This window comes from Pseudomonas sp. BN415, assembly GCF_029871195.1.
Classification (GTDB): domain Bacteria; phylum Pseudomonadota; class Gammaproteobacteria; order Pseudomonadales; family Pseudomonadaceae; genus Metapseudomonas; species Metapseudomonas resinovorans.
Genome location: NZ_SSOK01000058.1, coordinates 54,223 through 165,466 on the forward strand (window position 1 = coordinate 54,223; position 111,244 = coordinate 165,466).

Genomic DNA, 111,244 nt, shown 5'->3' on the forward strand with positions numbered 1-111,244 from the left:
TTCGTGCGCATGGTGCTGCCGGGCAACGTGGTGGTGGAGCGCGGTATGGATGAAGGCGAGATGCAGGCCATCGTCGACGGCGTGGTCTGGCACCGTTACCAGATGCCGGCTTACCACCTGATTGCGGCCGATGGGCATGGGGTGACTCTGGTGAACATCGGCGTCGGACCGTCCAATGCCAAGAACATCACTGACCACCTGGCCGTGCTGCGCCCGCACTGCTGGCTGATGATCGGCCACTGTGGCGGCCTGCGGCAGTCGCAGACCATTGGCGACTACGTGCTGGCCCACGCCTACATGCGCCGCGACGGTATTCTCGATCGGGTACTGCCGCCTAATATCCCGCTGCCGGCCCTGGCCGAAGTGCAGCAGGCACTGCAAGAGGCTGCAGCGCAGGTCACCGGTGAACGTGGCGAGGACCTCAAGCGCCGCCTGCGCACCGGTACCGTGCTCACGTATGACGACCGCAACTGGGAGCTGCGTTGGGCCCAGGAGCGACCGCTGATCAACCTGTCGCGGGCGGTAGCGGTGGATATGGAGAGCGGCACGATTGCGGCCCAGGGCTACCGCCTGCGGGTGCCCTACGGCACCTTGCTGTGTGTCTCCGACAAGCCGTTGCACAGCGAGATCAAGCTGCCTGGCTCGGCCAGTGCCTTCTACCAGCGCGCCGTCAGCCAGCACCTGCGTATTGGCATTGCAGCCCTCGACCTGCTGCGTACTCAGCTGAACGCATTGCACTCGCGCAAACTGCGCAGCTTTGATGAGCCGCCATTCCGCTGATCGACGCGATGACCTGATTGTCCAGGGCGCGAGTTCATTCGCCAAACGAAAAAAGAAGGGCCGCCCAGTGCGGCCCTTCTTCATTCAATCGGTCAAGGCTGGAATCAACCACTGATAGCCCGGAGTCGGCACACGGAAGGCAGTGGCGTCCACCTGCCAGTCGGCAAGTGCCTTGGTCAGGTCGCGGGGTGGAGCGAATTGACCTTCGTCAGTGAGGTTGAAGGTGCCGAAATGGATGGCCAGGCTGCACCCGGACTCCAGCTGCTTGTGGGCTTGCACGGCGTCGTCCGGGTTCATGTGGTTGTCGCGCATGAACCAGCGAGGTGCGTAGGCCCCGATGGGCAGGGCGGAAAAACGCATCGGCCCGAAGCGTTCGCGGATCAGGCGAAACTCCGGTCCCAGGCCGGTATCCCCGGGGAACAGGAAGGGGCCGTCCGGTGATTCGATCACAAAGCCCATCCACAACGTTTCGTTGGTGTCGCTGCGGGTTCGCGCCGACCAGTGCTGTACCGGCACCGAATGCAGTTTGAGGCCGCCCGCCAGCGGCAGTTCCTGCCACCAGTCCAGTTCGGTGACCTGCTTGAAACCAGCCTCGCGAATCAGCACCCCGTTGCCCAGCCCGCTGACCACGGTGGCCAGAGGGAAGCGCTCCACCAGCGCACGCAGGCTTTCCAGGTCCAGGTGGTCGTAATGGTTGTGACTGACCAGGATCAGGTCGATGGGCGGCAGCTGGTCCAGTTGCAGGCCTGGCGGGTGATGGCGCCTGGGGCCGACGAAGCTGAAGGGGCTGACACGCTGGGACCAGACCGGGTCGGTGAGGATATTCAACCCGCGATGCTGGATCAGCAGAGTGGCGTGGTTGATGTAGGTGACCCGCAGCTCGTCGCCCTCAACCCGGATCGGCACCTCGGGTGGGACGGCCGGGCCGGGCTGGTCGAGCCAGTCCGCCTGCTTCTCGCGGCTCAACTGCCAACGCAGGAAGGCGCGCAAGTCCTTGTGTGGCTTGGGTTCCAGGTTGCGAAAGCGCTGACCGTCGAAGTTGTCCGAGGCCCGACCACGATAGGGTGAGCGGTGATAACCCGCGAGGGTCATCAAGTTGATCAGCCAGATAGGACGCAGGGCACGCGACATGGCGTTCTCTCTTGCGGCAGGGGAGCACTCAACCTAGCATGCCTCTCCCATTCCCAGACCGCCAACCCGTTTCCAGGCATGTCGCGTCCAACTCGCCCTACCCGTCCCGCTTCCCGTCGCCCCGGTCCCGCTGCTCCTCGTCGCGTGGCCAAGGCGCCGCCGGCCGAACCGCGTCTGGTGCTGTTCAACAAACCCTTCGATGTGCTGACCCAGTTCAGCGACGGCGAGGGCCGCGCGACGCTCAAGGACTACATCCCCATCCCTGGTATCTATCCCGCCGGGCGGCTGGACCGTGACAGCGAGGGCCTGCTGCTGTTGACCAACGACGGCCGCTTGCAGGCGCGCATCGCCGACCCGAAGCACAAACTGGCGAAGACCTACTGGGTGCAAGTGGAAGGTGAGCCCAGCGAAGAGCAGCTCCGGCAATTGCGCGAGGGCGTGGAGCTGAACGACGGGCCGACCCTGCCGGCTGAAGCGCGGCGGATCGAAGAGCCGCAGCTATGGGAGCGCAACCCGCCCGTGCGTTTTCGCAAGAGCGTGCCCACTGCGTGGCTGGAGCTGGTGATTCGTGAAGGGCGCAACCGCCAGGTCAGGCGCATGACTGCAGCGGTAGGGCTGCCTACCTTGCGCCTGGTACGAGTGCGAATAGGCCCCTGGAGCCTCGATGGGCTGGGGCTGGGGGAATACAGAGAAGTGCCAGCCCAACTCTGACCGGCTTGCTGAGCCCGCCTTGGCTGACGGGCTCGGGTGCTGCGACTCAGATACCTTCCAGGCCGCCAATTACCAGTGTCTTGATGACGAAGCCCAGCACGCCCAGGCCGAGGGCAAGGAACAGGATCATGGTGCCGAAACGTCCGGCCTTGGACTTCTTGGCCAGGTCCCAGACGATGAAGGCCATGAAGGCCACCAGGCCGGCGATCATCGCCGTCATCATCAATTCTTCGAATTTCTCCGGGCTCATTTCACACCTCGTGGACTGAATACAGGCTGCACCCGGACGACCGAAGGGGCGGGCGGAAAGCGGGGCGGTGCGCTTGTGATTCTGTGAGCCGGAGGGCTCTTATGAGGCGGGGCCACGCGGGGTACAGCAAAGCGCGACGATTATACGCCAAGCCATCCGCCGCGGGAGGGCCGTTCAGCCGCGCAGATGGCCCAGGGGGAGCTCCGTGCTGCTCAGTACCTGGTTGAGCACGAAGCTCGAGCGCACGCTGGTCACCCCTTCGATTCGGGTCAGTTGCCCGAGCAGAAACTGTTGGTAGTGGTCCATGTCCGGCACCACTACCTTCAACTGGTAGTCCGCCTCCATACCCGTGACCAGGCTGCACTCCAGCACCTCGGGACATTGGCTGATCACCTCCTGGAAGTGCTCGAAGCGCTCCGGCGTGTGCCGGTCCATGCCGATCAGTACGTAGGCGGTGAGGCTGAGGCCCAGCTTCTTGCGGTCCAGCAGGGCGACCTGGCGAACGATATAGCCGTCATCCTCCAGTTGCTTGACCCGTCGCGAGCAAGGCGAAGGGGACAGCCCGATGCGCTCAGCCAGCTCCTGATTGGAGATGCGCGCGTCGCGCTGCAGTTCGGCGAGGATCTTGAGGTCGTAGCGATCGAGCTTTTCCATTGTGGTTGCCATTATTTGTATGGATTGCTGTATATATTGCTGTTTTAGTGATTAGTTGCGCAAGAGATAGCTTTGTGAGCAATATTAGCAATCATTCGTCGCGCGCCTGGACGTAAGATTTCTCTCAGTTTCACGGCCCGGACAGCAAGTCCACCCGACCCGCCCAATCAGGTGCGTCGGCGCCGCCGATCCAACCGGATCGAGCAGGCCCCCGGGTCCGCGCTGCCCAATCAGGCAGGCGATGAAAGCGGCGACACAATCGCCAGCACAGGACGAATTTCCCGAAGGGGGCCCGCAGTATGGGGCCCCCTTTTTTCTTGCGCGTATGAAGCGGGTGTCAGGCCAACCCTGCCAGCTTCAGCAGCCACCAGGCCAGGATCGCGACCTGAACGAAGAAGCCGGCAAACCTCAACCAGACGAAAAGCGCGCTGGTGCTGATCAGGTGCATGCAGCTCTGAAACAGCCGGGCGGCGAGAAGCAGGCCAGCGAGCGGATCGGTGATTGCGGTTTGCCCGGCAGCGATGACGTAGAGCAGAACGGCTGCCTGCATCGGCAGGTTTTCCAGGGCATTGGCATGGGCGCGTACCAGGCGCTGGCCGAAAGCTCCAGGGGTATTGCTGCCGTCAGCGGCAAAGGCGTTGACCTTCATCCGTCCAGCCAGCACCAGCAAACCGCGCTGGTTCACCATCAGGAAAACCAGCAGCAGGCTCCAGGCCACCAGCCCGAGCAGGGCGGCGGCGGATAGGGACAGGGGCATTGCAGACTCCTCGTTCTTGTTATGGAAGGAGGCAGTCTAGGATTCTTAGAGTAAATACTCTAGTCGTGCTTCACCACTTCGCTGGGGTCGGCATGCACCAGCACTTCTGCACGGGGGTACTGCGCTGTGATGGCATTCGCGGCCGCTTCGCAGAGCGCGTGGGCACGGGAAAGCGTCAGCTCCCCCGGAAGCTCCAGGTGCAGTTGCACGTACCAGTGGTTGCCGGAAATCCGCGTGCGCAGGTCATGTGCGCCAAGCACGCCGGGGACGGCGCACGCCAGCCGGTGCATGTCGGCGCTGATCGCCGGCGTCAGCTCCTCGTCCATCAGCACCGAAATCGATTCCCGCGCGATACCGATGGCACTCCAGAGGATGTAGCCGGCGATACCCAGGCCGAACAGCGCGTCGGCCTGTTGCCACCCCAGGCTGGCCAACACCAGGGCGAGGAGAATCCCGCCGTTGAGCAGCAGGTCGGAGCGGTAATGGAGGGAGTCGGCGCGGACAGCGGTGGAGCCGGTAGCGCGGATAACCCTCCGTTGCAAAAGGAGCAGTGCAGCGGTGAGGGCCAGTGACAGGATCATCACGCCGATACCGAGCATTTCCGCCTCGAGCGGCTGCGGGGCATTCAGGCGCTCGTAGGCCTGGGCCGCCACCAGCACGGAACTGACGCTGATGAATAGCGCTTGTGCCAGCCCCGCCAGGGCTTCGGCCTTGCCGTGACCGTAGCGATGGTCGTCATCAGCAGGTTTCAGGGCGTAGTGCACTGCAAGCAGGTTGAGCAGGGAGGCTGCGCTATCCATCAGCGAATCGGTCAGGCCGGCGAGCAGGCTGACCGAACCATTCATGGCCCAGGCAATGGCCTTGGCTATGACGAGGATGATGGCGACGGCAAGGGAGGCTCGGGTGGCCAGGCGCAGCAATTGCGCGTGCCGGCGGGGTGAGGTCATGCCGACTCCGGCTTGAAATAGATGAAGTCCATGGCCGGCGTCTCCAGGCCCAAGGCCGAAAGCGCGGCGGAGGCCTGGCCGCGGTGGTGGGTACCGTGGTTGACCAGATGGGTGACGATATCTGCCAGAGAGCGGCGCTGGGGTTCGCCGCGCATAGTGCGGTAGTTCAGTGGACGCAGCAGGGCGTCGCCCTCCAGTCCGGCCAGTTGCGTCTGCCAGGCCTGCACGCCCGCCGCCAGGCAAGCGGCAAGTTCGTCGCGCCCATTGGCCACTTCCACGTCCAGGCGGTCATAGGGTGGCGGCTCCTGGCGTACCCGCGCCAGCCAGATGCGATCCACTGCCACCAGATGGTTCAGGGTCCCGTGCAGGCTGCCGAAGAACAACCCGCACGGCGCGCGGAGGGCCGCATCATCCACGGGTCGCAGGCTCTCCAGCAGGCGCTGGTAAGCCCAGGCGTGGTAGGCCAGCAGATGCTGGAAGTGCCTGGCCAGCGCGTCCATTTCAGGCGGCTGGGCGCAAGCCCAGGGTGGCCAGTTGCTGCAGGTTGCCGCTGCGCTGAAGCAATTGCGGGTTGTCCAGCGGCAGGTCATGGCCGGTTTCGCGGGCGATGATCGATTTCAGGCGTACCGGGTCGATCTTGCCGTCGGCACCGATGGCCTCCTGGAGCTTCTCAGGGGCGACCTGGGCATTCTGGCCCTCGGGCAGGTAGATGGCCCCGGTGGCAAAGTCGACGGCGAAGGCGATCAGGCCAGGGATCACGAAGAAGAGAATGCCGATGGCATCCATGGCTGCTACGGCCGGGTCGATCTTGCCTTCGATCTGGCCGCGACGATCCGGGTAGAACAGGGTGCCGCAGGCGGTGAGCTGGGTGAACAGGGCGGCGGCGACGGCGCCGCCGATCCAACGGGAAGCAATGCGCATAAGCATCTCCTGGTCGAAAGATCGCAACTATATCAAGGCTGTTGTTGCAAAACTGCCTGACATAGCTAAGACCCCGGCAAGGAACTGGCAGTTCGCCGGTATACTTTCGCGCCAGTCTGGAGCGCCCATGAATCCGTTACCCATCGATGCCGTCCTGCCCGCCTTGCGCGCCGCCCTGCAATCTCGCAACGAAGCCGTGCTGGAGGCGCCGCCCGGGGCCGGCAAGACCACGCGCGTGCCGCTGGCGTTGCTGGACGAGCCCTGGCTGGCCGGACAGAGCATCCTGATGCTGGAGCCCCGCCGCCTGGCTGCCCGCGCCGCTGCTGAGCGTCTGGCGAGCGAGCGGGGTGAGACGGTGGGCGAAACCGTTGGTTACCGCATCCGTATGGAATCCAAGGTCGGCCCGCGCACCCGTATCGAGGTGGTTACCGAGGGCATCCTTGCGCGCCGCCTGCAGGACGACCCGGCGCTGGAAGGCGTCGGCTTGGTGATCTTCGACGAGTTCCACGAGCGCAGCCTCGATGCAGACCTTGCCCTGGCGTTTTGCCTGAACGGACGCGCCCTGCTACGCGACGATCCGCCGCTGAAGGTGCTGCTGATGTCCGCCACCCTGGAAGGCGAGCGTCTGTCGCGTCTATTGGATGAGGCTCCGGTGGTCCGCAGCGAGGGTCGCATGTTCCCGGTGGAGCAGCGTTGGGGCCGACCCAGCCAGCCGGGGGAGGCACTCGAGCCAAAGGTTGTGCAGACCGTGCTTCAGGCCATGGCCGACGAGCCCGGCAGCCTGCTCGTGTTCCTCCCCGGCCAGGCGGAGATCCGTCGCGTCGCCGAGCAATTGGCAGAGCGTCTCGACGGACGCCCCGACATCCTGCTTTGCCCGCTTCACGGCGAGATGGACCTGGCGGCCCAGCGCGCCGCCATCGAGCCAGCCCCGGCGGGCAGGCGCAAGGTGGTGCTGGCCACCAACATTGCCGAAACCAGCCTGACCATCGATGGTGTGCGCGTCGTGGTGGACGCCGGCCTTGAGCGGGTGCCGCGTTTCGACCCGGCCAGCGGCATGACGCGCCTGGACACCCAGCGGATTTCCCGCGCCTCTGCGACCCAGCGCGCCGGCCGTGCGGGGCGCCTGCAGCCGGGTGCCTGCTATCGCCTCTGGTCCGAGGCCCAGCACGAACAGCTGGCCGCCCACGGCAGCGCGGAAATCCTCCAGGCCGACCTCGCCAGCCTGGCGCTGCAACTGGCGCGCTGGGGCGTTGGAGACCCCAATGAACTGGCCTGGCTCGACCCGCCGCCCAGTGCCGCCTATGCCCAGGGACGTGATCTGCTGCAACGCCTCGGCGCTCTGGCTGAGGACGGCAGCCTGACCCGCCACGGCCAGGCCATGGCCGAGCTGCCTGCCCATCCGCGCATTGCCCATCTGTTGCTGCGTGGCCAAGCCCTGGGACTCGGCGCCCTGGCTTGTGACCTCGCGGCGCTGCTGGGCGAACGCGACATCCTGCGCGGCGGCGGTGCTGATCTACATAGCCGCCTCGCCCTCCTGGCTGGTGGCGATCGGGCCGCTCGCGCTGCTCGCGGCGGCGTGCAGCGAGCCCGCCAACTGGCGCGACAGTTCCGCTCGTATCTGCGTGGCCCGGCCAGTGACCCCGTGGCCGACCCGGATCACCCGCGCTGGCTCGGGTGCCTGCTGGCCTTCGCCTACCCCGACCGTATCGCCCAGCAACGTCGACCAGGCGGCGCCGACTACCGCCTGGCCAATGGTCGAGCGGCCACGTTCGGTGAGCCGGATGCGTTGATGAAGGAGCCTTGGCTGGTGATCGCCGACCTCGGCAGCCGTCAGGGCCAGCGCGAAGAGCGCATCTACCTGGCCGCCGATCTCGACCCGGTGCTGTTCGACGGACCTTTGGCCGAGCAGGTGAGCCATCAGGACTTGCTGGACTGGGACGAACGCGAAGGCGTGCTGCGTGCCGAAAGGCAGATCAGAGTCGGCGAACTGGTACTGGCACGAGAGGCCTTGGCCACACTGGACGAAGAGTCCCGTTCGCGAGCGCTGCTCGGCCTGGTGCGACGCAAGGGGCTTGAGCTGTTGCCTTGGACCCCGGAGCTGCGTCAGTGGCAGGCGCGCGTAGCGCTGCTGCGCCGCCTCGACCTTGCCGACAAGGGCAACAGCGAGTGGCCGGACCTCTCCGACGGCGCCCTGCTGGCCAGCCTGGAAGACTGGCTGCAGCCCTGGCTGGGCAAGGTCAGCCGCCTCAGCCACTTTGCCAACCTCGACCTTGCCGGCATCCTTCTGAGCCTGCTGCCCTGGCCGCTACCGCAACGCCTCGACGAACTGGCGCCACGTACCCTGGAGGTACCCTCCGGTTCACGCATCCGAGTGGACTACAGCGATGATATGCCGGTGCTGGCCGTGCGTTTGCAAGAGCTGTTCGGCCTTGCTGATACCCCCCGCATCGCCGCTGGCCGCCAGGTCGTCAAACTGCACCTGCTTTCTCCGGCTCAGCGTCCGGTGCAGGTGACCCAGGATCTGGCCAGCTTCTGGCGCAACACCTACACGGACGTGAAAAAGGACCTCAAGGGACGTTACCCCAAGCACTACTGGCCGGATGATCCCCTGGTAGCCGAGCCGACCGCGCGGGCAAAGCCGAGGAAGTGAGCCTAAGTTTGCTGCTTGGCAGCTGCTGTGGGCTATCCGGCCTATGGAGTAGCGTCTGGCTTGGAGGTGCTGGTTTCAGAAGTGCCTGATTCACTGCGCCAGTGCGCATCGAGACTAGCTGGTTTATCTGCAATGCCGGTCGGTGAAATGGGTTGAGCCAGGAGCGATTCCAGTTCGCGGGCGGTACTTGTAAGTCACGCTTTGGGCGCGCGCTGGTGTGTCGGTTCCTTAGTTCCGGCTGCTGCCGCTTCCTGCTATCACGCGACTCTTCAGTCAGCTGTTTGGCCCTTGCCAGAGCGGCCAAGAACTGTTGGTATGCGCAGCTATTCCCTATGACAGGTCATTCACAGGCCTGAACAACAATAAGAGTGGCGCAGGACGGATTCTGCGGAAGTACTATGAATACGCTCATTCTCATCGGCTCCAAGATCAATCAGGAAAGCATCCAGCACTCGCTTGGCAAGCCTGAATACAGCTACTTCTTCCTGATGAAGGAGTTCATTCCGGCACTGCAGCGATTGGGCACTGTCGTCGAGGTCAAGAGCCTGGACGAAGTCGACGCCCTCTACGACCTGCACAGTGCTCAGGGACGCAAGGTCATCTTCCTCAGCTTCAGCCCGCCCCAGCAGACGCCATTGGGCCTGCGCTGCCCGACCGTGCCGGTATTCGCCTGGGAGTTCGACAGCATTCCCGACATGCCCTGGGAGGGCGACCCGCGTAATGACTGGCACTACGTCTTCGAGCGTATCCAGGGTTGCATCGCCACCAGTAGCGAGGCCGCCGAGCTGGTCCGTGCGGCGACGCAGGGCCGGTTGCCGGTCCTCGCCGCCCCCGCCCCTGTATGGGAGCGTTTCGGCGAGCACGAGCGTCACCAGGGCCAGTTGCCTCTACAAAGTCCTCGCCATTTCTCTTTTTCCGGCGTGATCATCGACAGCCCAATCCTCGGCCTGAGTGCTGATGGGCTGGTGCGCAAAATGGAGCCGGCCGCTGCTCCCGAACCGGTTGTCGAGGCCGTGGCGCAACCGGGGATCGAGCAGGTTTCCGAACCGGTGGTGGTATCGCGCTGGGCGGAATACCGTCGCATCAGTCAGGTCCTGTTTTCCGACTGGTGGCTGGAGTTCACCAGGCGACCCAGGAACGTCAAGGAGCCCGTGGCCGTCATAGCGCCGCCTCCCGTGGCCGTCACGACCACCAACCTGCAGGTCGAGGGCGTGGTCTACACGACCGTGCTCAATCCGGCTGACGGCCGCAAGAACTGGATCGACCTGATCACCGCCTTCTGCTGGGCTTTCCGCGACGAGCGTGGCGCCACGCTGGTGGTGAAGATGACGCACCACAACCTGGAGTATTACCGGGTAGTGCTGATGACCTTGCTCTCGCGCCTGGCGCCTTTCTCCTGTCGCGTGGTGGTGCTCCACGGTTTTCTGGAGGATGACCAGTACCGCCAACTGGTGGACGCCAGCGACTATTACGTTAACGCCTCGTCCTGCGAGGGGCTGTGTCTTCCTTTGATGGAGTTTCTCTGCGCCGGCAAACCTGCCCTGGCGCCGCGGCATACGGCAATGGCGGATTATCTGGACTCGAGTCTGGCTTTCCTCGTGCGGGGGGCGCTGGAGCCCACCTGCTGGCCGCATGACCCGACCGGGATGCTCTCCACCCACCGCTATCGCCTTGATTGGCAGTCCCTGATGGAGGCCTTCCGGGCCAGCTATGCCCTGGCCAGGGACGACGCCAGCGGTTACCAGAAGCTGTCCGCTGCAGCGTTGAGGCGAATGAAAGCGTTCTGCGCCTTCATGCCAGTGACCGATGCGCTCGGCGCGTTCTTCGAACAGGTGGTCGATGACTCGCTTGGCGTCGAAACCCGAGTCCGGAGCGTGGCCAGATGAGGCTCCTGGTTTACTCCGAAGTTGGTGCGGCGCAGATCGCCAGCAGCCTGGGGCTTCCCGACTACAGCTATTACTTCGTATTGAAGGAGTTCCTCCCGGTCCTCCAGGAACTGGGCGAGGTCATTGTGGTGGAGCAGCCTTTGAGCGAGGTCGATCCGCTCTATGACGAGGCGTGCGCACGCAATGAGAACTGCCTTTTCCTTTGCTTCACGCCTCCGCACAAGACCCCGGCGGGACTGCGTTGCCCAACCATCCCGGTCTTCGCCTGGGAGTTCGATTCCATTCCGAACCAGTCCTGGCTCGACGATGAACGACAGAACTGGGCAACCGTGCTTGCCGAATGTGGACAGGCCATCACCCATTCGCAACTGACCGTGCAGGCGGCCCGCGCAGAGCTGGGGGAGGACTTCCCGGTGGTGTCGATTCCAGCGCCCGTTTGGGACCGATATGCCGGTATCCGTGATACCGCTCCGGCGCAGCACATGGAGAGCCGCATCCAGGTGGCCTCGGGTGTGTTGTTGGATAGCCACGACCTGTCTCTTACACCCTACATCCCCAATGTCGACGCTGTGGCCAGGGCGGTCGCCAGCGCCCGCGAGCGTGAGCGCGCGGCTCGTCCGCAGGAGGCCCCCGTGCCGTCTGCCGTGCCCTTGGCCGCTCCGCAATCGCGTGTGCGCATTACCGTGCGCTATCTGGTCGAGTGGTACCGACTGGTATTTCTTGACCTTCTGCGGCCTTCGCGAGGCGCTCCGGCGGTAGGAGTCGAGCCTGAGAAAGTGGACGTACCACTGGAGCCGATCAACCCGGTAGAGCCGGGCGGACTGCCCGAGGTTCCCGGCGAGGTCGCCGAAATGCCCGTCTGGTCACCGGCCGAGTACAGCCTGCAACTCAGCGGCGTGGTGTTCACGGCGGTTTTCAACCCCTATGACGGCCGCAAGAACTGGGTCGACATGCTAACTGCGTTCTGTAGCGCGTTCCGCGATACCCCCGATGCCACGCTGCTGTTCAAGCTCGGACACCGTGACTATCAATCGGCCATGAACGACATGCTGATGTGTATGGCCCGAATGCCGGCATTCAAGTGTCGTGTCGTTCTGTTGCATGGATTCCTTGAACGCGCCGATTACGATCAGTTGGTCCGTTCGACCGCGTTCGTCATCAATGCGTCCCACGGCGAAGGGCAGTGCCTGCCGCTGATGGAGTTTCTCAGTTGCGGCAAGCCTGCGGTGGCACCGCAGCATTCGGCGATGGCGGATTACATTGACGATCAGGTGGCCTTCGTCGTTGATACCTGGCTGGACGCAACCGCTTGGCCGCATGATCCTCGCCTGGCCTACCGTACCCTTCGCCACCAGATTGACTGGGCCTCCCTGGTGAAGGCCTATCGCGATGCATATCGTTGCTACATCGATACTCCTGAGCGGTACCAGCACATGGCCGCCACGGCCATTGAGCGCATGCATGCGCACTGTTCCCGAGCGACGGCCAAGGAACGGCTGTTAGCGTTCATCGATCGCCGTGCGGAGGCCTGTGCATGAGTCTGTTCAGATCCTGGCTGCGAAAACTGGGACGGCGACTCGCCGGGCCTGATCCGCTGCCCACCGACGAGCGGGTCCGCTCCCTGGATTGTGGATTGGTGGATGCGGTCATGGCCGGCTGGTTCCAGAACCACAGCAATGAATTGTTCCGCGGCTTTCCGATCAGCCCCGACGACGTGGTGCTGGATGTGGGCTGTGGCGCTGGCGGTGCCACTCTGTTCTGTGCTCGACGCGGTGCCCACGTGATCTTCACCGACTCCGACGCAGGCAAGATCGCGGCCTTAGAAGAACGAGTCAGAGACAGTGGCGCGCGCAAGGTTGAGGGTTGGGTTTCCGACAGCCTGCCGCTGCCGGTGGCGGATGGAGAGGCTAGCCGGGTCGTGGCGCTGGAAATGCTCGAGCATGTAGAGCAGCCGGGCGCGATCCTGCGCGAGCTGTTCCGTGTCGGCCAGCCAGGCGCGCTGTACTTCCTTTCGGTTCCGGCGCAGGTGAGCGAGGAATTGCAGCGCCCGTTGGCGCCCGCCGCGCATTTTCAGGCACCGAACCACATCAACGTGTTCTCCGAGGCAGCATTCGCCCAGTTGGTGACTGACGCCGGATTGGTGATCGAATCACGGCATTCCTACGGTTTCTACTGGACGCTGTGGATGATGCTCTACTGGACGCTTGCCCGCGCGGAGGGGCGTTCCTTCGACGGCGCAACGCATGACCAGCTGGCGCCGCCGCACCATGTGCTGCTCGATGACTGGGCGACCCTGTGGCATCGCGCGATCCATTTGCCTGGCGGCGATGTGCTGCGCGAAGGACTCGACCGGATGCTGCCCAAGACCCAGATCATCCTGGCACGCAAGCCACTCGACGCTTGTCCATGAAAGCAGCCGGAGCCGGAATGACGATGCATGGAGAGCGCCACTGGCGCGCACACCTGATAGCGGCTGGCCTGCGCGCCGTTCGCTCAACTCGAAAGCAGTTATCCAGGAGCTGAGATGCTGGAGATCCTCAAGCGCTTGTCAGGACGTGCGGCGGCCCCCGTGGCGGAGCCCGTTGCTGAACCCGTTGCTGAACCCGTTGCGGAGGCCGTCCCCCCCGCCAATGCCGACAACGTCGACTTGTCGACGCTTGCCGATACCTCGCTGAGCGGGTGGTTCCGTCAGGAGAGCAACGAGCTGTTCGAAGGCTTCCCTATCTGTGCGGAAGACTCTGTGCTGGACATTGGTTGCGGCGATGGTCCCTTCGTACAGTTCTGCGCCCAGCGCGGCGCTGAAGTGATCTTTGCTGATATCGACGCCGACAAGGTCGCGGCGGTGGAGCGGGCGCTCCAGGGTTCTCCCGCACGCGCGATGACGCCGCTGGTCACCAATGCCAATCCGATCCCGCTACCCGATGGGCGGGTCAGCAAGATCGTGGCGATGGAGGTGCTCGAACATGTCGAAGATCCCCGCCAGTTCATGAGCGAATTGGTGCGGGTCGGCCGTCCTGGCGCGCAGTACTTGATCACGGTTCCCGATCCGCTGGGCGAGAGTGTCCAGAAAGACCTGGCCCCGCCCGCCTACTTTGAGCATCCGAATCACATCCGGGTATTCCAGCGCGATGAGTTCGAGCGCTTGATCGAGGAAGCCGGCCTGGTGATCGAGCGCAAGGCCCAGTACGGATTCTACTGGTCGGTCTGGTGGTTCTTTTTCTGGGCCTGCAAGCAGGACCTGTCGCCGCCCTGGCACCCGCTGCTGGATAGCTGGACCCGCACCTGGAACATGCTGCTGTCGATGGAGGACGGTCCCCGTATCAAACAAGCGCTTGATCGGGCTATGCCCAAGAGCCAAGCGATCATCGCTCGCAAGCCGGTCTGACAGGTAGCACGTATGAGTAACGGAAAAAACATCGAGATCGAGTACCTGCGTGCACTCGCAGTGGGGTTGACGCTGCTCTCCCATTTGCCGGTCTTGTTGCCGTTCCATCAGACCTTCTTCAATTCGTTGTTCAGCGTTTACATGCCTTGGACCGGCGTCGATCTGTTCTTCTGCATTTCTGGTTATGTCGTGAGCAAGGCTTACCTCGACTATTTCGACCAGCACCGGCAGCAGGGCCATTTTGGAGTTGCCGCCCAGAGTTTCTGGCTACGCCGGCTCTATCGCCTGCTGCCGACGGCTTGGCTATGGATACTGATTCCCCTGGCGTTGTCGATCCTGTTCAACCAGACCGGCATCTTTGGCTCCTGGTTCGACAACCTGCGCAGCTTCACCGCGGTGGCGACTTTCAGCGGCAACCTGGCCAACCAGTACGGCGCGATTCTCGGACCCAACTCGGTGTACTGGAGCCTGGCCCTGGAAGAGCAGTTCTATTTCCTCTTCCCTCTATTCCTGCTGCTGGTGACCTCGACGCGCTGGCGGGTCATTGTCCTGCTGCTATTGATCGCGGTGCAGTTCGGCCTGGATCGCAATCCCTTCGGCACGCCCACCAGCGCCATGCTCACCTCGTTCCGTCTCGACGCCATGATGTGGGGGGTGTTGCTCTGCCTGTTCAGCCGTACCCCGCTGTTCCGTCAGTTCGAACCCACCTTCCTAGGAGAGAGTGCCTGGTGGCGCCTGGGCCTGATGCTGGTGCTGTTCTACCTGCTGGGCGCTATTCCGGGGCAGATGATCGCCGTGCCTGTCGCAGTGGGGTTGGTCGCGTTGGTGTCGCTGGTACTGGTGTGGATAGCCAGCTACCAGCAGGGCTATCTGTTTTGCCCTCCGCTGCTGTCAAAGCCGCTCGAATGGCTCGGTTCGCGCTCCTATGCGCTCTACGTGATCCATGTCTGTGCCTACCACTTCAGTGTCGAGTTGTGGACCCGTTACGCCACGGTACAGGGCCTGACACTCGACAAGTCCTTCACCGTCGAGCTGGTCCTCACCTCCATCATGTTCATGGTGGTCGGAAGCGAGCTGAACTACCGCCTGGTTGAACAGCCCCTGCGGCGCAAGGGGGCCGAAATCGCCCGCCGTCGCCTGCAACGTTTCACCGGGGAGCGGATCGTCGCCGTACAGTCGACCACCGAGACAGCATCGAGAGGTGAACTTGCCTAGGAAACTATTCGTCACCGGAGCTAGCGGTTTACTCGGTCAGCCCGTCATCCGTCACTTGCAGGCCGTGCCCGACGGGGTTCGCGGATTGCTTGGGCGTCGAGCTGAAGCTGGCCCAGAAGGCGCACAGAACAACGTCGGGTTTGTGCCAGTAACGTCAAGCTGCAGCAGGCGACAGGCTGGAAGCCGACCATAACGATAAGACAAACCCTCGAGACGATGCTGTCTGATTGGGAAACACGGGTGTTGCAAGAATGACAAAAAATGCACTGATTACTGGGGTTACCGGCCAGGATGGCGCCTATCTCGCCAAACTGCTTCTGGAAAAGGGTTATCGCGTCCACGGCCTGGTCGCCCGGCGCAGCACCGATACACGCTGGCGTCTGCGCGAACTGGGGATCGAGGGGGAGCTGGTCTATCTCGACGGCGATCTGGCTGATGCCTGCTCCGTGCAGCGTGCCGTGATCAAGGCGAAGCCCGACGAGGTCTACAACCTCGGTGCGCAGAGCTTCGTCGGCAGCTCCTGGGACCAGCCCGTCACCACTGGAATAGTCGACGGTCTGGGTGTGACGCACCTGCTCGAGGCGATCCGCCAGTTCAGCCCCGAGACCCGTTTCTATCAGGCGTCCACCAGCGAGATGTTCGGCCTGATCCAGGCGGAAAGGCAGGACGAAAGCACGCCATTCTATCCGCGCAGCCCGTACGGTGTGGCCAAGCTCTACGGCCACTGGATCACGGTGAACTACCGCGAGAGCTTCGGCCTGCACGCGTCCAGCGGCATCCTCTTCAACCACGAGTCACCGCTGCGCGGCATCGAGTTCGTGACCCGCAAGGTCACCGATGCCGTTGCCCGGATCAAACTGGGCAAACAGTGTGAACTCCGGCTGGGCAACATCGACGCCAAGCGCGACTGGGGTTTCGCCGGCGACTATGTAGACGCCATGTGGCGAATGCTGCAGCAGGAAAAGCCCGACGACTACGTCGTGGCCACAGGCGTCACCACTACTGTGCGTGACATGTGCAGGATCGCTTTCGAATACGTCGGACTGAAATACCAGGATCATGTCGTCATCGATCCTGCGTTCTTCCGCCCGGCTGAAGTCGAAGTTCTGCTGGGTAATCCCGGCAAGGCCGAGCGTGTATTGGGCTGGAGCCCGCAAACCAGCCTCGAGTCGCTGATCCACATGATGGTGGATGCCGACCTGCGTCGCGTGAGCAAGGAGTAGTTCATGCTGATTCCCGTCATTCTTTCCGGCGGCGCTGGCACGCGCCTGTGGCCGGTATCTCGCGAAGGTCAGCCGAAGCCCTTCATGGTGCTTCCAGATGGCCAGACGCTTCTGCACAAGACCTACCATCGAGCCGCCGGTCTACTGAGGGAGGGCGGTGACATCGTCACGGTGACCAACCGTGACTACTACTTCCAGAGCAAGGATCACTTCCAGGCGGCTCGCCTCAGCCAGCGTGGGCATTTCGTCCTCGAGCCTGTCGGACGCAACACCGCGCCAGCGATCGCCATGGCCGCGTTGACCCTTCGCGAGCGCCATGACGACACGGCTGTCCTAGTGGTGATGCCGGCCGACCATCTGATCCGCGACACCAGCAGCTTTGGCCGCGCCGTGGAGCATGCGGCGGCGCTGGCGGCTGAAGGCTACCTGGTCACCTTCGGCGTGGTACCGACCGCGCCGGAGACCGGTTTCGGCTATATCGAAAAAGGCGAGGCCATCGACGAGCGGGGCGGTTCCATGGTCCAGCGATTCGTCGAAAAGCCTGATCTGGAAACGGCGAGGCACTTCCTCGAAAGCGGGCGTTTCCTGTGGAATTCCGGGATGTTCTGCTTCAGCGTCGGAACCCTGCTGGGTGAACTGGAACGTCATGCACCAGAGCTGCTGGCCCGCGCGGTCGACTGCCTGCACGCCAGCGCCAGCGACGAGCTGGGCTGCATCCTCCAGCAGGAACTCAATGCCGAGCATTTCGCAGCTTTACCGGATATTTCCATCGACTATGCGCTGATGGAACGCTCCGACCGGGTGGCGGTCATCCCGGCAGCGTTCGACTGGAGCGACATCGGTTCCTGGGGCGCGCTCAGCGCCCTGGTTGAACCGGACGAACAGAACAACCGGGCGGCTGGCAACGCGATCTTCGTCGATTCACGCGGCACCTACGTGCAGAGCGACCAGCGGCTGGTGGCCACGGTCGGGGTCAGTGACCTGATTGTGATCGACACCGCTGACGCCATCCTGGTCGCCCATGCCGACCACGCTCAGGATGTCCGCAAGGTGGTCAAGCAGCTGAAGGATAGCGAGCACGAGGCCTACCGTCTGCATCGCACGGTTGCCCGGCCCTGGGGCACCTACACCGTGTTGGAGGAAGGCCCTCGCTTCAAGATCAAGCGGATCGTGGTCAAGCCGGGGGCCTCCCTGTCGCTGCAGATGCACCATCACCGCAGCGAGCACTGGATCGTGGTTCGGGGCATGGCCAAGGTCACCACGGGCGAAGACACGCACCTGGTCAATAGCAATGAGTCCACCTACATCCCGGCCGGGCACAAGCACCGCCTGGAGAATCCGGGGGTTATCGACCTGGTGATGATCGAAGTGCAGAGCGGTGAGTACCTGGGGGAGGACGACATCGTCCGCTTCGAGGATATGTATGGCAGGGCCCGCTAGATGATGTTCGAAGTGATCCGTTCAGTCTGGAACTATCGGGGATTCATCGTTGGCAGCGTCATGAGGGAGTTCCAGGCGCGCTACCGCAACTCATTGCTCGGTGCGTTGTGGACGGTACTCAACCCGCTGGCGATGATCGTCGTCTACACCGTGATCTTTTCCCAGGTCATGCGTGCGCGCCTGCCAGGACTGGACGACGGCTTGGCCTACAGCGTGTATCTCTGCGCCGGCCTGCTGACCTGGGGGCTGTTCGGCGAGATCACCACGCGTAGCCTGACGATGTTCCTGGACAACGCCAACCTGCTGAAGAAACTGAGTTTCCCGCGGATTTGCCTGCCACTGATCGTGCTGCTCAATGCATGCGTGAACTTTGCAATCATCCTGGCGCTGTTTCTCGGCTTCCTGCTCATCACTGGACGCTGGCCGGGCATCGCACTGCTGACATTGCCGGTGTTGCTGCTACTTCAACTGCTGTTCGCTGCCGGGCTGGGCATGGTACTCGGCGTACTCAACGTGTTCTTCCGCGACGTTGGCCAGTTCTTCGGCATCGGCCTGCAGTTCTGGTTCTGGCTGACCCCCATCGTCTATCCATTATCGATACTGCCGGAGTCGATCCAGCGGCTGGTGTTCCTCAATCCGATGACGGCGCTCATGCAGGCTTACCAGGAATTGTTCCTCAAGGGCGCCTGGCCGAACTGGGCGAGCCTGATGCCGCTCTGTGTCATCAGTCTGCTGCTGTGCGCCGCTGGCCTCGCCTTGTTCCGCGGGCGGTCCGGTGAAATGGTGGATGAACTCTGATGGGCAAGATCTGCGTCAATGGCCTGGGCAAGGCCTACAAGCATTACCCGACGCGCTGGTCGCGCCTGCGCGAATGGCTGTGGCCGTTCTCGGGACCGCGGCACTCGCTTCACTGGATCCTGCAAGGGGTGGAGTTCGAGATCAGCCCGGGGGAGGCCGTCGGTATTGTCGGCGTCAACGGTGCCGGCAAGAGCACCCTGCTGAAGATGATCGCCGGGACCACGCAACCGACCACCGGTGACATCCGGATCGAAGGCCGCGTGGCGGCCCTGCTCGAACTGGGCATGGGGTTCCACCCGGAATTCACCGGTCGGCAGAACGTCTTCATGGCCGGCCAGTTGCTGGGTCTGACCGTGGAGGAGATCCAGGCCATGATGCCGGAAGTCGAACAGTTCGCCGAGATAGGCGACGCCATCGACCAGCCGGTGCGCACCTACTCAAGCGGCATGCAGATGCGCCTGGCGTTCAGTGTCGCCACGGCGCGCCGCCCTGATGTGCTGATCGTGGACGAGGCGCTGTCGGTAGGTGATGCCTACTTCCAGCACAAGAGCTTTGAACGCATTCGCAGCTTCCGCCGCGCCGGTACCACCTTGCTGATCGTTTCCCACGACCGCAGCGCGATCCAGTCGATCTGTGATCGCGCCGTGTTGCTCAATGAGGGGCGAGTCGCCATGCAGGGCCATCCGGAAGCGGTGATGGATTACTACAACGCACTGCTCGCCGAACGCGAGCGCGTCACGGTGCGCCAGGAAATGCTGGCCGACGGTAATGTCCGCACCATCTCCGGCAGCGGCGAGGCGGGTATCGCTGATGTTCGTCTGCTTGACGAGCAGGGCCAGCCACTGGAAGTGGTCGAGGTCGGGCAACTGGTCGAGCTGGAAGTGAAGGTAGAGATCCGCCAGCCGGTCGAGCGCCTGGTGCTCGGGTTCATGATCAAGGACCGTTTCGGCCAGCCGATGTACGGGATCAATACGCACCGGGTCGATCAGCCACTGGACGGCCTGGTGGCCGGCGAGCGGATCACCTACCGCTTCGCCTTCCCCATGCGGCTGGGCAAGGGCAACTACTCCGTGGCGTTCTGCCTGTCGCGCCTGGACTCGCACCTAGACCGGAACTACGAGTGGCGCGACTACGGCCTGGTGTTCCACGTCATCAACCTGCGCCAGGAGGATTTCGTCGGCTGTTCCTGGCTGGAAGCGCGAACCAGTATCAGTCGTTCGGCCAGCGCTTCTCCTGTTTCCGTTCCAGAGGGCCTTTCATGAGTCGTCTGCTCGTCGAATGCACTTATGTGTTCGAACACCCCCATATGAACTCGGGCATCCAACGGGTCGTGCGCAATGTGATCCGACAACTCGAGCACATTCACAAAGATGTCGAGTGCGTTCCTGTCGTATTCCTGCAGGGGCGGATGCATCGGGTGCTCAGCCTGGCTCCCCTGCCGGGGAGAGGGCTTCCCTGGCACACGCGCATGAGTGTGACTCTGGAGCAAGCGCGCCTGGATTTCTGGATGTGGCATGCGCGCCTGGACCGCTGCTGGCCGATGACGCGCTCGCACAATGCGCGCCGTGTGCTTTTCGTGCTCAGCAAGCTGGCCAGCCTTGGGATTACCTTGCCGCTGCGCGTTGCCAATTTCTTCAGTCGTCGGCATCAAGCTCCCCAACGCTCGGTTCCTCTGGAAATCCAACCCGGTGACCAACTGTTGCTGCTCGACTCGTCCTGGCACGCGGATTTCTTTCCAATTGCCGAACGCCTAAAGGCTAAGGGCGTGGGCATCATTTCAGTGATTTACGACCTGATCCCGCTGACCCACCCACAGTTCTGCGATAACAACCTGGTCAAGGTGTTCGATCGCTGGTTCGACTGGATTGCCGAAATGGCAGACGGCTTTATCTGCATTTCCACCACGATTCGCGACCAGGTGCGCGCGGAGATCGAGCGCCGTCGCGGCGCCGAGTGGGTCGAGATGCTCTGGTTCGAGCACTTCTACCTGGGTTCGGAACTCGATCTGGCCAGCAAGCGCTCGGAGCTCGATCCGGCGTTGTTAGCGATGTTCGCTGACGGTAACCCGGTGTACCTCATGGTCAGCACCATCGAACCACGCAAGAACCATGTGTACCTGCTGGATGCGTTCGAGAGGCTGTGGGCAAATGGGGCTGCGGCGCGGCTGTGCATCATCGGGCGGGTGGGCTGGAAGTGCGACGATCTGATGGAGCGAATTCGCAAGCATCCCGAGCGGAACAGGCGCTTGTTCATGTTCAACGAACTCAATGATCACGGCCTGGAACATGCCTACGCGCATGCGCGCGCATTGGTGTTCCCGTCCTACGTCGAAGGTTTTGGTCTGCCCCTGGTGGAAGCCATGCAACGGCAGTTGCCGGTCATGGCCAGCGACATTCCTGTGTTTCGTGAGATCGGCGGGGATTTCGTCGCCTACTTCGATCTGGACCGGTCCGCAAGTCTGGCCGAACTGGTCGAGCGCTTCGAGAGCAGTGGCACCTTCCCGGCGCAGCGCAGTGTCACCGACTGGACCTGGATTGGTTGGCGAGAGGCCAGTGCGCAGCTGATATCACGCGTCGTTGCGGCGTTGCGTCGCCCGGTGCGAGCTCAGTCACCGGTGGTGGAAGTCGAACATGCGGATTGCCCATAGCATCAGCATCCCGCAACCGCCGCGCACGGAGGTCAACCAGTACGTCGCGGGGCTGGCCTGGGTCCTTGCGGGCCGCTCGGCCTGACCTCAACCTGAAGTTGTTCCGCCGCCGGGGCGGCTGGAACCTATGCCGAGCTGTGCAATGCCGAGGGCACGAGCGAGGCGATCTCGTGGTTGCTCGAAGACCATATGCAATGGCAGCGGTTGAGTGCCCTGGGCATCCGTCGGGCCAAGAACTTCACCTGGCAGCGTTGTGTGGACATCACCGTCGCGACCTACCATCAGGCCGTGAGGGGCTGAATGCGCGTACTGCATTTCTTCAAAACGTACCTGCCGGTTTCTCGCGCAAGCCGACTGGATAGTCGCTGCATCGCCGAATTAACTCGGCACCGGCTATCCCGTCGTAATCGTGGGCGCTGGGCCGTTGGAGAAGCAGCTGAAAGCCCAGGCGGCGGCCCTGGGGGTAGAACATCACGTGCGCTTCGTCGGGCGCGTGAACGAGGAAGACAAGGTTGCCCTGTTGCAGCTGTCGCGGGCGATCGTCTTCCCATCCCATTTGCGCTCCGAAGCTTTCGGCATCTCGCTGCTCGAAGGTGCGATGTACGGTAAGCCGATGATTTCCAGCGAAATAGGCACAGGAACCAGTTACATCAATGCCGCCGGCGTAACCGGTCTGGTCGTGCCACCCAGTGACCCTCAGGCGTTCCGCACAGCCATGACCCGGCTCTGGGAGAACCCTGCCGAGGTGGCTGCGATGGGGGGGCAGGCCGAGGCGCGTTATCGAGAGCTCTTCACGGCCGAGGAGATGGGCCGGCGCTGGGCAAAACTGTATCGGGAAGTGCTCGCCCGCGGGGCGTCAGCTTCTCCAGAGGGCTGCCTCGTAGAGTGATCAGCGACCACTGGCGGCTTCGGCGGACGACCTCCGCACCACCTCAATGCACCGACGGCAGAAAGAACCTGGCCATCAGCGGTAAATGATCGGATATCCGCAGGGTATCGTCTTGGCGTACTCGTGCTTCGATGCGGGTCAAGCTGGGGCTGTGGAAGACGTAGTCCAGCGTACGGTCCGGCCCTTTCACCCCGGGGTCGTTGGGGTAATGGGTGTACCACTGCGTTTGCCATGCGCCGCCGGCTTCCTCGATGTTGGGAATCATCGGGTACTGGTCCCATAGCGCTTTCAGTTCGCTGTCGCGGGTGTAGCGGCGTCGCTGGGTTTCGGACAGGCGTTCGTACTGGCCTGGGGGGAGTTGATTGAAGTCACCTGTGAGGATCCAGGGCAGGCCCGTGCTCTGTAACTGGTCGAGCAAACCTCGGGTCATGGCGAGCTGACGTTTCAGGGTTTTCTGGTCCTCGGGCAGGGCATCCAGGTGCGTGTTGATCGCCGCCAGGCGGCCACCGCCGCGTATCGGCAGGTAGCTCACCAGCAGGGCCCGCTTCTTGTCGAACTGGCGGCTGACCGGATCGTTCTCCTCCAGCGGTAGTTGCAGGCGTTCGGCGCTCTCGATGCGGAAGCGGCTCAGGGTCGCCAGCTTCATGCCGACACTGCCGAGTATGTGGGGATGCGGCACGAAGGCGGCCTTCCAGTAGAAGGCCTGGCTGGCGCAGGGGTAGAGGTCCGCCAGGCGCTCGTGGAGCAGGGCCAACTGGTCCTGGTAGTCGGTGGCGCGGGCGCCTTCGTGCAGTTCCTGGAGATTGACGATATCCGGCTGCTCTTCGCGTATCACCCGCACGACCTCGTCCAGGCTGTAGGCCAGGTCTTCGGGCGTGGGGCGCTCGTCCCGGCCTTTGTCGTCCGGGAGGTCGTAGTAGAAGACGTAGCGCTTGCCAGCCAGGTATTGCAGGTTCCAGGTCATCACCTTGAGTGCCTGGCCGGGCTGCAGTTGTGGCGCTTCGGCCAAGCAGGCCAGTGGCGCAGGTTCGCGGGCCGCGGGATGCCACGTCAGTGCAAAGATCAGGGCGACCAGGCCAATGACTAGGACCGACAGGCTGAGCAGGGCAAAACGCAGGACTCGGGGCATCGGCAAGAGCAGGCATCTATGCTGGAAGAGGGCGAGCATACCCGAGCCGCCGCTGCGGCCCAAGCCAGACACGCCCGGGAGGATTGCCGTGAGCAGCGAAGTGCGTATCGCCCAAAAGGGCCCCTACGAGGTGGAGGTGGTCGCTGGTCGGGATTACTTCTGGTGTCGCTGTGGTCGAAGCCAGCAACAGCCATTTTGTGATGGGTCTCACAAGGGTAGTGGCCTGGTGCCACTCAAATTCCATGCAGAGGTCAGCGAAACCCTGTATTTCTGTGGCTGCAAACACAGCCACACACCGCCTTGCTGCGATGGCACTCATAACGAACTGCAAGACTGATCCGGGAGCCAGCATGCAGCTGGGAGTAGTCCTCTGGTCATTCCTGGCCTTTATCTCCAAAGCGCGGCGTCGCCGACTCTGGCTGGCGGGCGTGCTACTGCTTCCCGGCCTGGCAAACGCAGACGACCAGGCACCGTTGCGGGTGATGACCGACTACTGGCCTCCCTTTCGCATTGCGGGAGAAGGGGGGGCATTGCGCGGCCTGGACATGGACCTGCTGGCCGAACTGGAACGCCGTACCGGGCTGCGCTTCGAAGTACAGCGTGCGCCCTGGTCGCGGGGGCTGGCTGCCCTGGAGCGGGGGTCGGCGGATCTGATGACCGGGCTTGCCCGGACGCCAGAGCGCGAGCGTTATATCGATTATCTGGAGCGCCCGTACTTCACCTGCGCGCCGCGCTTCTACAGCCTGCCGGAGTTGGCCCAGACCATCACCGGCTATCCGCAGCTGGGCCAATACGACATCGGTTTCGTGCGGGGCTCGGCCTACTTCGAACCCTTCGACTCCGACAAGGCCTTGCGCAAGGTCGGGGTCGGCAGTGAAGGGCAGTTGCTGGACATGCTGCGTCACAAACGACTGCAGTTGGTGATCGGCACCGACTGCCAGGTGGACTATGAATTGCTGCGCGACCCGGCCCTGGCGGGGCGCATCGTCAAACTGGCTTATCGGCCACCGGCACGCACCGAACTTTTCCTCGGCTTCTCGCGCCAGCGGTCTTTGCTGCCCCAGCGCCAGGCCATTGCCGAGGCCTTGGGGAAGATGATCGATGAAGGTTGGGTGCTGGGCGCCGCGCAACGCTATCGCCCCGGCGCTCAGTGAGCGTGGGGTTCGATGTACAGCTCGTAGCCCTGATCCAGGTCCATGTCCCAGAAGGTCGCTTCGATCTTGTGGCCGTCCAGGTCGCGGACGAAACAGCCATAGTAGGGATCGCCGTATTCCGGACGCGGACCGGGTTCACCGTCGCCCTTGCCGCCGGCATCCAGCGCTGCTTCGAAGAAAGCCAGCACGGCCTCCTTGCTAGGGGCGAAGAAGCCAATGTGGGCACCATTGCCAACGCTGGCCGGGCGGCCGTCCACGGGTGTCTGCACCCAGAACTCGGGGAACTCGCGGCCGTAGGCCACGGCGCCGGGGTGCTCCATGATGCGTCTGCAGTCCAGGGTGGCCAGCACCTTGTCGTAGAAGGCGACGGCGCGCTCGAAGTCGTTGGTGCCCACCGAGATGTGGGACAGGATGCTGGGGTTTTCAGCCATGGGGATCCTCCTTGAGTGGCTTGAAAAGACTAGCAGCCTGGCAAAAAACTACTGCACTCGGCCATGCGTTGTTGAAATCAGCCGACGCTCGCTACGTAGTTCAATCGTCTTTCGGGCAGCGATCACTGCTCGGTCGCCTGCTCCGTCACCAGCGTGAACATCCGGTACAGGGTGATGCTGACAAACAGCTGGAAGAAGCTATTGAAGCTTTCAAGCATCACGGTGCCCACCGGGTCCGGGTTGTCCCCGAGTTCGCGATAGGCGAACCAGTCCACCATCCAGATCGGTCCCATCACCAGCAGCACGCAGGCGAGGATGCTCCAGAAATGTCCCCGGGTCAGGGCGAAGCTTTCCTTGATGGCGTCCAGCGGAGCCTTGCCCTCCAGCACCAGCAGGTATTCGGCGAACGCCAGTTTGATCATCACGTAGAGGCCGGGAATGATCAGCATCCAGGCCCCGACCATGATCAGCAGCGTGCTGATGGCAGCCAGCACGGCAAAGGAGGGCCAGCGGAACAGCGCCATCTCCAGCACCTGCCGGGGTTTGAGCCGGATGCGGTGGCTGCGGCTGTCGACGAAAATGATCAGCGCGCCGACGTAGAGCGGGTAGAACAGCATGCTGAGGATGATCGAGGCGCCCTGGGACTTGTCCGGGCCAAGCCAGGCGATCAGCCCTTGTTGGGCGATGGCTTCGATAAGAATGGTCGGCAGGCAGAGCAGGACGATCTCGCCGACGTTGCGGGAGAAGAAGTACCAGGTGTCGCGCAGCAGCTCGAAAGGATTCATCAGCGGGCAGTCACATCTAGCGGCAGTCAGTCTTGGGCACTTTAGCCCAAGCTACGGCTGCCTCCAAAGGCATCCTCAGCTGGAACGATAGTTCAGCACCCGATTGGGGAGGGTTGGCAGCAGGCGTGCAAGGTCGGCGGTGGTAACCTCCAGCGTACGTTCTGGCGGGCCGGGCGAAAAGAGCAGGTATTCGTGTTGGAGGATAGCGTCGTCGAAGACCAGCGTAATCGACGCGGCATGCCCCAGCGGACAGGCGCACTGCGGCACGCAGCCGGTCAGGGCCACCAGCTCCTCGTCGCTGGCGATGCTCGGACGCGCACCCAGCACTGCCTTGAGTTGGACCCAGTCGGCCCGCGCGTTCTCCAGCGTTACCAGCATGGCGTAGCCGCCGCCTTTCAGGCGCAGGAACAGGCTCTTGCTCTCCACCCCGCGCAGGTCGAAGCGCTGGCGCACCGCATGAGCGGTGGGGTAGTCGAGCACGGCTTCGTGACTGACCTCCCGGTAGGGGATGGCGAGATCGTCGAGCAGGGCCAGATTGCGGGCGTGAAGCGACATCGGAGTTCCGGATGATGGGAAACAGGAGCGCCATGATAGCCGTTCAGGGTGGGCTCAGATCATCCAGCCCGGCCTCATGCAGAACCTGCTGCTCGATTTGTTGCAGGCGACCTGTTTTCGCCATGTGCCGCAGCACCTCCTCCAGGCGAACGGCCAGGTCGCGATGGCGTGGGTTGAGATAGTGGTGCATGGAGAACCGCTCAAGCACCGGATACAGCGGCTGGATACCGCGCATACCGCCCTGGCGCAGGATGCACATGCCCGAATAGTAATCCTCTAAATGCACGTCAACCCGCCCCCCGGCCAGTTTGCGCATGCCGTTCTCCACCCCGTTGGACGGTGACATGCGCACGCCTTTCAGTCGCAGCTCCAGCGCCGCCTTGCCGCGTTCGAAACCCACCAGGTAGGGCTTGAGGCTGGACCAGCCGTGCAGTGGCAGCGGGCGATTGGCGAAGGCCACGGTGTAGGTCTCGAACAACGGAGTGCGGATCAGCAGCAGGTCGTTGCGCTGCTCGGCGACCAGGCTAGTGCGGCACAGTTCGCCATCGTTCAGGCCGCGCTCGGCGTATTGTAAGGCGCGGGCGGCGGGTGCGGCGCGCGTCTCGATGCGGATGCCGAGCTCCGCGTAGGCTTCCACCAATATGCGTTTGCAGATCTGAAACAGGGGCAGGCCCTGGTCGGGGAAGGCGCTGAACACCAGGCGCGCCTCGGCATGACAAGGGGCAGACAGGAGCAGCAGGGCAAGCAGGCAGCATCCATGAGCGCGCATTGCACAATCGCCTTTGGCACGGCCTGCGGCTGGAGTGACTGCCAGACGGCGCCGCCTGCCATGGCGGGCGCCTTGCTCCCTGCAACAGACCCATGCGGTGGGTCTCGGCGTCTTCCCCGTTCTCGAAGCTCGCGGGGGTAGCTGAAACTATAGACGTCCGCTCTCAAGGCGTCGGCCAGGTCGCCAGCAGTTCGTCAGCGAACAGCACCTGGGCGTACTCGCCATGCAGGTTGGCCATGGCCATGTCATGCACTTCTTCGGCGCTGCGCGGGCGGCCGGCGAAGTCAGATTTGGCGAAGGTGTAGCAGGCGTCTGTCACTACCCGTGTGGTGAAGCCCAGGTTTCCGGCGCTGCGGGCGGTGGCTTCTACCGAGTTCTCGCTGGCGACGCCGACGATCACCAACGCATCGATGCCGCGTACTCGCAACCAGTGTTCCAGGCCGCTGTTGATAAAGGCGTCGGGGACGTTCTTTTCCAGCACCTGCTCGTGATCCAGAGGTGTGAACTCTGGCTGGAACAGGGCGCCGGGTTGGCCGGGGGCAAAGACCGAATTCGGCTCGCGAGAGATGTGGCGGATGTGCACCAGCGGCCAGCCGGCCTTGCGCCACTGTGCCAGCAAAGCTGCCATGTGGGTTTCTGCAACGGGGTTATTGCGTGGTTTGTCCAGGCGGCGAATACCCCGCTGCTGATCGATGATCAGCAGGGCACCTGGCGACTTCTGCAAGGTCATATCCACTTTCTATTCCCTGAGGCTGGCATACTGGCGAAAATCTACCCTTATCCAGCCGCCGCCAGCCAGCCGCGAGGAGCCGCGTTGAAGAAAATCGCAGTATTCGCCGACGTGCAGAACCTCTACTACACGGTGCGTCATGTCTACGGCTGCCACTTCCACTACAGCGCCTTCTGGCAGAGCGTCAGTGCCGAGGGGGCCATAGTCGAAGCCAGCGCCTACGCCATCGACCGGGGCGACCCCAAGCAACAGCAGTTCCAGCAAATCCTGCGCAACCTGGGCTTCAACGTGAAGCTCAAACCCTTCATCCAGCGCAGCGACGGTTCGGCGAAAGGCGACTGGGACGTCGGCATTACCATTGATGTGCTCGATGCCGCTCCCCGCGTGGATCTGGTGGTGTTGGCCTCGGGCGACGGCGATTTCGACCTGTTGCTGGAGCGAGTGGCCCAAGCCCATGGCGTGGAAACCCTGGTCTACGGCGTGCCCGGCCTCACTGCACAATCGCTGATCCGTGCCGCGAGTCGCTACCAGCCCATCGAAGGCAACCTGCTGTTGCGGAACTGAAACCCGCCCCAAACTGGACATTCTTGTGGACCCCATCGCCGTCATCGACTTCGAGACTACCGGCATCACGCCGGGCAACGACTGCCGCGCCACCGAGATAGGTGTGGTCATCCTGGAGGGCGGACGTATCGTCGATCGCTACCAGAGCCTGATGAACGCCGGCATACCGGTGCCTGCCTTCATCCAGGGCCTGACCGGGATCACCACTGCCATGCTGCGCGACGCGCCGCCGGTGGAGCAGGTAATGGGCGAGGCCGCCGACTTCATCGGTGACCTGCCGCTGCTGGCGCACAACGCCTCTTTCGACCAGAAGTTCTGGGATTTCGAGTTGGCCCGCATCGGCCGTTCACGTCGGCAGGCGTTTGCCTGTTCCCTGCTGCTTGCGCGACGCCTGTTGCCGGAAGCACCCAACCATAAACTCGGCACGCTCAATGCCTGGGCGGGCCTTCCCAACACCGGCAAGGCCCACCGTGCACTGGCCGACGCCGAGATGGCCGCCAACCTTACCTTGCACCTGGCCGGGCGCCTGCGCGACAGGCACGGGATCAATGAGGTCTCGCACACGCTGTTCTGCAGCCTGCAGAAAGTGCCGGCCGCGAAAATGCCCGAAGCGCTCAGACGGCATCGGGAGGGTTGAGAGCCCCTCAGGGCGCTCAGCCTTTCACCGTTCGCAGGGTTTCGACCTTACCGCGCTCCTGAAGCACCCCGGGAATCCTCTGCTCGAAGGGCGTCGAGAGAATCAGCGACGTCTTGGTCGCGCCGAATTTGCCGATCTGGTCGATCAGGTCCTGCAGCTCCGGCATCGAGGCCACGGCGGCCTTGATCAGCAGGCAGGCATCGCCGGTGACCCGGTGGCAGAGGTTCAGCTGGGGGATCTTCTCCAGGGCTTCCTGGGTGCGCTTGTAGTCGCGGTCGGTGATGCGCAGTTCGATCACGCATTCGATGGGCAGGCCCACCTTCGCCAGGTCGACACTGGCGTGGTAGCCGGTGATGACGCCGCTGGCTTCCAGCTTGGCAACCCGGTCCGCCACAGCCGGCGGCGACAAGTTGACCCGGCGGGCCAGGTCGGCGAAGGATGCTCGGCCATTCTCGATGAGTGCCGCCAACAGCAGTCGGTCGTACTTGTCCACGGGACCTCCGGATTCGGCTTCTGTCGAATCAACGGCAGAAGATTATGAAATCAGTTCTTTCCAAGGTTTCAGGCGCCATGAATAAGGCTTTCGTCCTTATTTCTCTCGTATCGCCTTACTTAGAATAGACACCTCATTCCTGCCGTTGTCGAGTTCCGATCATGCCTGCGCGCCGTTTTCCGCTCTTGCTCATTGGGGCCTTCCTCGCTCTTTACCTGATCTGGGGCTCCACCTATCTCGCGATCCGCATCGGCGTCGAATCCTGGCCGCCGTTGCTGATGGCGGGCATCCGCTTCGTGGTCGCAGGCGCGTTGATGTACGGCTTCCTGCGATGGCGCGGAGTGCCCAACCCGAGCTGGCAGGAATGGAAGTCCGCTGCAGCGATTGGCTTTTTGTTGCTCAGCTGCGGCAATGGCGGCGTGACCCTGGCCGAGGATCTGGGCGTGGCGTCGGGTGTCGCTGCGCTGGCCGTGGCCACGGTGCCGCTGTTCGCACTGCTGTTCGGCCTGATCTGGGGTCAGCGCACCACGCGCCTGGAGTGGGCCGGCATCTTCCTGGGGCTGACCGGCATCGGCCTGCTCAACCTCGGCTCCAACCTCCAGGCCAGTCCCCTCGGCGCCGTCCTGATCATCTTCGCGGCGGCGGCCTGGTCCTTCGGCTCCATGTGGAGCAAGAACCTCAAGTTGCCCGCCGGCCCCATGGCCAGTGCCGTGGAAATGCTCGCCGGCGGCGTCGCTCTGCTGGCCGGTAGCCTGCTCAGCGGCGAACGCATGGTCAGTGCGCCCACTGCCGCCGGTTGGGGGGCGTTGGCCTACCTGATCGTGTTCGGCTCCATCATCGCCTTCAGCTCCTACCTCTACCTGCTCAAAAACGTGCGCCCGGCAGCGGCTACCAGCTACGCCTATGTCAATCCGGTGGTGGCGGTGTTGCTGGGTATCGGCTTTGCGGGTGAAACCATCGGCATCGAGGAAGCCTTGGCCATGCTGGTGATCATCAGCGCGGTGGTGCTGATCGGGCTGCCGCAATGGCGCGAGCGCAACGAGGAGAAGGCCGAAGGGCTGCAAGAGCAGACCAGTTGATCCCGAAGGGCTGGGGCGGCCTGCTAGAATTGCGCCTTTTCCGCACACTATGGCTGCCCCAATGACCTTCGCTTCCCTCGGCCTGATCGAACCCTTGCTGCGCGCCACCGAGGCGCTCGGCTACCAGACCCCATCGCCGGTGCAGGCCGAGGCGATTCCCGCCGTCCTCAAAGGGCGCGACTTGATGGCTGCGGCCCAGACCGGCACCGGCAAGACCGCCGGCTTCGCCCTGCCGCTACTGCAAAAGCTGACCCAGGAAGGCCCGCAAGTGGCCAGCAACTCAGTGCGCGCCCTGGTGCTGGTGCCCACCCGCGAGCTGGCGGAGCAGGTCAACGAAAGCTTCCGCGTCTACGGCCAGCACCTGCCGCTGCGCAACTACGCGGTCTACGGCGGCGTCAGCATCAATCCGCAGATGATGAAGCTGCGCAAGGGCATCGACGTCCTCGTCGCCACCCCCGGCCGGCTGCTCGACCTCTATCGGCAGAATGCGGTGAAGTTCAACCAGCTCCAGGTGCTGGTGTTGGACGAGGCCGACCGCATGCTCGACCTCGGCTTCGCCCGTGAGCTGGACGAACTTTTCGTCGCGCTGCCTAAACGCCGCCAGACCCTGCTGTTCTCTGCCACCTTCTCCGATGCCATCCGCCAGATGGCCCGCGAGCTGCTGCGCGACCCACTGTCCGTCGAAGTCAGCCCACGCAATGCTGCCGCCAAGAGCGTGCGCCAGTGGCTGATCCCGGTGGACAAGAAGCGCAAGAGTGAGCTGTTCCTGCACCTGCTTGAGGATCGTCGCTGGGGGCAGGTGCTGGTCTTCGCCAAGACCCGCAAGGGGGTCGATCAACTGGTGGACGAGCTCCAGGCGCATGGCGTCTCCGCCGACGCCATCCATGGCGACAAGCCGCAGCCCTCTCGACTGCGCGCACTGCAGCGGTTCAAGGACAGCGAAGTGCAGGTGCTGGTGGCTACCGATGTGGCGGCCCGCGGCCTGGACATCGACGATCTGCCGCTGGTGGTCAACTTCGACCTGCCCATCGTCGCCGAGGACTACGTGCATCGCATCGGCCGTACCGGTCGCGCTGGCGCCACCGGCGAGGCGGTGTCCCTGGTCTGCGCCGACGAAGTGCAACTGCTGGCGGCCATCGAAGTGCTGACACGCCAGACCCTGCAGCGCCGCGATGAGCCGGATTTCATCCCCGATCACCGGGTACCGATGACTGACGCCACCGGCCAGGTAGTGAAGAAGCCAAAGAAACCGAAGAAGCCTAAGGAACCTCAGGCAGGTGCCGGCAAAGCGGTCAAGGGCGCGTCCCTGGGGCGCTGGATCGACAGCGAAAAACCCAAGGTCAAGTCGGTGCGCAAGGCCCCGGGCTTCGGTAAGGCCAAGAAGGGCTGAACGCCACCCCGAGCGTCACTCGAATGTGGTGAAGGGTGACGCCTTATGGCGCTGTGGGAACCGCAATGGGGCAGGGCGATGAACGTCCAGTCCCGTAACAGAGGGCCTGGTTGGGCTTTCAGGATATTGGCTCACTTCCTGCATTTCTGTGCGAAATGCTGAACGCCTATAGTGATTGAAGCGCAGCCCAACCTCAGGCATTTCCCACATGCGCCACAAGGAACTCAAACACTGGACCACCGGTGTCGCCCACCTGCTGGCCCAACCGGCAGGCCGGGCACGTTTGCTCGGCCTCAGCCAGTGGCTGCAGCAGGTCTGCCATGTCGATCATTTCGTGCTCTTCGTCTACGAAGGCAATCACCGGCCCTTGGCGCTATTCGACACCTTCCCACCGGACAAGCGCCATGTGTACGTCGAGGACTACCAGGTTGGTCCCTACCTGCTCGATCCTTTCTACCTCGCCTGCACCCGCAACCAGGCACCTGGCCTCTGGCGCCTGCGCCAGTTCGCCCCGGACCACTTCTATCTCGGCGAGTACTACGTCACCTACTACCAGCAGACGGGCCTGACCGAGGAGATCGCCTTCTTCGTCGACCTGGCCGACGGTGCCAAGGCGGTGTTCTCGCTGATGCGCAGCACCTGCAGCCCGGCCTACAGCCGTGACGAGATGCAACTGCTGGACTGTGCCCAGCCCGTGGTCGAACAGGTAGTCAACGAAGCCTGGGAACTGGCCCGTGCCCATGCGCCGCGCCCCGCACAGGACCTGGACTACAAGATCCGCGAAGCTTTCGATCAGTTCGGCGCCCATGTGCTGACGGCGCGTGAGCAGGAAGTGGTGCAGATGCTGCTGCGCGGCCACTCCAGCGCTTCGGTGGCCGAGCATTTGTGCATAAGCCCGGGGACGGTGAAGATCCACCGCAAGAACATCTACGCCAAGCTCGGCATTGGTAGCCAGTCGGAACTGCTGGGCCTGTTCGTGCGTGATCTTGCCGGCCAGCGGGATGAGCCAGAAGCGCTGCAAAAGGCGGTTTAGGCTTATCGCTGTTGGCGATTAACAGGCGCTGATCAATAACCGAGCAGCCTGCGCGAAACCAGTCGCCACGGGCCTCCGCCGCGGCTACCCACGACTTATCCACAATCATTTGCACAGAATTTGTGGGCAGTGAGATGGATATCCAGGCTGCTGCGACTGGACATTCTGTGTAGGGGCGAATGAATTGGCCCCTTCGGATCAAGCGCTGCTCAAAAACCAAGCACTTGCTTCAAGCCCTTGCGGCAAGCGAGCTGTAGCCGGTCATCCATAACTTATCCACATGCTGCTCCACAGTTTCTGTGGAGGGCGCGCCTATCCCCGGAGGGATATATACAGCCGAAAACCGCCATTGCTAGCGTGTGGCCATATGCCAAGAACACCTGCAAAAAGGGGCCGGCCGTGAGTGATGCAAGCGAGTGCTTCGATATCGAGTTCCGCCATGTGGTCAAGCGCTATGGCGCGGTTGCGGCGGTGAACGGCCTGAACTTCAAGGTGCGGCGTGGTTCCTTTCATTCCTTCCTCGGCAGTTCCGGTTGCGGCAAGACCACCACCCTGCGGATGATCGCCGGCTTCGAGCAGCCCAGCGAAGGCGAAGTGCTGTTGGCCGGGCGTTCGGTGGCCGGGGTGCCGGCGCACCAGCGGCCGGTGAACATGGTGTTCCAGAGTTATGCACTGTTCCCGCACCTCTCGGTGGCGGAAAACATTGCCTACGGCCTGCGCTACCACCAGCCGCGCCCGGACCGTGCAGAGCAACGGCGCCTGGCCGATGAAGCATTGGAAATGGTGCGCCTCTCCGGCTTTGGCCAACGCAAGCCCCATGAACTGTCTGGCGGCCAGCAGCAACGGGTCGCCCTGGCCCGCGCCCTGGTGAATAAGCCCACGGTGCTGTTGCTGGACGAACCCTTGGCCGCGCTGGACCGCAAGCTGCGCAAGGAGATGCAGTCCGAACTGCTGCGCCTGCAGCGCGAGGTCGGCATCACCTTCGTACTGGTCACCCATGATCAGGAAGAGGCGTTGTCCATGAGCGACAGCATCAGCGTCATGCAGGATGGCCAGATTCTCCAGAGCGCCAGCCCCGAGCAGCTCTACGAAACGCCTGCGACTCGCTACGTGGCCGACTTCATTGGCGAATCCAACCTGTTCGACGGCACCGTGCGGCGCATCGAGGGTGGCCGCGTGCTGCTCGAAACCACCCATGGTCTGCAACTGGCCAGCCCGCCGACCCCAACCGGGCCTGTCCTGAAGGCGTCCGAGCCTGGCTGCATCGCGGTGCGCCCGGAACTGATCGCCATCGGCGCTGGCGAAGTGGCGCTGTCCCGGGAGATCAGCCTGCCCGGCCAGGTGGTGGACCGCATCTACCTCGGCAATCTCACCGAGTACCGCGTGCGTACCGAGCCGTTCGGCATCGTCTGCGTGCGCGTGCCACGCCATGGGCAGCACGAGCGCTCGGCCTTCGAACATGGGTCGCCGGTACGCATTGGCTGGGATCAGGCCGCCGGCCTCGCAATGACCCTGTAACGACGCAGTACGGAACGGACAAGAACAACCAACCACTCACAGGCAGGTAGCAGCAATGGATCGGAAAGACTTCATCAAGCAACTGCGCAGTTGGCAAAACGGCTCCATCAGCCGTCGCGAGTTCCTCGGCCGTACCGGCCTGGGCCTGGCCATGGCGGTCATGGCCGCCAACATGCCGGGGCTGCTCACCGGCAACCGGGCCTTCGCCGCCGAGAAGGGCTCCCTCGGCGATCGCGTGGTGCTTGCCACCTGGCCGAACTATCACAATGCCGAGAACTTCGCCGCCTTCGCCGAAAAGACCGGCGCTCAGGTGCAGATGAATGTCTTTGGCTCCAACGAAGAGATGCTCGCCAAGCTCCAGGCCGGCGGCAGCGGCTGGGACGTCTTCGTGCCTACCAACTACACCATCAGCACCTACGCCGAGTTGGGCCTGATCGAACCCCTGGATCTGTCGCGCATCCCCAACTTCGATCCGGCCTCCTATGAAAAGCGCTTCATGGAGCAGGGCGTGATTAACGGCAAGACCTACGCCGTGCCGAAGAACTGGGGCACCACCGGATTCGTCTACGACAGCGGGAAGATCAAGGCCAGGCCCACCACCTGGAAGGAGTTCTGGGAACTGAGCAAAGGCGAGGCCACTGGCCGGGTGATGGTCCACGACTACCAGCTCACCGTCATCGGCAACGCGCTGAAGTCCTTCGGCTACAGCTTCAACTCGATCGATCCGAAGGAGCTGGCCGACGCCGAGAAGCTGCTGCTGGAGGTCAAGCCGCACCTCTTCGCCATCAACTCCGACTACCAGCCCTCCATGCGCAATGGCGATGCCTGGATGTCCATGTGCTGGACCGGCGATGCCTCCCAGCTGCACCGCGACATGCCGCAGATGACGTACGTGCTGGGGCGCGAGGGTGGCGAACTGTGGAGCGACTTCTTCGCCATTCCGAAGAGCGCCGAGCGGCCGGATGCGGCCTATGCGCTGATCAACTACCTGCTCGACCCGCAGGTGAACAAGCTCGAAGTGGAAGCCCACGGCTACCCAACCGGCGACAAACGGGTGGATGCGCTGTTGCCCAAGTCCATGCTCGAAGACCCGATCATGTATCCGGCCGCCGACCTGCTCAGTGCCTTGGAATTCGGTGCCGCAGCCACCCTGACCAGCCCGGCACGGGCGGAACTGATGGCGCGCTTCAAGGCAGCCTGATGCAGGACGTTGTAGGAGCGAGCTTGTTAGCGAAACTGCGTTCGCAAGCAAGCTCGCTCCTACAGTGGACGTCTCCATGAATCGCAAGGAATCCTCCATGAATGTCGCCCTCGGCGCTCCAGCGCTGGCCGATACGGGTCGGGCCGCGCCAGTCGAAAGCCGCAGCCTGGGCCGGCGCGTCACGCTGCTCCTGTTGCTGCCCTCCACCCTGTGGTTCCTCCTGCTGCTCCTGCTGCCGCTGGTGATCATCCTGGTCTTCAGCCTGGGCGAGCGGAGCCCGGTGGGTGGCTACAGCGCGGCGCTGACCCTGGACAACTACCTGAACCTGGGTTCGCGGGCGAAGGCCTTCTACAACACCCTGCTGCTGGCGCCATTGGGCACCCTGGTGTGCCTGGTAGCGGCTTACCCGCTGGCCTACTTCCTGGCCGTGAAGGTGCAGCGCAACCGCTCGCTGTTGCTGACCCTGGTGATAGTGCCGTTCTGGACCAGCTTCCTGATTCGTACCTATGCCTGGATCTTCATCCTTGGCGGCAAGGGTATCCCGGCGCTGCTGGCGATGGTCGGGCTGGAAGATGTGCGGCTGATCAATTCACCGACCGCGGTGCTGATCGGCATCGTCTACGGCTACCTGCCGCTGATGGTGTTCCCCATCTACGTCAGCCTGGAGAAGCTGGACAAACGCTTGCTGGAAGCTTCGTCCGATCTCGGCGCCAGCGCCTTCGAAACCTTCCGGCGGGTGACCCTGCCGCTCTCCGCCCCCGGCGTCATCACCGGCGCGATGCTGGTGTTCATCCTGCTCATGGGCGAGTTCCTGATTCCGGCCATCCTTGGCGGCGGCAAGGTGTTCTTCGTCGGCAACGCCCTGGTCGACCTCTTTCTGCAATCGCGCAATTGGCCGTTCGGCAGCGCGGTGGCCATGACCTTGGTGGCGATGATGCTGGCGATCATCGCCCTCTACCTGAAGCTGGTGGCGCGCTACGGCAAGCGCGGCACGGAGGGGATGCTCTGATGTGGCTGCGCAGCTATTCCACCTCGCTGTACCTGTTCCTCTACGCGCCGATTGCGCTGATCGTGCTGTTCTCCTTCAACGCCGGGCGCAGCGGACTGGCCTTCGAATGCTGCTCGGCGCAGTGGTTCGGCCGTGCCTTCGGTAACCCCTTCATCATGGAAGCCCTGGGCACCAGCGCGCTGATCGCTTTCTGCTCGGCGCTGATCGCCACGGTGTTCGGCACCCTCGCGGTCTTTGGCCTGCAGCGGGTGGGTAGGCGCGTGCGGCTGTTTTTCGATGCACTGACCTACTGCGCCATCATCATCCCTGGCATCGTCATCGGCATCGCCACCCTGATCGCCTTCATCAGCCTGTTCGAGGTGGTCAATCCGCTGCTCGACCTGTTGCTGGGCACCGGCTTGCCGCGCCTGCGCATGGGGTTGTTCACGGTGATCGCTGCGCACTCGCTGTTCACCATGGCGCTGGTGATGGTGATCGTCCGCACCCGCGTCGAAGCTCTGGACAAGGCTCTGCTGGAAGCCTCCGCGGACCTCTATGCGCCGCCCCTGGAAACCTTTCGCCGGGTGACCCTGCCGCAGATCGCCCCCGCCATCCTTGCCGGCTTCCTGCTGGCGTTCACCTTCAGCTTCGACGATTTCATCATCGCCTTCTTCGTCGCCGGCTCGGAAACCACCCTGCCGATCTACATCTTCTCGTCGATCCGCCGGGGCATCACCCCGGAGATCAATGCCATTTCGACGGTGATCATCTGCGTCTCCCTGGCGCTGCTGTTCACCTCCCGCTACCTGCAGAACCGTCGCAGCGGCGCCTGAGCGCCCATGGAGCAAAGCCATGCGTGACCAGCTGTACATCAACGGGCAATGGGTCCGTCCCGATCTGGGCGGCTATTTCGAAGTGCTGGACCCCAGCAGTGGCGACCTGATCCAGCGGGTGCCGGCGGCCACCGAGGAAGATATCGACCATGCCGTACATGCCGCTCGCCAGGCCTTCAATCGGGGCTGGGGTCAGAACAGCGGGGCAGAGCGTGCCGGTTGGCTGGAAGCCCTGGCCGATGAGCTGGAATGTCGCCAGGACGCCCTGGCAGTTCTGGAAGTACGCGATAACGGCAAGCCGCTGCCGGAGGCGCAATGGGACATCGCCGACGCCATCGGCTGCTTCCGCTACTACGCCGAACTGGCGCGGGAGCTGGATGGCCGCCAGGACCAACCGCTGGCGCTGCCGGATGACCGCTTCAGCTGCCGCATCCGTTACGAACCGGTGGGCGTCGCCGGGCAGATCATCCCCTGGAACTATCCGCTACTGATGGCCGCCTGGAAGGTCGCCCCGGCCCTGGCGGCGGGCGCTACCTGCGTGCTCAAACCGTCGGAGATGACGCCGCTGACCGCGCTGGAACTGGCCGGCGCCGCCGAGCGTATCGGCTTGCCCTCCGGTGTGCTCAATGTGGTCACGGGCCTTGGCAGCGAAGCTGGCGGGCCTCTCAGCCAGCATCCGGGTGTGGACAAGCTGGCCTTCACCGGCAGCGTGCCGACGGGGACGAAAATCATGTCGGCCGCCGCCGTCGACATCAAGAACATCAGCCTGGAGCTGGGCGGCAAGTCGGCCTTCATCGTCTTCGACGACGCCGACGTGAACGCCGCGGTGGAATGGATCATGTTCGGCATCTTCTGGAACCAGGGGCAGGTGTGCAGCGCCACCTCGCGTCTGCTGGTGCAGGAGGGCATCGCCCCTCGACTGATCGAGCGCCTGGTGGAAGAGACCCGGCGCATCGCCATCGGCCCCGGCCTGGAACGCGGCGTCTTGCTGGGGCCGCTGGTGAGCGCCGGGCAATACCAGAAGGTCATGGGCATGATCGAACAGGGCAAGCAGGAGGCCAATCTGCTGACCGGTGGCAAGCGCCCCCCGCACCTGTCCCATGGCTATTTCGTCGAGCCGGCGGTGTTCGATGAGCCGGCGGACAGCAGCCGAATCTGGCGTGAGGAAATCTTCGGGCCGGTGCTCTGCGTGAAACGCTTCAAGACCGAGGCGGACGCCTTGCGCATGGCCAACGACAGCCGCTTCGGCCTGGCCGCTGCGGTCATGAGCACCGACCTGGACCGTGCCGCGCGGGTGGCCAACGGCCTGCGTGCCGGCATCGTCTGGGTCAACTGCTCGCAACCCACCTTCACCCAGGCGCCCTGGGGCGGCATGAAACAAAGCGGTATCGGCCGCGAGCTGGGCCGCTGGGGGCTGGAGAACTACCTGGAGGTCAAGCAGGTCACCGAGTACACAAGCGCCGAGCCGTGGGGGTGGTACATCAAATAGAGGGCTTCTCCTGTGGGGGCGAATTCATTCGCTAAGGGCAGCGCAGCTGCCCCTATTGGCTTCGGCAGGGCAGGCCTGCGGCCTGCATAGCGATTGAAATCGCCCCCACAAAAGGCACTCCCCCTACAAGAGCCGCGGACGACTTGTCTCCGCCAGCTGCCGCTTCAAACGCGCCACCTCGGTCATGTCGGTGATCACCAGGCAGACCCGCTCGACCTGCCCACCAGCCGCCGCCAGGGGCAGGACCGTGAGGTTCTGGTACATGAAATCTTCCTCGCCGGTGATCGGGCGGTAATTCTCGAAGCGAATCAGGTAGGGCCGTTGTTCCCACAGGCTGAAAGCGCGGGTCCCGAGTTGCAGCACGGTGTCGACCTTGCGGCGCAACCAGCTGCGGTCGATCTCCGGGAATACGTCGAAGAGGTTCTTGCCATGCACCCGGTCGGGACCGAGGCCTGAATGATTCTCCATGAAACTGTTCCACACCTCGATTCGGTACTGGCGGTCCAGGACCACCACTCCGACGTCCAGGCACTGGACGATATCGAGCAGCCAGTGGAGTTCCTTGAAGTCGATCTGTGCCGGCATGGGTCAGTCCATCAGGTAGTGGATCTTCTGGGTCAGGCGCGCGATGGAGGTTTCGGTGAAGAGCAGCAGCAGGTCGAAGTGCAGGTTGTGGTCTTCGATGGCGTAGCTGATCTCCACCGCCAGCGTCTTGCGCCAGCGCCGGTTATTGAGCTGGAACAGTCGTTCGATGGAGCTGTGCTGGCCGAGCAGTTGTGGGTGGCCCTGGGAAAAACGCACATCGATCTGCTCGGCGATGCCAGCCAGACAGGCGCCGATCAGGATGCTCGCCAGGTCCAGCAGCATCTCCGCCTCATCGGTATCGCCCTGGGGCTGCCATCCGAGCAGGCGCGCCACCTCGGCGCTCTCGGCGTCGTGGAACAGCAGCAGTGCCTCGCCGGCGATGGATTCGCCGATGAAGCCCTGGCACACCGCCGACAACCGCTCGCCGCGCTGGGCGTCGGCCAGGGCCATGTGCAGCTCGCTGACTTCGAAGAGGTTGACGTTGGGCACCGGTAATTGCACGAACACGCCGAGCACACGCGCCAGCAAGGCAGCGGCGCGGCCCATGGCGACGTTGCTGACTTCGCGCAGGGCGTCGCGGAAATTCACCCGCAGGTCCGGGTCGATGCGGCCGGGGACGCCGATGACCGGGCTGGTGGACGGCGCCGGTCTCAGCAATCCGAGACGGATCAGGGTTTCGCGCAGTTCGTCCGGGTCGGCTGGCTTGCGGATGAAGGCGAGCGCGCCCAGTTCCTGGACACGGCGCTGGGCCTCTTCCTGGACATCGCCGGACACCACCACCACGCGGGCCTTCAGGCCTTCGGTGCGGATTCGGCTGAGGACCTGGTAGCCGTCCATCACCGGCATGGTCAGGTCCAGCAGGACCACGTGGCCGTGGCCCTTGCGGATGGCATCAAGGGCTTCTTCGCCGTTGCCGGCCTGTGTGATATGCACCGGCCAGTCCAGCGGCAGCGCGCGGATCAACTGCTTGCGCGCCATCATCGAGTCGTCGCAGACGAGGAGGGGAATCACCTTGGGGGCACCGCATGGAAAAAGCTGGGCTCTGGGCAAGCATAGACGCTGGCCGCGTGCCAGCGGACACCTGGCGGCCAGCTTCCGATCAGATGTGATTTATGGCGGGCTGCCGGTCGGTCAGCTCGTCGTGAGCCAGCGCAGTACGCCCTGTGCGGCGGCGCGACCGCTGGCGAAACAGGCGGTGAGCAGGTAGCCGCCTGTGGGGGCTTCCCAGTCAAGCATCTCGCCGGCGCAGAACACCCCCGGCAATTGCTTGAGCATCAGACCTTCGTCCATTGCCTCGAAGGGCACACCACCGGCCGAGCTGATGGCTTCGTCCAGCGGTCGCGTCCGCACCAGCGTCAGCGGCAGGTTTTTGAGGGTGACGGCCAGGCGGGCGGGATCAAGGAAGTCGTCCTTGGCCGACAGCTCCCGCAAAAGGCCGGCGCGGGCGCCGTCGATGCCCAGCTGGCTGTGCAGGTGCTTGGCCATGGAGCGTGAGCCGCGTGGTCGGGCCAGGGCCTTGGTGATCTTCTCCACGCTCTGGTTGGGCAGCAGGTCGAGGTACAGGGTGGCGCTGCCGGTGGTATTGATGCGCTCGCGGATGGCGGCGGACAGGGCGTAGATCAGGCTGCCTTCGACACCGTTGCTGGTGAGCACGAACTCGCCTTGTCGCGGTGCCGTGTCGTCCAGTCGAATGGTGACCGACTTGATCGGCGCACCGGCGAACTTCTCTTGCAGCAGCGGGCTCCAGCCAGCCACTTCGAAGCCGCAGTTACTCGATTGCAGCGGCGCAATCTGGACGCCGCGCGTTTCCAGCAGCGGAACCCAGGCGCCATCCGAGCCCAACCGCGCCCAGCTACCGCCACCGAGCGCCAGAAGGCAGGCATCGGCTTGCACACGGGTTTCGCCGCCTGGCGTGGCCATGCGCAGGGCGCCCTGGTCATCCCAGCCCAGCCAGCGGTGACGGTTGTGGATAATCACACCTTGCTCGCGCAGGCGCTTGAGCCAGGCGCGCAGCAATGGCGCCGCCTTCATGTCGGTGGGGAAGACCCGGCCCGAGCTGCCGACGAAGGTGTCGATGCCGAGGTCGTGAATCCATGCCCGCAGCTCCTCGGCGCCGAAGTCCTTCAACAGCGCGGCGACCTCATCGCGGCGTGCGCCGTAACGGCCGAGAAAGGGCGCCTTCGCTTCCGAGTGAGTGATGTTCATCCCGCCCACACCGGCCAGCAGGAATTTGCGACCGACCGAAGGCATGGCATCGAACAATTCCACCCGCGCACCGCCCTGGGCCAGGACTTCGGCGGCCATCAGGCCCGCGGGGCCACCGCCGATGACGGCGACGAAGGGGGAGGAGTGGTTCATGGGGATAGGAATGCAGGAGTGGGGGAAGGGTGCATTCTACTGCACCAGGGGGCAGGACTGCGGCCTGCTTGGCGATTGAAATCGCCCTTACAGCAAAGCCCCGGACTGGGCACGATTCGCCTTCGCAGGATAGGTAGAGCTGGCGAAACCCAACAATCCAACGGCATGGGCATCGCTCGAATTCACTGCCCCAGTCCCATCTCCCGCCAGACCCGATCCGCGCTGTGGTGCAGGATGCCATGCCGCCTTGCCAGCGCCGCACGGTCCTTGTCGTAGCCGCCGCCGATCACGCCCACCACAGGAATGTCCCGACCCAGGCAGTGGCGGATCACCCGCTCGTCGCGCTCGGCGAGGCCAGCGTCGGTGAGTTGCAGATAGCCCAGGGCGTCGTCCTTGTGCACGTCCACGCCGGCATCGTAGAGCACGATGTCTGGCTGATACAGGGGCAGCAGGTAGTTCAGTGCGTCGTCCACCACGTGCAGGTAGTCGGCGTCACCCATACCCATGGGCAGGGGGATGTCCCAGTCACTTTCAGCCTTGCGCGCGGGGAAGTTCTTCTCGCAATGCAGCGATACGGTGATCGCTTCCGGCGTAGCGGCCAGCAGCCGCGCGGTGCCGTCGCCCTGGTGCACGTCGCAGTCGAAGATCAGTACCCGTTGCGCCTTGCCTGTTTCCAGCAGGTAGCGGCTGATCACCGCCAGGTCGTTGAAGATGCAGAAGCCCGCCGCGTGGTCGAAGTGCGCGTGGTGGGTGCCGCCGGCCAGGTGGCAGGCCAGGCCGTGCTTCAGGGCCAGGTCGGCGGTCAGCAGTGAGCCGCCCACCGCGCGTACGGTGCGTCGGGCCAAGGGTTCGCTCCAGGGCAGGCCGAGGCGGCGCTGCTCCTCGCGGCCCAGCTCGCCGCTGAGGAAGCGCTGGATGTAGTCCGGACAGTGGGCCAGGGCGAGCACCTCGGGCGGGCACATGTCCGGTCGATGCAGGCGCGCGTCGGTGGTCAGGCCGCTGTCGAGCAAATGCGCGTAGAGCAGGCGGAACTTCTCCATCGGGAAGCGGTGCTCCGCCGGAAACGGCGGGCTGTAGTCATCGTGGTAGACCAGCGGCAGGAACATCGATCGGCACTCGGGGCGGTACGCAGGGCAGTATTATGGGGCCTTCGAGCCAGGTTCAAGAGTAAGTCCCATGTCCCCGATCGAACTGCTTACCCCGCGCCTGCATCTGCGTGACTGGCGCGACGACGACCTCCCAGCCTTTGCCGAAATGAATGCCGACGCCGAGGTGATGCGCCACTTCCCCGCCTGCCTGAGTCGGGAGGAAAGCGATGCCCTGGCGGCGCGTATCCGTGCCCACTTCCGCGACCACGGCTTCGGCCAGTGGATCGTCACGCACCGCTCGGACGGCGCTTTCGTCGGTGTGCTCGGCCTGCAGAACGTGAACTTCGAGGTCCACTTCACGCCCGCAGTGGAAATCGGCTGGAGGCTGATGCCGAGCTATTGGGGACAGGGCCTGGCCAGCGAAGCGGCGCAGGCCGCCCTGGCCTTTGCCTTCGAGCCGCTGCAACTGGTCGAAGTGGTGGCCTTTACCGTGCCGGCCAACCTGCGCTCCCTGGCGGTGATGGCGCGTATCGGCATGCAGCGCGACGCGGACGGTGACTTCGACCATCCGCGCTTGCCCGAGGACGATCCGCTGCGACCCCATTGGCTTTACCGACTGGGCCGCGCCGAATGGGAGGCGCTGCCATGAGCGACGCGGTGCGCGCCTACCACGAACTCAGCAAGCACCGTCCGGACTGCTTCGCCCCCGGCCCCGGCCAACTGGACTGGGCGACCCAGCCGGCGCCTTTCCGTCGTTATGCCGGCGCGCGCCTGGTGGAGCTCTGGCACCGTCCGCTGGAAGAGACGCCACCCTACGACGCGGTGTTCGCGGCCCCGGTTGGTCGGCCGGCGCCGCTAGATAGAGAAAGCCTGTCCCAACTGCTCTATGACAGCTTGGCGATTTCCGCGTGGAAGGAAGCAGGTGCCAGCAAGTGGGCGCTGCGGGTCAATCCGTCCTCGGGCAACCTGCACCCTACCGAGGCCTACCTGCTGCTGCCGCCGGGGGCGGTGGAGGAGGGTGGCTTGCTCGCGCACTACGCGCCGGACGCCCACGCCCTTGAGGTGCGCGCTGAACTGCCGGCGCCCCTGGCAATGCAGCTGGCAGCAGCGCTGCCGCCGGGCGGCTTCCTGCTTGGCCTGGCCAGCATTCCCTGGCGCGAGGCCTGGAAGTACGGAGAGCGTGCCTACCGCTATTGCCAGCACGACCTGGGCCATGCCCTGGCGGCCCTGGCCATCGCCGCCAGCGCGCTGGGCTGGCAAGTGCGTGTCATGGGCGGGGTTGCCGAGGAAGCACTGGACTCGCTGCTGGGGCTGGACGGCCCCGGCTTCGTCGAGCGCGAATTGGCCGATGTGCTGCTGTGGATAGGCCCGGCCCAGGCTGTGGCGTTTGCTCTGGATCAATCGCTGTTGGCGGTGATGGCAGCCCTGGAAATACAAGGCACGCCCAATCGGCTGTCCCGCGAGCAGCGCCACTGGCCGGAGCTGGAACGCATCCACGGCCTATGCCGCGCACCGAGCCTGCCGCTGGCCGACTGGCGCGCCCCGATTGCCAGTGTCTCTGTGGATAACCCCGGCCTGCCCCTGCGGCCGTTGCTGCATCGTCGACGCAGCGCCCAGTCGATGGATGGCCGTAGCGGCATTCATGCCGACCTGCTGCTGGCGTGGTTGCGCCGCCTCATGCCGGAAAATTCGCCCGTCCCCTTCGCCAGTCTTGGTGCGCCCCGGGTAGACCTGCTGCTTTTCGTCCACCGCGTCCAGGACCTGACCCCCGGCCTCTATTGGCTGGCCCGTGGCGCCGTACCCGACGGCGAGCTGGCCAGTGGTTTGCGCGAGGACTTCCTCTGGCAGCGCGCCAGCGACGAGCTGCCGTTGTACCGCCTGCTGGAGGGCGACGCCCGTGGCCTGGCGGGATTCCTCTCTTGCGGTCAGGACATCGCCGCCGACGGCTGCGTTGCCCTGGCGATGCTCGCGCGCTTCGACGACGCCCTGCAACAGGGCGCCTGGCACTACCCGCGGCTGTACTGGGAATGCGGCCAGATTGGCCAATTGCTCTACCTGGAAGCCGAGGCCGCCGGGATATCCGGCACCGGTATCGGCTGCTACTTTGACGATTCGGTACATGAGTTGCTGGAAATGGCCGACAGTCGTTGGCAAAGCCTTTACCATTTCACCATCGGTCGCGCGCTGTGGGACGAGCGCCTGACGACGCTTCCGGCCTACCCCGAACTACGACGACCGCCCCGGCCATGACCGGGGCGGCAGCCTTGCAGAGGAGAACCCCATGACCCAGGTGCTCGACGAGCTGGTCGCGCTGCTGAGCCTCGAATCCATCGAAGAAAACCTGTTCCGTGGCGTCAGCCAGGACCTCGGTTTCCGCCAACTGTTCGGCGGCCAGGTGCTGGGCCAGTCCCTCTCCGCCGCTAGCCAGACGGTGGAGCCCGAGCGCCATGTGCATTCGCTCCACGGTTACTTCCTGCGTCCGGGCGATGCCACCTTGCCGGTGGTGTATTCGGTCGAGCGCGTCCGCGACGGTGGCAGTTTCAGCACCCGTCGGGTCACCGCCATCCAGAAGGGCCAGCAGATCTTCACCTGCAGCGCGTCCTTCCAGCAGGACGAGGAAGGTTTCGAGCACCAGCTGCCCATGCCCCAGGTGCCAGGGCCGGAGAGCCTGCCCAGTGAGCTGGAAATCGCCCGGCAGAACGCCCATCTGCTTTCCGAGCGGGTGCGCGACAAGTTCCTCTGCGCCAAGCCCATCGAGATTCGTCCGGTCACTGCTGACAACCCCTACGACCCCAGGCCGGGCGAGCCGATCAAGCACCTCTGGTTCCGCGCCGATGGCAGCCTGCCGGACATCCGCGCGATCCATAAATACATCCTGGCCTACGCGTCGGACTTCGGCCTGCTGACTACTTCCATGCTCCCCCATGGCGTGTCGGTGTGGCAGAAGTTCATGCAGGTGGCCAGCCTCGACCACGCCCTGTGGTTCCATCGTGACCTGCGTGCGGACGACTGGCTGCTCTACTCCATGGACAGCCCCTGGGCCGGCAATTCCCGCGGCTTCTCCCGTGGCAGCATCTTCAACCGCTCCGGCCAACTGGTGGCTTCGGTGGCCCAGGAGGGCCTGACCCGTCTGCGCGAGGATTGGAAGTGACGTTTCCGGGTACCGAACTTGGGCGATACCGCCATTGGGTGTTCGACATGGACGGCACTCTGACCATTGCCGTGCATGATTTCGCCGCCATTCGCCTGGCCCTGGACATCCCGCCGGAGGACGACATCCTCCACCATCTGACGGCCTTGCCCGAAGATGAAGCCGCCGCCAAGCACGCCTGGCTGCTGGCACACGAACGGGAGCTGGCGCTGAATGCGAGTCCCGCCGAGGGTGCCCTCGAACTGGTGCGTGAGCTGCACCGGCGCGGCTGCCAGCTCGGCATCCTCACCCGCAACGCCCACGAGTTGGCACTGCTGACCCTGGAGGCCATCGGCCTGGGCGATTGCTTTGCCACCGATGACATCCTGGGGCGCGGCGAAGCCCCGCCCAAACCCCACCCCGGCGGTCTGCTGCACCTGGCCGAACGCTGGCAGGTCGACCCTCGTGAACTGGTGATGGTGGGTGACTACCGCTTCGACCTCGACTGCGGCCGCGCGGCCGGCGCGGGAACCGTCCTGGTGAACCTGCCGGAAAACCCCTGGCCGGAACTGACGGACTGGTTCGCGCGGGATTGCGCAGAGCTGTTGCGGTTGAGCCGGGGGTGAGAAAAGGCGGATAGGGCTGTTTGCAGGATGGGGCGGGTGGTGTTCCGCAAGCTGGCGATACCCGCAACCAGATCCGCATGGGTATCGCTTCGCTCAACCCATCCTGCGTCTCTCCCGGAGGGTGAGGGGCGTCCCAGTGCGCTCGGAGCCACTCAGAGCCGCGCCGTCGAAAAGGTATCGCACCGTCCCACTTCGCCCTTCTCGAAGCCCATCTTGAACCAGCGCACCCGCTGCTCCGACGTCCCGTGGGTGAAGGAGTCCGGCACCACTTGGCCGCGGGCTTGGCGTTGCAGACGGTCATCGCCGATGGCGTTGGCGGCGTTGAGGGCTTCTTCCAGATCGCCAGGTTCCAGCCAGTTCAGGCGCTTCTGTGCGTGGAAGGCCCAGACACCGGCCAGGCAGTCGGCCTGGAGTTCCTGGCGTACCAGCAGGCCGTTGTCGCCCTCCACCCGTTCTCCGCGTTGGCGAGCGGCGTTGACCTTGGCGGAAACGCCCAGCAGGGTCTGCACGTGGTGGCCCACTTCATGGGCAATCACATAGGCCTGGGCGAAGTCGCCGGCGGCCTGGAAGCGGCTGGCCATTTCCTCGAAGAAGTCCAGGTCCAGGTAGACCTTGCGGTCTCCCGGGCAATAGAAGGGGCCGACCGCCGACGAGGCGAAGCCGCAGGCCGATTGCACACCACCGTTGAACAGCACCAGGGTCGGGTCCTGATACTGGCGGCCGGCGGCCTGGAAGATGGCACGCCAGGTGTCTTCGGTGTCGCCGAGGATGGCGCTGACGAACTCGCGCTCTTCTGGCGTACCACTGGGCATGGCTGATTGCTGTTGGGGATTGACCGAGGCGTTCTGCTGGGTGATCTGGCCAAGGATCTGCAACGGGTCCTCGCCCATCAGCAGCGCCACCACGACCACGATCGCGATACCGCCCAGGCTCAATCCCTTGCCACCGCCCAGGCGCATGCCGCCCCCCGCGCCTCCGGCGTCTTGTACGTTGTCGCTGCGACGCGCACGTTGCCAGCGCATGACCACTCTCCATTCGAAAGGCGAGTTAATCAGTGTTGACGCTGGAGGCGGGCACCGCCAGCCCGGTCGTCAGCCCAGCTCGGCCGGGGCCGGCAACAGGCGGGCATGGGCCAGCAGTTGAACCTCACCGCCCACCAGCACATTTCCGGCACTGGTAACGCATACATCAAGTCGGCTCGGGCGGCCGAGGAAGCGGCCCTGGGCCAGGGCGAACGGCTGGTCGGCGCGCTCCAGACCCTGCGCCACGCGCCAGGCGGCCACCGGCCCTGCAGCGCTGCCGGTGGCGATGTCCTCGACCACGCCCTGCGGGTCCCAGGTGCGACCTTCGCGGGCGTCCACGTCCATCAGGAAGACGAAGGCGGCGCCGATGTCGGCCAGGGCGTCATCCAGCAGCTCGCGCTGTTTCGCCGCAGCCAGGCCGGCAGCGGTTACTGGCAACAGTAGGTAGGGCAGGCCGGTGCTGACCACCTGGGCCGGGTAGCGGCCGTCACGCGCGCTGCCAAAGGCGGCGGCCAAGGCATCGGCGGCGGAATCGTCCAGCACCTGGCCGAACGCGGCGGCGCCCTGGTCCATTTCGGCGTAGAACCCCTTGCCCTGACGGCGGGTGGCGATGCGCACTTGCTTCTCCACCAGTTGGAGCACCCAGTTGGCGTCTGACTTGCCGCCATGCAGGTGATGCAGTAGGGCGGCGGCGCCCAGGATCGGATGGCCGGCGAAGGGTAGTTCCTCTTCCACGGTGAACACGCGGGCGGAGAAGGCGTTCGGGGCCTCCAGCGGCGCCAGGAAGATCGACTCGAACTGCCGCAGCTCGCGGGTCAGTTCCTGCATGGCGGTAGGGGAGAGCCCGCTGCAATCGGGGAAGACTGCCAGGCCGTTGCCAGCCAGGACCCGTTCAGCGAACACATCGACTTGCCAGTATTCCATTTCAGGCTCCAGGGAAAAGAAAACGGCCGCTTCAAGCGGCCGTCCGAGGGGATGCTCGGGTTCAGCGGGCAGGATACTCGCTGAGCACGCTCAGCTTGCCACCCTGGGCAACGCCGATCACCTGGTAGGCGTCCTGCCGGTCGCCCATTTCCATGCCGGGGGAACCCACCGGCATGCCCGGTACGGCAGCGCCCAACAGGTCGGGGCGCTCGCGCAGTTTGAGCACATCACTGGCCGGCACATGGCCTTCGACGAACTTGCCGTCTACCACGCCGGTGTGGCAGGAGCCGAGCTGGTAGGGCACGCCGACGCGCATCTTAACCGCGGCCATGTCGCTTTCCTCGTGGTCGCGGACCTGGATGCCGTTGTCCCGCAGGTGGCTGATCCAGGCCTTGCAGCAACCACAGTTCGGGTCACGGTAGACGTCCATGGTGATGGGCTCGGCGGCCTGGGCGATGCCGGCCAGCAGGGTGGTGAGCAGGAGGAGGGAACGCATGGGGGCTCCTTGCGGCCAGGCAGGCCGGGGATAAAGAAAGGCAGGATAGCGCTGCACCTTTCCAGGCCCAAGAAAAGCTCTGTATCAGACTATTCCCGAGCGGCCTATGCTTTTTCCCTGACCTTGTCGCGAGACCAGACGATGCTCTTTACCCGCATCCTGCTGGGCCTGCAGGCCCTCATTCTTGCTGGCTTCGGGCTGGCGTACTTCATCCGCCCGGAAGAAATGGCCAGCCTCAGCGGCATGCTGCTGATGGACCCTTCGGCGGTGACCGATGTGCGTGCTTACTACGGCTGTCTGCAGCTGGGTATCGCTGCCTTCCTGCTGCTGGCCCAACTACGCCTGCAACTGGCGCGGGCAGCACTGGATCTGCTGGTGCTGATCTATGTTGCCCTCGCCTTGGGGCGGATCAGCGGCCTTTGGCTGGACGGCAGCCTGGGGCAGACCTTCAACCTCTACGTGCTGCTGTTCGAGGTGGTGTCGGCGGGGCTGGCCTTTGCCGCGTTACGCAAGCTGGATGGGGCCTAGGCTTCCCAGCCCCTCTCCCGGATTTCGCGGATGGGGCGGGCGGCGTTCCGCGAGCCTGCGAAACCCATCAACCGTGGCTGCATGGGTTTCGTGCCTCAACCCATCCTACGGTTCTGTCGTCAGGGGGATTACGTTTCATCGAGCCACCACCGAACTCAGCGCCGCTCCAGCAGCACGCCCGATTCCATGTGGTGCGTGTAGGGGAACTGATCGAACAGGGCGCAGCGCACCACTTTGTGGGTATCGCTCAACTGCTGGATGTTCGCCGCCAGGGTCTCCGGATTGCAGGAGATATAGAGGATGCGGTCGAAACGGCGGGTCAGTTCGCAGGTGTCCGGGTCCATGCCGGCGCGGGGCGGGTCGACGAAGACGCTGCCGAACTCATAGCTCTTGAGGTCAATACCCGCCAGGCGGCGGAATGGGCGCACTTCGTTCAGCGCTTCGGTCAGTTCCTCGGCGGACAGGCGCACCAGCGTGACGTTATCCACGGCGTTATCGGCCAGGTTGGCGAGGGCGGCGTTCACCGAGGTCTTGCTGATCTCGGTGGCCAACACCTTGCGCACGCGGGTGGCCAGCGGCAGGGTGAAGTTGCCGTTGCCGCAATAGAGTTCCAGCAGGTCGTCCTGGCGATCGCCCAGCACGTCGAAGGCCCAGCCCAGCATCTTCTGGTTCACCTCGCCGTTGGGCTGGGTGAAGGCCCCCTCCGGCTGGCGATAGCGGAATACTCGGCCAGAAACGGTCAGTGCTTCCTCGACATAGTCGCGGCCGATGACGATGCGCTTGCCCTTGGAACGACCTACCAGGCTCACACCCAGTTCGGCGGCCAGCGTCGCGGCTTCGGCCTGCCAGGCGTCGTCCAGCGGACGGTGGTAGCAAAGCGTGATCAGCGCATCGCCGGCCAGGGTAGTCAGGAATTCCACCTGGAACAGCTTGAAGGACAGCACCTTGCTCGCTTGCCAGCCGGCTTTCAGGCGCGGCATCAGCTCGTTGATGCGGCGGCTGGCGATGGGGAAGTCTTCGATCATCACCGGGGTGAACTTGTCGCCGGCTTCGAACATCGCGTAGTGGCGGTTTTCGCTGCCGGTCTCGCGCCACAGGCGGAATTCCGCGCGCAGGCGATAGTGCTCACGGGGGGATTCGAAGACGTCCGGTTCCGGGGCATTGAAGGGCGCCAGCAGCGCCTTCAGGCGCTGCGTCTTCTCGGCAAGCTGGGCGGTGTAGGCCGCCGGGTCGAACTGGGGACGACTCATCAGTGGAAGAAACCCATCTTGATAACAAAGAGTACCGCGAGGATCACCAGCGCCGGGCTCAGCTCTTTATAGCGGCCGGCGAGGGTCTTGATCGCGGCCCAGGCGATGAAACCGAAGGCAATGCCATCGGCAATGGAATAGGTGAACGGCATGGCCAGGGTGGTGATCAGCACAGGGGCGGCAGTGGTCAGGTCGCTCCAGTCGATCTCGGCCAGGCCCGAGGCCATCAGCACGGCAACGAAGAACAGCGCCGGGGCGGTGGCGAAGGCCGGCACGCTGCCGGCCAGCGGCGAGAGGAACAGGGCCAGCAGGAACAGCACGGCGACTACCAGCGCGGTGAGGCCGGTACGGCCGCCGGCGCTGACGCCCGCAGCGGACTCGATGTAGCTGGTGGTGGTGGACGTACCCAGCAGGGAGCCGCCCATGGCGGCGGTGGAGTCGGCGATCAGCGCACGGCCCATCTTCGGCATGTAGCCATCGGCGCGCATCAGGCCAGCCTTCTTCGCCACGGCGATCAGGGTGCCGGAGTTGTCGAACAGGTCGACGAAGAGGAAGGCGAAGATCACGCTGACCAGGCCGATTTCCAGCGCCCCCTTGATGTCCAGCTGGAGGAAGGTGGGGGCCAGCGACGGCGGCATGGAGAAGATGCCCCCGAACTGGGAGACGCCCAGCGCGATGCCGGCGATGGTCACCAGGAGGATGCCGATGAGCACGGCTCCAGTCACCTTGCGGGCTTCCAGGGCGACGATCAGGAAAAAGCCGAGCACGGCGAGGATCGGCTCGGGCTTGGTCAGGTCACCGACGGTCAGCATGGTCACCGGGTGGGCGGCGACGATGCCGGCCTTCTGCAGGGCGATCAACCCGAGGAACAGGCCGATGCCGGCGGCGATGGCCGAGCGCAGTTCCAGCGGGATGCTGTTGATGATCCACTCACGGATCTTGAACACCGAAAGCACGAAGAACATGCAGGCGGAGAGGAACACGGCGCCCAGGGCCACCTGCCAGGTGTGACCCATCTGCAGGACCACGGTGTAGGTAAAGAAGGCGTTCAGGCCCATGCCGGGGGCCAGGGCGATCGGGTAGTTGGCGATCAGCGCCATGGTGGCCGAGCCGATCGCGGCTGCCAGGCAGGTGGCGACGAAGATCGCACCCTTGTCCATGCCGGTCTCGCCGAGGATGGCAGGGTTGACGAAGAGGATGTAGGCCATCGTCAGGAAGGTCGTCAGACCGGCCAGGACCTCGGTGCGCACGTTGGTGTCGTGCGCTTTGAGTTGGAACAGCTTTTCCAGCATGTGTGGGCTCCCCGTGACGCACTGCGTCGTTGTCATTCAGCTGGCGAAAAGCAAAGCACAAATGCACGGCGCACGCGGGCGCCATGGACTTTTCTCTGCCAGTCTGAAAAAAGGCGCGCATCATACCAGCTCACCCCGGAGTGGTGAATTTATGACCGGACGGACAGCTTCGGTTTCCAGGAAAAGGAGAACACCATGCATACCCAACCTCATCTCCAGGCCCTGATCGCCGTTGCCGAAGGCGTTGAAGACCTGGAAACCGTGACCCTGATCGACGTGCTGCGGCGCGCCGACATCAAGACGGTGGTGGCCAGCATCGAAACCCGCCGGATGATTACCCTGGCCCGCGGCACTCGCCTGACCGCCGACACTATGCTGCTGGACGTGCTGGCCCAGGATTACGACCTGATCGTCCTGCCCGGCGGCATGCCCGGCGCCCAGCGCCTGGGCGAGCACGAGCCGCTGGCCGAGAAGGTGCGCCAGCAGGCCAAGGCCGGCCGTTTCTTCGCTGCCATCTGCGCCTCCCCGGCCATGGCCCTGCAGCCCTTCGGCGTCCTGCGCCAGCGCCGCATGACCTGCTACCCGGCCTTCAGTGACCGGCTGTCCGGCTGCACCTTCGTCGACCAGCCGGTGGTCGTGGACGGCAACTGCATCACTGCACAAGGCCCCGGCAGCGCCCTGGCCTTCGCCCTGACCCTGGTGGAACAGCTCTGCGGCAAGGCCAAGCGCAACGAAATCGCCAAGGCGATGCTGGTGCCCTGATCGGCTGGGTCCGGAGCGTTTCTTTGTGGGGGCGATTTCAATCGCCAGGCAGGACGAAGTCCTGCTCGACGGATGTTGAGGGGGCGGGCAGCTGCGCTGTCCTTAGCGAATGAATTCGCCCCCACAAGTTAAACGCACCCGGGATGGACTCAGTGCAGCTTGTCCCGCTTGGCTAGCGAGGGAAACAGCTTTATCCACAGCCCGGTCACGATCAGCGTACCGACACCACCCATGACCACCGCCGGCACCGTGCCGAACCAGGCGGCGGTGACGCCGGACTCGAACTCACCCAACTGGTTGGATGCGCCGATGAACAGCCCGTTCACCGCGCTGACGCGGCCGCGCATCTCGTCCGGTGTGTGCAACTGCACGAAGGCGCCGCGAATCACCATGCTGATCATGTCGGCCGCGCCGAGCACCGCCAGCACTGCCAGGGAGAACCAGAAGGAGGTGGAGAGGCCGAAGGCGATGGTCGCCACGCCGAAGATCCCTACCGAGGTGAACATGATTCGCCCGACATTGCGCTCGATGGGGAAGCGCGCTAGCCAGAAGGACATCAGCAATGCGCCGACCGCCGGAGCCGAGCGCAACAGGCCCAGGCCCCAGGGGCCGGTGAGCAGGATGTCCTTGGCGAACACCGGGAGCAGGGCGGTGGCGCCGCCCAGCAGCACGGCGAAGAGGTCCAGGGAGATCGCGCCGAGGATGTCCGGCCGGCTGCGGATGAAGCGGATGCCCGCCAGCAGGTTTTCCAGGTTGGCCGGCGCCTTGTTGGCCTGCTGCTGGCTGCTCGAAAGGCCCAGCATCAGGACGCAGGCGGCGATGTAGAGAACCGCTGTCGGGCCGTAGACCCACAGGCTGCCGAAGGCGTAGAGCAGGCCGCCAAGGGCCGGCGCGACGATGGTGGCTGCCTGCATCGCCGAGGCGGAGGCGGCCACCGCGCGGGGGAAGAGTTCCTTGGGCACCACATTCGGCAGCAGCGCCTGGGTGGCTGGCATCTCGAAGGCGCGCGCGGCGCCGAGAACGAAGGCCATTAGGAAGATCAGCTCGCGGCTGGCGCTGTCGGTGGCGCTGGCGAATACCAGCATGCCTGCCACCAGGGCCTGGAGAATCTGGCAGATGGCGGCGACGCGACGGCGATCGAAGCGATCGGCCACATGCCCGGTATGCAGCATGAACAGCACGCGCGGCAGGAACTCCACCAGACCCACCAGGCCCAGGTCGAGCACGTTGCCGGTGAGTTCGTAGATATGCCAGCCGATGGCGACGGTGATCATCTGGAAACCGCTTGCCGTGCAGACGCGCGCGAACCAGAAAGCCAGGAAAGGACGATGGTGGCGTAGGAGGAGGGCTTGGGACATCGCTGAATTTGCTTAGGTTGCTATCGGTGCGCAGCCTAGCACGGGCTCTGAAATATGCGGTTGCACTTACCGAATAAAGCGTTCGATCAGCGAGTCCTTCGTCAGAATTTTCTGACCTAGAAGACAATTTTTCCTTTGTCTGCGTCAGGGAATTCGCTAATATTTGACTTCCGAGTCAGGTAAATCCTCCGACTATCATTGTTACGACCCTTCCCGCCAGGAAGGGCCGACAACCGCTTATTGCATAACGAATGGGGCCGGTTGCATCCGGTCCCATGAGGAACGGGCATGTCCACTCCTGAGTTATCCCGTCGCGCCTTCCTGCAAGGCAGCGTCGTCGCCGGTATCGGCATCACCCTTGCCCCCTTGGGCAGCAAGGCCTTCGCCGCGCTGTTCGAAGAGCAGGTCACCCGCACGCCGGAGCCCTGGCACACCGTTGGTGGCCAGGCTCGTGGGCGGATCGACGGCGTCAGCAAGGTCTGCGGCGGCAAGGTGTTCGCTCGGGACATTCGCGCCAAGGACATGCCTGGCTGGCCGCAGCAGCAAGGCCATGCGCTGCTGCTCAAGGCCACCCGTGCCGACCATCTTTATCAAGGCATCGACCTGTCCATGCTCGGCGAAGAGCTCAAGCCCGATCGCGTGGTGACGGCTGTCGACCTCGCACGCGACGGTATCGCCTTCCCCGAAGGCCACAACCCCGACCCCTTCCTGCCCGAAGGCCAGGTGCCGATGTTCATCGGCCACCCGGTGGCGCTGCTGATCTGGAAAGACTTCGACCGTTACCGTCGGGCGAAGAACATCCTCAAGTTCAATGAGAAGGTGGTGCGCTACGGCGCCCAGGCGCCGTTGTTCCAGCGTGACCCCTACGGCAGCTTCCGCTTCGTGCGTGTTGGCGGCACCACGCCCTTCGAGCCGGATACCTTCTCCAGCCTGAAGGACAGCATGCTGTTCCCGCTGATCCGCGAGCGCAAACCCACCTGGGGCGCCGGCAACCCGGCGGGCGACCTGACCGCCCAGGGCATCTACCACGCCGAGCAGATGCAATCGAAGCTGGCCAATCCGCCGGAAGGCTGGATGGTCTTTGACGAACGCTTCAAGACCCAGTCCATCGAGCCGGCCGCCCTGGAAGCGGACAACGGCAATGGCTGGTACGACCCGGCCACCGGCACCCTGCATTTCGTCGTGGCCACCCAGTGCCCCTTCGAGGTGGCCGAGCAGACCGCGCACATGCTGGCGCCGTCGCGCTTCACGGTGCAGAAACTGAACATGCACCCCGGCTACACCGTGGGCTACGGCTCCAAGGACAACAACATCTTCGTGTTCTACGCCGCCCTGGCGGCGATTTACGGCGACGGCGTGCCGGTGCGTCTCGCCAATGACCGCTACGAGCAGTTCCAGAGCGGTATCAAGCGCCACCCCTTCGACATGCATTACCAACTGGCTGTGAAGAAGGACGACCTGTCGTTCCAGATCTTCCGTGCCCACATGGACGTCGATGGCGGTGGACGCATCAACTACAGCCCCTCGGTCGCCGCCGTGGGGGCTACCGCCGCGCAGTCCATCTACTACCTGCCGCAAAGCGATCTGGCCGCCACCGCCTATCATTCCCGTGGCGTCGAAGCCGGCTCCATGCGCGGCTACGGCACCCTGCAGACCATGGCCGCCACCGAGATGATGGTGGACGAGGTCGCCGCGCGCCTGGGCGTCGACCCCATTGAGCTGCGCCGCAAGAACGTCTTCAAGTCCGGCATGAAGAACACCCAGGGCGCGATTCCCGCCGGTGCCCTGCGCCTGGACGAAATCCTCGACAAGGCTGCGCAGCACGAGGTCTGGAAGAACCGCGATGCACGCAAGCGCGAGGAGGAGGCGAAGGATCCGGACAACTACTACGGCGTTGGCTTCGCCATCTGCCAGAAGGACTTCGGCACCGGCTCCGAGGCACCCATGGCAAGCATCGAGTTCACGGCCGATGGCCGCGTGACGCTGCGCCAGATCGCCATCGACATGGGCACCGGCATGGCCACCTCCCAGGCGCTGCTGGTGGCTGACTACTTGGGCCGTCCGGCGCATGAAATCCGCACCGGCGTCACCGAGTGGGCCGAGCTGGACCTGACCACCAGCGGCAACCCTTACCTGATCAGCCAGGCTGAACAGGATGCCGCGCTGAAGAACCCGCGCTGGGTCGGCAAGCTGGCTTCGCCGTCCTCGGCGACCAACTCGGCCTACTACTCCGGCCACGGCACCCGCGAGGCGGCACGTATCCTCTTCAACCACGGCCTGTGGCCGGCGGCGCTGAGCATCTGGGGCCGCGGCGAGTTTGGCGGCCTGGCCAACCCCTACGTGGTGCGCCGCGAGGACGCCCATTGGGTGGAAGGCAAACTGACCGCCAACGGCCTGCCGCCGATCCCCTTCGAGGTGCTGGCGCACAAGGCCCACGAGCTGGGCCTGGTCACGGGTGTCAGCGTCCACGGTTTCAACCGCTGGGCCTGGGCCGAGGGCGAGTTCGACATCGACGGCAAGCGCGACACCTTCCCGCTGGACGCCGTGGCCGTTAAGTACGGTGACGGTGCTGCCAAGGAGAAGAAGGCGAAGATGACCAGTCACGGCTACCACCTGCTGGACCGTACCGCCATCAGCTATCCGCCGACCCAGCTGAACAACGCCATGGTCACCTACTACAGCCCGGTGGCGACGCTGGTGGAAGTGAAGGTGAACAAGGGCAGTGGTGAGGCGCGGGTGATCAATCACCATTCCTGGCTGGAGTGCGGCCGGGTGATCGTCCCCGAACTGGTGCTCGGCCAGCTCGAAGGCGGCATCGCCATGGGCATCGGCCACGCACTGCTGGAAGACATGCCGCTGTACGAGGGCGGTCCCGGCGAAGGCACCTGGAACTTCAACCGTTACCAACTGCCCCGCGCCAAGGATTGCGCAGTGTGGAAACAGACCGCTGAAATCCTCCCGCCGCTGTCGCCCAGCGACCCGGCCAAGGGCATTGCCGAAGTGGTGATGATCCCGGTGGTCGGCGCCATCGTGAACGCCGTGGCCCACGCCACCGGCAAGCGCCTGCGCGACCTTCCCCTGACTCCGGCCCGCATCAAGGAGGCCCTCCATGGCTAAGCGCACCCTCAGCATGACCCTCAACGGCCAGGCCGTCGGTCCCTTCACCGTGGACGACGACCTGATGATGATCGAGTTCCTCCACGAACACCTGAACCTCACCGGCTCGCGCCTGGGTTGCGGCCAGGGCATCTGCCACGCCTGCGTGGCGATCCTCGACAAACCGGATGGCACCAGCGAGGAGATCCGCACCTGCATCACTGGCGCGCACTTCTTCGACGGCAAGAAGGTGCGCACCATCGAAGGCCACGCCAAGCGTGATGCAAAGGGCGAAGTGACCGAGCTGAATCCGATTCAGCAGAAGTTCATCGATCAGTTCGCCTTCCAGTGCAGCTACTGCACCCCTGGCTACGTCAACGCCGCCACCGTGCTGGTGGAAAAGCTCCAGCGCCAGCCGGTCAAGCGCAGCGAACTGGAAGGGGAGATCGAACATGCCCTGGGCAATCACATCTGCCGCTGCACCGGCTACGTCCGCTACTACAACGCCGCGCGCGAAGTGGTAGAAGGCCTCGGCCTGGTCAAGGAGGGTTGAGGATGCGCTCGTTTCTCCTCGCAGCCCTGCTGCTGCCCCTGGCCGCCCAAGCCGCTGAACAGCCGGTGGACAAGGCGCTGATCGAGCGCGGCAAGTACCTGTCCCGTGCCGCCGACTGCGTGGCTTGCCACAGCATCGAAGGCGGTGCCGAGTACGCTGGCGGCCTGCCGCTGGTGTCGCCGTTCGGCACCATCTACGGCACCAACATCACCCCGGACAAAGAGCATGGCATTGGCGACTACAGCGCTGAAGAGTTCTACAAGGCCGTGACCCAGGGCGAGCGCAAGGACGGCGGCAAGCTCTACCCGGCCATGCCCTACACCTCCTACCACCTGCTCAAGCGTGAAGACTCCGACGCCATCTACGCCTATCTGATGAGCCTGGAGCCCATCGCCAAGCCGAGCCCGAAGACCGACCTGGCCTTCCCCTTCAACGTGCGCTTCGGCATGACCTTCTGGAACATGCTCTACAAGAACCGCGTGCAGCTCGAGCCGTCCAACGGCAAGGGTGAGGAGTGGCAGCGCGGCCAGTACCTGGTGGAAGTGCTCGGCCACTGCGGCGAGTGCCACACCCCGCGTAATGCGCTGGGTGCCCTGCAGCAGGACCGGCGCATGACCGGCGGCGTGATTCTCGGCTACGAGGCCCCGAGCCTGCTGGCCAAGGACCTGGCCGAGCGCGGCTGGACCACGGACGACTTGTCCACCTTCCTCAAGCACGGCATCAGCGATCAGGGTTCGGTATTCAACGAGATGTACCCGGTGCTGCATCACAGCACCCAGTACCTGCCTCAGGATGATCACCGCGCCATGGCCACCTACCTGCTGGGCGAAGAGCCGCCGGCTCCGCGCAAGATAGCTGCCGTGGCCGAGGCTGAACTGGGTGAAAGCGCCGCTCGCGGTCGCCAGGACTACCTCAACGTCTGTGCCGGTTGCCACGGCGTGGCAGGAGAGGGCGTGCCGCACGTGGCGGTTGCCATGAACGGCAACACCACCTTGCGCCTGGCGGATTCCCGCAACCTGCTGCGGGTTATCGACGACGGTATCCGCGAGCAGCAGTTCACCGGTTTCGAACGGATGCAGCCAATGCCCGGCTTCAGGGATAAACTCGACGACGGCCAGATGCGCGACCTGCTCAACTACCTGCGCCAGACCTGGGGCGGCCTCGACACTGAGGTGAGCCCGGAGCGGGTGACGGAGCTGCGCGGCGAGGTCCTGTCGTCTCACTGATTAGGGTATTTCCCACGATGCAACACCTCGATCTGCTGGTGGTGCGCAAGGCGCTGGAGTGGTCCGCTTCTGGCCAGCGTGTGTGGCTCTGCACCGTCCTCGCGACCTATGGCTCGGCGCCCCGCGCGCCGGGTTCCCTGTTGGCGGCCACCGCCGGCGGGCACTGGATTGGCTCGCTGTCGGGCGGTTGTGTCGAGGATGACTTCCTCGAACGCCTGGTCGCCGGTGCCTTCGCCGAGCCGGTCCAACTGGTGCGCTATGGCGACGGCAGCGATACCCACTCGTCGATCCGTCTGCCTTGCGGCGGCATTCTCGACGTGCTGGTGGAAAACCTGCCCGCCGATTGCGATGTCCAGGCGCACCTGCGAGAGCTGGAAACGGCCTTGGCCGGCCAGCGCCGCTTGATCCGCGAGGTCGCCCTGCCCGAGGGCGCGCGTCGGTTGTTGCCGGACCGCGAGCATGGCCCGCGGGTGGAGCGCCTGGGCGACCTGTTGCACCTGCGCGTCGGTGCCGCCCAGCGCCTGCTGCTGGCGGGTTACTCCACTGTGGCCCAGGTATGCGCCGAGTTTGGCCAGAGCCTGGGCTTCGAGGTGGTGCTCTGCGACCCGCGTGATGAGGCACTGCAGGGGGTCGAACTGCCGGGCGTGGAAATCCGCCGCGAGCTGCCTTCGGAGTTCATCCGCCAGGGCGGCTGCCACGCCGACACCGCTGTGGTCGCCCTGACCCATGATCCGAAAATTGACGACCTGGCAATGATCGAGGCGGTTCGTACCGAGGCCTTCTACATCGGTGTGATGGGCTCGATGGCCACCAGCGCCAAGCGCATGGAACGCTTGCGCCGGGTCGGCGGCCTGAATGAGGTGGAGCTTGCGCGCATCATCGCGCCCATCGGCCTGAACCTTGGCAGCAAGACCCCGTCCGAAATCGCCCTGGCGGTGCTCGCGGACATCCTGCGGGTGCGCAACGGAATTGCGCGGGAGCGCCTGTGAGGCAAGCCGGCAGGCCTTGCTTTTCTTTTGTGGGGGCGAATTCATTCGCTATGCAGACCGCAGGTCTGCCCTGCAAGCATCATGGGGCAGCTGCGCTGCCCTACTGCGAATGAATTCGCCCCCACAGTGATTCGCCCCGATGGCAATCCGGAGCTGACCAATGCCCTTCGTCCCCGCCCTGATCCTCGCCGCTGGCTTCGGCACCCGCTTCGGCAGCGACAAGCGCCGCACCACCCTGGCTGACGGTCGCACCCTGCTGGCGGCGAGCCTGGCGCGGGCACAGGCGGTGTTCGACGAGGTTCATGTGGTGCTGCGCCCCGAGGACGATCCGGCGCAACTGGGGCTGCCGCAGGGCTGCAACATCATTCTGTGCGAAGACGCCGGGCGAGGCATGGGCCACAGCCTGGCGGCCGGTGCGCGGGCGCTGGCCGCAAGCCCTGCCGATGCCGTCGCCGTGCTGCTGGGTGATATGCCGTGGATCGCCGAATCCAGCCTACGCGCCCTGATTGCCAGGGCGGCGCCGGGGCGCATTGTGTTTCCCGTCCATCACGATGAACGCGGGCACCCCGTGCTGTTCGGCCGCGAGTTCTGGCCGGAACTGCAGGCGCTCACCGGCGACGAAGGCGCGCGCCGTGTGCTGCGCGCCCATGCCGCGGCCTGGGTTTCCGTCGGCGTGGACGACCCAGGTGTCCTGCGTGATGTGGACAGCCCTGACGCTCTCGAACCCTAGGTTGCGGCAGAGCGCAGCGAAGCCCAACGAATCCGGGTGGGCTCGCGTGTTGGGCGTCGCTTCGCTCAGCGCCAACCTACACGCTGAATAACCTGCGGCGGCCGGCCGCGCGGCAACCTGTCGCGCGGCAACGAACCACAGCTTCCCAAATGCCTTGAACGGCTAATCTCTATGCATTGCTTGATCCGCGTCAAAACCCCTGACGCGGGTTTGTGAAGGGCCGACCAGGCCCACATCCAGTTGCAGCAGACTCCACAAGAAAAACTCGGTCCGGCATGGCTCCAAATCCGATGGAGCTTTGCAGGGCCCGTGCCCGTATCAACCTGATTAGAGGATTCGCCATGTTCGGATTGGAGGCTCTCGATCTCGCCCGAATGCAGTTCGCCTTCACCGTGTCGTTCCACATCATCTTCCCGGCCATCACCATTGGCCTGGCGAGCTACCTCGCCGTCCTGGAAGGCCTGTGGCTGAAGACACGCGAGGAGGTCTACCGCGACCTCTATCACTTCTGGTCGAAGATATTCGCGGTGAACTTCGGCATGGGCGTGGTCTCCGGCCTGGTCATGGCCTACCAGTTCGGCACTAACTGGAGTGCCTTCTCCGACTTCGCCGGTGCGGTCACCGGGCCGTTGCTGACCTACGAGGTGCTCACCGCCTTCTTCCTGGAGGCCGGCTTCCTCGGCGTCATGCTGTTCGGCTGGAACCGCGTGGGCCCTGGCCTGCACTTTTTCTCCACGGTGATGGTGGCCATCGGCACCATCATTTCCACCTTCTGGATCCTCGCCTCCAATAGCTGGATGCAGACCCCGCAGGGCTTCGAGATCATCGACGGTCGGGTGGTACCGGTGGACTGGCTGGCGGTGATCTTCAACCCGTCCTTCCCCTACCGCCTGCTGCACATGGCCACCGCCGCCTTCCTCGCCACCGCCTTCTTCGTCGGCGCCTCGGCGGCCTGGCACCTGCTGCGCGGTCGCGACAATCCGGCGATCCGCAAGATGCTCTCCATGGCCATGTGGATGGCGCTGATCGTGGCCCCGGTACAGGCGTTCATCGGTGACCTGCACGGCCTCAATACCCTCAAGCACCAGCCGGCGAAGATCGCCGCGATGGAAGGCCACTGGGACAACAGCAGTGGTGAAGCCACCCCACTGATCCTCTTCGGCTGGCCAGACATGGAGCGCGAGGAAACCCGCTTCAAGGTGGAGGTTCCCTACCTTGGTAGCCTGATCCTGACCCACAGCCTGGACAAGCAGGTACCGGCGCTGAAGGACTTCCCGAAGGAAGACCGGCCCAACTCCACCGTCGTGTTCTGGTCGTTCCGCATCATGGCGGGCCTCGGCATGCTGATGATCCTCACCGGTATGTGGAGCCTGTGGCTGCGCTGGCGTGGCGGGCTGTTCCAGTCCCGGCCGTTCCTCTACCTGTGCCTGTGGATGGGCCCTTCCGGGTTGATCGCGATCCTCGCCGGCTGGTTCACCACCGAGATGGGCCGCCAGCCCTGGGTGGTCTATGGCTTGATGCGCACGGCCGACGCGGTGTCCAACCACAGCGTGACCCAGATGAGCCTGACTCTGGTGAGCTTCGTGGTGGTGTACTTCGTGCTCTTCGGCGCGGGCCTGGGCTACATGATGCGCCTGGTGCGCAAGGGCCCGGTCACCCACGAGGGCAAGGAACAGGGTATCGGCGGCCCCGGCCAGCACCGCACCCCTGCACGCCCGCTCTCGGCAACCGAAGAGGGCATGGACGATGATGACAACGCTACCGAGGTAAGGAGCTGAACCATGGGCGTCGACCTTTCACTGATCTGGGCGATCATCATCATCTTCGGCGTGATGATGTACGTGGTGATGGACGGTTTCGATCTCGGAATCGGCATCCTCTTCCCCTTCGTCAAGGATGACGGCGAGCGCGACGTGATGATGAACACCGTCGCGCCAGTCTGGGACGGCAACGAGACCTGGCTGATTCTGGGAGGCGCCGGCCTGTTCGGCGCTTTCCCATTGGCCTACTCGGTGGTGCTGTCCGCGCTCTACCTGCCGCTGATCCTGATGCTGCTGGGGCTGATCTTCCGTGGCGTGGCCTTCGAGTTCCGCTTCAAGGCCAAACCGGCCAAGCGTCACCTGTGGGACAAGGCCTTCATCGGTGGCTCTATCGCCGCCACCTTCTTCCAGGGGGTGGCGCTCGGCGCTTATATCGAAGGCATCCCGGTTGTGGATCGCACCTTTGCCGGCGGCTCGCTGGACTGGCTGGCACCCTTCCCGATGTTCTGTGGCCTTGGCCTGATCGCGGCCTACGCGCTGCTGGGCTGTACCTGGCTGATCATGAAGACCGAAGGCCGCCTGCAGCAGCAGATGCACGACCTGGCGCGCCCGCTGGTGCTGGTGCTGCTGGGCATCACCGGCATCGTCAGTATCTGGACGCCGTTGGCCCATGAGGACATTGCGGCGCGCTGGTTCAGCCTGCCCAACCTGTTCTGGTTCATGCCGGTGCCGATCCTGGTGCTGGTGTGCACCTGGGCGTTGCTGCGCGCGGTGGCGCACAACGCCCACCACGCGCCCTTCGTGCTGACCCTGGTACTGATTTTCCTCGGCTACAGCGGCCTGGGGATCAGCCTCTGGCCGAACGTGATCCCACCGTCGATCTCCATCTGGGAGGCCGCCTCGCCGCCACAGAGCCAAGGCTTCATCCTGGTGGGCGCGCTGTTCATCATTCCCTTCATCCTGATGTACACCGCCTGGAGCTACTACGTGTTCCGCGGCAAGGTGACCCAGGAAGACGGCTACCACTAGGAGCGGCCTGTGGATAAGTCAGAGAAGAAACCGCTGTGGCAGCGCCTGGGCTGGCTGGTGGGCATCTGGGCCCTCAGCGTGCTGGCCCTCGGCGCTGTGGCCTACCTGCTGCGGATGTTCATGACGGCGGCAGGGTTGAGTACGCACTAATCCTGTGGGGACGAATTCATTCGCTAAGGGCTGCGCAGCAGCCCCCATGAGTCTCGTAAGGCAGACCTTCGGTCTGCATCGCGAATGAATTCGCCCCCACAAGGTTTCCTGCAAATCGCGGCGTTATTTGCTCGCCTTCAACACCACGAACTTGGGCGTAGCCGCCACCTGCTCCACGCCTCGGAACAGGCGCTTGAGCTTGGCGTGGTAGCCCAGGTGGCGGTTGCCCACTATCCACAGCTCGCCCCCCGCCACCAGTGCATTGCGCGCCTGCACGAACATGCGCCAGGCGAGGAAGTCGCCCACCACCTGCTGCTGGTGGAAGGGCGGGTTGCACAGCACCAGGTCCAGCGAGTCCGCAGTCTGTTCGGCCAGGCCGTCGCCTGCGCGGATATCCACAGGGCGTTCGCCGAGCGCTGCTTGCCAGTTTTCCCGAGCCGATTGCACCGCCATGTAGGACTCATCCACCAGGGTCATCTGCGCCTGCGGGTTGGTCAGGGCGTAGGCGATGCCGAGCACGCCATTGCCGCAACCCAGGTCCGCCGCGCGGACGTCCGCGAGGCTGCGCGGCAGGTGCGGGAGGAAGGCGCGGGTGCCGATATCCAGGCCTTCGCGGCAGAACACGTTGGCGTGGTTGATCAAGGTCAGGCGTGGCTGGTCCAGTTGGTAGCGGGTGGGGTAGGGCGAAGTGACGGCCGGCTTCTGCTCGGCCGTGGCGATCAGCAGGCGTGCCTTCTTCACCGCCAATGACGGCTGCATCGGGCCGATGTATTTCGCCAGCAGGTCACCCGCAGCGTGAGGCAGGTGCTTGACCATGCCGGCGGCGACCACCGAGGCACCGGGAGCGAGCTGGCCGTGCAGACGGATCAGTTGCTCCTCCAGCAGCGCCAGGGTCTTGGGCACGCGGATCAGTACCCAGTCGAACGGTCCTTCGGCCACTTCACTGGCGGGTACGAAGCGCACGGCGGTGGTATCGAGGCCATTGCGCGCCAGGTTGCGTTGCAGGGCGATATGGCCCAGATGCGAGTCGCCGCTGCTGGTGACCCGCGCGTGAGGGGCAAGGCTGGCGGCCAGGGCGCCGAAGCTGTCGTTCAGCACCAGGATGCGCGCCGCGGCGGTCAGCCCCTGCTCATGCAGGTGACTGAGCAGGTACTCATCGGCGGCGTCGAAGGCCTGCAGCGGGTCGTCCTGCTGTTCGGGCTGACGAACGAGGTCGAGCTGGGCAAAAGGCGTAGCAAATATAGGCATAAGAACCGGCGGTGTTTCTGAAGGCCGCTTTGCGAGACACTGGGGCGGCCTTCGAACGAATTGGAAAGAGTGGGAGCGGAGTATGACTGCCAGCGAAGAGAAGTTCACCCGCCAGACCCTGCTGGAAGTAGAGACCCTGACCCCCAGCCTGTTCACCCTGCGCACCACCCGCGACGCGGGTTTCCGCTTTCGCGCCGGTCAGTTCGCTCGCCTGGGGGTGACCAAGGCCGATGGCAGCACCGTCTGGCGCGCCTATTCCATGGTTTCGGCGCCTCATGACGAGCATCTGGAGTTCTTCTCGATCGTCGTACCGGGAGGCGAGTTCACCAGCGAGCTATCGCGCCTCGCCGCCGGCGACACCCTGATGGTCGACAAGACAGCCTTCGGCTTCCTCACCCTCGACCGCTTCGTCGATGGACGCGACCTCTGGCTGCTGGCCACCGGCACGGGCCTTGCGCCCTTCCTGTCAATCCTTCAGGACCTGGAAGTCTGGCAGCGCTTCGAGCGCATCATCCTGGTCTACAGCGTGCGCCAGGCGGCCGAGCTGGCCTACCAGCCGCTGATCGACGACCTGAAGAGCCGTGACTACCTGGAAGGCGTGGCCGACAAGCTGCTGTACATCCCCGTGGTGACCCGCGAGGAAGTCGCCGGCGCCTTGCATGGGCGTATCACCACACTGATCGAGAACGGCGAGCTGGAACGCGCTGCCGGCCTGGACCTGACCCCGGAGCACTCGCGCGTGATGCTCTGCGGCAACCCGCAGATGATCGAGGACACCCGCGCCGTGCTGAAGGCGCGCGGCATGAACCTCAGCCTGACCCGCCGACCGGGGCAGGTGGCGGTGGAGAACTATTGGTGAGGTAGTGGTTGCTCTCGCTTTTCTGTGGGGGGCGATTTCAATCGCTAAGCAGACCGCAGGTCTGCCCAACCGTTGAAAGGGGGCTGCTGCGCAGCCCTTCGCGAATGAATTCGCCCCCACAGGGTTTCGTCCTCAGGCCTCGATTTCCACCCGGCTCGCACACCCCCCATTACACCGCCCCGGACAGCTGCACCCCGTGCGGCTGCGCCCGGTGGCGCGTTCCATGCGCTGGGCTACGGGTTCGTCATCGGCGAAGGGCAGCATGGTGGCTTCGTCCAGTTGGCGCTGGCTCCTGCCGCCCAGGCAGGCCTGGGTGGCGAGGTAGAAGAAGGTAACGGCGGCCAGACTGAGCAGGGCGAAGGCGCTTTCACTGTCCATGGGCCACCGCCTGCGGAATTGTCTCTGACGCACGGGCATCGCCCACGCGCACCGTGCGCCAGGTGTTCCAGGCCATCAGCAACATGCCGGTCACGAAGAAGATGCCGCCGACCATACGCACCACGAAGCCGGGATGGCTGGCTTCCAGGGCTTCGACGAAGGAGTAGGTCAGGGTGCCGTCTTCGTTGACTGCACGCCACATCAGCCCTTGGGTGATGCCGTTGACCCACATCGAGGCGATGTAGAGCACGGTGCCGATGGTGGCCAACCAGAAGTGGGCGTTGATCAGGCCGATGCTGTGCATCTGGGCGCGGCCGTAAAGGCGCGGAATCAGGTGGTACAGGGAGCCGATGGTGATCATCGCCACCCAGCCCAGCGCCCCGGCGTGCACGTGGCCGATGGTCCAGTCGGTGTAGTGGGAGAGGGCGTTGACGGTCTTGATCGCCATCATCGGGCCTTCGAAGGTGCTCATGCCGTAGAAGGCCAGGGACACCACCAGGAAGCGCAGGATCGGGTCGTCGCGCAATTTATGCCAAGCCCCTGAGAGGGTCATCATGCCGTTGATCATGCCGCCCCAGCTGGGTGCCAGGAGAATGATCGACATCACCATCCCGAGGGACTGCGCCCAGTCGGGCAGGGCGGTGTAGTGCAGGTGGTGCGGACCGGCCCAGATGTACAGGGTGATCAGTGCCCAGAAGTGCACGATGGACAGCCGATAGGAATACACCGGGCGCCCGGCCTGCTTGGGAATGAAGTAGTACATCATCCCGAGGAAACCGGTGGTCAGGAAGAAGCCCACGGCGTTGTGCCCATACCACCACTGCACCATGGCGTCGGTGGCCCCGGAGTAGACCGAATAGGACTTGAACCAGCTCACCGGAATGGCCATGTGGTTGACGACGTGCAGCATCGCGGTGACCACGATGAACGCACCGAAGAACCAGTTGCCCACGTAAATGTGTCTGGTCTTGCGCTTCATCACCGTGCCGAAGAACACCACCGCGTAGGCGATCCAGACGATGCCCATCCACACCGCACCGGTGAATTCCACCTCAGCGTATTCCTTGGTGGTGGTCAGACCCTGGGGCAGGGTGACCAGCAGGATCACCACCAGCGCCTGCCAGCCCCAGAAGGTGAAGGCGGCAAGCCCGCCACCGTAGAGCCGTGCCTGGCAGGTGCGCTGCACCGTGTAGTAGCTGGTGGCGAACAGGGCGCTGCCGCCAAACGCGAAAATCACCAGGTTGGTGTGCAGCGGGCGCAGGCGGCCGAAGCTGGTCCAGGGCAGGTCGAGGTTCAGCGCCGGCCAGACGAGCTGGGCGGCAATGAACACACCCATGCCCATGCCGACGATGCCCCAGACGATGGTCATGAGCGCGAACTGGCGAACCACCTTGTAGTCGTAGGTCGGTTCCGGGATTGCGGTGTTCATGTGTGGGCCTTTCGGTTGGTAAGACTGAGCGGTCGCCACTCTAGAAAGCTCACCGAAAAGGAAACAGACTCAGATCAGTTCACTTTTTAGTGCTCAGATGGGGGCTGGTGTTTGTAGGAGCGAGCTCGCTCGCGAACAGCAGCCATTCGCGAGAAAACTCGCTCCTACAAGGCATTCTGATATGGTTTTTTGAGACAGACCTGAATCTGTTTCCGCCTGGCTGGCGCGCCCATAGTGACGGCTCTGCCCGCCTTGCTGGAGCCCGCTTGCATGTACCACTACGACGACTACGACCGCGCCCTGGTGCAGGAGCGCGTGGCGCAATTCCGTGACCAGGTGACGCGGCGTATCAACGGCGAGCTTTCCGAGGAAGAGTTCCTGCCGCTGCGCCTGCAGAACGGCCTCTACCTGCAAAAGCATGCCTACATGCTTCGGGTCGCCATCCCCTACGGGACGCTTTCGGCCAGCCAGATGCGTTGCCTGGCGCGAATCGCCCGCGAGCATGATCGTGGCTATGGCCACTTCACCACCCGGCAGAACATCCAGTTCAACTGGATCGAGTTGGCCGAGGTGCCGGACATCCTCCAGCGACTGGCCGAGACGGAAATGCATGCCATCCAGACCTCCGGCAACTGCGTGCGTAACATCACCACCGAGGCTTTCGCCGGGGTGGCTGCCGATGAGGTGCTGGACCCGCGTCCGCTGGCGGAAATCCTGCGCCAGTGGTCCACCATCAATCCGGAATTTCTGTTCCTGCCACGCAAGTTCAAGATCGCCCTGTGCGCCGCCAAGGAAGACCGCGCGGCCGTGCAGATGCACGACATCGGCCTCTATCTGTACCGCGACGACGCGGGCGAGATGCGCCTGCGGGTGCTGGTGGGCGGTGGCCTTGGCCGCACGCCGATCCTCGGCCTGCAGATTCGTGACGGCCTGCACTGGCGTCACCTGCTGTCCTATGTCGAAGCCATCCTGCGGGTCTACAACCGCCATGGCAGGCGCGACAACAAGTACAAGGCGAGGATCAAGATTCTGGTCAAGGCACTGGGTATCGAGGCATTCGCCCGCGAGGTGGAAGCCGAATGGCTGCACCTGAAGGACGGTCCGGCCGAGCTGACCGAGGCCGAATACCAGCGGGTTGCGGCTAGCTTCGACGCCCCTGCTTACGCACATCTCGACGATATCGATCTGGGCCACGGCAGCCATCTGGCACGGGACCCGGCGTTCGCCCGCTGGTGCGCACGCAACCTCCAGCCGCACAAGGTGCCGGGCTACGCCGCCGTGGTGCTGTCCACCAAACCCGGCCCAGACGCGCCGCCCGGCGATGTGACGGCGGCCCAGATGGAGGCAGTCGCCGAGTGGGCCGAACGCTTTGGTTTCGGTGAAATCCGTATCGCCCATGAGCAGAACCTGGTGCTACCGGATGTACGCAAGGCTGATCTGCACGCACTTTGGCAACTGGCCCGTGAGCATGGCCTGGCAACAGCGAACGTTGGATTGCTCACCGACATCATCGCCTGTCCAGGAGGTGACTACTGCTCCCTGGCCAATGCGAAGTCCATCCCCATCGCCCAGGCCATCCAGGCGCGCTTCGCCGATCCTGCGGCGTTGCAGGAGCTGGGTGACCTCAGCCTGAACATCTCCGGCTGCATGAACGCCTGTGGCCACCACCACATCGGCAATATCGGCATCCTCGGCGTGGATAAGGGCGGCAGCGAGTGGTACCAGATCACGTTGGGCGGCGCACAGGGCATGGACAGCGAGCTGGGCAAGGTGATCGGCCCATCCTTCAGCGCTGAGGAGGTGCCAGATGTGATCGAACGGGTAGTGGAGACCTTCCGCGACCACCGCGAGCCGGAGGAGCGCTTCGTAGAAACCGTGCGGCGCATCGGCCTGGAGCCCTTCAAGTTGCGGGTCTACGCCAAGGCGGAGGTGTCGGCATGAACAACCTGATCAAGCTTGTCGATGGCCAGGCGCGCCTGGTGGATGACCCCTGGACGCTGGTGCGCGAGGCGGGAGAATCCTTGCCTGACGGGCAGTTGATCCTGCCGCTGGCGCTCTGGTGCGAGCGCGGCGGTCGCGATGGACTGTTGCTGCAGCCGGATGATGAAGTGGAGCCACTGGCGCCGCTGACCGACGATCTGCCGCTGATCGCGGTGGATTTCCCGAGCTTCCGCGACGGCCGCGGCTACAGCCAGGCCTACCTGCTGCGCACCCGCCTGGGGTGGCGCGGCGAGCTGCGTGCGGTGGGTGATGTGCTACGCGACCAGCTCAGCCATATGCGCCAATGCGGCTTCGATGCCTTTGCCGTGCGTGAGGACAAATCCGCCGAGGATGCGCTGAAGGGGCTGGCCGGTGTGAGCGTGCTTTATGGGCGTTCGGTGATAGAGCCAAGGCCGCTATTCCGTAGGCGCTGAGCGCCGGTACACGACTGGCTGCGCGTCGGAACAACTGCGTTGAGAATGGCTTCGGACTTGCTCATTTACAGCTCGTAAACTCCGCGTCCTCAGCCATTTTCGCCTTGTTCTTCTCTAGCTCGCTCAGTTGTGAACAGGCGGTAAGAGATTTCGTACATGAATGGTAAAAATTCCTCGCTTAGAGTTGGTGATTTTCTGACCTAGCATTCGCAGTTCGTTTATCCGAACCGGAAACCAATGGACAGCGATAGTTGTAAGCCGCCCCCTGCATCCCTGGGCGCGGCCCCCCTTCCCAACGGCGTCCTCGCACGCCAATTCGAACGGCAGTTTCCTGCTGCCTCCCCTTCGTGCATGTCGATGCAACGCTCACAGGCGTGGTTCGTGCCTGCCTGTGACCTTCTCCAGAGAGCCTGACCCCTATGGAATGGATAGTTGACCCTACGGCCTGGTTGGGCCTCTTGACCCTGATCGTTCTCGAAATCGTCCTCGGCATCGACAACCTGGTGTTCATTGCCATCCTGGCTGACAAGCTGCCGCCTCATCAGCGCGACCGCGCGCGGCTGATCGGCCTGTCCCTGGCCCTGGTTATGCGCTTGGGCCTGCTGGCCAGCATCTCCTGGTTGGTGACCCTGACCGAGCCCCTGTTCGAGGTGTTCGACAAGAGCTTCTCTGGCCGTGACCTGATCATGCTGTTCGGTGGTGTGTTCCTGCTGTTCAAGGCGACCATGGAGCTGCACGAGCGCCTGGAAGGCCGGGTTCATAGCCAGGGCGGTAGCCGTACCTATGCGCTGTTCTGGCCGGTCGTGGCGCAGATCGTGGTGCTGGATGCGGTGTTCTCCCTGGACGCGGTGATCACCGCCGTGGGCATGGTTGAGCATCTGGAAGTGATGATGATCGCCGTGGTCGTATCCATCGGCCTGATGATCATCGCCAGCAAACCGCTGACTGCCTTCGTCAACGCCCACCCGACGGTGATCATGCTGTGTCTGGGCTTCTTGATGATGATCGGCTTCAGCCTGACGGCCGAGGGCCTGGGCTTCCACATTCCGAAAGGCTACCTGTACGCCGCCATTGGTTTCTCACTGCTGATCGAGGCCGCCAACCAACTGGTGCGCTGGCGCCGCAAGCGCCAGTTGCACGGTGGCCGCGAGCTGCGCGAACGCACCGCCCACGCCGTTCTGCGCCTGCTCGGTGGGCGGGGCGTGGAGGCAGACGAAGTGGGTGAGGACATCGCCGACCTGCTGGACGGTGGCGACGTCGGCAAAGTGCCCTTCGATCGCCGTGAGCGGATCATGATCAGTGGTGTTCTGGGGTTGGCCGAGCGTCCAATTCGTACCCTGATGACCAACCGCAGCGAGGTGGAACGTATCGACTTGCACGAGCCGCGCGACAGCATTCGCGACGCCCTGCTGCGTTCGCCGCACTCGCGTCTGTTGGTGATCCGTGACGGTGATGTGGATGAGCCACTTGGCTACGTGCACAAGAAGGAGCTACTGCGCGAGCTGCTCCAGGGCCAGCAGCCGGACTTCGAGCAGGTGCTTCGAGTCCCACCGAACCTGCCGGAAAGCGCCTCGGTGCTGAGTGCCCTCGAGGAAATGCGCAGGGCGTCGACCCACGTGGCCTTTGTGGTCAACGAGTTCGGCGGCTTCGAAGGCCTGCTGACCATGACTGACATCCTCGAGTCCATCGCTGGCGAACTGCCCGATGCCAGCGAGGTGGACGGCCTGGACATCGAGCCCTGCGAGGGCGGCTGGAAAGTCAGCGGTGCGGTAAACCTGAGCCTGCTGGGTGAGCGCCTGGGCTTTTCCGCCAAGCCTGGCGAGGACTACCAGACCCTGGCCGGCCTGGCGATGAGCCTGCTGGATCGACTGCCGGTGACCGGCGACGCCCTGGAAGTGAAGGGATGGCAGCTGGAGGTGATCGAGGTGAAGGAGCGACGGGTGAACCGCTTGTTGCTCAAGCCCATCTCATAGATGACCGGCGCGTTGTAGGGGCGCGTTCATTGGCGCTGCCTGCATTACGTGTTGCAAGCAGCTGCATGGCTCCTACAAGGCTCTTGCGCCGATGGTCAATGTCTCGCAGCAGCTAACGTAGACGTAGCGGATTCATTGGACAAGCGGACCGTAGGTCCGCTCTGCACTCCCAAAGGGGCCGCTTCGCAGTTCGCCCCACAAGTAGCAACGGCGCCTATGAGGCGCCGTTGTCTTTTGCGGCCATGCCCGTCAGGACTACTTGTCCTGCTGCGCTTTGAGCAGGTCGCGAATCTCGGTCAGCAGTTCCTGCTCCTTGGTCGGTGCCGGCGGGGCTTCCGGTGCGGCGGCTTCTTCGCGCTTGAGCCTGTTGATCGCCTTTACCCCCATGAAGATCGCGAAAGCCACGATCACGAAGTCCAGAATGGTCTGGATGAACTTGCCATAGCTCAGTACCACAGCCGGGATCTCGCCCTCGGCCGCCTTCAGGGTGACGGCCAGGTCGGAGAAGTCCACACCGCCGATCAACAGACCAATGGGAGGCATGATCACATCGCCCACGAAGGACGAGACGATCTTGCCGAAGGCGGCGCCGATGATGATACCCACGGCCATGTCGACCACGTTGCCCTTGACGGCGAAGGCTTTGAATTCACTGATCAGACTCATGTTTCACTCCCTGAGGTTCTGGTTTTAACGCTGAAGTGTAATTCAGCAAGTCGAGGCTGCCAGCAACAGCCACCTCCTTGTGCGGGCGCACATGCTAGGGCCCAGGCACTAGCCGTGCCAAGTTCGGGAGGAGATTCCGTCAGGTGGCGCTTTCCAGCGGCGGTGCCTGGTCTAGCCTGAGAGGGAGGCTGCAAGAGGAGGGTCGCTGCCATGCCACTAGAACATCATCCGCTCAACCGTGAATTCCCGGAGTTCAAGGACACCATGCGCTCGCTGCTGCAGAGCGATGCGCACTTTGCCCGGTTGGCGGGGGAGTACCAGAGCCTGGATTCGCAAATCTACGAAGTCGAGGACGGCAACAAAGCCCTCGACGACAACGCCTTGCACGGTCTTAAGGTCCAGCGAGTTGCACTCAAGGACGAAATCGCCCGAATGCTCAAGAGCGCCAAGGGCTGATGCCTTGATTTGATCGGGGTCAACAGGGTGCGGAAGGTGGACGGATAGGCTGGGGCATCCACTATCCGGAGCCTGTTCCATGCCTGCCACCACTCAATTGTCCGGCGCGGACTTTTTGTCTGCGTCGTCTGTTTCGCCTGAACGTCAGGAAGCCGTCGAACGCCTGGAACGCTTGCAACAGCAGTACGAGCTGCTGCAACGGCGTATCGCGCGCGTCGAAGAAGGCAGTGAGCCGCTGGATGGCTCCAGCCTGACAGCCCTGCACATGCGCCTGGACGGCCTGCGCGAGGATCTGGAGCGCCAGCGTCGGCGAGCCAGCGGCCAGTGCTGCAACTGTGGGGGCGGCTGCCGAGGCTGATCCGCTATCATGCGGGCTTTCGTGTTTCTGACGGAGTCCGCTGATGGCCAAGGCCAAGCGCATGTACGGCTGCACCGAGTGCGGCGCCACCTTCCCCAAATGGGCCGGCCAGTGTGCCGACTGCGGGGCCTGGAACACCCTGGTGGAAACCGTGTTGGAGGGCACTGCTGCCACTTCCAGCGGGCGTACCGGCTGGACCGGCCAGCAGGCGCAGATCAAGACCCTGGCCGAGGTCAGCGTCGAGGAGATGCCGCGCTTCTCCACCGCCTCCACCGAGCTGGATCGCGTCCTTGGCGGCGGCCTGGTGGACGGTTCGGTGGTGTTGATCGGTGGCGATCCCGGCATCGGCAAGTCCACCATCCTCCTGCAGACCCTCTGCAACATCGCCGCGCGCTTCCCCGCGCTCTACGTCACGGGTGAAGAGTCCCAGCAGCAGGTCGCCATGCGCGCCCGTCGCCTGGGCTTGCCGGAAGACAAGCTCAAGGTGATGACCGAAACCTGCATCGAAAGCATCATCGCCACCGCGCGGCTAGAGAAGCCGAAGGTGATGGTGATCGACTCCATCCAGACCATCTTCACTGAACAGCTGCAGTCGGCGCCCGGCGGCGTTTCCCAGGTCCGCGAAAGTGCGGCCCTGCTGGTGCGCTTCGCCAAGCAGAGTGGCACGGCGATCTTCCTGGTCGGCCACGTGACCAAGGAAGGTGCCCTGGCCGGTCCCCGTGTGCTGGAGCACATGGTAGACACGGTGCTGTATTTCGAGGGCGAGTCAGACGGCCGCCTGCGCCTGCTGCGGGCGGTGAAGAATCGCTTCGGTGCAGTCAACGAACTGGGCGTGTTCGGCATGACCGACAAGGGCCTGAAGGAAGTTTCCAACCCTTCGGCGATCTTCCTCACCCGGGCTCAGGAATCTGTGCCCGGCAGTGTGGTGATGGCCACGTGGGAAGGCTCCCGGCCCATGCTGGTGGAGGTTCAGGCCCTGGTGGACACCAGCCACCTGGCCAACCCCCGCCGCGTGACCCTGGGCCTGGACCAGAACCGCCTGGCCATGCTGCTGGCGGTGCTGCATCGCCATGGCGGCATCCCCACGTATGACCAGGACGTGTTCCTCAACGTGGTGGGCGGTGTGAAGGTGCTGGAAACCGCGTCCGACCTGGCGCTGATCGCGGCCATCATCTCCAGCCTGCGCAACCGTCCGCTGGCTCATGACGTGCTGGTGTTCGGTGAGGTGGGCCTGTCCGGCGAGGTTCGTCCTGTACCCAGCGGTCAAGAGCGCTTGAAAGAAGCCGCCAAGCACGGCTTCAAGCGCGCCATCGTGCCCAGGGGCAATGCACCCAAGGAAGACCCGCCCGGTCTCACTGTGGTGGCCGTAACGCGTCTGGAGCAGGCATTGGATGCGTTGTTCGAGTAGTGGGAAGTTCGGCATTCCCCCCTACAAAGCGTGTCTGCCCAGTGGGTTATTTCTCGCCCAGCGCATGCAGCTCGCGCTCCAGCAGCTCTTCACTGCCCAGGTTGAGCTCCACCAGGCGGCGCAGGTGACTGATGGAGTCCAGGTCGATATGGCAGCAGATGAAACCGAGCTGGTCGTCCTGGGCGCGGGTCAGCTCCACTTCCATCGCGACCTGGACACCGGCGCCCAGATCAATGCACACGTCGAACGGTTTCGCCGGGTCGCCACCCCAATCCGCCGGACGAATCACAAGCAGGCCCTTGAGGGAAATATCGTGCAGCTCCGCCGTCCAGCGCTTATCGCCCTGGGATATTTCGGTGGCGGCGTCGAAGTTGATGCGGTGGAAACGCCGACGTTCGCTGGCGGTTTCACTCATGTCCATGCTCCTGCGAGATTTCAACCACTATAGCCAAGGCTGGTGGTGGGGGACGCCGAGTTTCAGGTCAAAAGGTGGCGCCTGTCGCGCCGGACAGCGTTGGAACCCGGCAAGGCGCGCCGGATCAGTTTGACAGTTCCCTGTCTGTCGCCAAAGCTGCTTAGGCGGTTTTTCTATAAATCCATGCGGAGCGCAAATAATGGATAAGCGACTGCTTAGTAAGGGGTTGATCGTGGGGCTGCTGGGCGCAGCCAGCCTGGCGGCGCAGGCCGACCAGGCCGGTGGCGGCGGCTGCGGTTGGGGCAACATGCTGTTCGAAGGGCAGCGCGGTCTGGTTCCGCACCTGCTGGCAACCACCACCAACGGTACTTCCGGCAACGCCACCTTCGGCCTCACATCGGGCACCAACGGTTGCGATTCCAGTGTTCGGCTCGGTTACGGCGGCCGCTCGCTCCTGGCGATGAACGGCATGCTGGACAACATCGCTGAGGATATGGCCCAGGGCCAAGGCGAGGCGCTGGATGCCTATGCCACCCTGCTGGGCATCGAGCAGGCCGACCGTGCTCACTTCGCACAGGTTACCCAGGCCAACTTCTCCACCATCTTCTCTTCCCCCGATGCGACCGGTGAGCAAGTACTGGCAGCTACCCTTGACGTGATGAGCCGCGACCAGCAGTTGGCTCGCTATGCGAAGCTGCCGAGCTAAGTTCTGCAAGGCATAAGGAAGCCGGGCAATGCCCGGCTTTTTTCTATTGCCCAGTCGTTGAAAGGGCCATTCCAGAGCCGGTACGGGCAACGGTTGCGGTAAGGGGAACTAAGCTTGTGCGGCAGCTTGTCTGTTCACCCATTCGGAGCTCCCTATGAACAACAACAGCGTCCTGCGCCACCTGCCCTGGGCTGTGCTGGCTGTGGTCGGCGCCTGTGCCCTGGGTGTCGTCGCATTGCGCCGTGGCGAAGCGATCAACGCCCTGTGGATAGTGGTCGCCGCGGTTGCCCTCTACCTGGTTGCCTATCGCTACTACAGCCTGTTCATCGCAACCCGCGTGATGCAGCTGGACCCCGCTCGCGCCACGCCCGCCATCATCCACAACGACGGTCTCGACTACGTCCCGACCAACAAGCATGTGCTCTTCGGACACCACTTCGCCGCCATCGCCGGCGCCGGTCCGCTGGTGGGGCCGGTACTCGCCGCACAGATGGGCTATCTACCCGGTACCCTCTGGCTGATCGCGGGTGTGGTCCTGGCCGGTGCGGTGCAGGACTTCATGGTGCTGTTCATTTCCAGCCGCCGTGATGGCCGTTCCCTGGGCGAACTGGTGCGCGAGGAAATGGGCCAGGTACCCGGCACTATCGCGCTGTTCGGCGCTTTCCTGATCATGGTCATCATCCTCGCGGTGCTTTCTCTGATCGTGGTGAAGGCCCTGGCGGAAAGCCCCTGGGGCATGTTCACGGTGATGGCGACCATCCCCATCGCGATGTTGATGGGGGTCTACATGCGCTATATCCGCCCCGGCCGCATCGGTGAAATCTCGGTGGTGGGCGTGGCATTGCTGCTGGCCTCCATCTGGCTCGGTGGCCAAGTGGCCGCCGACCCGGCGTGGGGCCCGGCCTTCACCTTCACCGGCGTGCAGATCACCTGGATGCTCATCGGCTACGGCTTCGTCGCCGCCGTACTGCCGGTATGGCTGGTGCTGGCACCGCGCGATTACCTGTCGACCTTCCTCAAGATCGGCACCATCGTGGCGCTGGCCATCGGCATCCTGATCACCATGCCAGACCTGAAGATGCCGGCCCTGACCCAGTTCGTCGACGGCACCGGTCCGGTGTGGAAGGGCGCTCTGTTCCCCTTCTTGTTCATCACCATCGCCTGTGGTGCCGTTTCTGGCTTCCATGCGCTGATCTCCTCGGGCACCACGCCCAAGCTGCTGGCCAGCGAGTCGCATGCCCGCTACATCGGCTACGGTGGCATGCTGATGGAGTCGTTCGTCGCCATCATGGCCATGGTCGCTGCCTCGGTGATCGAGCCAGGCGTGTACTTCGCCATGAACAGCCCGCCGGCTGTGGTGGGGGCGGATGTTGCCAGTGTCGCTGCGACTGTCAGCAGTTGGAGCTTCGCCATCACCCCCGAACAGTTGGAGGCCACCGCCAAGGACATTGGTGAGCACACTATCCTGGCCCGCGCCGGAGGTGCGCCAACCCTGGCCGTGGGTATCGCGCAGATCCTTCACCAGTTGCTGCCGGGTGAGAACACCATGGCCTTCTGGTACCACTTCGCGATTCTCTTCGAGGCGCTGTTCATCCTCACCGCGGTGGACGCAGGGACCCGTGCCGGTCGGTTCATGCTGCAGGACCTGCTGGGTGAGTTCGTTCCGGCACTCAGCAACACCGAGTCCTGGACCGCCAACGTCATCGCCACCGCCGGTTGCGTGGCCCTTTGGGGCTGGTTGTTGTACCAGGGCGTGATCGACCCCTTGGGCGGCATCAACACCCTGTGGCCGCTATTCGGCATCTCCAATCAGATGCTCGCCGGTATCGCCCTGATGCTGGGCTGTGTGGTGCTGATCAAGATGAAGCGCCAGCGTTATGTGTGGGTGACGCTGATTCCGGCCACCTGGCTGTTGATCTGCACCATAACGGCAGGTGTGATCAAACTGGTGGACCCGAACCCGGCCGTCGGTTTCCTGGCCCTGGCCCAGAAGTACAGCGATGCCGCTGCCGCCGGCCAGATTCTGGCTCCGGCCAAGGACATGGGGCAGATGCAGCACGTGATCTTCAACGCCTACACGAACGCCGGGCTGACCGTGCTGTTTCTCTTCGTGGTGTTAAGTATCCTGTTCTACGCCATCAAGGTAGGGCGCGGCGCCTGGATGAAGCCGGAGCGCACGGACAAGGAATCGCCCTTCCAGCCGATTCCGGAAGCATGAGGAGGACCCGCGCATGTTCAATGACCTGAACCGCATGGGGAAGTACCTGGGCCAGGCCGCGCGCATGCTGGTCGGCATGCCCGACTATGACAACTACGTCGAGCACACGCGCAGCAAGCACCCGGACAAGCCGGTGATGACCTACGAGGAGTTCTTCCGCGAACGGCAGGAAGCCCGCTACGGCGGCGGCAAGGGGCGGCCGGTACGATGCTGCTGAGCTGACCGGCTGCTGGTCGAAGCGCCACGCATCGTCGTGGCGCTTCTTTTTGGGCGCGGCTGTTTCGCCGGCTACGCGATATCCGGGTTCGCCTGCCCAACCATTCCACCGCCCATGAAAAAGCCCGGCATGTGCCGGGCTCCTTCGTCGCGGGTCTGTCGCTTACTTGCCGTAAACCGGCAGCTTGGCGCAGATGGCCTTGACCTGTTCGCGAACGCGGTCGACCACGGACTCATCGCCCATGTTTTCCAGGATGTCGCAGATCCAGGTGGCCAGCTCGCGGCACTCGACTTCCTTGAAGCCACGCGTGGTCACGGCCGGGGTACCGATGCGCAGGCCGGAGGTCACGAAGGGCGAGCGCGGGTCGTTCGGTACGGAGTTCTTGTTCACGGTGATGAAGGCGCGACCCAGGGCTGCATCGGCGTCTTTACCGGTGATGTCCTGCTTGATCAGGCTGAGCAGGAACAGGTGGTTCTGGGTGCCGCCGGACACCACGTCGAAGCCACGGTCAATGAACACCTGGGCCATGGCTTGGGCGTTCTTCACCACTTGCTGCTGGTACGCCTTGAACTCGGGCTGCAGGGCTTCCTTGAAGCACACGGCCTTTGCGGCGATGACGTGCTCCAGCGGGCCACCCTGGGCGCCCGGGAACACGGCGGAGTTCAGCTTCTTCTCGATCTCTTCGTTCTTGCGAGCGAGGATCAGGCCGCCGCGCGGGCCGCGCAGGGTCTTGTGGGTGGTGGTGGTGACCACGTCGGCGAACGGTACCGGGTTCGGGTACACGCCAGCGGCAACCAGGCCGGCCACGTGGGCCATGTCGACGAACAGGTAGGCACCTACCTTGTCGGCGATGGCGCGGAAGCGCGGGAAGTCGAGGATCTGCGAGTAGGCGGAGAAGCCTGCGACGATCATCTTCGGCTTGTGCTCGACGGCCAGACGCTCGACTTCGTCGTAGTCGATCAGACCGTTGGCGTCGATGCCGTACTGCACGGCGTTGTACAGCTTGCCGGAGGAGGAGACGCTGGCGCCGTGGGTCAGGTGACCACCATGGGCCAGGCTCATGCCGAGGATGGTGTCACCGGCCGACAGCAGGGCCAGGTAGACGGCCGAGTTGGCCTGGGAGCCGGCGTGGGGCTGGACGTTGGCGTAGTCGGCGCCGAACAGCTCTTTGGCGCGATCGATGGCCAGTTGCTCGACAACGTCGACGTACTCGCAACCACCGTAGTAGCGCTTGCCGGGGTAGCCTTCGGCGTACTTGTTGGTCAGCACCGAGCCCTGGGCTTCCATCACCGCCGGGCTGGTGTAGTTCTCGGAGGCGATCAGCTCGATGTGCTCTTCCTGGCGCTGGGCTTCTTGCTCCATGGCGGCAAACAGGTCGGCATCGTAGCGGGCGAGGGTCAAATCACGGCTGAACATGGCGGTCCTCTTAGGGATCGGTGCAGGGGAAAGGCGGGCATTCTAACCGATCGGTCGCTGGCTGGCATATGAAGGTCGGTCATGTGACAGACAAGTGGCCTTCATCTGGTCTGTGGCGCGCGATTCAGCTGAGGATGAAGTTGGCGCTGGTGCCGAACAGGCGCTCGAACTGAGCGGCCGGCACGGGGTGGCCGAACAGGTAGCCTTGAACTTCGTCGCAACCGTGTTCGCGGAGGAAGTTGAGCTGGGCATGGGTTTCCACACCTTCGGCGATGACCGCGAGGTTCAGGCTGTGGGCCATGGCGATGATTGCGCGGGCAATTTGCGCGTCGCGCTCGCCGTCGGGCAGGCCGTCAACGAAGCTACGGTCGATCTTCAATACGTCGATGGGGAACTGCTTGAGGTAGTTGAGCGAGGAGTAACCCGTTCCGAAGTCGTCTACCGCGATGCACAGGCCGAGGCGCTTGAGGTTTTCCAGGATGGCCATGGCCTGTCCCACGTCGCGCATCAGGATGCTCTCGGTCAGTTCAAGCTCCAGGCAGGCCGGCGGCAGGCCACTGTCTTCGATGATGTCGGCGATGCGTTCGGCCAGTTGGCCATCGGCGAACTGGCGGGCGGAGATGTTCACCGAGATCTTCGGCAGGCGCATCTTGGCCCGGTGCCAGGCCTTGAGCTGGCGGCAGGCCTCGTTCAGTACCCATTCGCCCACCTGCACCACCAGGCCGAGTTCTTCCAGTACCGGCACAAACTCCCCCGGCGGTACCAGGCCGCGCGTGGGATGGCGCCAGCGCAGCAGGGCCTCTACGCCGGTCAGGCGCTTGCCGTCGCCGGAGAACTGCGGTTGGTAGTACAGCAGGAACTCGCCCTGTTCCAGCGCGTGGCGCAGGTCGCTTTCCAGTTCCAGGCGCTCCAGGGCGCGGGCGTTCATGTCCGCCTGGTAGAACTGGAAGTTGTTCTTGCCGCGTTCCTTGGCGTGATACATGGCGGTGTCGGCGTTCTTCATCAGCTGGCTCAGCTCGCGGCCATCCTGGGGCGAGAGGGCAATGCCAATACTGGCGGTGACGAAGAACTCGCGACCTTCGAGGACGAAAGGACGGGCCAGACTGTCGAGGATCTGCTCGGCGACGTGGATAGCCCGGTTCAGTGCGCCTTCGCGGGTGGCGCGGGGTTGCAGCAGCAGGGTGAACTCGTCGCCACCCATGCGTGCCACGGTGTCGTCTTCGTGGACGCACGCCGCCAGGCGCACGGCCACGTCCTTGAGCATGCGGTCGCCTGCGGCATGGCCGAGGGAGTCGTTGATCGGCTTGAAACGGTCCAGGTCGAGGAACATCAGCACGACCCATTCCTGGTGCCGTTCGGCGTACTGCAGGGCGGTGTGGAGACGGTCCTGGAACAGGGTGCGGTTGGGCAGGTGGGTCAGACCGTCGTAGTAGGCGAGGCGATGGATGCGCTGTTCGCTGGCCTTGCGCTCGCTGATGTCGCTGAAGAAGCAGACGTAGCTGACCAGGTCGCCGTCTTCATCATGCACGGCGGTGATGCCGACCCAGGCTGGGTAGTTGTCGCCCGTGCGTCGCTTGAGCCAGATCTCGCCTTCCCAGCTCCCGCGCAGGTTGAGCTGGCCAATGATGTAGTTGAGCTGCTCGGCCTGCTGGCGGTCGGCGGTGAGCATCGCGGGCAACTGGTCCAGCACCTCGCGGGCGGAGTAGCCGGTGATTCGGCTGAAGGCTTCGTTGACCTGGACGATATAGCCGGCCGGATCGGTCACGAGGATCGCCGAGGTGGAATGCTCGAACACCGTGGCGGCCATGCGCATGTCTTTCTCGGCGCGGCGCTGCTGGCTGATGTCGCGGCCGACGCCGAGCATGCCCTCGAAGCGTCCGTACTCGTCCCACATCAGCATGGTGCGCAGTTCCACCGGGATCTTCTGCCCGTCGGCGCGCATGCAGTCGAAGAGGAACAGCCGTGCGGGCATCTGGCTGCGCAGCTCGGTCAGGCGCTGCGGATTACCCAGGGCGTTGCGGATCTGTTCCAGCTGATCGAACAGATTCATCATCTGTCGCGGGTCGGCGGCCAGGCTGTTGAAGCCGTTGGCCAGGGTCCAGTCAACGCTGTAGCCGAGTACCGGCATCACCGAAGGGCTGACGTAGTTGAGCCGCAATTCGCTATCGGTGGTGAAGATCACGTCGCTGATGCTTTCGGCCAGCATGCGGTAGCGGCGTCCACTCTCGCGCATGGATTCGGTGGCTTCGATCTGTTCGGTGATGTCCTTGGCCACGCCGATCAGGCGGCTGACCCGACCTTTTTCGTCGCGGGCCAGGGCCTGCTCACGCACGTCGAACCAGTGCCAGCTGCCATCCTTGTGGCGCCAGCGCAGCTGGCATTGCAGCAGCATGCCGTCGCCCACCACCTGTTGCAGGCTGCGCACACGCCAGTACTGCTCGGTATCGTCCGGATGCAGCAGCTCTTCCCAGAAGCGTTCGCCCATCAGGCGGACATCGTCACGGTCATAGCCCAGCTGCTGGGCGAGACGGTTGTTGGTGAGCATCACCCGCTTGCTGATGATGTCGTGGACGTAAAGGGTGTCGGGCACCGCCAGCACCACATCCGACCAGAAGCGCTCGCGCTCGATCAGCGAGAGCTCCACCTGCTTGCGGCTGGTGATGTCGTTGATGCTGAGGGTGACGGCTTCCAGGTCCTGGATCATGTTCGGCAGGTGCAGCACCAGCCAGATGTGCCGCATCTGGCCCTGGGCAGTGAAGATCTGGCTCTCCATCTCCAGGTGCTTGTTGCCGCCCAGCAGGGCCGCCATCAGTTGGAAGCGGATGCCACCTTCGTGCAGGGGATGGGCGCCGATCAATTGTCGCCAGGCCTGCTCGCTGCTGCTGACTTCCAGCAGGTGCATGGCGACCTGGTTGATTTCGGTGATGCGCAGCAGGCTCAGCAACTCTGCGTGGCGCTGTGGATTGTCCTTGACCCACGTGGCCAGACTGGTGCGGTCACGCATGCCATTCTGGATGAGGTACTTGCGCAGCTCGGCAAGGTCGAGCACGCAGAGCGCGATACCGCCACCCTCGAAGATGTCCTGGTAGCGTCGCCGGGTTTCCTGCAGAACACGCAGGGCGCGTTGCTCTTCGGTGACGTCGCGCAACACCCAGACATAGCCGAGCAGTTGGGCGCCGTCGTTGAGATCGCTGCGGGTGACGGCCAGCAGGCGCTGTTCGCCGCTTCGCTGGAACTGCACAAGGTCCGAGCCCAGGTCCTGGTCCAGGCCAGGGGCGTTGAGCAGAAGCGGGTCCAGGCCCGGCAGCAGCGCCAGCAGGTGATGCTCCTGGGCGGCGTCTGCACGGATGCCGAACAAGGCTTCGGCCTGCGGGTTGAGGTAGCTCAGGCGGCCATCCACCAGGGTCACCAGTACGCGCTCCTCGATCACGCCGAGGGCGCTCGCGGCCTGGCGAAGGGAGCGACGCGAGGCGTCGTTGAGTTCACGCAGACCACGTTGCTCGCGCTGCAGGTAGTAGAGGGCGATCAATGCCAGGCTGGCGCTGATGAGGAACAGCAGCAGCTTGCTGAGCAGTTCTGGCAGCAGGCTGGCGCGTACCTGGCGCTCGTCGTGCAAGGCGCGGAGTTGCCAGTCGCTGCGGCCGAGTGGCGAGACGAGAATCGTCTGTACTTCCTGCTCGGCGGTTACCGGCATCACGATAGAGGTGGCGCGTCGCGGTTTGCCGCTCTGCGCCAGAACCCGCTGGAGGACGCGATCCTCCAGCAGCCAGCGATAGTCGCGGTCCTCATGCTTGAGCAGCCAGGTACGGATGGCATCGGCGTCGAGACGCAGCGCCCAGTAGCCGCTGGGCTCGGGCAGGGGAGATTGGCGCAGGATCAGATAAACCTCGCCACGGCCCTGTGGGCTGAAGGCGTAGTGATAGATCTCGCCTTCGCCTCGCTGGACCAGGCTTGCCAGGAACAGGGCGTCGTCGTTGCCGGCCTGGGTATCAGCCAGCACGCCGCCGTTGGGGTTGAGCCACGCCAGGCTGTTGATCGACGGCAGGATGGGGCGCAGCAGGTCCAGTTCGACCCGTTCCTGGTCTTCGTTCCGGGGATTGGGCGGCTGCTGGCGAAGCAGGGCGAGAACGGCGTCCGCCTTCATCTGCATGACCAGTTCAAGGTGACTGGCGAGCTCGCGGGTCAGGGTGTAATTGCGGTCCCGCGCGCCGTCCTGCAACTGTCGGTATTCCTGGTGCAACTGCCAGAGCAGCAGGGCCAGCATCAGTAGCACCAACCCTGCCAGCAGGCCCTTGACCGAGCCGCGCGCGGGGACGCTGGCCAGGGGGAGTCCTGGCTCGTGCTGGGCTGGCGGGTGTGGGTTGGCTGGCACGGATGGCGTTCCTGCTACTGCTCGATTGGCAGGTGACGGGGTGTCCCGGACCCTGGGGCCCGCGGACCGGCTAGCATGCCTTGAAGGCCTGCAAAGTGCCAGTACGACCGACGAGCGTCGTTTGCCCTCCCCGGTGCATTCCGGTAGCTTTGCCGCACGCGCGCGGGAGCGCCTGTTCCCAAATTGTCGCTCCCCGCCTTATCCACTATTTGTCACAGCACCAAGGTCAGCCATGGCTCAATACGTCTACACCATGCACCGGGTCGGCAAGGTCGTGCCCCCGAAGCGTGAGATTCTCAAAGACATTTCCCTGTCCTTCTTCCCGGGCGCCAAGATCGGCGTGCTCGGCCTGAACGGCGCAGGTAAGTCGACCCTCCTGCGCATCATGGCCGGGGTGGATACCGAGATCGATGGTGAAGCCCGCCCGATGCCAGGCATCAAGGTCGGCTATCTGCCCCAGGAACCCAAGCTGGACCCGACCAAGAGCGTGCGTGACATCGTCGAAGAGGCGGTGGGCGAGATCAAGCAAGCCCAAGCCCGCCTGGACGAGGTCTACGCCGCCTACGCAGAGCCGGACGCCGACTTCGACGCCCTGGCCGCCGAACAGGCCAAGCTGGAAGCCATTCTCCAGGCTTCCGACGGCCACAACCTGGAGCGCCAGCTGGAAGTCGCCGCCGACGCCCTGCGCCTGCCCGCCTGGGACGCGAAGATCGAGCACCTCTCCGGCGGTGAGAAGCGCCGAGTGGCCCTGTGCCGCCTGCTGCTGTCGGCCCCCGACATGCTGCTGCTGGACGAACCGACCAACCACCTGGACGCCGACTCCGTGGCCTGGCTGGAGCACTTCCTCCACGACTTCCCCGGCACCGTGGTAGCCATTACTCACGACCGTTACTTCCTCGACAACGTCGCTGGCTGGATCCTCGAACTGGACCGTGGCCACGGCATTCCCTTCGAGGGCAACTACTCCGGCTGGCTGGAATCCAAGGCCAACCGCCTGGCCCAGGAAGCCAAGCAGGAAGCCTCCCACGCCAAGGCCATGAAGGCCGAACTGGAGTGGGTGCGCCAGGGCGCCAAGGCTCGCCAGTCCAAGTCCAAGGCCCGTCTGCAACGCTTCGAGGAAATGCAGTCCCAGGAATTCCAGAAGCGCAGCGAAACCAACGAGATCTACATCCCGGCTGGTCCGCGCTTGGGCGACAAGGTCATCGAACTGCACAACGTCTCCAAGGGCTATGGCGATCGCGTACTGATCGAAAACCTGTCCCTGAGCATTCCGAAAGGCGCCATCGTTGGCGTGATCGGCGGCAACGGAGCAGGCAAGTCCACCCTGTTCCGCATGCTGACCGGCAAGGAGCAGCCGGATTCCGGCACCATCGAGATCGGTGAAACCGTGCAGATCGCCAGCGTCGACCAGAGCCGCGACAGCCTGGAAGGCACCAAAACCGTGTGGGAGCAGGTTTCCGACGGTTTCGAGCAGATCAAGATCGGCAGCTACGAAGTCCCGTCGCGCAGCTACGTCGGCCGCTTCAACTTCAAGGGCGCCGACCAGCAGAAGTTCGTCAAGGACCTCTCCGGTGGTGAGCGTGGCCGCCTGCACCTGGCCCTGACCCTGAAGCAGGGCGGCAACGTGCTGCTGCTCGACGAACCGTCCAACGACCTTGACGTGGAAACCCTGCGCGCGCTGGAAGAAGCGCTGCTGGACTTCCCCGGTGCCGCCATCGTGATTTCCCACGATCGCTGGTTCCTGGACCGTATCGCCACCCACATCCTCTCCTACGAGGACGACGGCAAGGTGAGCTTCTTCGAGGGTAACTACACCGAGTTCGAAGCGGACCGCAAGAAGCGCCTGGGCGACGCGGCATCCCAGCCGCACCGGGTGCGCTACAAGAAGCTGGCGCAGTAAGCGCCAACGCGACAACGGAGCCGCAAGGCTCCGTTTTCGTTTCTGGAGGTTCGATGAAAGGATTCAACCACTATCTGTTCTGGCTCTCGACCCTGGCGCTGTTCGGCGTCTGCGGCCTCTACTTCTCCTTCTATCCCTCTCCGGCCTGGAAGCTGGGCGCTGTGCCTTGTTCCCTGGTGCTGGGGGGCGGGCTCTACGCCTGGCTCGCGCGGCGTGAACGCTTCAGCACCCTGTTCGGCCTGGAAACCGACGCCGCCCGCTGGTCATTGCATCTGATGCTGGGGTCGCTACTGGTGCTGGTGGTCTGGGGCGCCTTGCAGGTTCCGGCAGCCGCGCTCTACACCCAGTGGCTGGGGCAGGACGCCGAATTCGCCGCGCGGGTGCTGGACAAGGACGATGGCGGCCTGGGCTGCCAGTTCCGCGTTGAGCTGGTGCTGGACGATGCGGCCGTTGGCGTCGGCGTTTGCGTGCCGGAGGATACCTGGTACTCCCTGCCGGATCGCGGCGCGGTGGTGATGCGTGGCAAGCGCAGCGGGCTGGGTATCAATCCCCGTCAGGTGTTGCGACAGTCTGCGGGGCGCTGATTCTTCAGGTTGTCTTGTGGTCCGGCATGGTGCGCTGAGCGCACATCGCTGGTGCGAAATTTCGTTGGCGTAACCGGACGCGGGCACCCTTGAATTGTGGGATTTCTAGGGGTTTCCGCTTTCCAGGGTGCGGATTTATAGGTATTGCACCAAAAAGATTCAAATATGCGTCATTTTGCCCTATCGAGGGGCTGGCCAGATTGATAGAGTCTCGCGCCATAAATTGTTCACAGAAGAAAAATTGGTGAGAGTCATGACGCAATCTGTCGACGCCTTCCTGCTGCGCCTGAAGCAACGCGACCCCGACCAGCCTGAATTTCATCAGGCTGTGGAAGAGGTGCTGCGCAGCCTGTGGCCATTCCTTGAAGCCAACCCGCAGTACCTGGAGGCCGGCATCATCGAACGGATCGTCGAGCCGGAGCGTGCCGTGCTGTTCCGGGTGCCCTGGGTTGATGATCAGGGCCGGGTCCGGGTCAACCGCGGATTCCGTGTGCAGATGAGCAGTGCCATCGGCCCCTACAAGGGCGGTCTGCGCTTCCATCCGTCGGTGAACCTCGGTGTCCTGAAGTTTCTCGCCTTCGAGCAGGTGTTCAAGAATTCCCTGACTTCGCTGCCCATGGGCGGTGGCAAGGGCGGCTCCGACTTCGACCCCAAGGGCAAGAGCGACGCCGAAGTCATGCGCTTCTGCCAGTCCTTCATGAGCGAGCTGTACCGCCACATCGGTGCCGATCTCGACGTGCCGGCCGGCGATATTGGCGTTGGCGCCCGTGAGATCGGTTTCCTGTTCGGCCAGTACAAGCGTCTCTCCAACGAATTCACTTCGGTGTTCACCGGCAAGGGGTTGGCCTACGGCGGTAGCTTGATTCGCCCGGAGGCCACTGGTTACGGCTGTGTCTACTTCGCTCAGGAAATGCTCAAGGGCATCGGTCGCGACGTCGACGGCCAGCGGGTGGCCATTTCCGGCTCCGGCAATGTGGCCCAGTACGCAGCGCAGAAGGTGATGGAGCTGGGCGGCAAGGTGATTTCCCTGTCCGACTCGGAAGGCACCCTGTTTGCCGAGGCCGGCCTGACCCAGGAGCAGTGGTCGGCGCTGATGGAGCTGAAGAATGTTCGCCGTGGTCGACTGAGCGAGCTGAGCGGCACAGGCCTGCGCTTCCTGCCGGGCCAGCGTCCCTGGGCACTGCCCTGCGACATCGCGCTGCCCTGCGCGACCCAGAACGAGCTGGATGCCGAAGACGCCCGGGCGCTGTTGGCCAATGGCTGCGTCTGCGTTGCCGAGGGCGCCAACATGCCGTCCACCCTGCAGGCTGTGGATATCTTCACCGAGGCAGGGATCCTCTTCGCGCCTGGCAAGGCTTCCAACGCCGGCGGCGTGGCCACCAGCGGCCTGGAGATGAGCCAGAACGCCATGCGTCTGCACTGGACCGCCGGCGAAGTGGACCAGCGCCTGCACGGCATCATGCAGAACATCCACCACGCCTGCGTGAGCTACGGTGAGGAAAACGGGCGGGTGAACTACGTCAAGGGCGCCAACATTGCCGGCTTCGTGAAAGTGGCCGATGCAATGCTGGCGCAGGGCGTGGTGTAACTACCGCCCTTTGCCGGGTGCAGTGAAGTCCTTTGTTGGGCTTCGCTGCGCTCTGCCGTAACCTGCACGTGCAATCGCGAGAGGCCTTGCGCCCGCGCCGCGTCAGCCCTTGACGCAGACCACCTGGCGCAGGGTATGCACCACTTCCACCAGGTCGCGCTGAGCCGCCATCACGGCATCGATATCCTTGTAGGCCATAGGGATTTCGTCGATCACTTCCTTGTCCTTGCGGCACTCCACGTGGGCGGTGGCGCGGACCTGGTCTTCCACGGTGAACAGCTTCTTCGCTCGCCCTCGGCTCATCGTGCGACCGGCACCGTGGCTGCAGGAGCAGAAGGCGTCTTCGTTACCCAGTCCGCGGACGATGAAACTCTTGGCGCCCATGGAGCCGGGGATGATGCCCAGCTCGCCTTTCTGCGCCGACACCGCGCCCTTGCGCGTCACCAGCACTTCACGGCCGAAGTGCTGTTCCTTCTGCACGTAGTTGTGGTGGCAGTTCACCGCTTCCAGGCTGGCCTCGAAGGGTTTGCCGATGGCCTTGCGCGCGGCAGCAATCACCGCCTGCATCATCAAGGCACGGTTCTGCCGAGCGAAGTCCTGGGCCCAGCCCACCGCTTCCACGTAGTCGTCGAAGTGCTTGCTGCCTTCTTCGAAGTACGCGAGGTCGCGATCCGGCAGGTTGGCCAGGTGCTGGCGCATATCGGCCTGCGCCAGCTCGATGAACAGGGTGCCGATGGCATTGCCCACCCCGCGCGAGCCGCTGTGCAACATGAACCAGACCCGGTCGGCCTCGTCCAGGCAGACTTCGATGAAGTGGTTGCCGGTCCCCAGGGTGCCGAGGTGATGGCGGTTGTTGGTCTTTTCCAGTCGCGGGTATTTGGCGGTGATCGCCTTGAAACGCCTGGAGAGCGCGCGCCAGGCCTGGTCGGTGGCATCCGGTACGTCGTCCCAGGCGCCCTGGTCGCGTTTGCCGAACGTCTTGCCGTGGGGGACCGCACGCTCGATAGCGCTACGCAGGCCACGGAGGTTGTCCGGCAGGTCGGCGGCGCGCAGGGAGGTAAGGGCGGCAATCATCCCGCAGCCGATGTCCACGCCGACGGCGGCAGGAATGATGGCGCCTACGGTGGGGATCACGCTGCCGATGGTCGACCCCTTACCCAGGTGCACGTCAGGCATCACCGCCAGGTGCTTGAAGATGAAGGGCATCTTCGCGGTATTGATCAGTTGCTGGCGGGCTTCCTCTTCCACCGGAACGCCTTGGGTCCAGAGCTTGATCGGCTTGCCGTTGGATACTTCCAGCAATTGGGGGCCGTTGGTGTTCATCTGCGTCGCCTGGCGAGGGGGTGGATAACCATTCTGGGCCCGTTGTGATGGGGCGGGCGCGCATCTTACCGACGGAGCTCGGGGTTTGTACCTCAACCCATCCGGCAGATCAGGCCAGACCTGCCACGTAGGATGGCGTAGAGCGAAGCGAAACCCATCATCCAGCGCCAATCAGTAGTGGTACCACTTCAGCTCCAGCATCACCTCGTTGACCGGCGCGGCGAGCTGGCTGAACTCCCTTTGTGCAGACAGGCGCAGCCCGAGGTTGCGGGAAATGTCCCATTGCTGATTGAGGGACAGGCGGCGGCGGACTTCGCCATTGTGGAAGTAGTCGCCGGCGGCTTCCAGGCTGAGACTGCCCAGTGGGTTGTGCCAAAGCAGGCCGGTATTGAAACCTGCGGCGGTGGCGATGAAGGGCGCGAAGTCTTCGTTGTGCTCGATGCGTGCGGTGGCCAGGGCGAAACCCAATGTCTCCTCGGCAAGCTGCCAGGAGCCGCCGACGCCACCGTTGAGGTGGCTGACCAGGCGCTCGTCGCCATCTTCTCCGAGCACGCGTTCCAGCCCCCCGGCCACCTGCCAGGACCAGGGTTTGAGCAGCTCGCCGCGCGGCGTCAGGGAGCGGATGGTCGCCAGGTCCAGGCGTTGCAGCTGCCAGTGGTTGTCCTCGTACTGGCGCAGCTTGAGCTGGAGGATTTCGATCTGCGCACCCAGCGGGAAGCCGGAGAGGTTGTCGTTGAGGTCGTGGTAGGCCATGCGCAGGCCGTACTCGGCGAAGGCGCGGTCTTCACGTGTGCCGGCCCCTAGCTGCCAGGTTCGCGACTCGTGACCTTCCTCGGGCAGGCTGGGGCGCTCGATGTCCAGTTCCGGTGGTGGATTGCGGTTGATGCCTTGCAGCAGCTTGTAGCTGCGCGTGGCGTTCTCGCGGGTGCGCTCCTCACCCGTGGAGTGGTAGCGCACCAGGCGGAAAGCCGCGTCCTGGATCAGCGCGCGCCGCGGGGCGGGGAGGGCGAGGAAGGCCGGGTCGTCCAGCAGTTTCTCGTCGTCGGCCAGACGCAGTACCCACTGCTGTTCGGCGTCATCCAGGGGTGCGGCGCGGGCCAGCAGTTCCTTCTCCCGCGAGGGGCGGTAGTCGATGGACTCCACCAGGCCGGCCTGCTTCACCGCGCGTACGGTGTCGGTCGGGATGGCGGTGATCGGGAAATGGTCGGTGAGTTCGATGCCGGGCCGGGCGATTTCCAGCAGTTCCAGCAGACGATAGGAGCAGTTCTCATCGAAGAAGTAGTAATCGAAGCGGATCTGCTTCAACTCCCAGACATGCTCAACCATGCGCCCGGTTTCCTCGGCAGTGAGGTTCAGGCGGTACTCCCAGAGGTCACGGTTCTCCAGGCGGCTGTATTCCTTGAGCTTGTCCCGGTAGGGCACCAGGGCGAACAGTCCGGGGTAGCCACCCATCAGGCCTTTCCAGGCGTAGAGGATGCTGTTGTCGGCCCCCTCGATGAAAGCACCGAAGTTCAGCGCATAGCTGAGCATTACGGTGTTGTTTTCGTGGATGTCCGGCTGGTCGATGCGCAGCAGGGTGTGGCCGAACATGGACGAGGGGCTGTTCAGGTAGGCGGCGGGAAACACCAGGACCGTGCTGTGTGGATTGACGTCGGCGTACCAGGTCCTGAACTCGCTGCAGGCCGGCTGCGGCAGGTCGGTGAGCTGGAGTTGCTCGCGCAGCCAGCGGGTGCGCGCCGGGTAGGTGCATTGCGGGTGCTTGTCGCCAAGATCGGCCGCGGCATAGAGCGCGTCCAGGGTGGCGCGCAGTTCGTCGGCCGGATTGTTCGGCCCACTCTCGGCGAGGAAGAAATCAGCGTCATCCACATAGCTGCGCCAGCCGCCCAGTTTGCCGGTCTCGTAATGACCCAGGGCGATCCAGTAAGGATCGTCCGCCAATGCCTGGAGGCGTTCGGCGGGGACTTCAGGAGCAGCGTGGGCGGTGATCCAGGTGCACAAGGCGAGGTACGGGAAAATCCGTTTCAAGGGCGCAGCTCTTCTTGGTGAGAGGTTCTTCGGTCGGAGCTTTGGGTAAGGCCGGGGCGGGTGTCAAGCAAGGCGATGGCCGGCATTTGCGCAAGTTTGCCGGAGTGGGATGCAGGCTGCGTTACAGCGTCCACACTTAGGGGGTGAACTGGGGAGATTCCAACATGACCGCTACTGACCCTATGGCCACACTCGATGCTCTGATTGCGGAGTACACCGCTCGCGCCAACGCCATTCGCGAGGACCTGGCCCGCAGCCACTCGCCGGATTTCGCCGAGCAGGCGATCCAGCGGGAGAACGACGAAGTGCTCGAGGCGATCCTCGCCGAGACTCAGGCGGCCCTGCGCCGCGTGGGTATGGCCAAGCTGCGTCTGGCCGACGGCAGCTACGGTTATTGCCAGCGTTGCGGCGAGCTCATAGAGCCGGCGCGCCTGGCTGTGCTGCCGGCAGCCGAGTACTGTCTGGGCTGCGCTGACCTGGCCCATTGATCAGCTCTGGCGCAATGCCTTGCCAGTGATGTCAGGGCGGCGCCAGAATGCGGCCATTGCTTTCTTGCCGAGCCATTAAGGACACTCGATGCCTGACTCCTTCGCTGCCAGCCTGCGACTGACGCCCGATGCGCTGACCCGTCCCTTCGAGCCGGACCAGTTCAGCTTCAAGACCACTGACGACCTGGAGCCCTTCCGGGGCGTGCTCGGCCAGGAGCGTGCGGTAGAGGCCCTGCAGTTCGGTGTGGCCATGCCTCGCCCCGGGTACAACGTCTATGTGATGGGCGAGCCCGGCACCGGCCGCTTTTCCTTCGTCCAGCGTTATCTCAAGGCCGAGGGCAAACGCCTGGACACGCCGGCGGACTGGGTTTACGTCAACCACTTCGACGAGCCGCGCGAACCCCGTGCCTTGCAGTTGCCAGCAGGCGAGGCGCAGGGCTTCATCTGCGACATCGAACAGCTTGTGGATAACCTCCTGTCCACCTTCCCGGCGGTGTTCGAGACGCCCACCTTCCAGCAGAAGAAGAGCGCCATCGACCGCGCCTTCAACCAGCGCTATGACCGCGCCCTGGACGTGATCGAGCGCCTGGCCCTGGAAAAGGACGTCGCCCTCTATCGCGATAGCGCGAACATCGCCTTCACCCCGATGAAGGACGGCAAGGCCCTGGACGAGGCGGACTTTGCCCAGTTGGAAGAGGCCGAGCGCGAGCGTTTTCACGACGACATCGCATTTCTGGAAGAGCGCCTGAACGAGGAGCTGTCCAGCCTGCCGCAGTGGAAGCGCGAGTCCAGCAACCAGTTGCGCCAGCTGAACGAGGAAACCATTACCCAGGCCTTGCAGCCGCTGCTTTCGCCCCTGTCGGAAAAGTATGCGGAGAACGCCGGTGTGGTGGCTTACCTGCAGGCCATGCAGGTCAACCTGCTGAAGACGGTGGTGGACCAACTGCTGGACGAAAAGCCGGATGCCCAGCGCCGAGAACTGCTGGAAGAGCAGTACTGCCCCAGCCTGGTCGTGGGGCACCATGCCAACGGCGGTGCTCCCGTGGTGTTCGAGTCCCATCCTACTTACGACAACCTGTTCGGCCGTATCGAATACGGCACCGACCAGGGTGCCCTCTACACCAGCTACCGCCAACTGCGTCCCGGAGCAATACACCGCGCCAACGGCGGCTTCCTGGTGCTGGAGGCTGAGAAACTGCTGGGCGAACCCTTCGTCTGGGATGCGTTGAAGCGTGCGCTGCATTCGCGTCAGCTGAAGATGGAATCCCCTCTCGCGGAGCTGGGCCGTCTGGCCACCGTGACCCTCACGCCGCAGGTGATTCCGCTTCAGGTGAAGGTGGTTATCATCGGTTCGCGCCAGCTCTACTACACGCTGCAGGACCTGGACCCGGACTTCCAGGAGATGTTCCGTGTGCTGGTGGACTTCGATGAAGAGATCGCCCTGTCCGACGACAGCCTGGAACAGTTCGCCCAGTTGCTGAAAACTCGCACCTCGGAAGAGGGCATGGCGCCGCTCAGCGCGGCAGCCGTCGCCCGTCTGGCAACCTACAGCGCCCGTCTGGCCGAGCATCAGGGACGCTTGTCGGCGCGTATCGGCGACCTGTTCCAACTGGTCAGCGAAGCTGACTTCATCCGCCAACTGGCTGGCGCACCGGTGACCGGTGCCGACCATATCGATCGCGCGCTCAAGGCCAAGGCCACCCGCACCGGTCGGGTTTCCGCGCGCATCCTCGATGACATGCTGGCAGGCGTCATCCTGATCGATACTGCCGGTGCGGCCGTAGGCAAGTGCAATGGCCTGACGGTGCTGGAAGTGGGCGATTCGGCCTTCGGTGTACCGGCGCGGATTTCCGCCACCGTCTACCCGGGCAGTTCGGGAATCGTCGACATCGAGCGTGAGGTCAACCTCGGCCAGCCGATCCACTCCAAGGGCGTGATGATCCTCACCGGCTATCTCGGCAGTCGTTATGCCCAGGAATTTCCGCTGGAGATTTCCGCGAGCATCGCCCTGGAGCAGTCCTACGGCTACGTGGACGGCGACAGCGCTTCCCTGGGTGAAGCCTGCACGCTGATCTCCGCGTTGTCGCGCACGCCGCTCAAGCAGTGCTTCGCCATCACCGGCTCGATCAACCAGTTCGGTGAGGTGCAGGCGGTGGGGGGGGTCAACGAGAAGATCGAGGGTTTCTTCCGTCTCTGTGAGGCCCGTGGTTTGACGGGCGAGCAGGGAGTGATCATCCCCCACGCCAACGTCACGACCCTGATGCTCGACGAGCGCGTACTGGACGCGGTGCGCAAAGGCCGCTTCCACGTCTATGCGGTTCGCCAGGCCGACGAGGCCCTCAGCCTGCTGGTAGGCGAACCGGCCGGTGTGCCGGATGACAAGGGCCAGTTCCCGGAGGGCAGCGTCAACGCCCGCGTGGTGGCGCGCCTGCGGGAAATCGCCGAGATGGGCCTGGAAGAAGAAGAGAAGGCTGGGCCGGCCCAGGAAGTGGTGGAGGCCGTTGCCAAAGCTGCTTCGCCGCCCAAACCGGCGCGCAAGGTGCCGAAGCAGGGGCCCGGCAAGGCGCCGGGTGCGGACAAGACCCAGGGCCCGGCCTGACCCTGCGCCGACTGGCTGCACCGGATCGGGTTCCCGGTGTGGCTGGTCGGTCAATGAGCGATAGGGGCGAATGCTTGCGTAGCCTGCGTCCCGCCACTTTTCCCTCACGCTGTTCACAGGCTTATCCACAGCTCGCGTGGATAAGCATCTTGCTTTCGCAGGTTCCAACTCGGGTGTAGGCTGAAAACAGGCCTCTGCGAGGAAAGCCGCTATGACGCGCAACCTCTGCCTTACCCGCCAGTGCCTGGGACTGGTGACCCGGATCGAATGCGTGATCCGTCCGTTGGCGGGAGAGAATGGACTCTGGACGCTGCTCTGTGCGGCAGGAATGTCGGGGGAGCAGCCTTCGGCAATCAAAGCCCAGGGCCCATTCCACGGGCCTCTCGTGGCAGAGTCAGTACTGTCCGCGATAGCGGATTGCCTGGCTGAGCAGGGCTACACAGAAGCCCATGACCCGCCGATCTGGCGCCTGCACCTGCAAGGTGAACTTCGCCGAATCAACGGCACGGGTTGCCGTAACCTCGGTGACTATCAATTCCGCCCTGAAACCTGACGGCTTTCTGGTTGGACAGCTTTTGAGCAAACGCCGCAGGCCGGCGGGTGATGGGGCGTCTACTGGACACTCCAGTGCTCATGCACAGACTTATCCACAGTGTTTGGGGATATGCCTGTAGCGTTGCCATTATTTTTCTGTAGGAAGCACACCGTTATACTCGCGGCCGGTTTATTTGCTGACTACGAGAAACCATGGAACGCCTGCTAGAAAATTCGATGTACGCCGCACGCTGGCTGCTGGCCCCAATCTACTTCGGTCTGTCCCTGGCGTTGCTGGCGCTGACCCTGAAATTCTTCCAGGAGGTGTGGCATATCCTGCCCCATGTGTTCGAGAAGACCGAGGCTGACCTGATTCTGGTGCTGCTCTCGCTGATCGACATGTCCCTGGTGGGCGGTCTGCTGGTGATGGTGATGATCTCTGGCTACGAGAACTTCGTCTCGCAACTGGATATCGATGATGGCAAGGAGAAGCTGAGCTGGCTCGGCAAGATGGACTCCGGCTCGCTGAAGATGAAGGTGGCCGCATCCATCGTGGCGATTTCGTCCATCCACCTGCTGCGTATCTTCATGGACGCGCAGAACATCGATAACGACAAGATCATGTGGTACGTGGTCCTGCACATGACCTTCGTTATCTCTGCTTTCGCCATGGGCTACCTGGACAAGATGACCAAGCACGACCACTGAGTCGCACTTCATGGCCGTCCATGCCGCCCGGCCGCTGAAAAGCGGACGGGCGGTTGCGTTTCTGCCGCCGACATTTGGCCCTGTGCATTAGATTTGAGGTGTACAGCGCGCGAGGGCGAAGCCATGAAATTGCACGACCTCACCAGCCATGCCCGTGCCGGGCACGTCGAAGAAATCAACCTTATCTCCCTGGAAGGCGGCATCTATTTGCTTGAAGCCAGGATTGATGGTCGTTCCCATCACCTGGACGATGGTCGCGGCCATGCCACTCACCTGCGGTCGGTGGAGCATGCCCGAGAAGTGCTCCATGAGTTTCCGGATCTTCCTTTCCACCTGGTGCACAACGTAGTGCATGACGAGATGTGTGGTATGGCGGCGGACAGCCAGGACACCGTGCGCGTTCCCATTTCAACCCGCAGTTCCCACTGAGCGTGGAGTAGCGGACCGGACCCGCGCCGGGGAAAGGAAGCTGTGCTAGTCTGGCCGGCCTTTTTTCCCTGAGCGGAGTTCCGCCATGTCCCAACTTGATCTTTCCACCGACGAAACCCGCGTCAGCTACGGCATTGGCCGTCAGCTCGGCGATCAGATCCGTGACAATCCCCCGCCTGGCGTGAGCCTGGATGCAGTGCTCGCTGGTCTCAGCGACGCCTTCCAGGGCCTGGAAAGCCGTGTTGATGGCGCTGCCCTGTCGGCCAGCTTTCGTGTGATCCGCGAGCGCATGCAGGCCGACGCCGAGGCAAAGGCCGAAGCTGCTGCCGGTGCCGGTCGCGAATACCTGGTTGAAAACGCCAAGCGTGACGGCGTGACCGTCCTGCCGTCCGGCCTGCAGTTCGAAGTGCTGGTGGCGGGCGAGGGCGCCAAGCCGTCGGCAGAAGACACCGTGCGCACCCACTACCACGGCACCCTGATCGATGGCACCGTGTTCGACAGCTCCTACGATCGCGGCCAGCCGGCCGAATTCCCGGTGGGCGGCGTGATCGCTGGCTGGGTCGAGGCTCTGCAACTGATGAACGCCGGCAGCAAATGGCGCCTGCACGTTCCGAGCGAACTGGCCTACGGCGGCCAGGCTGTCGGCAGCATTCCGCCCCACAGCGTGCTGGTGTTCGACGTGGAACTCCTGGAAATCCTCTGATCCAGGCTGACCCCTGGTCAAGCCTTCCCTGGTCCGACCAGGAACCGGCGAGGGCGCCTTTGCCCTCGCTGCAGGAAAGGCGCCTGGGCGCTTGTCCTGCGGATGACGCATCCTGGCGTCATCCAGATTGCCGTTCTCTGCTCAGTGCATCTCGCCGTGGGGGCGCAATGCCCTGGCGTAGCAGAACAGGAAAAGGTTGCGCACCAGTTCCTTGAGCACCAAGGGCTCGCTGGAGTTCAGACCGGCGAGGTCGAGGTCCCCCTGGTCGCGCAGCTCGTCGAGGGCCTCCTCTTCCAAGACGGCGCAGACCTCACCGGTTTCCCGATGCAGTATCCGCAGGTAGGGGTGGGGGCGATCCAGCCAGGCATCGATCAAGTAGGTCATGGCTCATCTCCTTGAAAAGCGTTGAGATGAGAATAATTCCTATTAGTAAAATAGCAAGCTCTAATCGATGCCTTTCGTCGAGGCAGTAAAAAGCCCGTCGCTGGGACGGGCTTTCGGCTGTTCGGTACTCAGTGAGTTCGTGCGACGGCGAACTCGGTGAGCTCGACCAGAGCATCGCGGTAAGCATTGGACGGCAGCGTATCCAGGCAGGCGATGGCGCGGGCGGCGTAGTCGCGCGCCAGGCGTGCGGTGTAGTCCAGGGCGCCAGCAGCTTCTACGGCGGCACGGATGCCTTCCAGGTCTTGGCTGCCGCCTTGCTGAATGGCCTTGCGCACCAGGCTGGCCTGTTCCGGGGTACCGTCGCGCATGGTGGCGATCAGCGGCAGGGTGGGCTTGCCTTCGGCCAGATCGTCGCCGACGTTCTTGCCGAGGGTAGCGGCATCGCCACGGTAATCGAGCAGATCGTCCACCAGTTGGAAAGCGATACCCAGCGCGTCACCGAACTGGCGCAGGGCTTCTGCCTGCTCGGTGCTGGCGCCGGCCAGCACGGCAGCGCTGTGGGTGGAGGCTTCGAAGAGCATCGCGGTCTTGCCGCGGATGACTTCCATATAGGTTTCTTCGGTGGTGCTGGCGTCGCGGATCTTGGACAGCTGCAGCACCTCGCCTTCGGCGATGACCCGGGTGGCCTGGGAGATGATGCGCATCACCGGCATGGAGCCGAGCTCCACCATCATTTCGAATGAGCGGGCATAGAGGAAGTCACCTACCAGTACGCTGGGTGCGTTGCCCCACAAAGCGTTGGCGGTGGAGCGGCCGCGACGCAGGCCGGAGGCATCCACCACGTCATCGTGGAGCAGGGTAGAGGTGTGCAGGAATTCGATGGTCGCCGCCAGCAGGCGCAGTTGATCGCCGCCGAACCCAAGGGCGTTGCCGCCCAGCAGCACCAGGAGCGGACGCAGGCGCTTGCCGCCGGCAGAGACGATGTAGTCACCGATCTTTTCCACCAGAGGAACGCGGGAGGTCAGCTGCCGACGGATGATATCGTCGACTGCGGTGAAATCGTCCGCCACCACGCGGTAGAAAGCCTGGGGTTGCATCGGCCAGAAGTGCTCCAATTGGGTTGCGCGGCATGCTAGGGACCGAGCCGGGGCCTGTCAAGGCGAGTGCTGGCGGTACTTGCGCGGCAATCGCGGCTTGCGTACAATCGCGGCCCCTGAACTTCCTTGGGCATTTTCCTGCCTTACGCAATTGTATGGGCGTCAGTTCCGGCGCCATGCAGCCATGCCGACCGATACCTCTTTCTATAAAGCGTCGGGTGAGCAGGTTTAACGGAGAAAATCCATGTACGCAGTTATCGTTACCGGCGGCAAGCAATACAAAGTCGCTGAAGGTGAATTCCTGAAGATCGAGAAGCTGGAAGTCGCCACTGGCGAATCCGTGACTTTCGATCGCGTCCTGCTGATCGGCAATGGCGAAGACGTGAAAATCGGTGCTCCGGTCGTTGATGGCGCCAAAGTAGTCGCTGAAGTGGTCTCTCAGGGCCGTCACGACAAAGTGCGCATCATCAAGTTCCGCCGTCGTAAGCACCACATGAAGCGCCAGGGCCACCGCCAGTGGTTCACTGAAATCAAGATCACCGGCATCCAGGCCTAATTTCCTTTTTGGAGGATTTGACTCATGGCACACAAAAAAGCTGGCGGTTCTACCCGCAACGGCCGCGACTCAGAAAGTAAACGCCTTGGCGTGAAGATGTATGGCGGCCAGGTCATCAAGGCCGGCAACATCATCGTGCGTCAGCGCGGCACCCAATTCCACGCCGGCGTCGGCGTTGGCCTGGGCAAGGACCACACCCTGTTCGCGAAAGTGGACGGCGTGGTCAAGTTCGAGGTTAAAGGTGCTTTCGGTCGCAGGTACGTAAGCATCGTCGCGGCCTGATCGCGATCTCGCTGGAAAAGCCCCGTCTTGCGACGGGGCTTTTTTGTTTCTGCTTTGTGGAAACTCTGCATTGAGCGGGGTTCCCTGTATTCTATGTGCTTTGTTTCACTCAACCCGTCCCCGTGACGGGAGGCGTCCTGATGAAATTCGTCGATGAAGTATCGATCTTTGTAAAAGCGGGCGACGGCGGCAATGGCCTGATGAGTTTCCGTCGCGAAAAATTCATTGAAAAGGGCGGCCCCAACGGTGGTGACGGGGGCGATGGCGGCTCCGTTTACATGGAGGCCGATCCGAACCTCAATACCCTGGTGGACTACCGCTATACCCGTCGTTTCGATGCTCAGCGTGGGGAGAACGGCGGCAGCAAGGACTGCACCGGGCGCAAGGGTGAGGATCTGATCCTGCCGGTGCCGGTCGGCACTACCGTGATCGACGCTGCCACCCAGGAAATCATTGGCGACCTGACCAAGGCGGGTCAGCGCCTGTTGGTGGCGCAAGGTGGCTGGCACGGCCTGGGCAACACTCGTTTCAAGTCCAGCACCAACCGTGCGCCACGGCAGACCACCAAGGGCAAGCCCGGTGAGTCTCGCGACCTCAAGCTGGAGCTGAAGGTGCTGGCCGACGTCGGTCTGCTGGGCCTGCCGAATGCCGGCAAGAGTACGTTCATTCGTGCGGTGTCCGCTGCCAAGCCGAAAGTGGCTGACTACCCCTTCACTACGCTGGTGCCGAATCTGGGTGTGGTCAGCGTCGGTCGTTTCAAGTCCTTCGTGGTGGCCGATATTCCGGGTCTAATCGAGGGTGCTGCTGAAGGCGCTGGCCTCGGCATTCGTTTCCTCAAGCACCTGGCGCGTACCCGTCTGCTGCTGCATATCGTCGATATGGCGCCGCTGGATGAAAGTGATCCGGCCGAAGCTGCCGCGACCATTATCGAGGAGCTGGGGCGTTTCAGTCCGGCCCTGACCGAGCGTGATCGCTGGCTGGTGCTGAACAAGGCTGACCAGTTGCTCGATGAGGAGCGTGATTCGCGCATGAAGGCGGTGCTCGATCATCTGGGTTGGTCCGGTCCGGTGTTCGTGATCTCTGCTCTGGAGCGCGAAGGTACAGAGGCGCTCTCCCAGGAGATCATGCGCTACCTCGACGAGCGCACGCTGCGCATGGAAGAAGAGCCGGAGTACGCCGAGCAGCTTGCCGAGCTGGATCAGCGCATCGAGGACGAGGCTCGCGCCCGTCTGCAGGCCATGGACGACCAGCGCGCCCTCCGTCGTGCCGGTCTGAAGAGTGCCGGTGCTGATGATGATGACGACGATTTCGATGACGACGAGGATGACGGCGACGGGCCGGAAATCTTCTACGTGCCCTGACCCCTGCGCCATCCGGCGCTGCAACGCGGTTCGCGCCGAAGCGTCAACAGGCCCTAACTAAGGTTGGACGATATGCGGGACAAGGTGACTGGCGCGCAGCGCTGGGTGGTGAAGATCGGTAGTGCTTTGCTGACGGCTGATGGTCGTGGGCTGGATCGCTCGGCCATGGCGGTTTGGGTCGAGCAGATGGTGGCCCTGCGCAATGCGGGCGTAGAGCTGGTGCTGGTGTCCTCTGGCGCTGTGGCGGCCGGTATGAGTCGTCTGGGCTGGCAGAGTCGTCCAAGCGCCGTGCATGAGCTTCAGGCTGCTGCCTCGGTGGGGCAGATGGGGCTGGTTCAGGCCTGGGAATCCAGCTTTGCCGAGCATGGTCGCCACACGGCGCAGATCCTGCTGACCCATGACGACCTGTCTGATCGCAAGCGTTACCTGAACGCTCGCAGCACGCTGCGTACTCTGGTGGAGCTGGGTGCAATCCCGGTGATCAACGAGAACGACACTGTGGTTACCGACGAAATCCGCTTCGGTGATAACGACACCTTGGCGGCCCTTGTGGCCAACCTGGTTGAAGCTGATCTGCTGGTGATCCTTACCGATCGCGACGGAATGTTCGATGCCGACCCGCGCCACAATCCTGATGCGCAGCTGATATTCGAGGCTCGTGCCGATGACCCGGCGCTGGATGCTGTGGCAGGTGGCACAGGCGGTGCGTTGGGGCGGGGTGGCATGCAGACCAAGCTGCGTGCAGCGCGGCTGGCAGCTCGTTCCGGCGCCCATACGGTGATCGTCGGTGGGCGAATCGAGCGGGTGCTGGATCGCCTCAAGGCGGGAGAGCGTCTGGGAACTCTATTGGCGCCTGAACGCGGCATGCTGGCGGCGCGTAAGCAGTGGCTGGCTGGTCATCTACAGACTCGCGGCACTCTGGTGCTTGATGCGGGCGCGGTCAAGGCGCTGCGTGAGGATCGCAAGAGCTTGCTGCCTGTTGGTGTCAAGGCTGTCCAGGGCAGCTTCCGTCGTGGCGAGATGGTGGTCTGTGTTGGGCCTGATGGCGCCGAAATCGCTCGGGGTCTGGCTAACTACAGTGCCCTTGAGGCGCAGAAGATCATCGGCCAATCGTCCGACCTCATCGAAAAGTTGCTGGGGTATGTCGACGAGCCGGAACTGGTGCACCGGGACAATCTCGTTCTGGTCTGAGGTGGGGGGAAGGGATGCGACTGATCAAGGGAGTGGCGGCAGCTCTGCTGGCAGTGCCGCTGTTGGCTACGGCTGAAGAGATCGGCTCGGTATCCACGGTGTTCAAGTGGATGGGGCCGAACGACAAGATCGTAGTCGAGGCCTTCGATGATCCTCGGGTGGAGGGTGTGACTTGCTATCTCTCGCGTGCCAAGACGGGCGGTGTGAAGGGTGGCCTGGGATTGGCTGAGGATCGTGCCGAGGCGTCGATTGCCTGTCGCCAGGTGGGGCCTATTCGCTTCAATGGTGAGCTCAAGGAGGGTGAGGAGGTATTCAAGGAGCGTACCTCGCTGGTGTTCAAGACCATGCAAGTCGTGCGCTTCTTCGATCGCAAACGCAACACCCTGGTCTATCTGGTCTACAGCGACCGGGTGATCGAGGGTAGTCCGCAGAACGCAGTCACCGCGATTCCGATCCTGCCCTGGCCGAACCGGCCTTGAATTGATGAAAAAGCCCGGAAGATTCCGGGCTTTTTCATGGGTGAGAGTATGAACCCAACATACACGGGCATAAAAAAACAGGCCAGAAGGCCGGTTTTTTACAAGAACTCAAGCTTAGGCAGCAGCTTGACCGAGCGCCTTGATGTGGGCGTTCAGGCGGCTCTTGTGACGAGCAGCTTTGTTCTTGTGAATGATGCCTTTGTCGGCCATGCGGTCAATCACCGGTACAGCAGCGGTGTAGGCGGCTTGGGCCTTGGGCAGGTCCTTGGCGTCGAGCGCCTTGACCACGTTCTTGATGTAGGTACGAACCATGGAGCGCAGGCTGGCGTTATGGCTACGACGCTTCTCAGCCTGTTTGGCGCGTTTTTTGGCAGAAGGTGTGTTGGCCACCGTCAAGCTCCTCGAAACTGGGGAATTGAATCAAATTAAGGCCGCGAATCATGCCCACGTGACTTGGCCTTGTCAAGGGTGATCACGTCAGTCGGGCGACGAGCGTAAGCTTTTCTCGCTGGATGATTTTATCCGGCCCGAACTCTACACTCGGCAGCCTTGATCGCCCTCCGGCAGCACCGGGCGGGTCGTGCCATTCCTGTCCGGACCCCTGAATGAACCTGCTCAAGTCGCTGGCGGCCGTCAGCTCCATCACCATGCTCTCCCGCGTACTGGGCTTCGTTCGCGACACCATTGTCGCGCGCTACTTTGGCGCCGGCATGGCCACCGACGCCTTCTTCGTGGCTTTCAAGCTGCCCAATCTGCTGCGCCGGATCTTTGCCGAGGGCGCATTCTCCCAAGCCTTCGTCCCTATCCTGGCCGAGTACAAGACCCAGCAGGGGGAAGAGGCGACCCGCACCTTCATTGCCTACATCTCAGGCCTGCTGAGCCTGGTGCTGGCGCTGGTGACTCTCGTGGGCATGCTGGCGGCGCCCTGGGTGATCTGGGCGACTGCGCCGGGTTTTGCCGATACGCCAGAAAAGTTCGCCCTGACCACCGACCTGTTGCGGGTGACCTTTCCCTACATCTTCCTGATCTCGCTGTCGTCCCTGGCGGGGGCCATCCTCAACACCTGGAACCGCTATTCGGTGCCAGCCTTCGTGCCGACGCTGCTGAATGTCAGCATGATCATTTTCTCGTTGTTCCTGCTGCCCTATTTCGACCCACCCATCATGGCCCTTGGATGGGCGGTGCTGGCGGGCGGTCTCGCGCAGTTGCTTTACCAGCTACCGGCCCTGAAGCGCATTGGCATGCTCGTGCTACCGCGCCTGAACCTGCGCGATACCGGTGTCTGGCGCGTACTCAAGCAGATGGGGCCGGCAATCTTCGGGGTATCCGTCGGGCAGATCTCACTGATCATCAACACCATCTTCGCGTCCTTCCTGGCGGCGGGTTCGGTTTCCTGGATGTACTACGCCGACCGCCTGATGGAGTTGCCTTCGGGCGTGCTCGGGGTTGCGCTGGGTACCATCCTGCTGCCGTCCCTGGCCAAGACCTATGCCAGTGACGACCGCCATGCTTACTCGCAGCTGCTCGACTGGGGGTTGCGCCTGTGTTTCCTGCTGGTGCTGCCTTGCACCCTGGCCTTGGCGCTGCTGGCTGAGCCGCTGACGGTGGCGCTGTTCCAGTACGGCAAGTTCACCGCCAACGACGCGCTGATGACCCAGCGCGCGCTGATTGCCTATGCCGTGGGCCTGCTCGGGATCATCCTGGTGAAAGTGCTGGCGCCTGGTTTCTACGCGCGGCAGAACATCCGCACACCGGTGAAGATCGCCGTGTTCACCCTGGTGGCGACTCAGTTGATGAACCTCGCTTTCGTCTTCCCGCTGCGTCATGCCGGTCTGGCACTGGCCATCAGCCTGGCCGCCTGCATGAACGCGGGTTTGCTCTACTGGCAACTGCGCAAGCAGCAGTTGTTCCAGCCGCAGCCGGGCTGGGGCAAGTTCCTCGCCAAGCTGGTGTTGGCGGTGGTGGTGATGTGCGCCGTGCTGCTGGGTGTGATGCATCTGCTGCCGGCCTGGGAGCTGGGCGGCATGGCCGAGCGCTTGCTGCGTCTGGGTGCGCTGGTAGGCGCCGGTGTGATCGCCTATTTCGGCATGCTGGCACTACTGGGTTTCCGTCTTCGTGACTTTGCGCGGCGCGCCGTGTGATTCGCTGACTTCCGACTCATCGCCACTTGTCGCGCTGGCAGGTCTGTAGCGCCTGTTGTCCAGCGCCGGCTGTGCGTATAATCGACCACTTTGTGAACAAGACTTGTGCTATGCAGCTGGTTCGAGGCCTACACAACCTGCGGCCCCAAGATCGGGGCTGCGTCGCCACCATCGGCAATTTCGACGGCGTGCACCGCGGCCACCAGGCCATTCTCAAGCGGTTGCGCGAGCGCGCGGCTGAATTGGGTTTGCCCACATGCGTGGTGATCTTCGAGCCGCAACCTCGCGAGTATTTCGGTCCGGACACCGCCCCGGTACGCCTGACACGCCTGCGTGACAAGCTCGAATTGCTGGCCCGCGAGGGCGTGGACCGGGTGCTCTGCCTGTCCTTCAATCGCCGTTTCCGTGAGCTCAGCGCTGCCGAGTTCGTCCATGCGGTGCTGGTGGAGGGGCTGGGTGCCAAACACCTGGAGATCGGCGACGACTTCCGCTTCGGCTGCGACCGTGCCGGCGACTTCGAATTCCTGCAGCAGGCCGGCGATGCCGAAGGCTTCAGTGTCGAGGCTGCCGCCACCGTTGAGCTGGATGGCCTGCGGGTCAGCAGTACCCGGGTGCGCCAGGCGCTTGCCGACGGTGACTTTGCCCTCGCCGATCGCCTGCTGGGGCGTCCATTCACCATCACCGGCCGTGTGCTTCATGGGCAGAAACTCGGTCGTCAGTTGGGCACGCCGACTGCCAATGTGCAGCTCAAGCGTCGCCGGGTTCCGCTCAACGGCGTGTACCTGGTCAGCGTGGAGCTGGATGGCCGGCAACTGCCCGGCGTTGCCAACATCGGCGTGCGTCCCAGCGTGAAGGGTGACGGGCGCGCCCACCTGGAGGTCCACCTGCTGGACTATGCCGGCGATCTCTATGACCGGCGGATCAGCGTGACCTTCCACCACAAGCTGCGCGATGAGCAGCGTTTTGCCTCCCTGGAGGCGTTGAAGTCGGCGATCGATGCGGATGTCGCTGCCGCCCGTGCCTATTGGCAGGGTACTCAATCAAATTGAAGAGCCTGGACTGAAATGACCGATTACAAAGCGACCCTGAACCTGCCAGAGACGGCATTCCCGATGAAGGCCGGTCTGCCCCAGCGCGAGCCGGAACTGCTGCAGCGCTGGAACAGCATCGACCTGTACGGCAAGCTGCGGCAGATCGGCGAAGGGCGCCCAAGGTTCGTCCTGCACGATGGCCCGCCCTATGCCAACGGCAGCATTCACATCGGTCACGCGGTCAACAAGATCCTCAAGGACATCATCGTCCGCTCCAAGACCCTGGCAGGCTATGACGCCCCCTATGTGCCCGGCTGGGATTGCCACGGCCTGCCCATCGAGCACAAGGTCGAGACCACCCACGGCAAGAACCTGCCTGCAGACAAGACCCGCGAGCTGTGCCGCGCCTATGCCTCCGAGCAGATCGAGGGCCAGAAGGCTGACTTCATCCGCCTCGGCGTCCTGGGTGACTGGGACAACCCCTACAAGACCATGGCCTTCTCCAACGAAGCGGGCGAGATCCGTGCCCTGGCCGAAATGGTCAAGCAAGGCTTCGTGTTCAAAGGCCTGAAGCCGGTGAACTGGTGCTTCGATTGCGGTTCGGCACTGGCCGAAGCTGAAGTCGAATACGCCGACAAGAAGTCCGACGCCATCGACGTCGCCTTCCCGATCGAGGACGCCGACAAGTTGGCCGCCGCCTTCGGCCTGTCGAGCCTCGCCAAGCCCGCTGCCATTGTCATCTGGACCACCACCCCCTGGACCATCCCGGCCAACCAGGCGCTGAACGTCCATCCCGAATTCAACTATGCGCTGGTCGATACTGGCGCGCGCCTGCTGGTCCTCGCCGAAGAACTGGTGGAATCCTGCCTGCAACGTTACGGCCTGGAAGGCCAGGTCATCGCCACCGCCAAGGGCGAGGCGCTGGACCAGATCCGCTTCCGCCACCCCTTCTACGAGCGCCTGTCGCCCGTCTACCTGGCCGAATACGTAGAGCTGGGCGCCGGCACCGGTATCGTCCACTCCGCGCCGGCCTACGGTGAGGACGACTTCCGTACCTGCAAGCAGTACGGCATGAGCAACGACGACATCCTCAGCCCGGTGCAGAGCAACGGTGTCTATGTCCAGGACCTGCCGTTCTTCGGCGGCCAGTTCATCTGGAAGGCCAACCCGGCCATCGTCGCCAAGTTGGAAGAAGTTGGCGCGCTGCTCAAGCACGAATCCATCAGCCACAGCTACATGCACTGCTGGCGCCACAAGACCCCGCTGATCTACCGCGCCACCGCTCAGTGGTTCGTCGGCATGGACAAGCAGCCGCAGCAGGGCGCCACCCTGCGCGAGCGCGCGCTGACCGCCATCGAGCAGACCGAGTTTGTTCCGGGCTGGGGCCAGGCGCGCCTGCATGGCATGATCGCCGGCCGTCCGGACTGGTGCATCTCGCGCCAGCGCAACTGGGGCGTGCCGATTCCCTTCTTCTTGCACAAGGCCACCGGCGACCTGCATCCGCGCACCGTCGAACTGATGGAGCAGGTGGCTCAGCGCGTCGAGCAGGAAGGCATCGAGGCCTGGTTCAAGCTGGACGCCGCCGAACTGCTCGGTGACGAGGCCGGCCAATACGACAAGATCAGCGATACCCTGGACGTCTGGTTCGACTCCGGTACCACTCACTGGCACGTCCTGCGCGGCTCCCACGCCGAATTGGGCCATGCCAGCGGCCCTGCCGCCGACCTCTACCTGGAAGGTTCCGACCAGCATCGCGGCTGGTTCCACTCCTCCCTGCTGACCGGCTGTGCCATCGACGGCCATGCGCCGTACCGCCAGCTTCTCACTCACGGTTTCACCGTGGACGAGAGCGGCCGCAAGATGTCCAAATCCCTGGGCAACGTCATCGCCCCGCAGCAGGTCACCGACAGCCTGGGGGCCGACATCCTGCGCCTGTGGGTATCGGCCACCGACTACTCCGGTGAGATGGCCGTTTCCCAGCAGATCCTCCAGCGCAGCGCTGATGCCTATCGCCGCATCCGCAATACCGCGCGTTTCCTGCTGGCCAACCTGAACGGCTTCGATCCGGCCAAGGACCTGCTGCCCGCCGAAGACATGCTGGCCCTGGACCGCTGGGCGGTAGACCGCGCCTTGCTGTTGCAGCGTGAGCTGGAAGAGGCCTACAGCGAATACCGCTTCTGGAACGTCTATTCCAAGGTGCACAACTTCTGCGTGCAGGAGCTGGGTGGCTTCTACCTGGACATCATCAAGGACCGCCAGTACACCACCGCGCCCGACAGCGTGGCGCGCAAGTCCTGCCAGACCGCGCTGTTCCACATCGCCGAGGCGCTGGTGCGCTGGGTGGCGCCGATCCTGGCCTTTACCGCCGAGGAAATCTGGCAGTACCTGCCGGGCGAGCGCAACGAATCGGTCATGCTCAACACCTGGTACCAGGGCCTTGGCGAGATGCCGGAAGGCACCGAACTGGGGCGCGAGTTCTGGGAACAGGTCATGGCCGTCAAGGCCTCGGTCAACAAAGAGCTGGAAAACCTGCGCAGCACCAAGGCCATCGGCGGCAACCTGCAGGCCGAAGTGACCCTCTTCGCCGAGAACGCCCTGGCGGCCAGCCTGGCCAAACTGGGCAATGAACTGCGTTTCGTGCTGATCACTTCTGCCGCTGATGTGCAGCCGCTCACCAGCGCGCCGGCCGATGCCGTGGAAACCGAGGTTCCCGGCCTCAAGCTGAAGATCCACAAGTCTGCCCACACCAAGTGCGGCCGCTGCTGGCACCACCGCGCCGATGTCGGCCAGTTCGTGAAGCACCCGGATCTGTGCGGTCGCTGTGTGGACAACATCGATGGTGCCGGCGAGGTTCGTCACTATGCCTAAGGCATACGGTCGTCTCGGCTGGCTCTGGCTCACGGTCCTTGTGTTCGTATTGGACCAGGCGAGCAAGTGGTTCTTCGAAACCGAGCTCAACCTCTATCAGCAGATCGTGGTCATTCCTGGCTACTTCAGCTGGACGCTGGCCTACAACACCGGCGCGGCCTTCAGTTTCCTCGCTGACAGCTCCGGCTGGCAGCGCTGGCTGTTCGCTGCAATTGCCCTGGTGGTCAGCGGCGTCCTGGTGGTCTGGCTCAAGCGCCTGAAGCCTGAGGAAACCTGGCTGGCTGTTGCGCTGGCGCTGGTCCTGGGCGGCGCCCTTGGCAACCTCTATGACCGCGTGGTGCTTGGCCACGTGGTCGATTTCATCCTGGTGCATTGGCAGAACCGCTGGTACTTCCCGGCGTTCAATCTGGCCGATAGCGCCATCACCGTCGGCGCCCTGATGCTGGCGCTGGATATGTTCAAAGCGAAGAAGTCCGGAGAACCTGCCCATGACTGAACATCGCATAGGGCCGGACATGGAAGTCACCCTGCATTTCGCCATCAAGCTGGATAACGGCGACGTGGTGGACAGCACCTTCGAAAAGAATCCGGCCACTTTCAAAGTGGGCGACGGTAACCTGCTGCCGGGCTTCGAGAGCGTCCTCTTCGGCCTCAAGAGCGGTGACAAGCGCGTGCTGGCCATAGAGCCCGAGCAAGGCTTCGGTCAGCACAACCCGCAGAATGTGCAGGTGATGCCACGCGGCAACTTCCAGGACATGGAGCTTTCCGAAGGCTTGCTGATCATCTTCAACGACGCGGCCAATACCGAGCTGCCCGGGGTGGTCAAGCTGATAGACGACACCCATGTGACCATCGACTTCAACCACCCATTGGCCGGCAAGCCTCTCGCCTTCGAGGTGGAGATCCTGTCGGTCAAACCGGCCTGATCGCCTGCGGCCGGACGAGGTAACCGCCATGCAAATCAAACTCGCCAATCCGCGTGGCTTCTGCGCCGGCGTCGATCGCGCCATCGAGATCGTCAACCGCGCCCTGGAAGTCTTCGGCCCGCCGATCTACGTGCGTCACGAAGTCGTGCACAACAAGTTCGTGGTCGAAGACCTGCGTGCCCGTGGCGCCGTGTTCGTCGAAGAACTGGACCAGGTGCCGGACAACGTCATCGTCATCTTCAGCGCCCACGGCGTCTCCCAGGCGGTGCGCCAGGAAGCTGACCGTCGCGGCCTCAAGGTGTTCGACGCCACCTGCCCGCTGGTGACCAAGGTGCACATGGAAGTTGCGCGCTACAGCCGCGACGGCCGCGAATGCATCCTCATCGGCCACGCCGGTCACCCGGAAGTGGAAGGCACCATGGGCCAGTACGACGCCCGCAACGGTGGCGCCATCTACCTGGTTGAAGACGAGGCCGACGTGGAACGCTTGCAAGTGCGCAACGCCGATGCACTGTCTTTCGTCACGCAGACAACCCTGTCCATGGATGACACCAGCCGCGTTATCGACGCGTTGCGCGCCAAGTTCCCCAACATAGGCGGTCCGCGTAAGGACGACATCTGCTACGCCACCCAGAATCGCCAGGACGCGGTCAAGCAGCTTGCCCATGAGAGCGACGTAGTTCTGGTCGTCGGCAGCCCCAACAGCTCCAACTCCAATCGCCTGCGCGAACTGGCGCAGCGTATGGATACCCCGGCCTACCTGATCGACGGTGCCGAAGACCTCAAGCGCGAATGGTTCGACAAAGTGCAGCGTGTCGGCATCACCGCTGGCGCTTCCGCACCTGAGGTGCTGGTGCAAGGCGTGATCGATCAGCTCCGGGAGTGGGGCGCCGAGGTAGCCGTTGAGCTGGATGGTCGGCCGGAGAACGTGACCTTCTCCATGCCGAAGGAATTGCGGGTGGTCAACGTAGGTTGATCGGGTGTTTCGGGGCATCAACAGGGGCCGGGTGCTTCTTGGGTGCGGCGTACCCGGCCTGTCGCACTGATCACCAGTTTTCGAACAGCGACCCTGCCGTTGTTGTGGCAGAGCACCAGGGTTCCCGCCTGGAATGCTCCGCTGGCCATTGAGGTCCGCCCTGTTGGCGTATAGCGTACATAGCGCCGCACCGGGGCGTTCCCTTTGATTACCACCCCCTCTGGCTGCGGTCCGACTTCCGCCAGTACCGGCTCGCTCTCGTCCCACCTGGCGTTATTGTTCTGATCGACGTAAACCCTCCATCCTGCAGACCAATTTTCGTGCAGATTGTCGACCAGCACCGGGACCCTCCTGGTGGCAGCAGCTTGCCTTGCCTGGTTGAAACTGACCAAGAGTGCGTGGCTTGCAGTTCTAAGTTGGTATGAGCGTATGAGGTCTGTCATTGCGGGTACCCCGAGGCTGACGAGTAGCGTGGCAAGCGCCAGCACCACCAGCACCTCGACAAGCGTAAAGCCGCGAGGGAT

Annotated in this window: 107 protein-coding genes and 1 pseudogene (2 of these 108 running past the window's edge); 71 read left to right on the top strand and 37 right to left on the bottom strand. The window is 63.8% G+C overall.

Annotated features, from left to right (window positions below; genetic code table 11):
- Positions 1–780 carry the 3' portion of an AMP nucleosidase gene (gene amn / locus E8F20_RS16775; RefSeq protein ID WP_280284730.1) on the top strand. Its footprint begins 702 nt before the window's first position, so the window shows 780 of its 1,482 coding nt (coding positions 703–1,482); its start codon lies off the left edge, out of view; the stop codon is at positions 778–780.
- An 84-nt stretch (positions 781–864) separates the two neighbouring features.
- On the opposite strand, the gene E8F20_RS16780 is transcribed toward amn, so the two are convergent.
- Positions 865–1,911: an MBL fold metallo-hydrolase gene (locus E8F20_RS16780; protein WP_280284731.1), complete on the bottom strand. Its 1,047-nt coding sequence runs from the start codon at positions 1,909–1,911 to the stop codon at positions 865–867.
- Positions 1,912–2,055: 144 nt separating this feature from the next.
- On the opposite strand from E8F20_RS16780, the gene E8F20_RS16785 reads away from it, so the two are divergent.
- The gene (locus E8F20_RS16785) at positions 2,056–2,622 is read left to right on the top strand and encodes a pseudouridine synthase (RefSeq protein ID WP_162144825.1); all 567 of its coding nucleotides are present in this window, start codon (positions 2,056–2,058) and stop codon (positions 2,620–2,622) included.
- 46 nt (positions 2,623–2,668) lie between these two features.
- On the opposite strand, the gene E8F20_RS16790 is transcribed toward E8F20_RS16785, so the two are convergent.
- The 6 genes from E8F20_RS16790 to E8F20_RS16815 form a co-directional block, all read right to left on the bottom strand.
- Positions 2,669–2,872 carry a DUF2788 domain-containing protein gene (locus tag E8F20_RS16790; RefSeq protein WP_028629709.1) on the bottom strand — a complete coding sequence of 68 codons (204 nt, stop codon included), beginning with the start codon at positions 2,870–2,872 and terminating at the stop codon, positions 2,669–2,671.
- 174 nt (positions 2,873–3,046) lie between these two features.
- The gene (locus E8F20_RS16795; RefSeq protein WP_028629708.1) at positions 3,047–3,526 is read right to left on the bottom strand and encodes an Lrp/AsnC family transcriptional regulator; all 480 of its coding nucleotides are present in this window, start codon (positions 3,524–3,526) and stop codon (positions 3,047–3,049) included.
- Positions 3,527–3,863: 337 nt separating this feature from the next.
- Positions 3,864–4,283 carry an MAPEG family protein gene (locus E8F20_RS16800; RefSeq protein ID WP_280284732.1) on the bottom strand — a complete coding sequence of 140 codons (420 nt, stop codon included), beginning with the start codon at positions 4,281–4,283 and terminating at the stop codon, positions 3,864–3,866.
- Between the two features lie 59 nt (positions 4,284–4,342).
- Positions 4,343–5,230 (bottom strand): cation diffusion facilitator family transporter, encoded by an 888-nt coding sequence (locus tag E8F20_RS16805; RefSeq protein WP_280284734.1) that lies wholly within the window; start codon positions 5,228–5,230, stop codon positions 4,343–4,345.
- Complete coding sequence (locus E8F20_RS16810; RefSeq protein ID WP_280284735.1) at positions 5,227–5,730, bottom strand: DinB family protein; 504 nt, start codon at positions 5,728–5,730, stop codon at positions 5,227–5,229. The genes E8F20_RS16805 and E8F20_RS16810 overlap by 4 nt, the downstream gene beginning before the upstream one ends.
- A gap of 1 nt (position 5,731) precedes the next feature.
- On the bottom strand, positions 5,732–6,151 hold the full coding sequence (locus E8F20_RS16815; protein ID WP_280284736.1) for a polyribonucleotide nucleotidyltransferase: 420 nt from the start codon (positions 6,149–6,151) through the stop codon (positions 5,732–5,734).
- A 127-nt stretch (positions 6,152–6,278) separates the two neighbouring features.
- On the opposite strand from E8F20_RS16815, the gene hrpB reads away from it, so the two are divergent.
- The 13 genes and pseudogenes from hrpB to E8F20_RS16885 form a co-directional block, all read left to right on the top strand.
- Entirely contained in the window at positions 6,279–8,801 is a 2,523-nt protein-coding gene (gene hrpB, locus E8F20_RS16820) for an ATP-dependent helicase HrpB (protein ID WP_280284737.1), read from the top strand.
- Between the two features lie 398 nt (positions 8,802–9,199).
- Positions 9,200–10,687 (top strand): glycosyltransferase, encoded by a 1,488-nt coding sequence (locus E8F20_RS16825; protein WP_280284738.1) that lies wholly within the window; start codon positions 9,200–9,202, stop codon positions 10,685–10,687.
- Positions 10,684–12,225, top strand: a complete 1,542-nt coding sequence (locus tag E8F20_RS16830; RefSeq protein WP_280284739.1) for a glycosyltransferase — start codon at positions 10,684–10,686, stop codon at positions 12,223–12,225. Before E8F20_RS16825 ends, E8F20_RS16830 begins: the two co-directional genes overlap by 4 nt.
- Positions 12,222–13,097: a class I SAM-dependent methyltransferase gene (locus tag E8F20_RS16835; protein ID WP_280284740.1), complete on the top strand. Its 876-nt coding sequence runs from the start codon at positions 12,222–12,224 to the stop codon at positions 13,095–13,097. Before E8F20_RS16830 ends, E8F20_RS16835 begins: the two co-directional genes overlap by 4 nt.
- Before the next feature lie 114 nt (positions 13,098–13,211).
- Positions 13,212–14,072 (top strand): class I SAM-dependent methyltransferase, encoded by an 861-nt coding sequence (locus tag E8F20_RS16840; protein WP_280284741.1) that lies wholly within the window; start codon positions 13,212–13,214, stop codon positions 14,070–14,072.
- A 12-nt stretch (positions 14,073–14,084) separates the two neighbouring features.
- Positions 14,085–15,287 carry an acyltransferase gene (locus E8F20_RS16845; RefSeq protein ID WP_280284742.1) on the top strand — a complete coding sequence of 401 codons (1,203 nt, stop codon included), beginning with the start codon at positions 14,085–14,087 and terminating at the stop codon, positions 15,285–15,287.
- A gap of 251 nt (positions 15,288–15,538) precedes the next feature.
- Complete coding sequence (locus tag E8F20_RS16855) at positions 15,539–16,510, top strand: GDP-mannose 4,6-dehydratase (RefSeq protein WP_280284743.1); 972 nt, start codon at positions 15,539–15,541, stop codon at positions 16,508–16,510.
- A 3-nt stretch (positions 16,511–16,513) separates the two neighbouring features.
- Positions 16,514–17,950, top strand: a complete 1,437-nt coding sequence (locus E8F20_RS16860) for a mannose-1-phosphate guanylyltransferase/mannose-6-phosphate isomerase (protein ID WP_280284744.1) — start codon at positions 16,514–16,516, stop codon at positions 17,948–17,950.
- Complete coding sequence (locus tag E8F20_RS16865; protein WP_280284745.1) at positions 17,951–18,748, top strand: ABC transporter permease; 798 nt, start codon at positions 17,951–17,953, stop codon at positions 18,746–18,748.
- Positions 18,748–20,010 carry an ABC transporter ATP-binding protein gene (locus E8F20_RS16870; RefSeq protein WP_280284746.1) on the top strand — a complete coding sequence of 421 codons (1,263 nt, stop codon included), beginning with the start codon at positions 18,748–18,750 and terminating at the stop codon, positions 20,008–20,010. The genes E8F20_RS16865 and E8F20_RS16870 overlap by 1 nt, the downstream gene beginning before the upstream one ends.
- The gene (locus E8F20_RS16875) at positions 20,007–21,395 is read left to right on the top strand and encodes a glycosyltransferase family 1 protein (protein WP_280284747.1); all 1,389 of its coding nucleotides are present in this window, start codon (positions 20,007–20,009) and stop codon (positions 21,393–21,395) included. Before E8F20_RS16870 ends, E8F20_RS16875 begins: the two co-directional genes overlap by 4 nt.
- A 174-nt stretch (positions 21,396–21,569) precedes the next feature.
- Positions 21,570–21,695: a hypothetical protein gene (locus tag E8F20_RS16880; RefSeq protein ID WP_280284748.1), complete on the top strand. Its 126-nt coding sequence runs from the start codon at positions 21,570–21,572 to the stop codon at positions 21,693–21,695.
- Between the two features lie 85 nt (positions 21,696–21,780).
- A pseudogene (locus E8F20_RS16885) lies at positions 21,781–22,284 on the top strand (glycosyltransferase); the annotation flags it as partial.
- Positions 22,285–22,327: 43 nt separating this feature from the next.
- Here the strand turns inward: E8F20_RS16885 and E8F20_RS16890 are convergent.
- Complete coding sequence (locus tag E8F20_RS16890; RefSeq protein ID WP_280284749.1) at positions 22,328–23,452, bottom strand: endonuclease/exonuclease/phosphatase family protein; 1,125 nt, start codon at positions 23,450–23,452, stop codon at positions 22,328–22,330.
- Positions 23,453–23,501: 49 nt separating this feature from the next.
- On the opposite strand from E8F20_RS16890, the gene E8F20_RS16895 reads away from it, so the two are divergent.
- Together E8F20_RS16895 and E8F20_RS16900 are read left to right on the top strand one after the other, a co-directional pair.
- Entirely contained in the window at positions 23,502–23,750 is a 249-nt protein-coding gene (locus tag E8F20_RS16895; RefSeq protein WP_081668109.1) for a CDGSH iron-sulfur domain-containing protein, read from the top strand.
- Between the two features lie 13 nt (positions 23,751–23,763).
- On the top strand, positions 23,764–24,567 hold the full coding sequence (locus tag E8F20_RS16900) for a transporter substrate-binding domain-containing protein (protein ID WP_280284750.1): 804 nt from the start codon (positions 23,764–23,766) through the stop codon (positions 24,565–24,567).
- On the opposite strand, the gene E8F20_RS16905 is transcribed toward E8F20_RS16900, so the two are convergent.
- The 5 genes from E8F20_RS16905 to E8F20_RS16925 all read right to left on the bottom strand — a co-directional run bounded on the left by E8F20_RS16905 (position 24,561) and on the right by E8F20_RS16925 (position 27,837).
- Positions 24,561–24,998, bottom strand: a complete 438-nt coding sequence (locus tag E8F20_RS16905) for a VOC family protein (protein WP_280284751.1) — start codon at positions 24,996–24,998, stop codon at positions 24,561–24,563. The genes E8F20_RS16900 and E8F20_RS16905 overlap by 7 nt on opposite strands.
- A 122-nt stretch (positions 24,999–25,120) precedes the next feature.
- Entirely contained in the window at positions 25,121–25,783 is a 663-nt protein-coding gene (locus E8F20_RS16910) for a YciC family protein (protein WP_280284752.1), read from the bottom strand.
- Positions 25,784–25,858: 75 nt separating this feature from the next.
- Positions 25,859–26,338, bottom strand: a complete 480-nt coding sequence (locus E8F20_RS16915; protein ID WP_280284753.1) for a YbaK/EbsC family protein — start codon at positions 26,336–26,338, stop codon at positions 25,859–25,861.
- 43 nt (positions 26,339–26,381) lie between these two features.
- Positions 26,382–27,107, bottom strand: coding sequence for a hypothetical protein (locus E8F20_RS16920; RefSeq protein WP_280284755.1), 726 nt, complete (start codon positions 27,105–27,107; stop codon positions 26,382–26,384).
- Between the two features lie 163 nt (positions 27,108–27,270).
- The gene (locus E8F20_RS16925) at positions 27,271–27,837 is read right to left on the bottom strand and encodes a cysteine hydrolase family protein (RefSeq protein WP_280284756.1); all 567 of its coding nucleotides are present in this window, start codon (positions 27,835–27,837) and stop codon (positions 27,271–27,273) included.
- A 39-nt stretch (positions 27,838–27,876) separates the two neighbouring features.
- Between E8F20_RS16925 and E8F20_RS16930 the strand changes: the two genes are divergently transcribed.
- The gene (locus E8F20_RS16930; RefSeq protein ID WP_280284860.1) at positions 27,877–28,401 is read left to right on the top strand and encodes an NYN domain-containing protein; all 525 of its coding nucleotides are present in this window, start codon (positions 27,877–27,879) and stop codon (positions 28,399–28,401) included.
- Positions 28,402–28,426: 25 nt separating this feature from the next.
- Positions 28,427–29,038: a 3'-5' exonuclease gene (locus tag E8F20_RS16935; RefSeq protein WP_280284758.1), complete on the top strand. Its 612-nt coding sequence runs from the start codon at positions 28,427–28,429 to the stop codon at positions 29,036–29,038.
- 16 nt (positions 29,039–29,054) lie between these two features.
- Here E8F20_RS16935 and E8F20_RS16940 read toward each other — a convergent pair whose 3' ends face one another.
- Positions 29,055–29,531, bottom strand: a complete 477-nt coding sequence (locus E8F20_RS16940) for an Lrp/AsnC family transcriptional regulator (RefSeq protein WP_028629693.1) — start codon at positions 29,529–29,531, stop codon at positions 29,055–29,057.
- A 161-nt stretch (positions 29,532–29,692) separates the two neighbouring features.
- Here E8F20_RS16940 and yedA point away from each other — a divergent pair, with 161 nt between their 5' ends.
- The 8 genes from yedA (at position 29,693) to E8F20_RS16980 (ending at position 39,062) form a co-directional block, all read left to right on the top strand.
- Entirely contained in the window at positions 29,693–30,610 is a 918-nt protein-coding gene (gene yedA / locus E8F20_RS16945) for a drug/metabolite exporter YedA (protein ID WP_280284759.1), read from the top strand.
- Positions 30,611–30,671: 61 nt separating this feature from the next.
- Positions 30,672–32,000: a DEAD/DEAH box helicase gene (locus tag E8F20_RS16950; protein WP_028629691.1), complete on the top strand. Its 1,329-nt coding sequence runs from the start codon at positions 30,672–30,674 to the stop codon at positions 31,998–32,000.
- Between the two features lie 208 nt (positions 32,001–32,208).
- A complete protein-coding gene (locus E8F20_RS16955) occupies positions 32,209–33,033 on the top strand; it encodes a helix-turn-helix transcriptional regulator (protein ID WP_280284760.1) in 825 nt (274 codons plus the stop codon).
- A gap of 399 nt (positions 33,034–33,432) precedes the next feature.
- Positions 33,433–34,551, top strand: coding sequence for an ABC transporter ATP-binding protein (locus tag E8F20_RS16960; RefSeq protein WP_280284761.1), 1,119 nt, complete (start codon positions 33,433–33,435; stop codon positions 34,549–34,551).
- 55 nt (positions 34,552–34,606) lie between these two features.
- A complete protein-coding gene (locus tag E8F20_RS16965; protein ID WP_280284763.1) occupies positions 34,607–35,752 on the top strand; it encodes a spermidine/putrescine ABC transporter substrate-binding protein in 1,146 nt (381 codons plus the stop codon).
- Between the two features lie 97 nt (positions 35,753–35,849).
- A complete protein-coding gene (locus E8F20_RS16970) occupies positions 35,850–36,761 on the top strand; it encodes an ABC transporter permease (protein ID WP_280284764.1) in 912 nt (303 codons plus the stop codon).
- A complete protein-coding gene (locus tag E8F20_RS16975; RefSeq protein ID WP_137821021.1) occupies positions 36,761–37,573 on the top strand; it encodes an ABC transporter permease in 813 nt (270 codons plus the stop codon). The genes E8F20_RS16970 and E8F20_RS16975 overlap by 1 nt, the downstream gene beginning before the upstream one ends.
- A gap of 19 nt (positions 37,574–37,592) precedes the next feature.
- Positions 37,593–39,062: an aldehyde dehydrogenase family protein gene (locus E8F20_RS16980; RefSeq protein WP_280284765.1), complete on the top strand. Its 1,470-nt coding sequence runs from the start codon at positions 37,593–37,595 to the stop codon at positions 39,060–39,062.
- A 123-nt stretch (positions 39,063–39,185) separates the two neighbouring features.
- On the opposite strand, the gene E8F20_RS16985 is transcribed toward E8F20_RS16980, so the two are convergent.
- From E8F20_RS16985 to E8F20_RS17000, 4 genes are all read right to left on the bottom strand, one after another.
- On the bottom strand, positions 39,186–39,647 hold the full coding sequence (locus tag E8F20_RS16985) for a PAS domain-containing protein (protein WP_280284766.1): 462 nt from the start codon (positions 39,645–39,647) through the stop codon (positions 39,186–39,188).
- Positions 39,648–39,650: 3 nt separating this feature from the next.
- The gene (locus E8F20_RS16990) at positions 39,651–40,658 is read right to left on the bottom strand and encodes a response regulator (RefSeq protein WP_280284767.1); all 1,008 of its coding nucleotides are present in this window, start codon (positions 40,656–40,658) and stop codon (positions 39,651–39,653) included.
- Between the two features lie 120 nt (positions 40,659–40,778).
- Positions 40,779–42,005 carry a TIGR03862 family flavoprotein gene (locus tag E8F20_RS16995; protein WP_280284768.1) on the bottom strand — a complete coding sequence of 409 codons (1,227 nt, stop codon included), beginning with the start codon at positions 42,003–42,005 and terminating at the stop codon, positions 40,779–40,781.
- 182 nt (positions 42,006–42,187) lie between these two features.
- Positions 42,188–43,111: a histone deacetylase gene (locus E8F20_RS17000; protein ID WP_280284769.1), complete on the bottom strand. Its 924-nt coding sequence runs from the start codon at positions 43,109–43,111 to the stop codon at positions 42,188–42,190.
- 70 nt (positions 43,112–43,181) lie between these two features.
- Between E8F20_RS17000 and E8F20_RS17005 the strand changes: the two genes are divergently transcribed.
- From E8F20_RS17005 to E8F20_RS17020, 4 genes are read left to right on the top strand one after another with little or no spacing between them, the layout of a single operon-like run.
- Complete coding sequence (locus E8F20_RS17005; RefSeq protein ID WP_280284770.1) at positions 43,182–43,742, top strand: GNAT family N-acetyltransferase; 561 nt, start codon at positions 43,182–43,184, stop codon at positions 43,740–43,742.
- On the top strand, positions 43,739–45,343 hold the full coding sequence (locus E8F20_RS17010) for a nitroreductase family protein (RefSeq protein ID WP_280284771.1): 1,605 nt from the start codon (positions 43,739–43,741) through the stop codon (positions 45,341–45,343). The genes E8F20_RS17005 and E8F20_RS17010 overlap by 4 nt, the downstream gene beginning before the upstream one ends.
- Before the next feature lie 31 nt (positions 45,344–45,374).
- Complete coding sequence (gene tesB, locus E8F20_RS17015) at positions 45,375–46,244, top strand: acyl-CoA thioesterase II (RefSeq protein ID WP_280284772.1); 870 nt, start codon at positions 45,375–45,377, stop codon at positions 46,242–46,244.
- Positions 46,241–46,849, top strand: a complete 609-nt coding sequence (locus E8F20_RS17020) for an HAD family hydrolase (protein ID WP_280284773.1) — start codon at positions 46,241–46,243, stop codon at positions 46,847–46,849. Before tesB ends, E8F20_RS17020 begins: the two co-directional genes overlap by 4 nt.
- 152 nt (positions 46,850–47,001) lie before the next feature.
- Here the strand turns inward: E8F20_RS17020 and E8F20_RS17025 are convergent, their stop codons facing one another.
- The 3 genes from E8F20_RS17025 to E8F20_RS17035 form a co-directional block, all read right to left on the bottom strand.
- The gene (locus E8F20_RS17025; protein WP_280284774.1) at positions 47,002–47,871 is read right to left on the bottom strand and encodes a neutral zinc metallopeptidase; all 870 of its coding nucleotides are present in this window, start codon (positions 47,869–47,871) and stop codon (positions 47,002–47,004) included.
- 69 nt (positions 47,872–47,940) lie between these two features.
- Positions 47,941–48,795, bottom strand: coding sequence for a PhzF family phenazine biosynthesis protein (locus E8F20_RS17030; RefSeq protein ID WP_280284775.1), 855 nt, complete (start codon positions 48,793–48,795; stop codon positions 47,941–47,943).
- A gap of 61 nt (positions 48,796–48,856) precedes the next feature.
- Positions 48,857–49,291 carry a DUF411 domain-containing protein gene (locus E8F20_RS17035; protein ID WP_028629674.1) on the bottom strand — a complete coding sequence of 145 codons (435 nt, stop codon included), beginning with the start codon at positions 49,289–49,291 and terminating at the stop codon, positions 48,857–48,859.
- A gap of 141 nt (positions 49,292–49,432) precedes the next feature.
- Between E8F20_RS17035 and E8F20_RS17040 the strand changes: the two genes are divergently transcribed.
- On the top strand, positions 49,433–49,819 hold the full coding sequence (locus tag E8F20_RS17040; protein ID WP_280284777.1) for a DUF4345 domain-containing protein: 387 nt from the start codon (positions 49,433–49,435) through the stop codon (positions 49,817–49,819).
- A 155-nt stretch (positions 49,820–49,974) separates the two neighbouring features.
- On the opposite strand, the gene trmA is transcribed toward E8F20_RS17040, so the two are convergent.
- A complete protein-coding gene (gene trmA, locus E8F20_RS17045) occupies positions 49,975–51,069 on the bottom strand; it encodes a tRNA (uridine(54)-C5)-methyltransferase TrmA (RefSeq protein WP_280284778.1) in 1,095 nt (364 codons plus the stop codon).
- Positions 51,069–52,361, bottom strand: a complete 1,293-nt coding sequence (locus E8F20_RS17050; RefSeq protein WP_137821033.1) for an NCS2 family permease — start codon at positions 52,359–52,361, stop codon at positions 51,069–51,071. Before E8F20_RS17050 ends, trmA begins: the two co-directional genes overlap by 1 nt.
- 195 nt (positions 52,362–52,556) lie before the next feature.
- Between E8F20_RS17050 and E8F20_RS17055 the strand changes: the two genes are divergently transcribed.
- Positions 52,557–53,123 carry a DJ-1 family glyoxalase III gene (locus E8F20_RS17055; RefSeq protein WP_280284780.1) on the top strand — a complete coding sequence of 189 codons (567 nt, stop codon included), beginning with the start codon at positions 52,557–52,559 and terminating at the stop codon, positions 53,121–53,123.
- Between the two features lie 149 nt (positions 53,124–53,272).
- Here the strand turns inward: E8F20_RS17055 and E8F20_RS17060 are convergent, their stop codons facing one another.
- Positions 53,273–54,481, bottom strand: a complete 1,209-nt coding sequence (locus E8F20_RS17060; RefSeq protein WP_280284781.1) for an MFS transporter — start codon at positions 54,479–54,481, stop codon at positions 53,273–53,275.
- A gap of 288 nt (positions 54,482–54,769) precedes the next feature.
- Between E8F20_RS17060 and E8F20_RS17065 the strand changes: the two genes are divergently transcribed.
- The 8 genes from E8F20_RS17065 (at position 54,770) to E8F20_RS17100 (ending at position 64,014) form a co-directional block, all read left to right on the top strand.
- Entirely contained in the window at positions 54,770–57,598 is a 2,829-nt protein-coding gene (locus E8F20_RS17065; protein ID WP_280284782.1) for a xanthine dehydrogenase family protein molybdopterin-binding subunit, read from the top strand.
- Positions 57,591–58,130 (top strand): 2Fe-2S iron-sulfur cluster-binding protein, encoded by a 540-nt coding sequence (locus E8F20_RS17070; protein WP_280284783.1) that lies wholly within the window; start codon positions 57,591–57,593, stop codon positions 58,128–58,130. The genes E8F20_RS17065 and E8F20_RS17070 overlap by 8 nt, the downstream gene beginning before the upstream one ends.
- A gap of 2 nt (positions 58,131–58,132) precedes the next feature.
- Positions 58,133–59,356 (top strand): cytochrome c, encoded by a 1,224-nt coding sequence (locus tag E8F20_RS17075; protein WP_280284784.1) that lies wholly within the window; start codon positions 58,133–58,135, stop codon positions 59,354–59,356.
- 17 nt (positions 59,357–59,373) lie between these two features.
- Entirely contained in the window at positions 59,374–60,345 is a 972-nt protein-coding gene (locus E8F20_RS17080) for an XdhC family protein (RefSeq protein WP_280284785.1), read from the top strand.
- Between the two features lie 160 nt (positions 60,346–60,505).
- A complete protein-coding gene (locus E8F20_RS17085) occupies positions 60,506–61,075 on the top strand; it encodes a nucleotidyltransferase family protein (RefSeq protein WP_280284786.1) in 570 nt (189 codons plus the stop codon).
- Between the two features lie 341 nt (positions 61,076–61,416).
- Entirely contained in the window at positions 61,417–62,853 is a 1,437-nt protein-coding gene (locus E8F20_RS17090; protein WP_028629663.1) for a cytochrome ubiquinol oxidase subunit I, read from the top strand.
- A 3-nt stretch (positions 62,854–62,856) separates the two neighbouring features.
- Positions 62,857–63,864, top strand: a complete 1,008-nt coding sequence (gene cydB / locus E8F20_RS17095; RefSeq protein WP_280284787.1) for a cytochrome d ubiquinol oxidase subunit II — start codon at positions 62,857–62,859, stop codon at positions 63,862–63,864.
- A gap of 9 nt (positions 63,865–63,873) precedes the next feature.
- Positions 63,874–64,014: a DUF2474 domain-containing protein gene (locus tag E8F20_RS17100; protein WP_036997560.1), complete on the top strand. Its 141-nt coding sequence runs from the start codon at positions 63,874–63,876 to the stop codon at positions 64,012–64,014.
- Between the two features lie 123 nt (positions 64,015–64,137).
- Here the strand turns inward: E8F20_RS17100 and E8F20_RS17105 are convergent, their stop codons facing one another.
- Positions 64,138–65,262, bottom strand: coding sequence for a class I SAM-dependent methyltransferase (locus E8F20_RS17105; RefSeq protein ID WP_280284788.1), 1,125 nt, complete (start codon positions 65,260–65,262; stop codon positions 64,138–64,140).
- Positions 65,263–65,344: 82 nt separating this feature from the next.
- Here E8F20_RS17105 and E8F20_RS17110 point away from each other — a divergent pair, with 82 nt between their 5' ends.
- Positions 65,345–66,121 carry a ferredoxin--NADP reductase gene (locus E8F20_RS17110; protein WP_280284789.1) on the top strand — a complete coding sequence of 259 codons (777 nt, stop codon included), beginning with the start codon at positions 65,345–65,347 and terminating at the stop codon, positions 66,119–66,121.
- 132 nt (positions 66,122–66,253) lie between these two features.
- On the opposite strand, the gene E8F20_RS17115 is transcribed toward E8F20_RS17110, so the two are convergent.
- Both E8F20_RS17115 and ccoN read right to left on the bottom strand, forming a co-directional pair.
- Positions 66,254–66,499, bottom strand: coding sequence for a cbb3-type cytochrome c oxidase subunit 3 (locus E8F20_RS17115; RefSeq protein ID WP_280284790.1), 246 nt, complete (start codon positions 66,497–66,499; stop codon positions 66,254–66,256).
- Positions 66,489–67,928 carry a cytochrome-c oxidase, cbb3-type subunit I gene (gene ccoN, locus E8F20_RS17120; protein ID WP_280284791.1) on the bottom strand — a complete coding sequence of 480 codons (1,440 nt, stop codon included), beginning with the start codon at positions 67,926–67,928 and terminating at the stop codon, positions 66,489–66,491. Before ccoN ends, E8F20_RS17115 begins: the two co-directional genes overlap by 11 nt.
- A 270-nt stretch (positions 67,929–68,198) precedes the next feature.
- Here ccoN and E8F20_RS17125 point away from each other — a divergent pair, with 270 nt between their 5' ends.
- The 3 genes from E8F20_RS17125 to E8F20_RS17135 all read left to right on the top strand — a co-directional run bounded on the left by E8F20_RS17125 (position 68,199) and on the right by E8F20_RS17135 (position 72,315).
- Positions 68,199–69,869, top strand: coding sequence for a nitrite/sulfite reductase (locus tag E8F20_RS17125; RefSeq protein WP_280284792.1), 1,671 nt, complete (start codon positions 68,199–68,201; stop codon positions 69,867–69,869).
- On the top strand, positions 69,866–70,342 hold the full coding sequence (locus E8F20_RS17130; protein WP_280284794.1) for a DUF934 domain-containing protein: 477 nt from the start codon (positions 69,866–69,868) through the stop codon (positions 70,340–70,342). Before E8F20_RS17125 ends, E8F20_RS17130 begins: the two co-directional genes overlap by 4 nt.
- 419 nt (positions 70,343–70,761) lie before the next feature.
- On the top strand, positions 70,762–72,315 hold the full coding sequence (locus tag E8F20_RS17135; RefSeq protein WP_280284795.1) for a TerC family protein: 1,554 nt from the start codon (positions 70,762–70,764) through the stop codon (positions 72,313–72,315).
- Between the two features lie 255 nt (positions 72,316–72,570).
- Here the strand turns inward: E8F20_RS17135 and mscL are convergent, their stop codons facing one another.
- A complete protein-coding gene (mscL, locus tag E8F20_RS17140) occupies positions 72,571–72,981 on the bottom strand; it encodes a large-conductance mechanosensitive channel protein MscL (protein ID WP_280284796.1) in 411 nt (136 codons plus the stop codon).
- Positions 72,982–73,191: 210 nt separating this feature from the next.
- Between mscL and E8F20_RS17145 the strand changes: the two genes are divergently transcribed.
- The 3 genes from E8F20_RS17145 (at position 73,192) to radA (ending at position 75,203) form a co-directional block, all read left to right on the top strand.
- On the top strand, positions 73,192–73,437 hold the full coding sequence (locus E8F20_RS17145) for a YdcH family protein (RefSeq protein WP_028629653.1): 246 nt from the start codon (positions 73,192–73,194) through the stop codon (positions 73,435–73,437).
- A gap of 79 nt (positions 73,438–73,516) precedes the next feature.
- On the top strand, positions 73,517–73,795 hold the full coding sequence (locus E8F20_RS17150) for a hypothetical protein (RefSeq protein WP_280284797.1): 279 nt from the start codon (positions 73,517–73,519) through the stop codon (positions 73,793–73,795).
- 43 nt (positions 73,796–73,838) lie between these two features.
- On the top strand, positions 73,839–75,203 hold the full coding sequence (gene radA, locus E8F20_RS17155) for a DNA repair protein RadA (RefSeq protein WP_280284798.1): 1,365 nt from the start codon (positions 73,839–73,841) through the stop codon (positions 75,201–75,203).
- A 46-nt stretch (positions 75,204–75,249) separates the two neighbouring features.
- On the opposite strand, the gene E8F20_RS17160 is transcribed toward radA, so the two are convergent.
- Positions 75,250–75,618: a PilZ domain-containing protein gene (locus tag E8F20_RS17160; protein WP_280284799.1), complete on the bottom strand. Its 369-nt coding sequence runs from the start codon at positions 75,616–75,618 to the stop codon at positions 75,250–75,252.
- Positions 75,619–75,817: 199 nt separating this feature from the next.
- Between E8F20_RS17160 and E8F20_RS17165 the strand changes: the two genes are divergently transcribed.
- From E8F20_RS17165 to E8F20_RS17175, 3 genes are all read left to right on the top strand, one after another.
- Positions 75,818–76,324, top strand: coding sequence for a DUF3015 domain-containing protein (locus tag E8F20_RS17165; protein WP_028629649.1), 507 nt, complete (start codon positions 75,818–75,820; stop codon positions 76,322–76,324).
- A 154-nt stretch (positions 76,325–76,478) separates the two neighbouring features.
- On the top strand, positions 76,479–78,542 hold the full coding sequence (locus E8F20_RS17170) for a carbon starvation CstA family protein (RefSeq protein WP_280284800.1): 2,064 nt from the start codon (positions 76,479–76,481) through the stop codon (positions 78,540–78,542).
- A 13-nt stretch (positions 78,543–78,555) separates the two neighbouring features.
- A complete protein-coding gene (locus tag E8F20_RS17175) occupies positions 78,556–78,759 on the top strand; it encodes a YbdD/YjiX family protein (RefSeq protein WP_028629647.1) in 204 nt (67 codons plus the stop codon).
- Between the two features lie 162 nt (positions 78,760–78,921).
- On the opposite strand, the gene glyA is transcribed toward E8F20_RS17175, so the two are convergent.
- Together glyA and E8F20_RS17185 are read right to left on the bottom strand one after the other, a co-directional pair.
- Positions 78,922–80,175: a serine hydroxymethyltransferase gene (glyA, locus tag E8F20_RS17180; RefSeq protein WP_028629646.1), complete on the bottom strand. Its 1,254-nt coding sequence runs from the start codon at positions 80,173–80,175 to the stop codon at positions 78,922–78,924.
- Positions 80,176–80,299: 124 nt separating this feature from the next.
- Entirely contained in the window at positions 80,300–84,439 is a 4,140-nt protein-coding gene (locus E8F20_RS17185) for an EAL domain-containing protein (RefSeq protein WP_280284861.1), read from the bottom strand.
- Positions 84,440–84,779: 340 nt separating this feature from the next.
- Between E8F20_RS17185 and ettA the strand changes: the two genes are divergently transcribed.
- The 3 genes from ettA (at position 84,780) to gdhA (ending at position 88,619) form a co-directional block, all read left to right on the top strand.
- Positions 84,780–86,447 (top strand): energy-dependent translational throttle protein EttA, encoded by a 1,668-nt coding sequence (ettA, locus tag E8F20_RS17190; protein ID WP_280284801.1) that lies wholly within the window; start codon positions 84,780–84,782, stop codon positions 86,445–86,447.
- A 53-nt stretch (positions 86,448–86,500) separates the two neighbouring features.
- Positions 86,501–87,031 (top strand): hypothetical protein, encoded by a 531-nt coding sequence (locus E8F20_RS17195; RefSeq protein ID WP_028629643.1) that lies wholly within the window; start codon positions 86,501–86,503, stop codon positions 87,029–87,031.
- A gap of 253 nt (positions 87,032–87,284) precedes the next feature.
- Positions 87,285–88,619, top strand: a complete 1,335-nt coding sequence (gdhA, locus tag E8F20_RS17200; RefSeq protein ID WP_028629642.1) for an NADP-specific glutamate dehydrogenase — start codon at positions 87,285–87,287, stop codon at positions 88,617–88,619.
- 102 nt (positions 88,620–88,721) lie between these two features.
- On the opposite strand, the gene E8F20_RS17205 is transcribed toward gdhA, so the two are convergent.
- Complete coding sequence (locus E8F20_RS17205) at positions 88,722–89,942, bottom strand: RtcB family protein (protein ID WP_280284802.1); 1,221 nt, start codon at positions 89,940–89,942, stop codon at positions 88,722–88,724.
- A 171-nt stretch (positions 89,943–90,113) separates the two neighbouring features.
- On the bottom strand, positions 90,114–91,967 hold the full coding sequence (locus tag E8F20_RS17210; protein WP_280284803.1) for a DUF4105 domain-containing protein: 1,854 nt from the start codon (positions 91,965–91,967) through the stop codon (positions 90,114–90,116).
- A gap of 164 nt (positions 91,968–92,131) precedes the next feature.
- On the opposite strand from E8F20_RS17210, the gene E8F20_RS17215 reads away from it, so the two are divergent.
- The 6 genes from E8F20_RS17215 to E8F20_RS17240 all read left to right on the top strand — a co-directional run bounded on the left by E8F20_RS17215 (position 92,132) and on the right by E8F20_RS17240 (position 97,428).
- Complete coding sequence (locus tag E8F20_RS17215; protein WP_028629639.1) at positions 92,132–92,455, top strand: TraR/DksA family transcriptional regulator; 324 nt, start codon at positions 92,132–92,134, stop codon at positions 92,453–92,455.
- An 88-nt stretch (positions 92,456–92,543) separates the two neighbouring features.
- Positions 92,544–95,054: an ATP-binding protein gene (locus tag E8F20_RS17220; RefSeq protein WP_280284804.1), complete on the top strand. Its 2,511-nt coding sequence runs from the start codon at positions 92,544–92,546 to the stop codon at positions 95,052–95,054.
- A gap of 211 nt (positions 95,055–95,265) precedes the next feature.
- Entirely contained in the window at positions 95,266–95,607 is a 342-nt protein-coding gene (locus E8F20_RS17225) for a hypothetical protein (protein WP_137821048.1), read from the top strand.
- 194 nt (positions 95,608–95,801) lie between these two features.
- On the top strand, positions 95,802–96,296 hold the full coding sequence (locus tag E8F20_RS17230; protein WP_137821049.1) for a TIGR00645 family protein: 495 nt from the start codon (positions 95,802–95,804) through the stop codon (positions 96,294–96,296).
- Positions 96,297–96,419: 123 nt separating this feature from the next.
- Positions 96,420–96,725 carry a DUF6482 family protein gene (locus E8F20_RS17235; RefSeq protein WP_280284806.1) on the top strand — a complete coding sequence of 102 codons (306 nt, stop codon included), beginning with the start codon at positions 96,420–96,422 and terminating at the stop codon, positions 96,723–96,725.
- A gap of 85 nt (positions 96,726–96,810) precedes the next feature.
- Positions 96,811–97,428, top strand: a complete 618-nt coding sequence (locus tag E8F20_RS17240; protein WP_280284807.1) for an FKBP-type peptidyl-prolyl cis-trans isomerase — start codon at positions 96,811–96,813, stop codon at positions 97,426–97,428.
- Between the two features lie 141 nt (positions 97,429–97,569).
- Here the strand turns inward: E8F20_RS17240 and E8F20_RS17245 are convergent, their stop codons facing one another.
- Positions 97,570–97,812 (bottom strand): hypothetical protein, encoded by a 243-nt coding sequence (locus E8F20_RS17245; protein WP_280284808.1) that lies wholly within the window; start codon positions 97,810–97,812, stop codon positions 97,570–97,572.
- A 128-nt stretch (positions 97,813–97,940) separates the two neighbouring features.
- Positions 97,941–98,909 carry a polyprenyl synthetase family protein gene (locus tag E8F20_RS17250; RefSeq protein WP_280284809.1) on the bottom strand — a complete coding sequence of 323 codons (969 nt, stop codon included), beginning with the start codon at positions 98,907–98,909 and terminating at the stop codon, positions 97,941–97,943.
- 244 nt (positions 98,910–99,153) lie between these two features.
- Between E8F20_RS17250 and rplU the strand changes: the two genes are divergently transcribed.
- The 5 genes from rplU (at position 99,154) to E8F20_RS17275 (ending at position 102,778) form a co-directional block, all read left to right on the top strand.
- A complete protein-coding gene (gene rplU / locus E8F20_RS17255) occupies positions 99,154–99,465 on the top strand; it encodes a 50S ribosomal protein L21 (protein WP_016490856.1) in 312 nt (103 codons plus the stop codon).
- A gap of 24 nt (positions 99,466–99,489) precedes the next feature.
- The gene (gene rpmA, locus E8F20_RS17260; protein ID WP_028629631.1) at positions 99,490–99,747 is read left to right on the top strand and encodes a 50S ribosomal protein L27; all 258 of its coding nucleotides are present in this window, start codon (positions 99,490–99,492) and stop codon (positions 99,745–99,747) included.
- Between the two features lie 140 nt (positions 99,748–99,887).
- Entirely contained in the window at positions 99,888–101,108 is a 1,221-nt protein-coding gene (gene cgtA / locus E8F20_RS17265) for an Obg family GTPase CgtA (RefSeq protein WP_280284810.1), read from the top strand.
- 72 nt (positions 101,109–101,180) lie between these two features.
- Positions 101,181–102,299: a glutamate 5-kinase gene (gene proB, locus E8F20_RS17270; RefSeq protein ID WP_028629629.1), complete on the top strand. Its 1,119-nt coding sequence runs from the start codon at positions 101,181–101,183 to the stop codon at positions 102,297–102,299.
- A 14-nt stretch (positions 102,300–102,313) separates the two neighbouring features.
- Positions 102,314–102,778, top strand: a complete 465-nt coding sequence (locus E8F20_RS17275; protein ID WP_280284812.1) for a CreA family protein — start codon at positions 102,314–102,316, stop codon at positions 102,776–102,778.
- A 114-nt stretch (positions 102,779–102,892) separates the two neighbouring features.
- Here E8F20_RS17275 and rpsT read toward each other — a convergent pair whose 3' ends face one another.
- Complete coding sequence (gene rpsT, locus E8F20_RS17280) at positions 102,893–103,168, bottom strand: 30S ribosomal protein S20 (protein WP_028629627.1); 276 nt, start codon at positions 103,166–103,168, stop codon at positions 102,893–102,895.
- 215 nt (positions 103,169–103,383) lie between these two features.
- Between rpsT and murJ the strand changes: the two genes are divergently transcribed.
- The 6 genes from murJ to ispH all read left to right on the top strand — a co-directional run bounded on the left by murJ (position 103,384) and on the right by ispH (position 110,720).
- The gene (murJ, locus tag E8F20_RS17285; protein WP_280284814.1) at positions 103,384–104,919 is read left to right on the top strand and encodes a murein biosynthesis integral membrane protein MurJ; all 1,536 of its coding nucleotides are present in this window, start codon (positions 103,384–103,386) and stop codon (positions 104,917–104,919) included.
- A 110-nt stretch (positions 104,920–105,029) separates the two neighbouring features.
- The gene (ribF, locus tag E8F20_RS17290; RefSeq protein ID WP_280284815.1) at positions 105,030–105,968 is read left to right on the top strand and encodes a bifunctional riboflavin kinase/FAD synthetase; all 939 of its coding nucleotides are present in this window, start codon (positions 105,030–105,032) and stop codon (positions 105,966–105,968) included.
- A gap of 15 nt (positions 105,969–105,983) precedes the next feature.
- Positions 105,984–108,818, top strand: coding sequence for an isoleucine--tRNA ligase (ileS, locus tag E8F20_RS17295; RefSeq protein ID WP_280284816.1), 2,835 nt, complete (start codon positions 105,984–105,986; stop codon positions 108,816–108,818).
- A complete protein-coding gene (gene lspA / locus E8F20_RS17300; RefSeq protein ID WP_280284817.1) occupies positions 108,811–109,314 on the top strand; it encodes a signal peptidase II in 504 nt (167 codons plus the stop codon). Before ileS ends, lspA begins: the two co-directional genes overlap by 8 nt.
- Positions 109,307–109,744, top strand: coding sequence for a peptidylprolyl isomerase (locus E8F20_RS17305; protein ID WP_280284818.1), 438 nt, complete (start codon positions 109,307–109,309; stop codon positions 109,742–109,744). Before lspA ends, E8F20_RS17305 begins: the two co-directional genes overlap by 8 nt.
- Before the next feature lie 28 nt (positions 109,745–109,772).
- On the top strand, positions 109,773–110,720 hold the full coding sequence (gene ispH, locus E8F20_RS17310; protein ID WP_280284819.1) for a 4-hydroxy-3-methylbut-2-enyl diphosphate reductase: 948 nt from the start codon (positions 109,773–109,775) through the stop codon (positions 110,718–110,720).
- 17 nt (positions 110,721–110,737) lie between these two features.
- On the opposite strand, the gene E8F20_RS17315 is transcribed toward ispH, so the two are convergent.
- Positions 110,738–111,244, bottom strand: the 3' portion of a protein-coding gene (locus E8F20_RS17315) for a GspH/FimT family protein (protein ID WP_348529634.1). It continues 9 nt past the right edge of the window; the window shows 507 of its 516 coding nt (coding positions 10–516); the start codon falls outside the window, past its right edge; its stop codon occupies positions 110,738–110,740.

Excerpts from the sequence above, each read along its gene's own strand:
- E8F20_RS16780 (WP_280284731.1), bottom strand. The coding sequence starts at position 1,911 with ATGTCGCGTGCCCTGCGTCCTATCTGGCTGATCAACTTGATGACCCTC.
- E8F20_RS16790 (WP_028629709.1), bottom strand. The coding sequence starts at position 2,872 with ATGAGCCCGGAGAAATTCGAAGAATTGATGATGACGGCGATGATCGCC.
- E8F20_RS16795 (WP_028629708.1), bottom strand. The coding sequence starts at position 3,526 with ATGGAAAAGCTCGATCGCTACGACCTCAAGATCCTCGCCGAACTGCAG.
- E8F20_RS16800 (WP_280284732.1), bottom strand. The coding sequence starts at position 4,283 with ATGCCCCTGTCCCTATCCGCCGCCGCCCTGCTCGGGCTGGTGGCCTGG.
- E8F20_RS16805 (WP_280284734.1), bottom strand. The coding sequence starts at position 5,230 with ATGACCTCACCCCGCCGGCACGCGCAATTGCTGCGCCTGGCCACCCGA.
- E8F20_RS16810 (WP_280284735.1), bottom strand. The coding sequence starts at position 5,730 with ATGGACGCGCTGGCCAGGCACTTCCAGCATCTGCTGGCCTACCACGCC.
- E8F20_RS16815 (WP_280284736.1), bottom strand. The coding sequence starts at position 6,151 with ATGCGCATTGCTTCCCGTTGGATCGGCGGCGCCGTCGCCGCCGCCCTG.
- hrpB (WP_280284737.1), top strand. The coding sequence starts at position 6,279 with ATGAATCCGTTACCCATCGATGCCGTCCTGCCCGCCTTGCGCGCCGCC.
- E8F20_RS16825 (WP_280284738.1), top strand. The coding sequence starts at position 9,200 with ATGAATACGCTCATTCTCATCGGCTCCAAGATCAATCAGGAAAGCATC.
- E8F20_RS16830 (WP_280284739.1), top strand. The coding sequence starts at position 10,684 with ATGAGGCTCCTGGTTTACTCCGAAGTTGGTGCGGCGCAGATCGCCAGC.
- E8F20_RS16835 (WP_280284740.1), top strand. The coding sequence starts at position 12,222 with ATGAGTCTGTTCAGATCCTGGCTGCGAAAACTGGGACGGCGACTCGCC.
- E8F20_RS16840 (WP_280284741.1), top strand. The coding sequence starts at position 13,212 with ATGCTGGAGATCCTCAAGCGCTTGTCAGGACGTGCGGCGGCCCCCGTG.
- E8F20_RS16845 (WP_280284742.1), top strand. The coding sequence starts at position 14,085 with ATGAGTAACGGAAAAAACATCGAGATCGAGTACCTGCGTGCACTCGCA.
- E8F20_RS16855 (WP_280284743.1), top strand. The coding sequence starts at position 15,539 with ATGACAAAAAATGCACTGATTACTGGGGTTACCGGCCAGGATGGCGCC.
- E8F20_RS16860 (WP_280284744.1), top strand. The coding sequence starts at position 16,514 with ATGCTGATTCCCGTCATTCTTTCCGGCGGCGCTGGCACGCGCCTGTGG.
- E8F20_RS16865 (WP_280284745.1), top strand. The coding sequence starts at position 17,951 with ATGATGTTCGAAGTGATCCGTTCAGTCTGGAACTATCGGGGATTCATC.
- E8F20_RS16870 (WP_280284746.1), top strand. The coding sequence starts at position 18,748 with ATGGGCAAGATCTGCGTCAATGGCCTGGGCAAGGCCTACAAGCATTAC.
- E8F20_RS16875 (WP_280284747.1), top strand. The coding sequence starts at position 20,007 with ATGAGTCGTCTGCTCGTCGAATGCACTTATGTGTTCGAACACCCCCAT.
- E8F20_RS16890 (WP_280284749.1), bottom strand. The coding sequence starts at position 23,452 with ATGCTCGCCCTCTTCCAGCATAGATGCCTGCTCTTGCCGATGCCCCGA.
- E8F20_RS16900 (WP_280284750.1), top strand. The coding sequence starts at position 23,764 with ATGCAGCTGGGAGTAGTCCTCTGGTCATTCCTGGCCTTTATCTCCAAA.
- E8F20_RS16905 (WP_280284751.1), bottom strand. The coding sequence starts at position 24,998 with ATGGCTGAAAACCCCAGCATCCTGTCCCACATCTCGGTGGGCACCAAC.
- E8F20_RS16910 (WP_280284752.1), bottom strand. The coding sequence starts at position 25,783 with ATGAATCCTTTCGAGCTGCTGCGCGACACCTGGTACTTCTTCTCCCGC.
- E8F20_RS16915 (WP_280284753.1), bottom strand. The coding sequence starts at position 26,338 with ATGTCGCTTCACGCCCGCAATCTGGCCCTGCTCGACGATCTCGCCATC.
- E8F20_RS16920 (WP_280284755.1), bottom strand. The coding sequence starts at position 27,107 with ATGCGCGCTCATGGATGCTGCCTGCTTGCCCTGCTGCTCCTGTCTGCC.
- E8F20_RS16925 (WP_280284756.1), bottom strand. The coding sequence starts at position 27,837 with ATGACCTTGCAGAAGTCGCCAGGTGCCCTGCTGATCATCGATCAGCAG.
- yedA (WP_280284759.1), top strand. The coding sequence starts at position 29,693 with ATGCCTGCGCGCCGTTTTCCGCTCTTGCTCATTGGGGCCTTCCTCGCT.
- E8F20_RS16950 (WP_028629691.1), top strand. The coding sequence starts at position 30,672 with ATGACCTTCGCTTCCCTCGGCCTGATCGAACCCTTGCTGCGCGCCACC.
- E8F20_RS16955 (WP_280284760.1), top strand. The coding sequence starts at position 32,209 with ATGCGCCACAAGGAACTCAAACACTGGACCACCGGTGTCGCCCACCTG.
- E8F20_RS16965 (WP_280284763.1), top strand. The coding sequence starts at position 34,607 with ATGGATCGGAAAGACTTCATCAAGCAACTGCGCAGTTGGCAAAACGGC.
- E8F20_RS16970 (WP_280284764.1), top strand. The coding sequence starts at position 35,850 with ATGAATGTCGCCCTCGGCGCTCCAGCGCTGGCCGATACGGGTCGGGCC.
- E8F20_RS16975 (WP_137821021.1), top strand. The coding sequence starts at position 36,761 with ATGTGGCTGCGCAGCTATTCCACCTCGCTGTACCTGTTCCTCTACGCG.
- E8F20_RS16980 (WP_280284765.1), top strand. The coding sequence starts at position 37,593 with ATGCGTGACCAGCTGTACATCAACGGGCAATGGGTCCGTCCCGATCTG.
- E8F20_RS16985 (WP_280284766.1), bottom strand. The coding sequence starts at position 39,647 with ATGCCGGCACAGATCGACTTCAAGGAACTCCACTGGCTGCTCGATATC.
- E8F20_RS16995 (WP_280284768.1), bottom strand. The coding sequence starts at position 42,005 with ATGAACCACTCCTCCCCCTTCGTCGCCGTCATCGGCGGTGGCCCCGCG.
- E8F20_RS17000 (WP_280284769.1), bottom strand. The coding sequence starts at position 43,111 with ATGTTCCTGCCGCTGGTCTACCACGATGACTACAGCCCGCCGTTTCCG.
- E8F20_RS17005 (WP_280284770.1), top strand. The coding sequence starts at position 43,182 with ATGTCCCCGATCGAACTGCTTACCCCGCGCCTGCATCTGCGTGACTGG.
- E8F20_RS17010 (WP_280284771.1), top strand. The coding sequence starts at position 43,739 with ATGAGCGACGCGGTGCGCGCCTACCACGAACTCAGCAAGCACCGTCCG.
- tesB (WP_280284772.1), top strand. The coding sequence starts at position 45,375 with ATGACCCAGGTGCTCGACGAGCTGGTCGCGCTGCTGAGCCTCGAATCC.
- E8F20_RS17025 (WP_280284774.1), bottom strand. The coding sequence starts at position 47,871 with ATGCGCTGGCAACGTGCGCGTCGCAGCGACAACGTACAAGACGCCGGA.
- E8F20_RS17030 (WP_280284775.1), bottom strand. The coding sequence starts at position 48,795 with ATGGAATACTGGCAAGTCGATGTGTTCGCTGAACGGGTCCTGGCTGGC.
- E8F20_RS17035 (WP_028629674.1), bottom strand. The coding sequence starts at position 49,291 with ATGCGTTCCCTCCTCCTGCTCACCACCCTGCTGGCCGGCATCGCCCAG.
- E8F20_RS17040 (WP_280284777.1), top strand. The coding sequence starts at position 49,433 with ATGCTCTTTACCCGCATCCTGCTGGGCCTGCAGGCCCTCATTCTTGCT.
- trmA (WP_280284778.1), bottom strand. The coding sequence starts at position 51,069 with ATGAGTCGTCCCCAGTTCGACCCGGCGGCCTACACCGCCCAGCTTGCC.
- E8F20_RS17050 (WP_137821033.1), bottom strand. The coding sequence starts at position 52,361 with ATGCTGGAAAAGCTGTTCCAACTCAAAGCGCACGACACCAACGTGCGC.
- E8F20_RS17055 (WP_280284780.1), top strand. The coding sequence starts at position 52,557 with ATGCATACCCAACCTCATCTCCAGGCCCTGATCGCCGTTGCCGAAGGC.
- E8F20_RS17060 (WP_280284781.1), bottom strand. The coding sequence starts at position 54,481 with ATGTCCCAAGCCCTCCTCCTACGCCACCATCGTCCTTTCCTGGCTTTC.
- E8F20_RS17065 (WP_280284782.1), top strand. The coding sequence starts at position 54,770 with ATGTCCACTCCTGAGTTATCCCGTCGCGCCTTCCTGCAAGGCAGCGTC.
- E8F20_RS17070 (WP_280284783.1), top strand. The coding sequence starts at position 57,591 with ATGGCTAAGCGCACCCTCAGCATGACCCTCAACGGCCAGGCCGTCGGT.
- E8F20_RS17075 (WP_280284784.1), top strand. The coding sequence starts at position 58,133 with ATGCGCTCGTTTCTCCTCGCAGCCCTGCTGCTGCCCCTGGCCGCCCAA.
- E8F20_RS17080 (WP_280284785.1), top strand. The coding sequence starts at position 59,374 with ATGCAACACCTCGATCTGCTGGTGGTGCGCAAGGCGCTGGAGTGGTCC.
- E8F20_RS17085 (WP_280284786.1), top strand. The coding sequence starts at position 60,506 with ATGCCCTTCGTCCCCGCCCTGATCCTCGCCGCTGGCTTCGGCACCCGC.
- E8F20_RS17090 (WP_028629663.1), top strand. The coding sequence starts at position 61,417 with ATGTTCGGATTGGAGGCTCTCGATCTCGCCCGAATGCAGTTCGCCTTC.
- cydB (WP_280284787.1), top strand. The coding sequence starts at position 62,857 with ATGGGCGTCGACCTTTCACTGATCTGGGCGATCATCATCATCTTCGGC.
- E8F20_RS17105 (WP_280284788.1), bottom strand. The coding sequence starts at position 65,262 with ATGCCTATATTTGCTACGCCTTTTGCCCAGCTCGACCTCGTTCGTCAG.
- E8F20_RS17110 (WP_280284789.1), top strand. The coding sequence starts at position 65,345 with ATGACTGCCAGCGAAGAGAAGTTCACCCGCCAGACCCTGCTGGAAGTA.
- E8F20_RS17115 (WP_280284790.1), bottom strand. The coding sequence starts at position 66,499 with ATGGACAGTGAAAGCGCCTTCGCCCTGCTCAGTCTGGCCGCCGTTACC.
- ccoN (WP_280284791.1), bottom strand. The coding sequence starts at position 67,928 with ATGAACACCGCAATCCCGGAACCGACCTACGACTACAAGGTGGTTCGC.
- E8F20_RS17125 (WP_280284792.1), top strand. The coding sequence starts at position 68,199 with ATGTACCACTACGACGACTACGACCGCGCCCTGGTGCAGGAGCGCGTG.
- E8F20_RS17130 (WP_280284794.1), top strand. The coding sequence starts at position 69,866 with ATGAACAACCTGATCAAGCTTGTCGATGGCCAGGCGCGCCTGGTGGAT.
- E8F20_RS17135 (WP_280284795.1), top strand. The coding sequence starts at position 70,762 with ATGGAATGGATAGTTGACCCTACGGCCTGGTTGGGCCTCTTGACCCTG.
- mscL (WP_280284796.1), bottom strand. The coding sequence starts at position 72,981 with ATGAGTCTGATCAGTGAATTCAAAGCCTTCGCCGTCAAGGGCAACGTG.
- E8F20_RS17145 (WP_028629653.1), top strand. The coding sequence starts at position 73,192 with ATGCCACTAGAACATCATCCGCTCAACCGTGAATTCCCGGAGTTCAAG.
- E8F20_RS17150 (WP_280284797.1), top strand. The coding sequence starts at position 73,517 with ATGCCTGCCACCACTCAATTGTCCGGCGCGGACTTTTTGTCTGCGTCG.
- radA (WP_280284798.1), top strand. The coding sequence starts at position 73,839 with ATGGCCAAGGCCAAGCGCATGTACGGCTGCACCGAGTGCGGCGCCACC.
- E8F20_RS17160 (WP_280284799.1), bottom strand. The coding sequence starts at position 75,618 with ATGAGTGAAACCGCCAGCGAACGTCGGCGTTTCCACCGCATCAACTTC.
- E8F20_RS17165 (WP_028629649.1), top strand. The coding sequence starts at position 75,818 with ATGGATAAGCGACTGCTTAGTAAGGGGTTGATCGTGGGGCTGCTGGGC.
- E8F20_RS17170 (WP_280284800.1), top strand. The coding sequence starts at position 76,479 with ATGAACAACAACAGCGTCCTGCGCCACCTGCCCTGGGCTGTGCTGGCT.
- E8F20_RS17175 (WP_028629647.1), top strand. The coding sequence starts at position 78,556 with ATGTTCAATGACCTGAACCGCATGGGGAAGTACCTGGGCCAGGCCGCG.
- glyA (WP_028629646.1), bottom strand. The coding sequence starts at position 80,175 with ATGTTCAGCCGTGATTTGACCCTCGCCCGCTACGATGCCGACCTGTTT.
- E8F20_RS17185 (WP_280284861.1), bottom strand. The coding sequence starts at position 84,439 with ATGCTGGCCCTGCTGCTCTGGCAGTTGCACCAGGAATACCGACAGTTG.
- ettA (WP_280284801.1), top strand. The coding sequence starts at position 84,780 with ATGGCTCAATACGTCTACACCATGCACCGGGTCGGCAAGGTCGTGCCC.
- E8F20_RS17195 (WP_028629643.1), top strand. The coding sequence starts at position 86,501 with ATGAAAGGATTCAACCACTATCTGTTCTGGCTCTCGACCCTGGCGCTG.
- gdhA (WP_028629642.1), top strand. The coding sequence starts at position 87,285 with ATGACGCAATCTGTCGACGCCTTCCTGCTGCGCCTGAAGCAACGCGAC.
- E8F20_RS17205 (WP_280284802.1), bottom strand. The coding sequence starts at position 89,942 with ATGAACACCAACGGCCCCCAATTGCTGGAAGTATCCAACGGCAAGCCG.
- E8F20_RS17215 (WP_028629639.1), top strand. The coding sequence starts at position 92,132 with ATGACCGCTACTGACCCTATGGCCACACTCGATGCTCTGATTGCGGAG.
- E8F20_RS17220 (WP_280284804.1), top strand. The coding sequence starts at position 92,544 with ATGCCTGACTCCTTCGCTGCCAGCCTGCGACTGACGCCCGATGCGCTG.
- E8F20_RS17225 (WP_137821048.1), top strand. The coding sequence starts at position 95,266 with ATGACGCGCAACCTCTGCCTTACCCGCCAGTGCCTGGGACTGGTGACC.
- E8F20_RS17230 (WP_137821049.1), top strand. The coding sequence starts at position 95,802 with ATGGAACGCCTGCTAGAAAATTCGATGTACGCCGCACGCTGGCTGCTG.
- E8F20_RS17235 (WP_280284806.1), top strand. The coding sequence starts at position 96,420 with ATGAAATTGCACGACCTCACCAGCCATGCCCGTGCCGGGCACGTCGAA.
- E8F20_RS17240 (WP_280284807.1), top strand. The coding sequence starts at position 96,811 with ATGTCCCAACTTGATCTTTCCACCGACGAAACCCGCGTCAGCTACGGC.
- E8F20_RS17245 (WP_280284808.1), bottom strand. The coding sequence starts at position 97,812 with ATGACCTACTTGATCGATGCCTGGCTGGATCGCCCCCACCCCTACCTG.
- E8F20_RS17250 (WP_280284809.1), bottom strand. The coding sequence starts at position 98,909 with ATGCAACCCCAGGCTTTCTACCGCGTGGTGGCGGACGATTTCACCGCA.
- rplU (WP_016490856.1), top strand. The coding sequence starts at position 99,154 with ATGTACGCAGTTATCGTTACCGGCGGCAAGCAATACAAAGTCGCTGAA.
- rpmA (WP_028629631.1), top strand. The coding sequence starts at position 99,490 with ATGGCACACAAAAAAGCTGGCGGTTCTACCCGCAACGGCCGCGACTCA.
- cgtA (WP_280284810.1), top strand. The coding sequence starts at position 99,888 with ATGAAATTCGTCGATGAAGTATCGATCTTTGTAAAAGCGGGCGACGGC.
- proB (WP_028629629.1), top strand. The coding sequence starts at position 101,181 with ATGCGGGACAAGGTGACTGGCGCGCAGCGCTGGGTGGTGAAGATCGGT.
- E8F20_RS17275 (WP_280284812.1), top strand. The coding sequence starts at position 102,314 with ATGCGACTGATCAAGGGAGTGGCGGCAGCTCTGCTGGCAGTGCCGCTG.
- murJ (WP_280284814.1), top strand. The coding sequence starts at position 103,384 with ATGAACCTGCTCAAGTCGCTGGCGGCCGTCAGCTCCATCACCATGCTC.
- ribF (WP_280284815.1), top strand. The coding sequence starts at position 105,030 with ATGCAGCTGGTTCGAGGCCTACACAACCTGCGGCCCCAAGATCGGGGC.
- ileS (WP_280284816.1), top strand. The coding sequence starts at position 105,984 with ATGACCGATTACAAAGCGACCCTGAACCTGCCAGAGACGGCATTCCCG.
- lspA (WP_280284817.1), top strand. The coding sequence starts at position 108,811 with ATGCCTAAGGCATACGGTCGTCTCGGCTGGCTCTGGCTCACGGTCCTT.
- E8F20_RS17305 (WP_280284818.1), top strand. The coding sequence starts at position 109,307 with ATGACTGAACATCGCATAGGGCCGGACATGGAAGTCACCCTGCATTTC.
- ispH (WP_280284819.1), top strand. The coding sequence starts at position 109,773 with ATGCAAATCAAACTCGCCAATCCGCGTGGCTTCTGCGCCGGCGTCGAT.